The sequence below is a fragment of the Falsigemmobacter faecalis genome (assembly GCF_003863335.1).
GTDB lineage: Bacteria > Pseudomonadota > Alphaproteobacteria > Rhodobacterales > Rhodobacteraceae > Wagnerdoeblera > Wagnerdoeblera faecalis.
The window spans coordinates 1-113744 of record NZ_RRAZ01000010.1 but is presented as its reverse complement, the minus strand read 5'-3'; the positions used below and the strand labels follow the sequence as shown (position 1 = coordinate 113744).

Below are 113744 nucleotides of genomic sequence, written 5' to 3'. Positions count from 1 at the left end.
CCGTAATCCATCAGGATGAAATTCGCGATCCAGACCGGCAGCTCAATCGAAGGATCCAGCGGGTGACGCACGCGAAGACCGGTGTCAAAGCCAACTTTCTCAGCGGTTTCAATATCTTCGGCGGTGGTGCCACCCTTGCGGCATTCGGCGATAAAGGCCGCGATCTCAGGATTTTGTGCCTCAAGCACCTTCGCCAGCGGATGCTCAGCCGCGATGGCCGCGAAGCTTGCGCCCAGAAGGGTGTCGGGACGGGTGGTGTAAACGTCGATCTGCTCAAAGCCTGCGGGGGCGTTCACCGTCTCAAACGAGAACTGCAGACCCTGGGATTTGCCGATCCAGTTCGCCTGCATCAGGCGGACTTTTTCCGGCCAGTCTTTCAGACCATCAAGCGCGCTCAGCAGCTCTTCCGAGTAATCCGAGATCTTGAAGAACCACTGCGTCAGTTCCCGGCGCTCCACCGCCGCGCCCGAGCGCCAGCCCTTGCCGTCGATGACCTGCTCGTTCGCCAGAACCGTCATATCGATCGGGTCCCAGTTCACCACAGCGTTTTTGCGGTACACAAGGCCCGCGCCCAGCATGTCGATGAACATCGCCTGCTGCTGGCCGTAATATTCCGGATCGCAGGTTGCGAACTCGCGGCTCCAGTCGATCGACAGGCCCAGCGGCTTCATCTGACCGCGCATCACGTCGATGTTGTTATAGGTCCAGGTGCCCGGATGGCCGCCCTGTTCCATCGCCGCGTTTTCTGCGGGCATCCCGAAGGCATCCCAGCCCATCGGGTGCAGCACCGAGAAGCCCTGCGCCAGTTTGGTGCGCGCGACCACATCGCCCATGGTGTAGTTGCGCACATGCCCCATGTGGATCCGGCCCGACGGATAGGGGAACATCTCAAGCACGTAGAACTTCGGCTTAGCGGGATCGACTTTTGCGGTGAAAACGCCCGCTGCATCCCATTCGGTCTGCCACTTCGGTTCGATCTCGGACGGGGTATAGCGGGACATCGGGCATCCTGTCAGTAAAAACGCCGGGCGCATCAGCGGCCCGGCGTGGTTATAGCGCGTGAGGCGGCGATTGCCAGCCTTTGCAGATCTTCAGAGGCGCGAATCGCGCGAGCGCAGCTGCCGGGCGCGGGTGAGGATCGCTTCCTCAACCTGGGCCGCCACCTGGGCCGAAACCGGGCCACCGCCACGGGTCTGCAGGGCGACCTTCAGCGAGCGGGCATCAAGCGCGGGATCCGAGATATAGATCGTGGCGCGGTAAGCCTGACGGCCGCCGGGGGGCGTGCCGTAACCGGTTGAAATCACGCCCGTGAAGGGATCGACCGATTCCACCGGCAGGAAGTTCAGCACATCAAGGCTGGCGTTCCAGAGGTAGCGGTTGACGTTGGTGCCGACATCGCCTTCGCCCTTGCCGCCAAAGAGGCTGCGCAGGGTGGTTTTGCGGTCGGCCTCATTCCAGCCCGACATATTCTGCTGCTGCTCACGCGAGAGGCGCTGTTCCCAGAACGGGTCTTCGCCCGGCGTCGCCGTGCCAAAGAGGCTGTTGCCACAGCCCGCAAGGGCGAGCAGCGCGGCGCTCAAAAGCGCTGAGCGCAAAGGATGGTTGCGGATCATGGGCTGGACCTCCGGCAATATCCCGTTCTGTCTATCGGCTCGCCCTGGTCCGGGCAAGCCCCGCGCGTGACCCGCCGCGACGGCACGCCCGGGGGCGAAAAAAAAGGGGGGGTGCGACACTGTGGCATGGATGCACCAACCGGGGGCGAGTTGGCGCATCTGTTGCCCTAATCGTTGCAATAGAGGGGAGGGAGGTGGAAACAGGATTGCATACTCTGATCGGAACGTCGGTCAGGGCGCACTTAAGACAACGAGGGAACAACATGAAAAAGTTTCTGATCGCTTCGACCGCGCTGACCCTGTCGGCTGGCGTTGCTGCAGCAGACGTGACCTTCTCGGGCGACGCCCGTTTCGGCGTGATGTACAACAGCGACGCGACTGTTGGTGATGCAAACTGGAACGGCGCTACCGGCAACGACAGCAAAACCCGTCTGGAAAAGCGTTACTCGCTGAACATCGACGCTTCGACCACCGCTGACAACGGCGTCACCTTCGGTGCACGCGTCCGTCTGCGTAACGAAGAGCGTTCGAACGCTGCTGCGACCGGTGGAAACACCATGGGCGCAGGCGCACGTCTGTTCGCCCGCTACCAGGGCTTCGAAGTTGCTGTCGGCAACGTCCTCGGTGCAATCGAGCAGGCTCCGAACGCTTACTCGCGCGGCACCTCGCTGACCGGTCTGTCGTGGGGCAGCGTTGTGTTCAACGTTGACCGCGCAGTTCGCGATGATGCTGGTGTTGTCACCACCACCTTCCGCACCTTTGACTGGGATGCATATTCGTCGGGCGGTTCGGGCGCTGAAGGCGTCGAGGTTCTGTACTCGGCTGGCGACTTCAAAGGCCACCTGACCTATAGCCACGATGATCTGCGCGGCATCAATGGTACCGCGAAGCGTCTCGCTGCATGGGGTTCGTATAACTTCAGCGGCTGGACTGCGGCTCTCGGCTTCCAGGATTCGAACCTCGACTGGCAGGACAAATTCTTTGTCTCGTTCGACGGCAAAATCCAGGACTTCGGCGTTGGCTTCGCTGCTGCACAGAACGGCAAAGGCAACAACAAGGTTAACAAGTACGTCCTGAACGGTTCGTACACCATGGGCGCAACCACCATTGCTGCCTATGTTGCTAACCAGTCGGAAGCTCCGGACGCACGTCGCGCCACCACCACTGAGACCTCGAAAACCTCCTACGGCCTGGGCGCTTCGTACAACCTCGGCGGCGGCGCTTCGATCGTCGGCGGCGTTGAGCGCACCACCCAGAAAACCACCCGCGCTGACCTCGGCGTGTCGTTCCGCTTCTGATTTTATCAGAACAGAACGGGAGAGAGCGGGCCTTTGGCCCGCTCTTTTCTTTTGAAAACCGGGGGCAGGCGGCTTAGAAGACGGCTATGGCACTCGATGATATTCTCTCCCGCATTCGCGCCGCTGAAGCAGCCCATGGCCGGACCCCCGGCTCGGTGGAGCTGATCGCGGTATCCAAGCTGCAGCCGCTCGACCGGATTGAGGCGGTGCTGGAGGAAGGGCATCGGCTCTTTGGCGAGAACTACGTTCAGGAATCGGCCTTCAAATGGCCGGGGCTGCGGGCGCGCCATCCGGGCGTGAAGGTCCATATGATCGGGCCGCTGCAGACCAATAAAGCCGCCCAGGCGCTGGAGCTTTTTGAGGCGATCCACTCGGTCGACCGCCCCTCCATTGCCGAGCGTCTGGCGCGGCTGACGCAATCGGCGGGCGTCTGCCCCGATCTTTATATTCAGGTCAACACCGGCTCTGAGCCGCAAAAGGCGGGGATTTTGCCGGAGATGGCGGATGATTTCATCGCCGCCTGCCGGGTGATGGATCTCTCGGTCAAAGGGCTGATGTGCATTCCGCCCGATGGCGAAGATGCCGCCCCGCATTTCGCAAGGCTGGCAGAGATCGCCAGGCGCAATGACCTGGCCGGGCTGTCGATGGGCATGAGCAGCGATTTTGAACTCGCCATCGCCCATGGCGCGACCCATGTGCGCGTGGGATCGGCGCTTTTTGGCGAGCGCGCGGCCCGGAAAGCCTGAAAAAGGGGGCCGAAGCCCCCTGATTTATTGTACGTGACGCGGCCCGATGATCAGGCGGCTGCCCGGCTCAATCCGGGCGGCGATGCGGTGCAGATCGCGACGCGACAGTCCGATGCAACCCGCCGTGGGCGCGCAGGGTCCGCGCCACTGGTGCACGAAGATGGCAGAGCCTTTGCCGGGCAGGGCCATCGGCCAGTTCCAGTCGGTCACCAGAATCAGGTCATACATCGGATCGCCCCGGCGCAGCTTTTCATGGCTCGGCGCATAGGGGGCTTTGACCAGCTGGTTGTAATCTTCATCCCCGGAGTCATCGGACCACAGATCGGTCAGCCGGATCGGCTCGGCCCAGGAATTGGGTTTCGCGATGCGGTCGGGGCGGTAGAACATGCCGACGATGCGGTGCATCCCCTCGGGGCTTGCGCCATCGCCTTCGCGTTTGACCGCAGCCGGGACCACGCCGCCGCGCCCGACGGTGCAGGGGTGGAGGCGGTTCATAAAGCGCAGCCCCTGGGGCGTTACGACCAGATCAAAGGGCGAAAGCGTCATAGCAGATGTCCTGATTTGGCGGCCTTGGTGGCCAGATAGGCGCGGTTCTGCGGCGTCTCGCCGACCCGCAGGGGCACACGCTCGGTCACCGAAAGGCCACGGGCCTCCATCATGGCAACCTTGTTGGGATTATTGGTCAAAAGGCGCACCGCGCCAAATCCCATCTCACGCAGAATCGCGGCGCCGATGCGGAAATCGCGCTCATCATCTTCAAAGCCAAGGCGGTGGTTGGCCTCAACGGTGTCAAAGCCCTGATCCTGCAGCGCATAGGCGCGCATCTTATTGGCCAGACCAATGCCGCGGCCTTCCTGGTTGAGGTACAAAAGCACCCCCGCGCCCTCGGTCCCCATCTGGCGCAGCGCCGCATTCAGCTGCGGGCCGCAGTCGCATTTGAGAGAGCCAAGGACATCGCCGGTAAAACAGGCCGAATGAAGCCGCGCCAGCACCGGCTTTGCCCGGTCGGGCTGGCCGATCTCAATGGCGTAATGCTCGGTGCTGCCGTCTTCGGGGCGGAAGATATGCACCCGCCCCGCCTCAGAGGCGACCATGGGCACCCGGGCGGAGACCACCGGATGCATTTCGCCCGCGCGAAAGAGATCCGGCCCCGCTTCCGCCAGCGGCAGCAGCGTCAGCCCGTGACGGGCGGCAAAGCCAAAGCCGTCGTCAATCGTCACCGCCACCACAGCGGGCAGAAGCTGCGCCGATTTCGCCAGCTGAATGCCTGCGCGGTGCAGATCCGCCGGGCCCTCGCGCAGACTGGCAAAGGGGCCCTTCATCGGTGTTGAAAGGTCATCGCGGGGATCGGCCACCGCATGCAGCCAGTGAAGGCCCGCATCGCCCGGCACCACGATCCGCGCCAGATCGCCGTCATAGGCGCGCGCCTTCAGCGTCTCGGCCCGCCGCGAGGTCAGCACCAGAACCGGCGCACCAAGATTGCGCAGATCCGACAGCCGCTCGGGCGTCAGCACCTCAGCCGCCGCCACCAGAAGGGCGCGGCCCGCATCACTCAGCACCACCGGAAGGCCCATACGCAGATCTGCGCGGGCACGGTTCAGACGTTCGGTCAGGGTCGGCATCAGGCTCATTCCTCTGCGATAGCCCCGCCGCCTGCGGGGGGCAAGAGAAAGGAAGCGGGTGATTTCTGAAACAAAAGGGCTGATCTGCTCACGTCGGTGTGAAACTCTGTCGCAAAACTTGAAGGGGCGGCTCTGCGGCCCCAGGTCTTGGGCAAGAGAATGAAAAGGAGGTCCCATGGCGAACCTGCGCAAAATCCTGCTGGTGGATGATGATGATGATCTCCGCGAGGCGCTGTCCGAACAGCTGGTGATGACCGAGGACTTCGACGTCTTTGAGGCCGAAAACGGCGCGGACGGGATGGATAAAGCCCGCGCCGATCACTTCGATCTGATCATCCTCGATGTCGGCCTGCCCGATACCGACGGGCGCGAGCTGTGCAAGCGGATGCGCAAGGGCGGCGTGAAGGCCCCCATTCTGATGCTGACGGGCCATGATTCGGATGCCGATACCATTCTGGGTCTCGATGCGGGCGCGAATGACTATGTCACCAAGCCCTTTAAATTCGCGGTGCTGCTGGCGCGTATCCGCGCCCAGCTGCGCCAGCACGAGCAGTCGGAAGACGCGATCTTCCAGCTTGGCCCCTATACCTTCAAGCCTGCGCAAAAGATGCTGGTCGACGCCAAAGAGCGCAAAGTGCGGCTGACGGAAAAAGAGACCAATATCCTGAAATTCCTCTACCGCGCCGGTCAGGCCGTGGTGCCGCGCGATGTGCTGCTGCATGAGGTCTGGGGCTATAATGCCTCGGTCACCACCCATACGCTGGAAACCCATATCTACCGTCTGCGCCAGAAAATTGAGCCCGATCCCGCCAATGCGCGGCTGCTGGTCACGGAAAGCGGCGGCTACAAACTGGTTTTGTAACGAGTATGCGCCCGGAGCCGTCATGGCCTCCGGGCGTTTTTACGCAGGCTCCGGGCTGGCGTCACACCCGGCCCCCGGCTAGTCTCCGCCCCGAAACTTTGAGGCCGGAGACCCGCCATGTCCTTCACGCTTGCCACCTGGAACATCAACTCCGTGCGTCTGCGGGAGGCCCAGGTAACGCGTCTGCTGGGCGAGGAGACCCCGGATATTCTCTGTCTGCAGGAGATCAAATCTCCGGTCGACAAGATGCCGCTCGAAGGCTTTCGCGCGCTTGGCTATACCCATGTCGTGGCGCGTGGCCAGAAGGGCTATAACGGCGTGGCGATCCTGTCAAAACTGCCGATCGAGGATGCGGGCGACCGCGATTACGCCGCCCTCGGCCATGCCCGCCATGTGGCGGCGCGGCTGGAAAACGGCGTGGTGATCCATAATTTCTACGTCCCCGCCGGGGGCGATATCCCGGACCGCGCACAGAACATCAAATTCGGCCAGAAGCTCGATTTTCTGACCGAGATGCGCGACGTCTTTGCCGAAGAAAAGCCGCAGAAATCGATCCTCGTGGGCGATCTGAACATCGCGCCGCGCGAAGATGACGTCTGGGACCACAAGAAACTTCTGAAAATCGTCAGCCACACCCCGGTTGAGGTGAACCACCTGACCGATGTGATGGAGGCCGGCGGCTGGGCCGATGTGACCCGCCAGGATATTCCCTCGGGCAAGCTCTTTTCCTGGTGGTCCTACCGCTCGCCCGACTGGGATGCGGCGGACAAAGGCCGCCGTCTCGATCACATCTGGGCCACCGGCGATATCAAAGCCTCGGCCCATTCCAGCCGCATCCTGCGCACCACCCGCGGATGGGAGCAGCCCTCGGATCACGTCCCGGTCTTTGCCACCTTCGATCTTTGATCCTCATGTGGTGAAACTGCACCCCTGACAGGGGTGCAAAGCGCCCCGGCCCCCTCTTGGCAGGCGGGACTGTCGGGCGCATATAGGGTCAAAGACTTTTTCCAGGAGGGGCCGGATGTTCGGGTTCGCAGAAACGAAACCGCAGACTGTCAGCAATGATCTGATCAAAGACACCTCGGAGGCAACCTTCATGCAGGACGTGATCGACGCCTCGCAGGAGGTGCCGGTTATTGTGGACTTCTGGGCGCCGTGGTGCGGCCCCTGCAAAACCCTCGGTCCGGCGCTGGAGGCGGCGGTGACCGCGGCCAAGGGCCGGGTGAAGATGGTGAAGGTCGATGTGGACCAGAACCAGGGCATCGCGGGGCAGTTGCGCATTCAGTCGATCCCTACGGTCTATGCCTTCTTCAAAGGCCAGCCGGTTGATGGCTTCCAGGGCGCGCTGCCTGGCTCGGAAATCACGAAGTTCGTTGATAAAATCGCAGCCCTCGGCGGCGACGGCGGTCTTTCTGAGGCCATTGAGGCCGCAGAAGCCATGCTGGCTGAGGGAGAGGCCGCCGATGCGGCTGAGACCTTCGCGGCGATCTTTGAGGAAGATCCGACCAGCTCGGTCGCTTTCGGGGGCCTTGTGCGTGCGCATCTGGCACTTGGCGACACCGACCGCGCCGCGCAGATCCTTGAGGGCGCGCCCGCGGCGATCCGCGCTTCGAAAGACTGGGAAGGCGCGAAGGCGCAGCTTGATCTGGCCCTGCAGGCCGCCGAAGCGGGCCCCGTGGCCGAGCTGACGGCGCAGCTTGAGGCTGATCCGTCAAATCCCCAGGCCCGCTTTGATCTGGCGCTTGCCCTTCATGCGGCGGGCGATATTGAGGGCGCGGTTGATCAGCTGCTGGAACTCTTCCGCCGCGACCGCGAGTGGAATGAGGGCGCGGCACGGGCCCAGCTCTTCACCATCTTTGATGCGCTGAAGCCGCAGGATCCGATCGTTCTGAAAGGCCGCCGCCGCCTTTCGTCGATGATTTTTGTCTGAGACGAAACAGGGCAGGGGGCTGTGTTGCCCGCTGCCCGCGACGGAAAGGACGGGCTTTGACGCTTCAGGGTGATCTGCCGGGGATAATCCCGCTGTTTCCGCTGCCGGGGGCGCTGTTGCTGCCGCGCGGGCGTCTGCCGCTGCATATCTTTGAGCCGCGCTATCTGGCCATGGTCGAAGAGGCGATCCGCACGCCTGAGCGGGTGATCGGTATGATCCAGCCACGAGAGCTGCGTGACGATGGTCATGGCGCTCTGGTACCGATCGGCTGTGCGGGCCGCATCAGCCAGTTCACCGAGACCGGCGACGGGCGCTATCTGATCACGCTGACGGGTCTGTCGCGCTTTCGTCTGCTCGATGAGCAGACCGGCTTTCAGCCCTGGCGGCGCGCCCGGGTCGACTGGGCGGATTTTGGCGCCGACCGTGCGGGCGCGGAGACCGATCCCGGCCTTGATCGCGGCCGCTTTATCCCGCTTTTGCGCCGCTTCTTTGAGGCGCGTCAGCTGCAGACCGAATGGGCAGCGCTGGCGGAGGCCGGGGATGAGCTGCTGATCAACGCCATTTCCATGCTCTGCCCCTTCGGGCCGGGCGACAAACAGGCGCTTTTGGAAGCGCCGACCCTGTCTGACCGCCGTGAAGCGCTGATCGCGCTGATCGAATATGCCCTTCACGCCGGGCCTGAGCCTGAGGAATCGATGCAATGAGCACCACCGACCGCCCTGAAGACGCCGCCGCCCCGGCCGCCTTTGACCGCCATATGCTGGAGGTTCTGGTCTGCCCGGTGACCCGCGCGCCGCTGTCCTGGGACAGCAACAGCCAGGAGTTGATCAGCCGCGCCGCCCACCTCGCCTTCCCGGTGCGCGGTGGCATTCCGGTGATGCTGGTCTCAGAAGCCCGCGAGATCGACTGACGCCCGCCCTGGCGCCTCCGTGCCATTTCAGTCACGCAACTGTTGCTGATTGCGGGCTTTTTCTGGACCCAACTGTAAAAGGCAGTTAGAGTTTGGGTTGGAACGGGGCGTGATGACCCCGAAAGACCCGAGGCGCAGTCATGGCTTATCCTGAGCGGTTCTCCGATCTTCCGGAGTATGCATTCCCGCGTCTGAGGACGCTGCTTGATCATGTGCCCGCAGGCGGCCCGGCGCTGTCGATGACGCTGGGTGAGCCGCAGCATCCTTTCCCGGATTTTGTTGGCCAGGTGTTGGCGGAAAGCCTTGGCGGATTTGCGAAATATCCGCCTGCGGATGGCGCTCCGGGCCTTTTGAACGCGATTTCAGGATGGATCGGCAAGCGCTACGGCGTTGCGGTGCCGGAAAACCGCCTGATGGTGGCCAATGGCTCGAAAGAGGCGCTGTTCAACGCGCTTCTGGCGCTCTCGCCGGAGACGAAAAACGGCAAGCGCCCCGTCGTTCTGATGCCGAATCCCTTCTTCCCGGTCTATATGATCGCCTCGCTGACCGGGGGGGCGGAGCCTGTCTATGTGCCCGCCGGGGCCGCGACCGGCTATCTGCCCGATTATCACAGCCTGCCCGCTGAGATCCTTGACCGCACCACGGTGGCCTATATCTGCTCGCCCGCGAACCCGCAGGGGGCTGTGGCTCCGGCGGCGTATCTGGCGGATCTGCTCGATCTGGCGGAAAAGCATGATTTCCAGGTCTTCTGCGATGAATGCTATTCTGAGATCTGGCGCCTGACCCCGCCGCCCGGCCTTCTCGAAGTGGCGGATCGCCATGGCGCGGATCCTGAGCGGGTGGTGGTGTTCAACTCGCTGTCCAAACGCTCCAACGTGCCGGGTCTGCGCACGGGCTTTGTGGCGGGCGGCGTGAAATCCATCAAAGAGATGCGCCAGCTGAAATCCTATGCCGGGGCCGCCGTGCCGCTGCCGCTGCAGGCGGTGGCCGAGCGGCTTTACCAGGACGAAGAGCATGTCGTCGCGAACCGCGCGCTTTATCAGGCGAAGTTCCGCGATGCAGAGGTGGTCTTTGCGGGCCATCAGGGCGTGACTATGCCGGACGGCGGCTTCTTCCTGTGGCTGCCGGTTGAAGATGGGGAAACGGCTGCGGTGAAGCTCTGGCAGGAGACCGGTGTGCGGGTTCTGCCGGGCGCTTATCTGGCGCAGACCGTAAACGGCGAAAATCCGGGTAAAGAGTATATCAGGGCAGCCCTTGTGGCCCCTGCGGACGAAACGCGTCGCGGCCTCGAACGGATTCGCGATTGCCTCTACGGCTGAGGTTGACCGCATGGCGAGTTACAACGCACGGCAGCGCGATCCGCTTTTGGATCGCAACACCCAGGCGATGGTGGAGCGGCGCGGCAGAGAGCTGCTGGGCCTTTTGCTGATTGTCACGGGCCTTGGCCTCGGGCTGATGTTGAGCACGTATTCGCCCGATGATCCCGGCTGGATGGTCGCCACCGATGAGCCGGCGCAGAACTTCTTTGGCCGTCTGGGCGCGGCGATTTCCTCGACGCTGATCATCATCATCGGCAAAGCGGCCTGGACGCTGCCGATTCTGGTGGCGGGCTGGGGTCTGCGCTTCATGCTGCACCGTGGCAGTGACCGCGCCCTGGGCCGCGCCTTCTTTGGCTGGACCTTTGTGATTGCGGCCTCGGCCTATGCGGCGACCCATGTGCCGGGCGGCACCTGGGTGCACAGCTTTGGTCTGGGCGGGCTGTTCGGCGATACCATCCTCGGCGCGCTGATCGGGGTTGCCCCGCTGAGCGCGGGTGTGGCGCTGAAGATCGCCGCCGTGTTGCTGGCCGGCGCGATGATCGCCACGGGGCTCTTCTCGCTGGGCTTTGACCGGGCAGAGCTGCGCAGCACGGGGCGTTTTCTGATGTTTGGCAGCATCGTGGCCTATGGCTGGCTGCTGAGCGGTCTGCAGAAACTCGGCCTGCGGGCGGCCTCCGGGGCCACCGATCTCGGCGGCAAAATGCGCGAGAAATACGCCGCCCGCCGGGCGCAGCGTGACGCGCTGGTTGACGACGAAGACTATGACATCCCCGCGGCTCCGGCTCCGGCTCCGCGCCTGCGGGGCGCCGCGCCGCGTCTGGCCGCCGAGCCGCGTCTGGAAAGCCGTGCGCCTGCCGGTTACGCCCCCCAGCAGCCCCCCCAAAGCGGGGCAGGGGAGGCCGTGCGCTCGCTGCGCGCCCGTGTTGAGGGCCTGATCCGCCGCGCGCCCGAGCCCGAGCCGGAACTGGTCGAACCCGTCGCCTATGCGGGCACGGTCGAAGCCCCGACCCCCGACCGCATCCGTGAGCGGATCAATGACGCGATCCGCGCCAAATCCCGCGCCGCAGTGGCCCCGCCCGTGGTGCCCGGTGGCCGTATTGAGCCGCCCGTGCAGCGCGGTCGCGGCGATGTCCCGGTTCATCCGGCGGTCTCCCGCGCGGTGGCGGCGGCCCAGGCGCGTCAGATCTCGGCCCGCGATGCTATGACCACGACCGTGGCGGGCGTGGCGAGTGCTGCGGCTGTCGCTCAGGTGGTTCAGGCTGTGGTGCCCGAAGCGCCGATGCGTCTGGCTGTAAGCCCCGGTCCTGATCCGCGGACGCAGCTGGCCCCGGCTCCGGCTCCGGCTGCCGCGCCGATGCGCCGCGCGCCGCACTATGAAGAGAGCTTTGAGCTGGAAGCCCCGGATGAAACCGGCGGCTATGACGCCGTGATTGAAGCGGGCGAGGATCTGTCCTGGACCGGCTATGACGGCGATGGCAGTGAGTTTGACGATGAGGATCTGCGCGCCCCCGAAATTGCCCGCAGCGACGCGCCGCAGGGGAATGCCGCTTCAGGTCGCCGGGTCGATCTGCGCCGCGAGCCCAGGCTCAGCGCCCCCGTAGCGGATGAGGATTTCGGCTACGACGAGGATGCCGATGAAGAGGCGGCCTGGGAAGCGGCTGCGGCCCCGCCGCTGCGCGCGCCGGTTCAGCCTGCTCCGGTCGCCGCGCCGATGGTCGTTCCCGATATTCGCCGCGCGCCCGCACCTGCTGCCCCGGTTCTGCGCCGCCCTGCACCGGCCGTGCCGGTTGCGGCCCCCCGCGCCATGCCTGCCGCTCCGGCGATGCGCGCTCCGGTCACCTTTGAGGACCGCGTGAGTGCCGCCTATGAGGCCCCGCCGCTGGCGCTTTTGACCAATCCGGCCAGCATTGAGCGCCATCACCTTTCCGACGAGCAGCTGGAAGACAACGCCCGGATGCTGGAATCGGTGCTGGAAGACTATGGCGTGAAGGGCGAGATCGTCTCGGTCCGCCCCGGCCCTGTGGTCACCATGTATGAGCTGGAACCCGCGCCCGGCCTGAAGGCCAGCCGGGTGATCGGCCTCTCAGACGACATCGCGCGCTCGATGTCGGCGCTTTCGGCGCGGGTCTCGACCGTTCCGGGCCGCTCGGTCATCGGGATTGAACTGCCGAATGTGCACCGCGAAAAGGTCGTGCTGCGCGAGATCCTGACGGCACGCGATTTCGGCGACAGCAATATGCGCCTGCCGCTGGCCCTGGGCAAAGACATCGGCGGTGAGCCGATCATCGCCAACCTTGCCAAGATGCCCCACCTGCTGATCGCAGGGACCACGGGCTCAGGCAAATCGGTGGCGATCAACACCATGATCCTGTCGCTGCTTTACAAGCTGACGCCGGAAGAATGCCGGTTGATCATGATCGACCCCAAGATGCTGGAGCTGTCGGTCTATGACGGCATCCCGCATCTGCTTTCGCCCGTTGTGACCGACCCGAAAAAGGCGGTCGTCGCCCTGAAATGGGTCGTCGGCGAGATGGAAGAGCGTTACCGCAAGATGTCCAAAATGGGCGTGCGCAACATTGAGGGCTATAACGGCCGCGTCCGCGAGGCGCTGGCCAAGGGCGAGATGTTCAAGCGCACGATCCAGACCGGCTTTGATGAGGAAACCGGCGATCCGGTCTTTGAGACCGATGAGTTCGAGCCGCAGCCCTTCCCCTATATCGTCGTCATCGTCGATGAGATGGCCGATCTGATGATGGTGGCGGGCAAAGAGATCGAGGCCTGCATCCAGCGTCTGGCGCAGATGGCGCGGGCCTCGGGCATCCACCTGATCATGGCGACGCAGCGGCCTTCGGTCGACGTCATCACCGGCACCATCAAGGCGAACTTCCCGACCCGGATCTCTTTCCAGGTCACTTCGAAGATCGACTCGCGTACCATCCTGGGTGAGATGGGCGCCGAGCAGCTTCTGGGCATGGGCGATATGCTTTACATGGCCGGTGGCGGCCGGATCAGCCGGATCCACGGCCCCTTCGTCTCGGATGAAGAGGTTGAAGAGATCGTGAACCACCTGAAGTCCTTCGGCCCGCCGTCTTATATGTCGGGCGTGGTGGATGGCCCCGAGGATGACAAGGCCGATGACATCGACCAGATCCTTGGCCTTGGCGGTGGTGAGAACTCAGAGGATGCGCTTTACGACCAGGCTGTGGCCATCGTGGCGCGCGATCGGAAGTGCTCGACCTCTTATATCCAGCGCAAGCTGGGCATCGGCTATCAGAAGGCCGCCCGCCTGGTGGAGCAGATGGAGGACAATGGCGTGGTGTCTTCCGCCAACCATGTCGGCAAGCGCGAAATCCTGCTGCCGGAGCACTGAGGCTGCCGGATCCCGAATCAGAGAAGGCGCAGCGAGGTGATTCGCTGCGCCTTTTTGCAGGGCGATCCTGACGGCAGCCACAACCGCTGAGAGAGCGGATTGTTTCGTCTGGAGAAGGGATTAACCACGCTAAGGTTGCATTACCAGCAAGTGCAGCATCAGCCGTTGTGGCGTGGTCGGGTTTTCCAACGCATTCGATGAAAGTTCTTGATTTTAATTCAGCGCGGGAGCGTAGGATGAACGGCGGATGTGAAATTGCCTTTATGGAGTTTTTAAAATGGCTTTCGTTAAAAGTCTGACTGCGGCCGGCGTTTTTCTGGCCACCGCTGCTCCGGCCATGGCCCAGTCCTGGGGCGGGAACAGCTGGTCGAATTTTGACTGGATCTTCGGGGGCGGCCATCGTCCGCCGCCAACGACCGTGCCGGAGATTGACGTCACCAGCTCTGCGCTGGCTGTGGCTGCGGTTCTCGTGGCGCTGGCTTTTGCCTGGGAACGCTCGCGCCGTCGTGCCTGAGCGGATTATGCATCTGAAGACGACCGCAGCCCTCTGGGGCTGCGGTTTTTTCGTCAGATCAGGCCGACATCCCGGGTGATGAGGGCGATCACGGCGATCAGCGCATTGGCCGTGATATGCGCCCAGACCGGATCGGAAATCCGCCCGCGCCAAAGATAAAGCGCCCCGAACACGAGGCCTGATAGAAAGCCCGCCAGCACACGCCCGTGCAAAAGCCCGAACAGAAGCGAGGTGAGCACCAGCCCGATCAGCGCCCCGACCGGGCCGCGCAGGCTCAGCCGCGGCTGAAGGTAGCCACGAAACAGCAGCTCCTCGATGACCGGGACCAGCAGGATGGTCCCCGCCGCCCTGCACAGGATCCAGAGCCCGAGGATCGGTGCGGGCAGGGCGATCAGCTGCGCCAGCAGCGCCTCTCCTGCGGTGTCGCTGTCCTGACTGCCCAGCCACCAGCCAAGGCCGACCGCCAGACCCGCCAGCAGCGGCAGCCCCGCAGGCCGCCAGTCCTGACTGCGCAGCGCGGGCAGAAAAAACAGCAGCGCCGCCGCCATCACCAGGGCTTTCAGCGGATAGCCCAGTTCGGGATGGGCGAAAGCCGCCATGACCAGCGCCGAGATCACCATGAAGGCGATGAAGGGCAGCATCCGCGCCGCCAGCCAGTCACTGCGCAGCCCCTCTCCCTTTGCGCGGGGGGCGGCGGTTTTGCGCAGCCAGGGCAGCGACTGCGCCGCCCAGATCAGCAAAAGGGCCAGAATGGTGAAAAAGAGCCAGCCCGCGTAGGAGTGAAACCCCTCCACCGCCAGGGTCGGATTGCCGTTGATGCCGATCAGCACCAGGCCTGCAATCCGCAGGATGTTCAGCACAAAACTGGCCAGAAGCGCCAGCGGCACCACCACCAGCCAATAGGGCAGCGCCCGGATCTGGTCGCGAAAAAGCCCGGCGTAGAGCAGCAGAAAGCCCCCCACCAGGGCCAGCCCCTCAACGCCCGAACACTCGGGCGCGATGCGCACGAAGAAGTCTCCCGCGCCGATCACCAGGGCGGAAGGATCACTCAGCACCGCGCCGTTTAAAAGATGCACGAGGATGCTGACGAGATAAAACGTCACCAGGGTCAGCGTGGCATCTCCGGTCCAGAGCTGCTGGAACACCATGGTGATCTCCGGCGCGAAGAAGGCCGGAAGGGTGATCAGGATCAGGGCGGGCAGCACCGGGCGCAGCGCAGCCCCCCAGGCGCGGGCCGGTGCGATCCAGCAGAGCCCGCCGAGACTGGCCAGCAGCGCCCCGGTCAGCCAGCAGGCCGCCAGACCCCGGAACCAGGGCGAGAGATCCTGCCCCAGCCCCACAAAGAGCGGCAGCAGAAGCAGCGCCACGCCCGCAAAATGCACCCATTTCGCCCGCTCGCCTGCCGGATCTGCGGCCGTGACGAAAAATCGTGTGAGAATGCCGGGGCGCGCCAGCAGAATCACCGTCCAGACGGCAAGCAGCGCCAGGGCTCTGGCAGGCAGGCTGCGCAGGAAGAGGCAGACCCCCTCCGATCCGGTCAGCTGACATTCAAAGTTTGCCAGCCCCTGCCAAAGAACCGCTACGACTATGATCTCAAAGAGAAAAAATGCGATCAGCTTGGCCATGCGGCGCAGAGCGGGGCGGCGGTTCATAAAGGCATCTCCGGCTACACTGAAAAAACTCTGCCGCGCGGGGAAGGGCTGCCCGGACGCGGATCCGCCGCAGCCTGACACGGGCCTGCGTCACAGAGTAGAGTGAGAATAAGGCGAAAGTGTTTCGGATATGGTTTTCCGGCCCCGCCCTGCAGATCTTCGGTGCGGTGCGGTGCGGTGCGGTGCGGTGCGGTGCGGTGCGGTGCGGTGCGGTGCGGTGCGATGCGGCTGGCGGTTTCAGGCCCGCAGGCCGGTTTCGCGCAGCAGGCCCCGGCGCTTGGCCTCATAATAATAGCCCCGCGCATACCAGGAGACGGCGCGGTCGTGGCTGCCATCCGCCACCATCCAGGCCCCGCGCAGATATTTCACCGCATAGCGCAGGTTGGTGTCGGGGTTCAGCAGCTCCTCAGGGCTGCCGCGATAGCCCATGGTGCGGGCGGTCTGCGGCATGATCTGCATCAGCCCGTAATAGCCGCCGTTGCGGGCGCGGGGGTTATATTTGCTCTCCCGCTGCACGACGCGGTGCACCAGGCCGCGCGGCACATCGTAATGATCGGCGTAGTGATGGATCAGGCGGTTGATCTCAGGGCTCGGGCCGGTGCCGTAATCGCGGGTCTCATCGCGGCGGCCCCCCCCGCAGGCCGTCAGCCCCGAGGTCAGCAGACCGGCAATCAGCATACGGCGCGAAAGCGAAGGCATGGGGCATCTCCTGTTGATCCTCCCCGCAATAGCGCGCCGGAAGCACAGGGCAAGATGGAATTTTCTTCAAAGCCGCATCGGCGTTTTCATCGGCAGAGCCATGCTCATTCTGCTGGACCCGCAATCTCTGTCTCGCTAGCCTGGGCGGGAACGAAGGGGAATTCATGCTACGCTATGCGGCTTCGCGGCTTGTCTCACTGATCCTGAGCCTCGTAGTGGCGAGTCTCGTGATTTTTGCCGTGCTCGAAATCATTCCGGGCGATGCGGCAAGTTTCATGCTGGGGATGAATGCCGCTCCCGATACGCTTGCGGCTCTGCGCGAGCAGCTTGGGCTGAACGGCTCGCTGCTGTCGCGCTATCTGGTCTGGGTGACGGGCATGCTGCAGGGCGATTTTGGCACCTCTTATACCTATCGCACCCCGGTCTCAGAGCTGATTGCCGCGCGGATGGAAGTCTCGGTGCCGCTGACGCTTTATGCGCTGGTGCTTTCGACGGCCATTGCGCTGCCGGTGGGGCTGCTGGCGGCGGCGCGGCAGGGCAAAGCCACGGATCTGGCGGTCATGGGCACTACGCAGCTGGGCGTGGCGGTGCCGAATTTCTGGTTTGCGATGATCCTTGTGCTGATTTTCGCGGTCAATCTGCGCTGGCTGCCTTCGGGCGGCTTTCCGGGGTGGGAGAAGGGGATCTGGGTCAATGTCAAAGCCCTGACGCTTCCGGCGGTGGCGCTGGCGCTGCCCCAGGCCTCGATCCTTGCGCGGGTGATGCGGTCCTCAGTGCTTGAGACGCTGACCCAGGATTATGTGCGCACGGCGCGGGCCAAGGGGCTGAACCGCACCCAGGCCGTGCTGCGCCATGCTTTTCGCAATGCGCTGATCCCGGTGCTGACCATTCTGGGGCTGCAGTTCAGCTTTCTGCTGGCGGGCGCGATCATCATTGAGAATGTCTTTTTCCTGCCGGGGCTTGGCCGTCTGATCTTTCAGGGCATCACGCAGCGCGATCTGATCGTGGTGAAATCTGTGGTGATGCTGCTGGTCGGCGCGGTGATCCTGGTGAATTTTCTGGTGGATCTGGCCTATGCCCTGGTCGACCCGCGGTTGCGGAGGCGCGCATGAGGACCCGCTGGAGCCTTTATCTCGGGGCCGCGCTGGCGGGGCTTTTCGCGCTGGCGGCGCTGATTTCGCTGGTCTGGGTGCCGGTGCCGGTCGAGCAGCTGGCGATTGCCAATAAGATGAAGCCGGTCGGCACGCCAGGGTTCCTGCTGGGGACCGATCACTTTGGCCGCGATATCCTGTCGATGCTGATGGTGGGGGCGCGCACCTCTATCGCGGTGGCGATCCTGGCCGTGGGCATTGGCATCGCCTTTGGCGTGCCACTGGGCCTGCTGGCGGCGGCGCGGCGCGGCGGGCTGGTGGATGAGCTGGTCATGCGCGGCAATGATCTGGTCTTTGCCTTCCCCTCGCTGGTCATTGCCATTCTGATCACGGCCGTCTTTGGCCCCTCGGCCACCAATGCAATCATCGCCATCGGGATCTTCAATATTCCGGTCTTTGCGCGGGTGACGCGCGGCGGGGCACTCTCGCTCTGGACGCTGGATTATATCCGCGCGGCGGAAGTGGCCGGCAAGGGTCAGGCCCGCATCTCGGCTGAGCATATCCTGCCCAATATCGCCAATCTGCTGATCGTGCAGGGCACCATTCAGTTCTCGCTGGGCATTCTGGCCGAGGCCGGGCTGTCCTACGTGGGTCTGGGCGCCCAGCCGCCGATCCCCTCCTGGGGGCGGATGCTGGCGGAAAGCCAGACGATGATTTCCATGGCTCCGCATCTGGCGATCCTGCCGGGTCTGGCGATCGTTCTGACGGTGCTGGGGCTGAACCTGATGGGAGACGGGCTGCGCGATCTCCTGGATCCGCGGTTGAGGCGCGCAAGATGAGCCTGTTGTCGGTCGAAAATCTGTCGCTCTCGATCCATGGGACGCCGATCCTTGAGAATGTCTCCTTCACCATGAAGGCGGGCGAGGTCTTTGGTCTGGTCGGCGAAAGCGGCTCGGGCAAATCGCTGACCTCTTTTTCGGTCATGGGGTTGCTGCCTGAAGGGGCGAAGGTCTCGGGGGCTGCAAAGCTGCAGGGGCATGATCTGCTGGCGCTGACAGAATCGCAGATGTGCCATGTGCGCGGCCGCGAGATCGGCATGATCTTCCAGGAGCCGATGACCGCGCTGAACCCGGTGCAAAGCATCGGCGATCAGGTGGCGGAGACCCTGGTGATCCATGGCGCGGCAACCCGGGCGGAAGCGCTGCGGATCGCGCGCGACAAGCTGAACCGTGTGGGGCTGACCGAGGATCGCTTTCCGCTGTCGCGCTTTCCGCATGAGTTGTCCGGCGGGCAGCGCCAGCGGGTCTGCATTGCCATGGCCATTGCTTTGCGCCCGAAGCTTTTGATCGCCGATGAGCCGACGACGGCGCTGGATGTGACGACCCAGGCGCAGATCCTGGATCTGTTGAAAGATCTGGTCGCGGAAGAGGGCATGGGGCTTTTGCTCATCACCCATGATCTGGCGGTGGTGGCGGGCGTGGCTGATGAAGTCGCCGTCATGCAGCAGGGCCGCATCGTCGAGCAGGGACCGACCGAGGCTTTGTTCCGCACCCGCGCGCATGACTACACCCGCCGCCTTTTCGCGGCCTCTGCCCATCAGCCCGACCGCGCCGCCACCGCCGGGACTGAGCCTTTATTGAGCGTGGATGGCGTGCGGCGCAGCTATGCCCTGCCGAGGGCGGGCTTTTTCGGCCCCCAACCCCGGCTGGAGGCCGTCAAAGGCGTCAGCTTCACCCTGCACCGGGGCGAAAGCCTTGGCCTGGTGGGGGAATCGGGCTGCGGGAAATCCACCCTCACCCGCGCGATCCTGGGGCTGGAGCCGATTCAGGGCGGCAGCATCACGCTTTGCGGTGAAAAGATCCGCGCCGGGGCCGTCCCCCCTGCGCAGCGCGCCCGGATGCAGGTGGTTTTCCAGGACCCCTACGGCAGCTTTAACCCGCGCCACAAAGTGGGCCGCCTGGTGGCAGAGCCCTTCCACCTCGCCCCGATCCCTCCGGCCGGGCAGCGCGACCGCGTGGCGGCGGCGCTGACGGAAGTGGGGCTTAAACCCTCAGATGCTGAGAAATACATCCACGAATTCTCGGGGGGGCAGCGCCAGCGGATCGCCATTGCCCGGGCGCTGATCGTGCGGCCGGAGCTTATCATCCTCGATGAGGCGGTCTCGGCGCTGGATGTGCGGGTGCGGGCGCAGATCCTTGATCTGCTGGCCGATCTGCAGGGGCGTCTGGGGCTGTCTTATCTCTTTATCAGCCACGATCTGCATGTGGTGCGTGCCATTACGGACCGGGTTCTGGTGATGAAATCCGGTGAAATTGTTGAACAGGGCCTGACGGGGGCGGTGTTTTCTGCCCCGCGCCATTCCTATACCCGCCAACTGATCGCTGCGACGCCGGTGATCCCGTCTGACTGGACTGTTTCAAATGACGCTTTGGTATGAGCCGCGCGAAATTCTGATCGGCGGCACCTGGCGCCGCACCGCTGAGGTGCTGGGCGTCGAAGACCCCTCCACCGGTGAGATCTGGTCCGAAATCGCCGCAGGCGGCGCGGCTGACATCGATGAGGCCGTGGCCGCAGCTGAGGCGGCGCTGCAGGGCGACTGGGGCCGTATGCCCGCCTTTGAGCGTGGCCGCGTGCTGATGAATATCAGCCGCAAAATCCTTGAACACACCGAAGAGCTGGCCATCATTGAGGCCCGCGACGTCGGCAAACCCCTGAAACAGGCCCGCGCCGATGCCATCGCCATGGCGCGGTATTTTGAATTCTACGCCGGGGCCTGCGATAAATTCCACGGCGAGACGATCCCCTTTCTGGATGGCTATACCGTCTATACCCTGCGTGAGCCGCATGGCGTGACCGGCCATATCATCCCCTGGAATTACCCGATGCAGATCCTTGGCCGCTCGGTCGGGGCGGCGCTGGCCATGGGAAATGCCACGGTGCTGAAACCCGCGGAAGAAGCCAGCCTGACGGCCCTGGCCTTTGGCCGCATCGCCATGGCGGCGGGGCTTCCCGCAGGGGCGCTGAATATCGTCACGGGTCTGGGTGAGACCGCCGGGGCCGCGCTCTCAGGGCATCGCGGCATCCACCACATCTCCTTCACCGGCTCGGTGTCGGTGGGGCAACTGATCCAGGCGGCGGCGGCGCGCCATGTGATCCCCGTCACCCTGGAGCTTGGCGGCAAAAGCCCGCAGCTGGTCTTTGAAGACGCCGATCTTGAGAAGGCACTGCCCTTCCTCGTGAATGCGGGCATCCAGAACGCGGGCCAGACCTGTTCGGCCTCCTCGCGCATCCTGGTGCACCGCGCGCGCTATGATGAGGTGGTCACCAGAATGGCCGCCCGCTATGGCGCGCTGCGCGTCGGCGCGGCTTTGAGCGATCCGGATGTCGGCCCGGTGATCTCGGCGAAACAATGCAGCATGATCCACAGCATGCTGGATCTTGGCAAAGATCTGACCCTGGCCGGACAGGGCGTGTTAAGCCCCGACGCCCCTCAGGGCGGGCATTATGTGCTTCCCCGGCTGCTCGCCCAGGTCAACCCCGATCACCGCCTCGCGCAGGAAGAGATTTTCGGCCCCGTTCAGGTCGTCATCCCCTTCAGCGATGAGGAGGAGGCCGTGAAAATCGCCAATGGCACCGAGTTTGGTCTGGTCGCAGGCGTCTGGTCAGAAAACGGCGGCCGCCAGATGCGGATGGCGAAACGCCTGCGCGCGGGCCAGGTTTTCCTGAACAATTACGGCGCGGCAGGCGGGGTGGAACTGCCCTTCGGCGGCATCGGCAAATCCGGCCATGGCCGCGAAAAGGGCTTTGAAGCGCTTTATGGCTTCTCCGTCCTGAAGACGGTTGCCGCGCACCACGGCTGAAACGGGATTTTTAAGGGGGCGGGAGCCCCCTTAAAGCCGGGGTGCGGGGGCGGCAGCCCCCGCTTCCTCTTTCTCGCGGGGCGCTTCGCGCACCGCCACCCAGATCGCCCGGCGCGAGGCCGAGGCAAATTCCCGCCGCCACATCATCGCCAAAGTCACCACCACCGCCAGGGCCAGCGCCGCAGCCCCCGCCAGCCAGGCCAGCGCCGCGATGGCGAAATAGACCGACTGCAGCCCGCGGTTGAAGGAGCGCGCCGCAGTGATATTGATCTCCGCCGCCTGCATCGCACGCCGGTAAGCTCCTGGCGTTTCAGGATCATTCGGCACCGAAGCGATCATGATCGAGCAATAGCCAAAGACCCGGTTCGCCCAGACGAATTTCAAAAAGGCATTGGCGACCAGCAGGATCACCAGCACCAGTTTCGCTTCAATGACCGAACGGCTGGTCTCCAGCGTCAGATCATTGGCAAAGCCCGCCAGCCGTTCCGCATCGCCCAGCAGCGCAATGCCGCCGCCAATCGCGATCATCGAGGTTGAGGCAAAGAAAGAGGTGGACTGACGCAGGCTGTCGATCACATTCGAATCAACGATGCGCGGCTGTCGGGTGACCATGGCCTTCATCCAGTCGCGCCTTATGCGCGACATCAGCACGGTCACCGAAGGATTATGCTTCGGCGGATGCTCAATATAGCGCACCAGCGCCGTCCAGCCGATGAAGAGAAAGGCCAGCGCCGCAGCGTCGGCCGGGGTGAACTGGCTGAGAAGAGAAGTCAGGGTCATGGCACCAGAATGGCCCGCCCGCGGGGGGACAACAAGAGGCTGACCCGCAGCTCAGTTCATCTGAAACTGCAGATCATAGCGTCCGCCCTGAAAATCACCAAAAAGATCACCAAGATCAGGGTGATCCACCGGCTCTCCGGTGTCATCCGGCAGCAGGTTCTGCTCAGAGACATAGGCCACGTAATAGCTTTGGTCGTTCTCGGCGAGCAGATGGTAAAACGGCTGATCGCGGCGCGGGCGCGCTTCTTCGGGAATCGCGGAATACCATTCTTCGGTATTGGCGAATTTCGGGTCCACATCGAAAACCACCCCGCGAAAGGGATGCTTGCGGTGGCGTACCACCTGCCCGAGATGATATTTGGCCTGCGATTTCAGCATCGAAAGACCCTCCGTCCGCCTTCTTTTACGTGACCGCCGGGGCCTTGTCCAGGACAGCCACGCCCTGGCTGCGAAACGGATTGTTGCGCAGCAATCCGCAGGTCGTCTGGCCTACACGGCATTCTTACCGGCTGAGGATTTTCAGGCTGCCTCATCCAGGCTATGGTGGAAAAAAACGACAGGCAGACCATGAAGAGCAGAATTCCCGGACTGGTGGCGCTTTTGCTGCTGCTTGCCTCCTGTGGCGGCGGCAACTTCTCTGCGCCGAGAAATCTCGACAATGCCTGCGCGCTGATGCAGGAACGGCCGAAATATGCCCGCGCCATGAAGGCGGCTGAACGCCGCTGGGGGGTGCCGCTGCATGTGCAGATGGCCGTCATCCATCAGGAATCGCGCTTTGTGGGCAATGCCAAAACGCCCTTCCGCTATACGCTGGGCGTGATCCCCATGGGCCGGCAAAGTTCGGCCTATGGCTACAGTCAGGCGCTGGATGACACCTGGCTTGAGTATCAGCGTGAAGAGGGTCGCAACAGTGCCAAGCGCGACCGCATCCATGATGCGACCGATTTCATGGGCTGGTATTTCCAGAAATCCCAGGAGCGGCTGGGCCTTTCGAAACATGACGCCCGCAACCAGTATCTCGCCTATCACGAGGGCCGCAGCGGCTATGCCCGCGGCAGCTATAACGCCAAGCCCTGGCTTCTGGGCGTGGCGGGCCGGGTTGAGGCACGGGCCGAGCGCTACCGCACCCAGTTGCAGTCCTGCCGCTGAGCCGGTGAATTTACAGCATAACGCCGCCCCCTTTGCCAGGTGGGCGGCGTTGTGCTCTGCGCTTTGAAGATCCGAAGCCGCGGTATGAAAAACCGCCCCCTTGGCAGGGGGCGGCAAAAGAAGGGGGCGTGACCGCTCAGCGGTTGGCGGCACCAGCCGGGTTGGTGCGGCGGTCGGTTGCCTCATTGATGTCGAACTGACGTGCCGAAAGGCGAAGGCCTTTGTTCAACTCGCCAAGGATCATCGTGGTCTGCGAGCCGCTGTCATCGGTGATCACCCATTGACGCAACTCAGTCGGATTGGCGGTGAAGACCATCTCGATCTTGCCGTATTCCGGGTGCTGCGGGTCCTGGGCGGTCACCTTGGTCGTCGGGCCATCCTCGCGGTGTGCCACAACCATCTTCGCCTGGCTAAGGTTCACATTCGGCGCCAGAATCACACTCAGCGGCGTGCGGTTAAGGGGGTAAACCTCCGGCGGCTGGTTCGATTTGGGATCATAAATCGCCACCTGCTGGCCGTCCGCCAGCACCAGGGACTTATCGGGCGGCGCATATTCAAAGCGCACTTTGCCGGGACGCGAGATCTTAATGATGCCGGTGGCAATGGTGCCATCGGCATTGACCTGCGTGAACTCCGCCTGGGCGGTGGTCAGGCTGTTGAGATAGCGCGACAACTCCGTCAGCGGCAGCTTTTCGGCCTGAGCCGGCAGAGCCATCATCAGAGCGGCGATCGGGGCGAGAAGGGGGGCAATACGCATCATAGCCTCAATATAAGGGCAGTTGCGGCGGCAGCCATCCCCCTTCGCGAAGGCGTGACGCGCTGTAACAGAGCGCCGCCGGATCAGGGGGCCGCAAAGCGGTGCCAAAACGGTGTCGGGGCAGTTCATTGGTCAGATAACGCCCCAGCCGGGCGGCCGTTTCCCCGATATTGTGTCGGCGGGGGCAGGGAGGCAGGGAGGACGCCACAGACCGAAGCCTGGTCCTCACGGCTATGTATGATTTCGCGCTTGCTCCTTCGGGGAGCGAGGGGGTTACATCGAAACCGACAGTCAGCAGAACGACTCGGGGAGAAAGAGCCATGCCTGAGACCCCGGAGACCCCGGGCCAGGGCCACAGCGTTGGTCACTCTGGCTCCCCCCATGACCACTCCGCACATGACCATGCCCTTCACACCCACGCGGGCGATGAGAGCGCCCGCCATGACCACTCCGCCGAAAACCCCCACTCCCATGATCACGCAGGCCATGACCACAGCCATGCGCCGAAGGTCACCGGGGGCAATGAGCGGCGGATCTTCATCGTTCTGGTGCTGACGGCGGGGTATGCGCTGATCCAGGCGGTGGGGGGCTGGTTGTCGGGCTCGCTCGCGCTGGTGGCGGATTCGGGGCATATGCTGTCGGATGCGGCGGCGCTGGCTCTGGCGCTGGTGGCCTACCGCGTGGCACGGCGCGCGGCGGATGAGGCGGCGAGTTATGGCTATCACCGGGTTCGGGTGCTGGCGGCGCTGGCCAATGGCGCGGCGCTGCTGCTGCTGGTGGCCTGGATCACCTGGGAGGCCGTGACCCGGCTGCGCACGCCGGTTGAGGTCATGGCCGGGCCGATGCTGGTGGTGGCGGTCATCGGCCTGCTGGTCAATCTGATCGGGGCCTTCGTCCTGATGCGCGGCGAGGGGAGCGATCAGAACCTGAAGGGCGCGCTTTTGCATGTGATCGGCGATCTGCTGGGCTCGGTGGGGGCGATCGGGGCCTCGGTCGGGATTATGCTGACGGGCTGGATGCCGCTTGATCCGATCCTGTCGGTTCTGGTGGCGGTGCTGGTGCTGCGCTCGGCCTGGGGACTGGTGAAAGCCTCGCTGCATGTGCTGCTCCAGGGCACGCCGGCGGGGCTGGCTCCGGAGGTGATCTGCGCGGATCTTGAGGGCCTTGCGCAGGTGGCGGCGGCGGGTCATGTCCATGTCTGGACCCTGACGGATGAGCGCTATGTGGCCACCGTCCATGTCTCCGCCGCTGACGGGGCAGAGCCCCTCGATCTGCCGGATCTGGTGCGCGCCCGACTGGCACAGCGTTTTGGGATTGAGCACGCGACGGTCGAGGTCAACCGGGCGGGGGAACTTCGGCGCGGACACGGTCCGGAAAGCGCGTAATTCCGCTTTGCAGAGACCGGGATAGCGCATAAACTGAGGCGATGCAGAGTTCTGACAGCTCATCGGCGGCCGTTGCCGCCCCTGCGGGGTCATCCCCTGCCGCAGAAGGCCCCGACGGGGACCGAAGCGGCGCGTCCCGATTGCGGGACGCCGGTCAGGTTTACAGGCTGAGCAGAACCAAAGCGCGACTTTGCGCTTTACGCATCAAGCTGGCCTCTGAACCGTTTTCTGCGGGCAGCAGGCTGCACACCTCCCTCGGAGAAAGCTTCAATGTTATTTGAATGGATGTCGGACCCGGCCGCCTGGGCGGGCCTTGCCACGCTGATCATTCTTGAGATCGTGCTGGGCATCGACAACATTGTCTTTATCGCGGTGCTGGCTGAAAAGCTGCCGCCGCATCAGCGCGACAAAGCCCGTCTGCTGGGGCTTGGTCTGGCCCTGGTGATGCGTCTGGTCCTGCTGGCCTCCATCGCCTGGATCATCACGCTTCAGACGACGCTCTTTACGGTCCTCGGTCATGGCTTCTCCGGCCGGGATCTGATTTTGATCTTCGGCGGTGTCTTTCTGCTGTTCAAAGGCACCATGGAGCTGCATGAGCGGCTTGAGGGGCATGCTGAAAAGAAAGAAACCGGCGTTGTTCAGGTGGCCTTCTGGCAGGTCATCCTGCAGATCGTCGTGCTGGATGCGGTCTTCTCGCTCGACAGCGTGATCACGGCCGTTGGCATGGTCCAGCATCTGTCGATCATGTATATCGCCGTGATCCTTGCCATGGGCGTGATGCTCTTTATGGCGAAGTCGCTGATGGCCTTCGTGCTGAAGCATCCGACCGTGGTGATCCTCTGTCTGGGCTTCCTGATGATGATCGGGTTCACCCTCATCGTCGAAGGCTTTGGCTATCATTTGCCCAAGGGCTATCTCTATGCTGCCATTGGCTTCTCGGTGGGTATTGAGGCGCTGAACCAGATCGGCCGCAAGAACCGCGAGCGGTATATCACTTCGGGGGATCTGCGCGACCGCACGGCCTCGGCGGTGCTGCGTCTGCTGGGGGGGAAACGCTCGGATGTGGATCTGGGCTCGGGTGATGCCATCGCTGACCAGGCGGCGCAGCAGGAACTTTTCGCGCAGGAAGAAAAGGAAATGATTGAGGGCGTGCTGGGTCTGGCCGAGCGCCGCGCCACCTCGATCATGACGCCCCGCGCAGAGGTGGACTGGATCGATCTGAACCAGAGCCAGGATGAGATCCGCTCTCAGATCCTCAGCCAGTCGCATTCGCGGTTCATCGTGGCGCGCGGCTCGCTGGATGACTTTGTCGGCGTGGCGCTGGCCCGTGATCTGATGCGCGATCTGCTGACCGAGGGCACGATCAATGTGGAGCGTTCGGTTCGCCAGCCGCTGGTGGTGCATGAAAGCGTCGATGTGCTGCGCCTGATGGAGCATCTGCGCAAATCCCCTGTTCAGCTGGCGGTGATCGTCGATGAATTCGGCTCGTTTGAGGGGATTGCGACCCCCACGGATGTGCTGGAGGCCATCGCCGGGGATTTCCCCGACGAAGATGAGGCGCCGCTGACCGCCGAGCAGGCCGAAGACGGCTCCTGGCTGGTCGACGGCTGGATCGACATCCGCCATGCCTCGCGGCTGCTGGAGGCCGATCTGGCCGATGATGCCGAGCGGTATTCGACGCTGGCGGGCTATGTGCTGTGGCAGCTGGGCCGTCTGCCGGTGCCGGGTGATCGGGTGAAGGCCGGGCCGCTGGAGTTTGAGGTGATCGCCATGGAAGGCCGCGCCATCGATAAAGTGCGCGTCCGCCGGGAGGCCGCGCCGGAGTATTGATCCGCGTCATGCAGGAGCGTGGAAAGCCCGGGGCCGCTGGCCCCGGGCTTTTTCATGTCACGACTGAGCGAGGCGGGGCGGTTTCGGCTTGCGTATTCCTTAGTAAAATACCAGGATATTGGGGAATTTTACGGAGAGGACCCCGCTATGACCGCGCTTCGCCCTGTCACTGCTGACATTTCTGCCACCCGGGCGCTGCAGACCGTCACCGGATTGGGCTGCGATCAGACCGAGCGGGGGGTGCTGTCCGTGGTGCGTCATTTCACCATCGCCAATCAAAGGCCCCGGAGTGAGGCCTGGACCCATGCCTTCACCATCGCGACGGAGCGCTGGGGCGATCTCAGGGGTCTTGAGATTGCCGGGGCGGCGGCGGATCTGGTGCAGGCGCTTCTGGCGCTGCGTGAGGGGGCGTTTGCGGTGCATGACCCCCTCGATCTGCACGCCCGCCTGCGGCTAAGTGATGATGAGGCCGCGCTTTTACGGCTGCTGCGCGCCCTGCGTCAGGATCTGACCCCGCTGGCGCGGGAGGAACTGGCAGGCCTGGGCCACGGGCGCATTGATCCCGCGCTGATCACCGCAGCACTTCGCCTCTCGCGTTTGCTGCCTGCCCCGCGCGGCGGCTCGGTTTATCACGCCAGCCACCCGGGCCTGCGCCTCGTGCAATAAGCGCGGCGGCCCCTGCTGTCCGAAGGGGGCGGGCTGTCTGAACCCCTGGCCCTGCTGAATGTCCTGAGGCGAGGCCCTTCATCCCCGCTTTCCAGCCGAAATCTGCTGATGCGGCCTCTCAGACCGAAGGCAAGGCCATCCGGCGCAGGCTGTGCTTGCCGCAGTGGCGGGGCTCTCTTACCCTCGCGGGGAATATGAGGGGGCGGGACATGCAGGATACATTCGGTCTGGCGCAGGGCGGTCGGCGGGAAGACCTTCGCTTTTTGAAAGGCGAGGGGCGCTATGTGGCCGATCTGGTGCCCGCGGGCGCGCTTTTCGCAGCCTTTCTGCGCGCGCCCCAGGCCCATGCCCGGATCACCGGACTGGATCTGACCGCGGCGCGGGCGGTGCCGGGGGTCCGGCTCGTCTGGGCGCTGCCGGATCTGGAGGCCGCGGGCGTGAACCCGGCGATGCGCGGCTACCGGGTCAACGGCCCGGATGGATCGCCCGGGGCAGGGCCGGAGCGCCCGGTCCTTGCCCGCGACATTGTTCGCTTTGCGGGGGAGCTGATCGCCTGCGTGGTGGCCGCAACCCCCGCTGCTGCCCGCGACGGGGTTGAGGCGATCCTCGCGGATCTCGACGATCTGCCGGTGAAAACCGACCTCGCGCCGGGCGGACCTGCGCTGCATCCCGAGGCGCCGGACAACATTGGTTATCGCTTTGCCCTGGGCGATGCCCCTGCGGTGGAGGCGGCCTTTGCGCGCGCCGCCCGCACCGTCTCGCTGCAGATCGCCGATCACCGCGTTGCGGCGGCCAGCATGGAGCCGCGCGGCGCTTTTGCCGAATGGGACGGCACGCGGCTGCATCTTTGCGTGAACGGCCAGGGCGTCTGGGGCCAGAAGGCGCAGCTGGCCACCCAGCTGAACCTGCCCCCTGAGGCGATACGCGTCACCAACCCCGATGTCGGCGGTGGCTTTGGCATGAAGGCGATGAACTACCCCGAATATATCGTCATCGCCGCCGCCGCCCGCGCGCTGGGCGCGCCGGTCTTCTGGATGTCCGACCGCTCTGAGGCGATGCTCAGCGACAATGCGGGGCGGGATCTGATCTCGCAGGCGGAGCTTGCCTTTGACGCGGATCATCGGATCCTGGCCTACCGCGTTCATAATCTCTCAGCGCTTGGGGCTTATAATTCGCAGTTTGGCCAGGGCGTGCAGTCTGAGATGTTCGCCCGGGTGCTGACCGGGGTTTACGATATTCCGGCGGCGCTTCTGACGGTGGAGGGGATCTATTCCAACACCTGCCAGACCGATGCCTATCGCGGCGCGGGCCGTCCGGAGGCGATCTATGTGCTGGAAACGCTGATGGATCACGCCGCGCGCGCGCTGGATATCTGCCGCTTTGATCTGCGGCGGCGCAATTTCATCCGCCATTTCCCCCATAAAACCCCGATGGGAGAGCTTTATGACGTCGGCGATTTCCACGCGGCCCTGACCAGGCTGGAACTGTCGGCCGATACCGCAGGCTTTGAAGACCGCCGCCGCACAGAAGCCGGGCGTGGCCTTTTGCGCGGTATGGGCGTGGCGAGCTATATTGAGGCCATCATGGGCGCGCCCTCAGAGGCCTCGCAGATTGCGTTTCTGCCGGGCGGCAAGGTCACGCTGCGGGTCGGAACCCAGTCCAACGGCCAGGGCCATGAGACGGTTTTTGCCGAATTTCTCGCCCGTGAAACCGGCATTCCGGCGGAGGACATCACCGTTATTCAGGGCGACAGTGATCTGATCGCCGTGGGCGGCGGCACGGGCGGGTCGCGCTCGGTCACGGTGCAGACCCATGCGACCCGCGCCAATATTGCGCAGATGACGGCGGCCTTTGCGGCGTTCCTGACGCCGGAGTTTGGCGCGGTGCCGGAGTTTGCGGAGGGGCGTTTCAGCCTGCCGGGGCAGAACCGCAGCTTCACCCTGCAGGAGGCGGCGGCGCTGGCGCAGGACCAGGGGCGCGAAGATCTGACCTCGCACCGGGCTGAGGCGACGCTGCCTGCGCGCTCTTTTCCCAATGGCGCGCATCTTTGTGAGGTGGTGATTGACCCCGAGACCGGGGCCACGAGCGTTGATCGCTATCATATCATTGATGATTTCGGCACGCTGCTGGCGCCCGCGCTGGTGCTGGGGCAGGTTCATGGCGGCGTGGTGCAGGGGCTGGGCCAGGTGCTGAGTGAGGCGCTGGTCTATGACGATCAGGGGCAGCTGCTGACCGGAAGTTTCATGGATTACGCCATGCCCCGCGCCGCCGATGTGCCCATGATTGAGGTGGATTTCGCGCCGGTCCCCTCGACCGCGAACAGCCTTGGCATGAAGGGCTGCGGAGAGGCGGGGACGGTGGGGGCCATGGCGGCGGTTGCCAATGCGGTGCGCGATGCCCTGGCCTCGCAGGGGATCGGCTATGCGGATATGCCCTTCCCGCCGGTGAAGCTTTGGTCGCTGCTGCAGCAGCGCGCCTGAGCCGTGCAACGAAAAAGGCCGCCCTTCAGGCGGCCCCATCCGGTGATCTGACGCGCTGATGGCTTATTCCGCCTCATTGGCGGGTTTGGCGTTCAGCAGGCCGTAACGCTCTTCGCCAAGCTTATCAAAGAGGCCGAGCTGGGTTTCCAGGAAGTCGATATGGCCTTCCTCATCGGCGATCAGCGAATCGAAAAGCTGGCGGCTGACGTAATCGCCCGCCTCGTCACAATACCGCCGGGCTTCGATATAGAGGGTGCGGGCGTCATGCTCGCCCGCCAGATCGGCCTCCAGCGTTTCGCGCAGGGTCTGACCGATGCGCAGCGAATCGAGCTTTTGCAGGTTCGGATGGCCCTCAAGGAAGATGATCCGCGCGATCAGGCGGTCGGCGTGGCGCATCTCTTCGATTGATTCTTCGCGGCTTTTGTCGGCAAGGCGGCCATAGCCCCAGTCTTCCTGCAGGCGGTAATGCAGCCAGTACTGGCTGACCGCCGTCAGTTCCGACCGCAGCGCGGCGTTCAGATATTCAATAACCTTAATGTCGCCTTTCATGGCGCGCTCCTTTTGCTGGACCTGCCACAGGCCGTTGCGCTGTGCCGCTCAAGCGTAATCCCGCCTCTCCCGGTTTGTCTACGGGGCTGCAGCAGAATCTTAGAACAATTCTAAGTCTTGAGACTGACACTCTGCCGCTCAGCCACCGACCTTCCGTCAGCGGGGCAGCACTGCTCAGCCGCCTGTGGCAGGAGAACGCACAAAAGGCGGAAGTGTTTCAGAAAATCTCAGCCTGCGACGCGTTTTGCACGGATCGGGCTGCGCAGGACCGGCGGGCGGCTGTCGGCGTTTTGCACGCCGAACTCTTCGCAGCCGCGCATGGTCGACAGAAAAAGCGGCATACAGCCGCCGCAATCGGCCCGTTTGCCAAGCGCGTGATAGATCTTGCCGGGGGTGATGATCGTATCGGGGTCCGCCGCCCGCATCCATTTAACGGCGGCGCGGATCTCATGGTCCGAAATTGACAGGCAGTGACAGACGATCATCTCAGGTCCGATTATTTAGTCAGGAGCAGCCGGCCCTGGCGGGTGATCCGCAGGGCATAGACCTGTCCGTTCAGCTCAATTCCCGCCAGCCCGCCGCCCTTCGTCAGCGCCAGGGCCTCATGCAGCGGCACCCCGGATGGCAGAGCGCCCGCTGCGCTGGCAGGGGTCTCAGAGGGGTCTTGCAGGGGTCCGTTCAGGTGGCTGCACATTGCGGCGTCCCAGAGGTTCAGGATGCCCCTTAAATCCGACAAAAAGGCTTCGGAGGCAAGCCGTATTGTTTTAGTCGGATATAGATTCCACCCCCGCCAGGCTTGCAGAGCGGCGTTTTGAGCGACATCCTGCCAGGGATTGAGAGGGAGAGTGCCGCCATGACCATTCTTGCCCTGGATCAGGGGACCAGTTCGTCCCGCGCGATTCTCTTTGATGCGGAGCTGCGTCCGCTGCAGATCGCCGCCCGCCCGGTCACCCAAAGCTACCCCCGCCCCGGTGAGGTCGAGCATAACCCGCGGGAGCTGCTCGACGGCATTCTCTCCTGCGCGCGCGAGGTGCTGGCCCGGGTGCCCAAAGGCTCAGTGGCGGCGATCGGGCTGACGAACCAGCGCGAGACCACGATCCTGTGGGACCGCGCCAGCGGAGAGGCGCTGCACCCGGCCATCGTCTGGCAGGACCGCCGCACCGCCGCCGCCTGTGAGGCCCTGCGCGCGGCCGGTCACGAGGATCTGATCCGCGCGCGCAGCGGGCTGCTGGCCGATCCCTATTTTTCCGCCGGCAAACTCTCCTGGCTTCTGGATCACCTCCCCGGAGCCCGCGCCCGCGCCGAGGCCGGAGAGCTGTGCTTTGGCACCGTCGACAGCTGGCTGATCCGGCATCTGACGGCCGGGCGGCTGCATGTGACCGATGCCACCAATGCCGCGCGCACCGGGCTTTTCAACATTCACACGCAGCGCTGGGATGAGGCGCTTTGCGCGCTCTGGCGGATCCCCATGGCGCTGCTTCCGGAGGTGCGCGACAGCGCGGGTGATTTTGGCGTGACCGATGTGGCGGCCCTTGGGCAGGCGCTGCCGATCCGGGGCGTGGCGGGCGATCAGCAGGCCGCCGCCATGGGGCAGGGCTGCTTTGCGCCGGGGCAGATCAAATCGACCTATGGCACCGGCTGCTTTGTACTGCTCAATACCGGGGCTCAGGCCGTGCAGTCGCGCCACCGGCTGCTGACCACCGTGGCCGCGCGCCTGCGGGGAGAGGTCAGCTATGCGCTGGAGGGCGCGATTTTCGTCGCGGGTGCGGCGGTGCAATGGCTGCGCGACGGCCCCGGGCTGATCGCCCGCCCCGAAGAGCTGGAGGCGCTGGCCGCGCTGGCCGATCCCGCAGATGGCACTTTGCTGGTTCCGGCCTTTTCGGGGCTTGGCGCGCCCTGGTGGTCGCCCGACAGTCGCGGCGCGCTGCTGGGGCTAAGCGCGCGCAGTGGCCGCGCTGAGATAGCCCGGGCGGTGCTGCAATCGGCGGGCTATCAGACCCGCGATCTTATTGGTGCGATGCAGGCCGACTGGCCGGGCGGCGCGGATATGGTGCTCAGGGTGGATGGCGGAATGGCCACCTCGGATGCGGTGGTGCAGTTTATTGCGGATATTCTGGGCGCGCCGGTGGACCGCGCCGAAGTGACCGAGGCCACCGCCCGCGGGGTGGCCTGGCTTGCGGCCTGGGCCTCGGATCTGGCACCTGGCCCGCAGGAGTTTGCCCGCAGCTGGCAGGCCGGGCGGCGCTTTGAGCCGCAGATGGACCCGGCCATCCGCGCGGCGCGCTATGCCCGCTGGCAAAAAGCGGTGGCGGCCACGCTGGCCTTCTGAGGGGCCGCCCTGCCGCAAAGGCCGGGGCGGGAAAATTCGTGTGTCATCGCATTTTAGCGCTGATACCCGCTTGACGGCCTTGGGCAAAATACCTAATCAGGCCGCACGACAGGGGTATAGCTCAGCTGGTAGAGCGACGGTCTCCAAAACCGTAGGTCGCGGGTTCGAACCCTGCTGCCCCTGCCATTTTCTTCCGACATCGCTGTTTTTACGCCTTGCCGTCAGGCCTTCGCTTGACCTGTGAGCATTTGCGCGTCACCCATCTGCGAAGTGTTTCGCGCAGACGGTTCCTCGTGCTGCGCGGTTTTGCGACGAGGGATCATGGCGCAAGAGAGTTCCGTTCCGCAGCATCTGGCAGGGCTTGAGCCGGGGTTCGATCTGCCCGCGCTGCCGGGCATGTCGCTCTCAGAGGTGCAGACCCCGGCGCTGATTCTGGATCTCGATGCGCTCGCGCGCAATCTGCGCCGCATGAGCACCTTTGTCGCCACCCATGGCATGAAGCTGCGGGTCCACGGCAAGATGCACCGCTCGGTCGATGTCTACCGCCTGCAGGAGCAGATCGGCGGCGCGAGCGGTATCTGCTGCCAGAAGGTCTCTGAGGCTGAGGTTTTCGCCCGTGCCGGGGTGAAGGACATTCTGATCAGCAATGAAGTGCGCGACCCGCGGATGATCGACCGTCTGGCGCAGCTGCCGCGCTTTGGCGGGCGGGTCGCCGTTTGTGTGGATGCGCCCGGGGCGGTGGCTGATCTGGCGCAGGCGGTGGCGCGGCACGGATATCCGCTGGATGTGCTGGTCGAATATGACAGCGGTGCCGGGCGCTGCGGCGTGCAGGGCGCCGATGCGGCCGTGGCGCTGGCGCAGGCCATCACGGCGGCCGAGGGGCTGCGCTATGCGGGGCTGCAGAGCTATCAGGGCTCGGTGCAGCATCTGACCGAATTCAACAGCCGCCGTGCCGCTGCCGCAGAGGCGATTTTGCGCACTGCAGAGGTGATTGACGCGCTGAAAGCGGCCGGACTTCCCCCCGAAACCGTGACCGGGGCGGGGACGGGCAGCTATACCTTTGAGACGTCGTCGGGGATTTATACCGAGCTGCAATGCGGCAGCTATGCCTTTATGGATGCCGATTATGGCCGCGTTCTCGATATTGAGGGGCGCCGCTTTGATGAGGGCCTCTGGGAGAATGCACTTTTTGTGCTGACCCAGGTCATCAGCACCGCAAAGCCCGGCCAGGCGGTGACGGATGCCGGGCTGAAAAGCCTGACCATGGAATCAGGTCTGCCGCTGGTCTTCGGGCGGCCGGGTCTGACCTGCACGGGCGTGTCAGACGAGCATAGCCAGATCCGCGACCCGGAGGGGGTCCTGCGGATCGGCGAGCGGCTGCGGCTGGTGCCCGGGCACTGCGATCCGACCTGCAATCTGCATGACTGGTATGTTGGTCTGCGCGGCGATCAGGTGGAAGTGCTCTGGCCGGTCTCGGCCCGGGGGAGGTCTTACTGAAACGGGGGGCGGCTATGCGTCACGCCCTCTGGAAGTTCCGCTTCGTCAGGCGCAGTGTGCCGCGCGACGAATCACGGATGCGCGGGAGTTCAGGCAATGCGGGTCGCCCTTAACGGAATGGGCCGGATCGGCCGGACGGTGTTGCGGGCCTGGATCACCGGGCGCTGGCCGGGGATTGAGATCGTCGCTCTGAACGATATCGCCAGCGCCGAAGATGTCGCCTATCTCACGGAATTTGACAGCGTTTTCGGCGTCTTCCCCGGTGAGGTCCGTTTGGAGGAAGGCCATCTGCTCGTGGCGGGCCGCCGCCTGCGCCTGACCCGTGCGGCGGATCTCTCAACTCTGGATCTGAGCGATATTGATCTGGTGATGGAATGCACCGGCCGCGCCGATACGCCCGAGGTGGCCGCGCGCGGTCTGCGGGCCGGGGCAGGGCGGGTGCTGATTTCCGGCCCCTCAGAGGCTGCGGAATTCACCGTGGTGCTCGGGGCCAATGAAGAGGCGCTGCGCCGCAGCCATAAGATCGTCTCCAATGCGTCCTGCACGACCAATGCGCTGGCGCCGCTGCTGCGGGTGCTGGAGGAGACGGTGGGGGTGGAATCAGGCTGGATGACGACGATCCACTGCTACACCGGCAGCCAGCCCACGGTGGATGCGCCGCGCGGCGCCCCTGCCAGATCGCGGGCGGCGGCGCTTTCGATGGTGCCGACCACCACCAGCGCGGGTCATCTGGTCGATGTGGTGCTGCCGCAGATTGCGGGCCGCGTCTCCTGCGCCGCCGTTCGGGTGCCGGTGGCCAGCGTCTCGGCGATCGATCTGAGCTTTCATCCGCGGCATCATGGCACGGCGGCAGAGATCAACGCGATTCTGCAATCTGCGGGCGGTGTTATCGGCTGGACGAACAAGCCATTGGTGTCCTCGGACCTGCGCGCGCGGCCCGAAAGTGTGGTTATGGCGCTGCCGGAGACCGTGGTCACGGGCGGCGGGATCGTGCGGGTTTTCGGCTGGTATGACAACGAATGGGGCTTTTCCTGCCGCATGCTCGATGTCGCATCGCTGTGGGAACGCGCGGTCTGAGCGCATTTTGCGCACAGAAAGTTGTTCACAGTGGTCTGTGGATAAAACGCAACAGATATACTTAGTTGCCTCGTCAACCCCAATATATGGGGTCCGGAGCAGTTTTCCCTGATTGACTTCCAAGCCCCCCGGATGCGAAATGAAGGGGTCACGAGGACGGGTCAACCGAAGACGGGGCAGGACGCCGGCGCAGCCATTGGCCGCATCGGCAGACCTCTGGAAAGCTCTGTAGAGATACGAATGGACAGGCTCTCGGCACAAGTCGGGAGGCGTGCAGTCGTGTCTGTGCATATGCGACCCCGGGGTCGTGACAGACCAGCTGCTGCGGCCGGTCTCTGGCACGATGCGGGTCTTCCGGCATGTGGCCGGGGGCGCGGATCGGAGCGGTATTTAACAGTTCGGACAGGAGTCAGGAAATGACCATCACCGTCTACAGCAAACCCGCCTGCGTTCAGTGCACGGCGACGACCCGCGCACTCGATGCCAAGGGTCTGTCCTATGACGTGATCGACCTCACGCAGGATGCGGCGGCGATGGAGATGGTGCAGTCGCTCGGCTATCGCCAGGCGCCTGTTGTGATCGCCGGTGAAGCGCATTGGGCCGGCTTTCGTCCGGACATGATCGGCCGTCTGGCCTGACCGGCGGCGGGCGCTTTGGCGGGTCTGGTTTATTTTTCTTCCGGCTCGGGCAATACGGCCCGCTTTGTCGCGCGTCTGGGCCTTGCGGCCCTGCGCATCCCGGTCTCTCCCAAAGAGGAGATGCCGGTGCCTGAAAAGCCCTTCGTGCTGATCTGCCCGACCTATGCGGACGGCGAGGGGCGCGGCGCGGTGCCCAAACAGGTGATCCGCTTTCTGAACGATCCCGCGCGGCGTGCTCTGCTGCGCGGTGTGATCGCAGCGGGTAATCGGAACTTCGGCGTCACCTATGCCCTTGCAGGTCGGGTGATTGCGGCTAAATGCAATGTTCCGGTTCTTTACAGCTTTGAGCTGGCGGGAACCGAGACTGATATTGACCGCGTGACAGCGGGTCTTGAAAAATTCCGGGGGATGGAATGCTCGACAACAGTGTAAAACCTGCCATGGACTACCATGCCCTGAACGCGATGCTGAACCTCTATGACAATGAGGGAAAGATCCGCTTTGATGCCGACCGTATGGCGGCGCGGCAGTACTTCCTGCAGCATGTGAATCAGAACACGGTTTTCTTCCACTCGCTGGATGAAAAACTCGATTACCTCGTTGAGGAAGGCTATTATGAGGCCGAGGTGCTGGCGCAATATCCGCGTGAGTTCCTGCACGGCATCTGGAATGCGGCCTTCAAAAAGAAGTTCCGCTTCCCGACCTTCCTGGGCGCGTTCAAATATTACACCAGCTACACGCTGAAGACCCGCGACGGTCAGCGCTTCCTTGAGCGCTATGAAGACCGTGTCGTGATGGTCGCACTGGCGCTGGCCCGCGGCGATCAGAAGCTGGCGATGCAGTTCATGGAAGAGGTGCTTTCGGGCCGCTTTCAGCCTGCCACGCCGACCTTCCTGAACGCCGGGAAAAAGTCGCGCGGTGAGCTGATTTCGTGCTTCCTGCTGCGCCTTGAAGACAACATGGAATCGATCGGTCGCTCGATCAACTCGGCACTGCAGCTCTCAAAGCGCGGTGGCGGTGTGGCCCTCATGCTCACCAACCTGCGTGAGATGGGCGCCCCGATCAAAGGCATCGAGAACCAGTCCTCGGGCGTCATCCCGGTGATGAAACTGCTGGAAGACAGCTTCTCTTATGCCAACCAGCTGGGCGCACGTCAGGGCGCGGGGGCGGTTTATCTGAACGCGCACCACCCCGATATCATGCGCTTCCTCGACACCAAGCGGGAGAATGCGGATGAGAAAATCCGTATCAAAACGCTGTCGCTGGGTGTGGTGATCCCGGATATCACCTTTGAGCTGGCGAAGAAAAACGAGGATATGTACCTCTTCTCGCCGCATGACGTTGAGAAAGTCTACGGCGTGCCCTTCTCGGAGATCTCCATCACCGAGAAATACGACGAGATGGTCGACGACAAGCGCATCAAGAAAAAGAAGATCAAGGCCCGCGCCTTCTTCCAGACCATCGCTGAGATCCAGTTTGAATCGGGCTATCCTTATGTGATGTTCGAAGACACCGTGAATGCGGCCAACCCGATCCACGGGCGCATCACCATGTCGAACCTCTGCTCAGAGATCCTGCAGGTCAATGAAGCCTCTGAATTCAATGAGGATCTGTCCTACAAGCATCTCGGCACCGATATCTCCTGCAACCTCGGTTCGCTGAACATTGCGGCGACCATGGACGGCCCGGACTTCGGTGCGACGGTGGAAACGGCTGTGCGTGCGCTGACGGCTGTGTCGGAAATGTCCTCGATTGAATCGGTGCCCTCGATCCGTCGCGGCAATGATGAGGCCCATGCCGTTGGTCTGGGGCAGATGAACCTGCACGGGTTCCTGGCGCGCGAACGCATCCACTACGGCAGCCCGGAATCGGTTGAATTCACCAGCGTTTACTTTGCGGCCATCGCCTATCATGCGATCCGCACCTCCTGCCTGCTGGCCCGCGAGCATGGCTCGACCTTCAAAGATTTCGACAAGTCGAAATATGCAGATGGCTCGTTCTTTGACAAATACACCACCCGTGACTGGCTGCCGGTCTCGGAAGAGGTGGAGCGTCTGTTCGGGGGAAAAACCCTGCCGACCCGCGCCGACTGGGAGCAGCTGAAGGCCGATGTGATGGCCCATGGTCTTTACAACCGTAACCTCCAGGCCGTGCCGCCGACCGGCTCGATCAGCTATATCAACAATTCGACCTCCTCGATCCATCCGATCGTGGCGAAAATCGAGATCCGCAAGGAAGGCAAGATCGGCCGCGTCTATTATCCGGCCGCCTTCATGTCGAATGAGAACCTGGAATATTACCGCGACGCCTATGAGATCGGCCCCGATGCCATCATCGACGTCTATGCGGCCGCGACCGAGCACGTCGACCAGGGCCTGTCGCTGACGCTGTTCTTCCCGGCAGAAGCCACCACCCGCGACATCAACCGCGCGCAGATCTATGCCTGGAAAAAGGGCATCAAGACGATCTACTACATCCGCCTGCGCCAGACCGCTCTGGAAGGCACCGAGGTTGAGGGCTGCGTCAGCTGCACGCTGTAAGCCCGGCTCTGCCGAGAGAGTGACATCGCAAAAAGACGCCGGGTCCGTCCCGGCGTCTTTTTCATGTCAGGGTGCTTATACCCAGGCTTGGAGAAAAATGTACCTCAGGTTGATTTCAGAGACCTGATGTCGCATGAAATACCCGTGCAGGTGAGGCTATAGGATTTCCGGACCGGAGGTTTCCCGGCGCGTCTGACATCTGACCGGGAACGGAGATCGCCATTCTTACTCTAGTGATTAACCTTGATCGCAGCACAGACCGTCTGGACGCGCTGAAAGTGCAGTTTTCCCGTGCCGGTCGTAATTTCCGGCGCTTTGCCGCCATCGCGCCCGATGTCATCGACACGCATCCTGAGTTTGACAACCACCGCTTCCGCAGCCTGCACAACCGTCCCATCCGCCGGGGCGAGCTGGGTTGTGCGCTCAGCCACAAGCGCTGCCTTGAGATCTTTCTCGCCAGCGACGAAGAGCATTGTCTGGTCTTTGAAGATGACGTCTGTTTTGACGATCAGACCTTCCCGGCCATCGAGGCCACGCTGGCCTGGCTGGAAGCCCACCCCGGGCAGCGCTGGCACTGCATCAACCTCTCGTCGCCTTATCCTAAACGTTACCGGAATATCGCCGATATCGCCGGCCGTCGCCTGCGTCGTTCATTTCAGTTTCCGATCCTCATGTCGGCCATCCTCTGGAACCGGGAAGGTGCGGCTGAATTCCTCCGCGATCTGAATGAGCAAAAGCTGCACCGTCCGGTCGACGATCAGTTGCGCTACCTCATGAGCCGTAGCGGATTGGGCCTCTCCTTCGATATGCCACCCGTAGGGCTGACCTATGTCACCAGCGTCATCGGCCCAGAGGGGGCAGCAGACCGGGGCACACGCAACGGCTGGTATGACCTCAAGCGCCGCCTGCCGCTTTACGGCTGGGCGCTCTGGAATACTGTCAGAAGCTGAGAGGCCGCGCCGCAGAGGGCAGCGGGCCGCCGTCGGTCAGCCCGGGCCAGCCTCACGGCGGCGGGCGGTTCACTTTCGTGTGGTAAGCCTCGGGGAACTCACGGAAATAGGCCAGCGCCCGCCTGCGCAGCGCAAAAAACCGCAGCACCGCCTTCCAGAACCGCTTTCCCCCGGTCAGCAGAGAGGGCTTCTGCGGCCCCGCGCGCGGGGTCTCGGGGAAATGCCGGCTCAGAAAGGCCTCATAGCCCAGCGTGAAACGCGCCGCACAGATCGCCTCGCGATCCGCCCAGGGCTTATACCAGCCGATGAAGTGATGCAGCCTGGCACCACTCCAGTCGCCATAAAGCGCGTATTTGATCGGCCATTGCCAGTTCCAGACGGGAGATAACTCCAGCCATGATCCGTCGACGGTCAGGTTCAGCAGCGACTGATCATGATGGCGGACCCACTCGGGATGCGCGGCCGCGATTTGCAGCGCCCGCCCCAGGATGTCATCAGCCAGATATTGCGCCACATCAATCAGCAAAAGCCCGCCATTGAAATAGCGCCGCCCCCGTCGGCCGGCTTTGCGAAACTCCTCCACATCGCGGGTGGGGCGATACCACTGCTGCACATCGCGCACCGCCGCAATCGCCAGGCCCCGCATCTCCACCGCCATCAGCCGGGAAAAGCCGCCCGCATCGGCGAACATATCGGCATCGAGATAGAGCACCCGGTCATAGGCCCCCGCCAGCGCCTGCGGCGCCCAGAGCCGCAGATAGGTAGCGCGCGACAGATGCGTGATCTTCTGCGCGTCATATTCCGCGCTCTCCAGCGGCGGCAGAAGCCGGATCCGCAGCGCCTCAAACCCCGCAGGCACCGCCAGATCGCTGTCGGACATCAGCACAAAGTCGAAATCGCGCTCCGGCTCATGGAAATCAATCTGCCGCATCAAAAACAGCGCGAAGGGCAGATAGGCCTGATCGACGCAAAGCACCACCGCTTTGCGCAGGGACGGGGCAGGGGAAACATCCGTGCTCATAACGATACCGGCTCCGCTCAGCTCTGCGCCATCTGATCAGGATCGCCACAGTCGCGCCATCCCTATTTGTCGCAGTCCATGCCCGTGCACAAAGCCCCTCTTCTGTGAAAGACCCGCCGCCCGCGATTGCTTAATCGCGCCCCGGGGGCTATCTCAGAGAGAACAACTTCACTTCCAAATTCCGGGGTCATGACATGAAGGATGCGAGCCTTCGCACGCCGCTTAAAGCCATCAACTGGAACCGGCTGCAGGACGAGAAAGACCTGGAAGTCTGGAACCGTCTGACGGTCAACTTCTGGCTGCCGGAAAAAGTGCCGCTGTCGAACGATGTTCCCTCCTGGGCGACGCTGCGCCCCGAAGAGCGTGAACTCACGATCCGCGTTTTCACCGGCCTGACGCTTCTCGACACCATCCAGAACACCGTGGGCGCGCCCTCGCTGATGCCCGATGCCGTCACCCCCCACGAAGAGGCGGTGCTCTCGAATATCTCCTTCATGGAGGCGGTGCACGCGCGGTCCTATTCGTCGATCTTCTCGACGCTCTGCTCGACCCCGGAAGTGGATGCCGCTTTCCGCTGGGCCGAAGAGAACCCGCATCTGCAGCAAAAAGCCTATGCGATCCTTGATAAATACAAGGCCGCGAATGACCCGCTGAAGAAAAAGATCGCCAGCGTCTTCCTGGAAAGCTTCCTCTTCTATTCGGGCTTCTATCTGCCGATGTATTGGTCCAGCCGCGCCAAGCTGACCAATACCGCCGACCTCATCCGCCTCATCATCCGTGATGAAGCGGTCCATGGCTATTACATCGGCTATAAATACCAGCGCGCGCTGGAAACCCAGCCGGAAGAGCGCAAACAGGAGCTGAAGGATTTCGCCTTCAGCCTGATGTTCGACCTCTATGAGATCGAGCAGCGCTACACCGAGGAACTCTACGACGGCATCGGCCTCACCGAAGACGTCAAAGCCTTCCTGCATTACAACGCCAATAAGGCGCTGCAGAACCTCGGCTATGAGGCGCTCTTCCCGCCGCAGGCCTGCGATGTGAACCCGGCCATCCTCGCGGCCCTCTCGCCTGACAGCGAAAACCACGACTTCTTCTCCGGCTCGGGCTCCAGCTATGTGATCGGCAAAGCCGTCGCCACCGAGGACGAAGACTGGGATTTCTGATCCCGGCATCCTGATCTGCCACAAAAGCCCGGGCCCGCTCAGCGCGCCCGGGCTTTTGCTTTGGCTTTTTGAAAAATACTCCGGGGGGGCAGGGCGCAGCCCTGGCGGGGCAGAGCCCCTCTTTGCGCCCCCGACAGAAAAACCCCCGCTGCGCATCGGCACCGGGGGCTCTCAAAGCATTCACCGCATCGGCAGTCCCGCAGGATCAGAGCTGCGCTGCCACATCCTCGGGGACGTCGAAGTTATGGGTGACGGTCTGCACATCGTCATCCTCTTCCAGCAGATCCACCAGCTTCATCAGCTTCTGCGCGGTCTCCAGATCCACCTCGGTCAGAACCTGCGGCTTCCAGATCAGCTTGGCTTCGGTGGATTCGCCCAAAACCGCTTCCAGCGCCTCCGAGACAGCCGACAGGTCTTCGACCGCGCAATAGATGAAGTGACCGTCTTCGTCGGTCACAACGTCATCGGCTCCGGCGTCGATCGCCGCTTCCATGACCTTATCGGCATCGCCTGCGCTCAGCGGATAGGTGATCGCACCCAGGCGGTCAAAGCCATGGCTCACCGAGCCGGTCTGGCCCATATTGCCGCCCGCTTTGGTGAAATAGCTGCGCACGTTGGAGGCGGTGCGGTTCAGGTTGTCGGTCATCGCTTCGACGATGATCGCAATGCCGCCCGCGCCGTAACCCTCATAACGGATCTCGGTGTAATCCGCCGCATCGCCGGTCTGCGATTTTTTGATCGCACGGTCGATCACGTCTTTCGGCATCGACTGGGCTTTGGAAGCCTTGATGGCCAGACGCAGACGCGGGTTTTTATCGGGATCGGGGTCGCCCATCTTGGCGGCGACGGTGATTTCCTTCGCCAGCTTCGAGAACATCTTGGAGCGGATGCCATCCTGCTTGCCCTTGCGGTGCTGGATGTTCGCCCATTTCGAATGGCCTGCCATGTGACCTTCTCCCGGGAGACTGTGTCTGTTGATGGGCCTCTATAAAGCGCGAAAAGCCCCTCCCGCAACCCCGGCCCTTACAGAGGCCAGAGGATCGGGATCAGAATCGTCGCAATCACGCAGGTGATCAGGTTCAAAGGCACCCCCACCCGGACGTAATCGCTGAATTTATAACCGCCCGGGCCATAGACCATCAGATTGGTCTGATAGCCGATCGGCGTGGCAAAGGCCAAAGTGGCCGAGAACATCACCGCCACCACAAAGGGGCGCGGATCATAGCCCAGCTCATTGGCCAGGCTGATCGCCACCGGCGTATAAAGCACCGCCACGGCGTTATTGGACAAAAACTCCGTCAGAATCAGCCCCAGCAGATAGACACAAAAGATCAGCGCCATGGGCGGCAGGCCGCGCAGCCAGGGCTCTGCCGCGCCGACGATCAGCCCGACGGCCCCGGAGTGATCCAGCCCCGCGCCCACCGCCACCATGGCAAAGATCATCGCCAGCAGCCGGCCATCGACAAAAGACAAAGCCTCATCCGGATCCACACAGCGCGTCACCAGAATAAGCGCCACCCCCACCAGCGCGAGGGCCATGATCGGCGCCAGATCAAAGGCCGAAAGCACCACCACCAGCGCCAGCGCCGCCAGCGCGATCGGGGCCTTGCCACGGCGATAAGCGCGGTCAGAGGGGCGGTTCACCTCGACCAGATCCATATCCGCCGCCAGCCGCTGGATATCGGCAATCGCACCCTCCAGCAGCAGCGTATCGCCGATCTGCACCACCAGATCTTCCAGCTGCCGCCCGATGTTCTGGTTGCGCCGGTGCGCCGCGATCACATAAACGCCGTAGCGCCGCCTCAGCCGCATCTGCCCCAGCTGCCGCCCCAGCATCCGGCAGCCCGGCGTGATCAGCACCTCCACCGTCTCGGTCTCAACCGAAGAGACCCGCGCCGCCAGCGTCAGCTCAGGCCGCTCCTTCAGCCCCAGCAGTTCCGCCATATCCGAGCGCAGCACCACCCGGTCCCCGGCCTGCAGAATCACCTCTGCAAGGTTGCGCCTGAGCGACAGATCGCCCCGCAGCACGTCGATGACCCGCACCCCGTCGGGGCGAAAGAGATCCGCCTCAACCGCTTTGATGCCGATCAGGGCCGAGCCTTCGGGCACTACCACTTCGGTGAAATACTTCCGCCGCGTGCGGTCGGTCAGCAGCGTCCCCATCGACTGGCGGTCCGGCAGCAGGCTTTTCGCTGCCAGCCCCAGATAGGCCGCCCCCACAATGGTAATAACCAGCCCCAGTGGCGCGATCTCAAAGATCGAAAACGGCTCCAGGCCCGCGCGCCGTGCCACCCCGTCGACCAGAATATTGGTCGAGGTGCCGATCAGCGTGATCATCCCGCCCATCACGGTCAGATAGCTCAGCGGGATCAGCATCTTCGAGGGCGCAGCCCCGATCCGCACCGCAAGCCGGATCACCACCGGGATCATCACCGCCACCAGGGGCGTGTTGTTCATGAAGGGCGAGGCCAGCGCCACAAAGGCAAAAAGCCCCACAACGGTCAGCCTGGGATGATCATCCACATGGCGGCTGACCACCGAGACCATCATCTCCACCGCTCCGGTCCGCACCAGCCCGCCCATGATCATGAACATCATGGCGATGGTCCATGGGGCAGAGTTCGACAGGCTGTCGACCGCATCCGCCATCGGCAATATGCCCAGCACCAGCATCAGCGCCGCACCCGCGATGGCCACCACCTCAACAGGCCAGGTCTCCAGCAGGAAGAGCACAAACATCCCGCCAAGGATCAGCAGGGCCAGAACAGCCATGACGGGTTGAGAAAAGTCGAAACCGAGCATCCGTTAGCCTTCCTGCACGAGCTTCCGGCATCTGAGCAGGAGACCGCCGCAGCGGCAAGTGGGATGCGCCGTTGCGAGGGGGCTAAGGCCGGTGCAAGTGATCCGAAGCTAAAGGATATTCAGAAGGCCCCTCCGGATGACGCCCGCGCCTCCTCATGCGGCTCGGCTCTGCGTGGGGCGGTCTTTGCCCGGGGGCTGCACCGCCTCGATGGCGGCGATGCGGCAGGAAGCGCCATGCTCCAGGGCTTCAGCTTTCTGCTGGTGCTGGTCGTCGCCTGCGGGATCGTCGCGGGCTTTTTGGGTCGCGCACCACGCTCGGGCCTCAGCGCGCACCGACGAGCGGCGGCGCAGAGAAAGCCCGTGCAGGACAGCGCGCGAGGGCGGGGCAGGGGTCCCCGCCGCCGCAGGCCCGATCAGGAGAGCGGCGTGGACTGGGACAGACGACCGCCGACCCGGATGGCTTTGACCATCAGAGCCTTGCCGGTCTTATCATCGGTCTCAACATAGACCCCCGACAGCGTCGCCTCGCCGCCCGCAGGTTCAAACCGCCCGCCGGGCATGCCGGTGATGAAACGGCGCATCGGCTCATCTTTCTGCATGCCGATGACGGAGTTGTAATCCCCGCACATCCCCGCGTCCGACTGAAAGGCGGTGCCGCCGGGCAGGATCATCGTATCCGCCGTCGGCACGTGGGTATGGGTGCCGACCACCAGGCTCATATGGCCGTCACACCAGTGACCAAGCGCCATCTTCTCAGAGGTGGCCTCACAATGGACGTCCAGAATCGCCGCCTGAACCTGCCCGCCAAGGGGATGCGCGCGCATCACCTGCAGCACGGCCGAGAAGGGATCGTCAAAGGGCCGCTTCATAAAGACCTGGCCCAGCACCTGGGTCACCAGCACTTTACGGCCCCGGTGGTCCTGATAGACCCGGGCGCCTTTCCCCGGCGCGGTCTTTGAGAAGTTCAGCGGCCGCAGAATGCGCGGCTCTTTGTCGATAAAGCTGAGCATGTCTTTTTGATCAAAGGCATGATCGCCCAGCGTCACCACATCGGCCCCGGCTTCCAGCAGCGCCTTGGAGTGCGCCATGGTCAGCCCGGCCCCGCTTGAGGCATTCTCCCCGTTCACCACAACAAAATCGAGGCCCCAGTCCGCGCGCAGCTTTGCAAGCTGACCCGAAATGGCATTGCGCCCGGCGCGACCCATGACATCGCCCAGAAACAACAGCTTCATCGGCAGACCTTTCCTGATTGCGGCTCAGTCAACCAGACCGCCGTCACTGTCATCGCCTGCCTCACTCAGCAGGCGGTTCATATCCGGCACGGTGATGTGCCGCTTGCCTTCCAGATGGATCACCCCGTCGCGCTTCAGCGCCGAGATCTGACGGCTGACCGTCTCCAGTGTCAGGCCAAGGTAATCCGACATCGCTTCCCGCGTGAGCGGCAGATCAAAGGTGATCGCCCGGCCCTTCACGGTCTGACTGAGCAGGGTGGCATTGCGCCGCGCCAGAATGGCCAGCAGGCTCGCAATCTTTTCCCGCGCGGTCTTGCGGCCCAGCAGAAGCATCCACTCCCGCGCGGCGTCCAGCTCATCCAGCGTCATTTCCAAAAGCCGCTGCGCCAGATGCGGCGTGCGCAGGATCATCGCCTCAAAGGGCTGGCGGCGGAAACAGCAGACCATCACATCGGTGGTCGCCGTCACATCATAGGGTGCCCGCGCCCGCCCGGGCCGGCCCACAAAGTCCGAGGGCAGCAAAAGCCCCACCATCTGCCGCCGCCCGTCTTCCATGGTCTGGGTCAGCGTGGCAATGCCGCTGACCACCGAGGCCACGAAATCCATCCGGTCGCCCGACCACACCAGGGTCTGGCCCGCCTCAAACCTGCGGTAATATTTGATCTCTTCGAGCGCCTGAAGCTCATCCCCCTCACAGCGGGCACAGACAGCACGATGGCGGATCTGACAGTCTCCGCAGGCAATCTGCGGCGCCAGCGGCAGGGGCTTAACGCTCATCTGAATGCAATCCGGCAGAGGGGGGTGAAATTTGATACAGGTCAAGGAAAGGCGGCTGCCTCTGCGTTAGCTAGCACGCATGGACAGAGACCCGCAACTCACCCGCCTTGGACTTTTCGACGCGAAGGTTCCCCGTTATACCAGTTATCCCACGGCTCCGCACTTTAATGCGGCCACGGGCCCGGCAGAATTTGCCGGTTTTCTGGCGGCGATCCCGCCAGGGGCGCGGATTTCGCTCTATCTGCATGTGCCCTTCTGCCGCCGGCTGTGCTGGTTCTGCGCCTGCCGCACCCAGGGCACCAGCTCCGACAGCCCGGTCACCGCCTATCTCGACACCCTGAAAGCAGAGCTGCAACTCCTCGCGCATCATCTGCCCGAAGGTGTCACGCTCAGCCGGCTGCACTGGGGCGGCGGCACGCCCACGCTGCTCTCCGCCGCCGCAATGACCGATCTCGCACAGGCGATCTTCGCCATCGCCCCCATGGCCGCGGAGGGCGAATTCTCGGTCGAGATCGACCCCAATGAGATCGACGAGGCCCGCCTCGATGCCCTGGCCGCCGCGGGCATGAACCGCGCCTCCATCGGCGTGCAGGATTTCGACCCGGCCATCCAGAAAGCCATCGGCCGCGAGCAAAGCTATGAGATCACCCGCAGCGCGGCGGAAGGGCTGCGCGCCCGCGGCATCAAAAGCCTCAATGCCGATATCCTCTTCGGCCTGCCACATCAGACCCCCGGGAAGATCACCGCCTCCGTGGCGCAGCTGCTCACTCTGCGCCCCGACCGCGTGGCGCTTTACGGCTATGCCCATGTCCCCTGGATGAGCCGCCGCCAGCAACTCATCCCCTCCGAGGCGCTGCCCGCCCCGCAGGAGCGCCTCGCGCTCTTCGACACCGCCCGCGCGCTCTTCGAGGCCGAGGGCTACCGCCAGATCGGCATCGACCATTTCGCCCTTCCCGAAGACGGCCTCGCCCGCGCAGCTGAAAGCGGCCAGCTGCGGCGCAACTTCCAGGGCTATACCGATGATCCCTCCGGCGTGCTGATCGGGCTCGGCGCCTCTTCCATCTCGCGCTTCCCCGGGGGCTATGCCCAGAACGCCGCGGCCACCGGCGATTACACCAGCCAGATCCGCGCCGGCCGCTTTGCCACCGCCCGCGGCCATCTCTTCCAATCGGAAGACCTGCTGCGCGCCCGCATCATTGAGGCCCTGATGTGCGATTTCCGCGTCGATAAAGCCGAGCTCCGCCGCCGCTTCCCCAAACTCGCCGATCCCGCCGCCCCGCTCTTCGCCCGCGCTGCGGAGGAATTCGGCCCTATGGTCGAAAACCGCGACGACAGCTTTGAAATCCCCCCCCGCGGCCGCGCTCTCACCCGCATGATCGCCCGCAGCTTCGACGCCTATGACCTCTCCCGCGCCTCCCATTCCGGCGCAATCTGACCTGCTTTGGCTTTTTGCAAATACTCTGCGGGGGTCCGGGGGCGCAAAGCCCCCGGCGCCTGACACAAGCGCTCCGGTCAGCCCGCCAGCGCCTTCGCCCGCCCGCGCAGCTCAAACTTCTGGATCTTCCCCGTCGAGGTCTTCGGCAAATCCCCGAAGATCACCCGCTTTGGTGTCTTGAACCCGGCCAGACGGCTGCGGCAATGCGCGATCAGCGCGGCCTCATCCACAACTGCCCCCTCCTTCAGCTCCACAAAGGCACAGGGCACCTCGCCCCATCTGTCATCGGGCAGCGCCACCACCGCACAAAGCGAGACCGAAGGATGCGCCATCAGCACGCCTTCCACCTCGACGGAACTCACATTCTCGCCCCCGGAGATGATGATATCCTTCGCGCGGTCCGCGATTTTGATATAGCCATCCTCATGGCGGAAGGCGATGTCACCGGATCGGAACCAGCCGCCCTTAAAGGCCTCTGCGGTGGCCTCGGGGTTCTTATAATAGCCCTTCATCACACCATTGCCGCGATGCGCAATCTCGCCCAGGGTCACGCCGTCAAAGGGGACGGGCTGATCCGCCTCTCCCAGCACGGTGACCTCCTCCATAAAGGGCATGCCGACCCCGGTGCGCGCCTTGACGGCAAAGCGCTCCGCCTCACTCAGATGCTCAAAACCCGCCTGCCAGGTGCATTCGGTGGCCGGACCATAGGTCTCGGTCAGCCCGTAAACCTGGGTCACATTAAAGCCCAGAGGCTCAATCGCGGCCAGAGTGGCGGCTGCCGGGGGCGCCCCGGCGGTGAAGACCTCAACGGTCTGCGGAAAACTCCGCCGCTCTTCGTCGCGCGCATTGATCAGCGTGTTCAAAACGATCGGCGCGCCGCCGAAATGGGTCACCCCCTCATCGGCAATCGCCGCATAGATCGCCCCGGCGGTGATATCGCGGCAGCAGATCATCGTCCCGCCCACCAGGGGCATCATCCAGGGGTGACACCAGGCATTGCAGTGAAACAGCGGCACAATCGTCAGATAGCGCGGATGCAGCACCATGCGCCAGGAGATCACCTGCCCCTGGGCCGCCAGTGCGGCCCCGCGGTGGTGATAAACCACCCCCTTCGGCCGCCCCGTCGTCCCGGAGGTATAATTCAGCGCAAGGCTCTCCCATTCATCCGCGGGCATGAGCCAGGCGAAGCCCGGATCACCAGAGGCCAGCAGGTCTTCATAATCCCCGTGCCGGCCGGTCAGCGGGAAGCCGGCATGGGCATCGGCGGCTTCAATGATTTCGGGCGGGCGGGTCGTCATGGCGGCGCAGGCGGCCTCGGCCAGCGGCAGGAAGGCGGTATCGGCGATCACCACCTTTGCGCCGCCATGCGCAAAGATATAGGCCACGGTCTCCACATCGAGCCGCGTGTTGATGGCATTGAGCACCGCCCCGCAGGCGGGCACACCGAAATGCGCCTCGACCTGGGCGGGAAGATTGGGGATCAGCGTCGCCACCACATCCCCCGGCTGCACCCCCCGCGCCGCCAGCCCTGAGGCCAGACGGCTGACCCGGGCATAAAGATCGCGGTAGCTCTGCCGCCGCGGCCCGTAAACCAGCGCCTCATGATCGGGCCAGATCGCCGCCGCCCGCCTCAGCCAGGACAAAGGCGTCAGCGGCGCATAATTGGCCCGTGTCTTCTCAAGTCCCCGTTCATCTGCCAGCCAGCCCATGGATCCCCCCTCCGCGACAGCCACATCTCGCTGAACTATTCCGGCGCCTCCGGCTTTTGTAAATCAGCCCGAAGGATGGCGCGGCGGGAAAGCCGCAAATCTTTTCCAAAACGCTGCGGCGCATAGAATTTTCTCCCCCGGGGGCGTGTTTTGACGCTATCTGACAGCAGGGCCCGGTTCACAAAGGCCGCTCAAAGGGGAATCCATGTCCTGTCCGTCAGAGGAAGACGCGCTGCCACATTTCGTCACCGAAGGGCTGCTCAGCGGCACCTGCCTTGTCACCGCCCGCGGCATTCGCGAGGTGACGGCGCTGCGGCCGGGCGATCTGCTGCTGACCGGAGAGGCAGGTTTCACCGAGATCCGCGCCGTGCAGCGGGCCTTTTGTGATGCAGGTCCCGCGGGCTGGCCCGGGATGCACTGGCCGCTTGAAATCCCCGCCGGGGCGCTGGGCAACCCCTCCGTTCTGCGGCTTTTACCCGAGCAGCCGGTGCTGGTCCTGGCGGGCGCAGAGGCCGTCGCCGTTCCTGCGGCCGCTCTTGAAGGGCGCGGCGGTATCTGCCGCACGCGGCCGCAGGCGATGGAAGAGGTGGTGATCCTGCAATTGAGCGAAGGGGCGCTGGTCTGCGCCGAGGGCGATCTGCAGCTTTACTGCCCGCCCGACACCCTGGGCCTGCCGCCGGGCTTTTTGCCTTATGATCTGCCTGACGTGCCCCTGGCAGACCTTGCGGGGGCACGCGCGCTGATCGGGGCACTTGATGCCGCAGAGGAGGCGCCCCCCGAGGGGGACGCCCTGATGTTCACTCAGGCCGCTTTGCGGGCCCTGTCGCCGTAAAACGTCTCGCCCTTCGCGGCCATGTCGCGCAGAAGCTGCGGCGCTTCAAACCGCGCGCCATGGGTGGCGGTCAGCCGGTCACAGATCTCAACGACCCTGGCCGCGCCCATGATATCCAGCCAGCCGAAGGGGCCGCCAGACCAGGGCATGAAGCCCCAGCCGAGGATCGCGCCGACATCGCCTTCGCGGATGTCCTCAAGAACCCCGGCCTCCAGCGCGCGCACCGCCTCCAGAACCTGCGCCAGGATCAGACGGTGCTGCACCTCGGTCAACCCGGGCTGCGCCTCAGCCACGGGGAAGCGCTCAGAGAGACCTGCCCACAGGCCCTGACGTTTCCCGGCCTCATCATAGGCATAAAACCCGGCATTGGCCTTTTTGCCCAGACGCCCCTCATCCACCAGGCGGAAGATGATCTCATCCACCGCGCCGTCGGGATAGGCATTGCCCATGGCCGCACGGGTCGCCACGGCGATCTTTTTGCCCAGATCCAGCGAGGTCTCATCGACAAGCTGCAAGGGTCCCAGCGGCATGCCGAGAAGGCGCGCGGCATTTTCCACCAGCGCAGGCTCGGTGCCTTCGCCGACAAGGCGCATGCCCTCGTTGATATAGGGGATGATGCAGCGGTTGGCGTAGAAGAAACGCTCGTCGTTCACCACGATCGGGGTCTTGCGGATCTGACGCACATAATCGAGCGCCTTGGCCACTGCGCGCGCGCCGGTCTCTTTGCCCTTGATGATCTCCACCAGCAGCATCTTATCGACGGGCGAGAAGAAGTGGATGCCGATGAACTGCTCCGGCCGCTTTGAGGCCTTGGCAAGCTCTGAGATCGGCAGGGTCGAGGTATTGGTGGCAAAGATCGCCGTCTCCGGGATCACGGCTTCGGCCTGGGCGGTGACGCCGGCCTTGACCTTCGGGTCCTCAAAGACCGCTTCCACGATCAGATCGCAGCCTTCAAGCGCCGCATAATCGGTGGTGGCGGTGATGCGGCCCAGCACTTCGGCCATTTTCTCCGGCGTGGATTTGCCGCGTTTGACGGCCTTTTCCAGCAGGCCCTGGCTATAGCCTTTGCCCCGCTCGGCGGCCTCCTGGGCGGCATCGATCAGCACGACCTCAATCCCCGCCATGGCCGAGACATAGGCAATGCCCGCGCCCATCATGCCCGCGCCCAGCACACCGACCTTTTTCACCGTCTCATCAGCGACTTTGGGCCGGTTCGCGCCTTTCTCCAGCGCCTCTTTGTTGATGAAAAGCGAGCGGATCATCGCCCCCGAGGAGGGGTTCATCAGCACATGGGTAAACCAACGCGCCTCAATCTTCAGGGCGGTGTCAAAGGGCACCAGCGCGCCTTCATAAACCGCCGAGAGCAGTGCCTTGGCGGCCGGGAAAGCCCCCCAGGTTTTGCCATGCACCATGGCCGAGGCACCAAGGAACATCTGGAAGCCCTGAGGCGTATAGGGCGCGCCACCGGGCAGCTTGAAGCCCTTCTGGTCCCAGGGCTTTGCCAGCTCTGCGGGCTTTGCGGCCAACACCCACTCCTTCGCGCGGGCCAGAAGCTGATCGGGGGCCACAACCTCATCGATCAGACCGATGCTCTTTGCGCCCTTGGGATCATTGAGCTTGCCTTCCAGGATCACCGGCGCGGCCATCATCACGCCAAGTTTGCGCACCACCCGGGTGGTGCCGCCCGCGCCGGGGAAGATGCCGACCATAATCTCCGGCAGGCCGATTTTGGCCTTCGGATTGTCCGCCGCGATGACGCGGTGACAGGCCAGCGGCAGTTCCAGCCCGATGCCAAGCGCGGTGCCGGGCAGGGCGGCGACAATCGGCTTGCCGCCTTTGAGGGTCTTGGGATCCATCCCCGCGCGCTCGATTTTGCGCAGCACGGCATGCATGGCCATCACGCCCTCAAAGACGCCTTTGGCGGGGTTGTCGCCGGCCTCTTCTTTCATGCGGGCGATGATGTTGAGATCCATCCCGCCGGCGAAATCCTTTTTCCCGGAGGTCAGGATGACGCCTTTCACGCCTTCATCGGCAAGCGCGGCGTCGATGTGATCGCTCAGCTCCTGCAGACCCGCAAGGCTGAGGACGTTCATCGATTTATTCGCGACATCCCAGGTGATGGTGGCAACACCGTCACCGTCCACGGCATAATGAAAATCGGTCATCTGTCCCTCACAGCCGTTCAATGATGGTCGCGGCACCCATGCCGGAGGCCACACAAAGCGTGGCAAGGCCCACGCCCTTGCCGCTGCGCTCCAGCTCATCGAGCAGCGCGCCGATGATCATGGCCCCGGTGGCACCCAGCGGGTGACCCATGGCAATCGAGCCGCCGTTCACATTGACGATGGCGGGATCGACACCAAAAGCCTGCTGAAAGCGCAGCACGACCGAGGCAAAGGCCTCGTTCACTTCGAAAAGATCAATGTCACGGATGCTCATCCCGCTGTCGCGCAGGATCTTTTCCGTCACCGGAACCGGGCCGGTCAGCATGATGGTGGGATCGGTGCCGATCTTGGCCGTGGCCCGGATCCGCGCCCGGGGCTTCAGCCCGTATTTCTCCCCAAAGGCTTTGTTGCCGATGAGAACGGCCGCCGCACCATCCACGATGCCGGACGAGTTCCCGGCGTGGTGGATGTGGTTGATGCGCTCCAGATGCGGATATTTCATCAGAGCGATCTTATCAAAGCCGGGCATAACCTCGCCCCACTCCTGAAAGGCAGGCTTCAGTGCGCCGAGGTTTTCCAGCGTGGTGCCGGGGCGCATATATTCATCGTGATCAAGGATCGTCAGGCCGTTGATATCCTTCACCGGCACGATGCTCTTTGCAAAGCGCCCCTCCGCCCAGGCCTGGGCCGCACGGCGCTGGCTCTCGACAGAAAGCGCATCCGCCTGGGCGCGGCTGAAGCCATATTCCGTGGCAATCACATCTGCTGAGATGCCCTGAGGCACGAAGTAATTTCCAACTGCCACCTGCGGATCCACCGCAATGGCGCCGCCGTCCGAGGCCATGGGCACGCGGCTCATGCTCTCAACGCCGCCCGCGACATAGGCCATGCCCGCGCCGCCACGCACCTGGTTGGCCGCAAGGTTCACGGCCTCCATGCCCGAGGCGCAGAAGCGGTTGATCGACAGGCCCGGCACGCTTTCGGCAAATTCTGAGGCCAGAACGGCCGTGCGCGCAAGGCAGGCGCCCTGCTCGCCCACCTGGGTGACATTGCCCCAGATCACATCTTCCACTGCGGCGGTGTCGAGGTTGTTGCGGTCTTTGATCGCATTCAGGATGCCGGCAGAGAGCCGGACAGGGCTGACTTCATGCAGGCTGCCGTCCGGCCGCCCCTTGCCGCGCGGTGTGCGGGCGGCGTCATAGATATAGGCCTCTTCCATGGGTCCTCCTGGGATCATCTGCGCCGGACCGGCCGCAGGACTGCGGAGCCGTCGGGGGCATCAGGGCATTTCCACCGGGCGTTCTGCTCCAGGGTAGGGAGCCGCCAGGCGGAGGGGTTTGAAGGTGAGTATTTAAGAAAAGCCAAAATCAGGCGCGGGACGACGAGCCGCGCCCTTTCGAAGACCGTTCTTAAGGCTTTGCTAACCAGTTCCGGCGCAGAGTGGTGATGCGGTACAGGCTGGAGAGCCGATGACCGCAAAAGCCAAAGTCGCCCTGTCGGCTGCTTCCCGGTGACCGGCAGGGCGCGCCCTGCGCTTTGGCTTTTTCCAAATACTCCCGCCGGAGGCCGGCCGCGCCCGCGCGGCCACGGGAGGTGGCCGGGGAGCGGTGCGGCAGTACGAAGGGCGGGGGCTTTCGTCACAGCGAGCGTCCGATGAGGTCTTTCATGATTTCATTGGTGCCGCCGTAGATGCGCTGCACACGGGCGTCCGACCACATCTCACCAACGGCATATTCCTGCATATAGCCGTAGCCGCCGTGAAGCTGGACGCATTCGTCAAGCACCTGAAACTGCAGGTCGGTGAGCCAATATTTGCACATGGCGGCCTGCTCCACGGTCAGCTCGCCTTTCAGATGGGCAGTGATGCAGGCGTCAAGAAAGCTGCGGGCCACGAAGGTGTTGGTTTTGCATTCCGCCAGTTTGAAGCGGGTGTTCTGGAAATTGATGATGGGCTGGCCGAAGGCTTCGCGCTCTTTGCAATACTGGATGGTGCGCTCGACCGCGCCTTCCATGGCGCCGACGGCGGTGCAGCCGATCGACAGACGCTCCTGGGGCAGCTGCTTCATCATCTGATAGAAGCCCTGGCCCTCTTCGCCGCCGAGGATGTTTTCCGGCGGCACCGGCACGTCGTCGAAGAACAGCTCCGATGTATCGGCCGACTTCATGCCGAGTTTTTCCAGCTTGCGACCGCGGCGAAAGCCGGGGGCATCCCAGGCTTCCACCATGATGAGAGAGGTGCCGCGCGCGCGCTGGGTGGGGTCAGTTTTGGCAGCCACCAGGATCAGATCGGCATGTTTGCCATTGGTGATGAAAGTCTTGGATCCGTTCAGCCGATAGACATTCCCGTCCCGCACTGCGCGGGTTTTGAGGTTCTGCACATCTGAGCCGCCCGAGGGTTCCGTCATGGCGAGGGCCGCGACCAGTTCCCCACTCGCCATTTTCGGCAGCCAGCGGCGTTTTTGCTCTTCGGTGCCGTAGGTGTAGATGTAATGCCCCACGATGCAGCTGTGGATGCCGTGGCCCCAGGAGGAAAGGTTGGCCCTTGCGCCCTCCATCAGGATCACCGCTTCATGGCCGAAATCGCCGCCCGCGCCGCCGTACTCTTCCGAGACCGAAGGCAGCAAAAGGCCCAGGTCCCCGCATTGCGTCCAGGTCTCGCGGTCCATCTCGCCCTGATGACGCCAGCGCTCATACTGCGGCATCCATTCGCGGGTGATGAAATCGCGGGTCATCCCGGCGAGCATCTGATGCTCTTCGGTCATCCAGGCGGATGCCATCATCGGAAATGTCATAGCCTCTCCCCCTCCCAGAGGTCGTTCAGCCCTTTCGGGCCTCAAGCTCAGAATTGAAGAGCCGCAGGCGGTGCTGCAGCGCCTCATGGTCCGTCACGCTGTCGAAATGCTCAAAGAGAAACGACAGCGCCTCACCCTCATCAAGGCCTGCCTCGGCGGCAAAGCGTCTGAGGCGACGATAGCCGTCTTCGGTCATGGCGGCAGGAAAACGTCGCGTCAGGCGGAAGCGTTTGGGCATCGGGATCCTCGGGCAGGGGCAGGGGCGCGGCGCGCGCGCCCCCGAAGGGTCAGAACTGATCTGCCGTAAGCGCCATGACGCTCTCAGAGCCGCTCTCAATGCGGGCGAGATGCATGGCGCAGGCGGGCAGCTGGCGGGCCATATAGTAGCGCCCGGTGGCGATCTTCGTCTCAGCGAAGTCTTTATCGACGGTGCCGGCCTCCAGCGCCTCATAAGCGGCTTTGGCCATGCGGGTCCACATCAGCCCAAGGCAGACATGGCCGGTCAGATGCATGAAGTCATTCGAGCCTGAAAGCGCGGCATTGGGATTGCTCATGCCGTTTTGCATGAAATACATCCCCGCGGCCTGAAGCTGTTTGGAGGCGGCTTTCAGGGCTTCCGTGAAGGGCTGCATCCGCGCATCGCCCTCATGGGCTTTGCACTCGGCCTTCACCAGCTCGAAGAAGGCCATGACGTTTTTACCGCCGTCGGAGGCCAGCTTGCGGCCCACCAGATCCAGCGCCTGAACGCCGTTGGCGCCTTCATAGATCATGGCGATCCGGGCATCGCGGACGAATTGCGACATGCCCTGCTCTTCGATATAGCCGTGGCCGCCATAGATCTGCTGGGCCTGTACGGCGCATTCAAAGCCCTTGTCGGTCTGGAAGCCCTTGATGACCGGGGTCAGCAGCGAGACCAGCCCTTCGGCTTCTTTGTCGCCGTTGCGGTGGGTGCGGTCCAGCAGCGTCGCGGCCCAGAGGGTGAAGGCGCGGGCACCCTCGACAAAGCTTTTCTGATCCATCAGCGCGCGGCGGATGTCGGGATGCACGATCAGCGGATCGGCGGGGCCTTCCGGGTTGGCTTTGCCGGTGACGGCGCGGCCCTGCAGACGCTCGGTCGCATAGACCACGGCGTTCTGATAGGCGGCCGCCGCCTGGGCATAGCCCTGAAGGCCGACGCCGACGCGGGCTTCGTTCATCATGACGAACATATGCTTCATGCCCTTGTGCAGATCGCCCAGCAGCCAGCCGGTTGCACCGTCATAATTCATCACGCAGGTGGAATTGCCGTGAATGCCCATCTTCTCTTCGATATTGCCGACCGTCACGCCATTGCGCGCGCCGAGTGAGCCGTCGGCATTCACCAGAAACTTCGGCACGATAAAGAGCGAGATGCCTTTGGTGCCTTCGCCGCCGCCCGGCGCTTTGGCCAGCACCAGGTGGATGATGTTTTCGGCCATGTCATGCTCACCGGCCGAGATGAAGATCTTGGTGCCGGTGATCTTATAGCTGCCGTCGTCCTGCGGCTCGGCCTTCGTGCGGATCATGCCCAGATCGGTGCCCGCATGGGGCTCGGTCAGGTTCATGGTGCCGGTCCATTCCAGCGAGGTCATCTTCGGCAGATAGGTCGCCTTCAGCTCATCGCTGCCCGCCGCCAGGATCGCCGAGATCGCACCATGGGTCAGGCCCTGATACATATTGAAGGCCATATTGGCCGAGACCATGATCTCGCCCACAGCCGTGGCCATCAGATAGGGCAGGTTCTGGCCGCCATATTCCTCAGGCAGATCAAGGCCGTTCCAGCCGCCTTCTTTCAGCGCCTCAAAGGCCTCTTTGAAGCCTTTCGGGGTGAAAACCTCGGTGCCTTCGATGCGGCAGCCTTCGCGGTCGCCGGGGAAGTTCAGCGGCGCAAGCACACCGGAGGCGAGCTTGCCCGCTTCTTCCAGCACCGCGCCGGTGAAATCGCGTTCCAGATCGGCATAGCCGGGGATGTCGGACTGAGTGATTTTGAACAGATCCTGCAGCAGGAACTGCATGTCTTTCACGGGGGCATTGTAGATCGGCATGGTGTTCTCCCTGACGCCCGGGGGCGCTCTCAATTCATTCGGCGGCCGGACGGCGGAAGGAGGCGAGAAGCTCTGCCCCCCATTCGAGCTGGCTTTTCAGCTCAGCAATGGCCACGTTCAGCTCATCGCGCTGCCGCTCCATATCGGAGAGGCGCTCATGAGCGATTGTATAGGTGCGGGTCAGCTGTTCTTCCTGCTGATCGCCGCGATCATAAAGATCGAGCAGCTGGCGGATTTCTTCGAGGGCAAAGCCAAAGCGCTTGCCGCGCAGGATCAGCTTCAGCCGACCGCGGTCACGGCGGGTGAAAAGGCGCTTCTGGCCGTCACGGATCGGGAACAGCAGTTCTTTCGCTTCATAAAAGCGTAAAGTCCGCGGTGTGACGTCAAAGGCGTCGCACATCTCGCGGATGGTCATCACATCGGGCTGGATCTGATCGTCTTTCAAACCGGGTCCTCCGCCCCCGGGCTAACTGGATTTCCGGGGCTATGAAGGGAAGATAGTCACGCATTGACGTTGACGTAAACATAACGTCGCGTCAACCAGGCCGGGCGTGCGGCGTCACGCTGCGTCACAGCCAGGGGTTGCGGGGAGAGGCCTCTGGCCTGCTGCGATTTGAGGCAGAAAGCCAGGCCAGGGGGCGCTTTCCCATGTCACAGAGCGCGGCATTTCGAATCAGATTTGCGGTGGCCGTCGCCCGGTTGAGGCCGGATCACCCGGGCGCGTGACTGCGCAGGAAGACCGAGATCCCGGCGAGAACGGCCTCACGGGTGGCGGGGGCTTCCATCAGCAACTCATGCGCGGCCCCGGCCCACTCGTGATAAACCGCCTGCGGCCAGAGGCTCAGACGGTGGCGGATGGCGGTCAGGCTGACGATCCGCTCGTGCGCGCCGCTCAGCGTCAGGCAGGGCAGCGCGGGAGAGGGCAGCGCCCTGAGCGCGCGGCATTCGGCCAGAGCCTCCGCCAGCCAGCCGACGGTGGGGCCTGCGATGTCGCGGTCAGGGTGGGCGCGCAGATAATCCCCCATCTGCCGCCAGCGGGCCGGATCGCCGGTCAGCGGATTGCCCGTAAAGCCGCGCAGCTCAAAGGAGGGCGCGGCACCACCTGCAGGGGGCGGGGCATAGTGCGCGGCGAGGGGCGTGCGGGCTGTCGCGGTAAAGGTCTGCAGCGCCAGCCCCCCGATGGGGCCGGGCAGGCGGATGCCCCACATCGGCGCCAGAAAGACCGCCGCTTTGACGGGCAGCCCCTCGGCCAGCGCCCGCAGCCCGATGGCACCGCCCATGGAATGGGCCAGCATGAAAAAAGGCTCCGGAAAATCCGGAGCCCTGAGCACGGCGGTCAGCGCCGCCAGATCCAGCTGATAATCGCGAAACCGGCTGACATGGCCCTTGCGCGGATCCGGCAGCAGGCGCTGGGACAGCCCCTGTCCGCGCCAGTCCAGGGTGGCGGCACTGAAGCCCGCCGCCTGGAGCGCGAGAGCCGCCTCGCCGTATTTCTCGGCATATTCCGTGCGTCCGTTCAGGATCAGCACGGTGCCGCGCGCCTCAGGGCGCGGCCAGAGCAGCGCGCGCAGCCCTATGCCGTCCGACGTGGTGAGCCAGCGCTCAACCCCGGGCGGGCACAGCGGCCACGCGGGCGCTTTGGTCACGACAGAACGGAGGCCAGTGCCATGGCGCGGCCCATGGAGCCGTCGATCTTCAGTTTACCGGTCATGAAGGCCATGGTCGGGTTCACATTGCCCTCAAAGATCCCGCGGAAGGTCTCAAGGCTGGCCTTCAGGGTGACATCGGCTTCCTCATCGGAAATGCGTACGCCATCGGCGTCGAGATAGACCGAACCTTCGCCCTCAATCTCAAATTTGGCGCTGCCGTTATACTCCGAGGTGTCCTTTTGCGACAGCTCAGCGACCACGGCTTCCAGAATGGCGCTCATGTTTCTCTCCCGATTGTGATTGCGCGGGCTTTGTATCCGGCGCGGGCGGTATTACTCTTCTATCATGAAGCGCGCTTTTGCCATACTCAACCTTGCCGTGGCGGCAGCCCTGACCCTTCCGGGCGGGGTGGTTTTCGCACAGACCCGGGCCGAGGTTCTGCTGGGGGATCTGGCCCGCCCTGAGAATGAGGGCTGGCGGCGAACCGAGCGTCAACTCATTGAGGAATGGTCGAAATCCGGATCCGCCGCGCTGGATCTGCTGCTGAAGCGGGGCCGTGATGCGCTGGCGGAGGGGGATTATGACAAAGCCATCGGCCATCTGACCGCGCTGACCGATCATGCGCCGGAGTTTGCTGAGGGGTATAACCTGCGGGCCTCGGCTTATTTCCGGTCCGGGCGCTATGGGCCCGCCGTCGCCGATCTTCAGCGCGCGCTGGAGCTGAACCCGCAGAATTTCGTGGCTCTGGCCGGGATCGGGGCCATTCTCGAAGAGACCGGGCAGAAGGCCAAAGCGCTGCAGGCTTACCGCGCCGCGCTTGCTATACATCCCCGCCAGGACGACGTAAAAAAGGCCGCTCAGCGGCTCGATGACGCGCTGAGCGGGCAGAAAATCTGAAGAGAGGCGTGAATGCGCGAGAACGCAAGGGTGACGGCGGTCCTGGGGCCGACGAACACCGGCAAGACGCATTACGCGATCGAGCGGATGCTGGCCCACCGAACCGGGGTGATCGGACTGCCGCTGCGCCTGCTGGCGCGCGAGGTCTATGATCGTATCGTGAAGGCGCGCGGCCCCTCGGTGGTGGCGCTGGTCACCGGCGAAGAGCGGATCGTGCCCGAACGCGCGGCCTATTGGGTCTGCACCACTGAGGCCATGCCGGTTGAGATCGGCGCCGATATCGTGGTGATCGATGAAATCCAGCTTTGCGCCGATCCCGACCGCGGCCATGTGTTCACCGACCGGCTGCTGAACGCCCGCGGGTTGAAGGACACGCTTTTCCTTGGCTCTGACACCATGCGCCCGGCGATCGCGGCGCTGGTGCCGGGGTGTCAGTTCATTTCGCGCCCGCGGCTGTCGGAACTGTCCTGGGCGGGGTCGAAAAAGATCAGCCGGATGCCGACGCGCTCGGCCATCGTCGGGTTTTCGGTCGACAACGTCTATGGCGTGGCAGAGCTGATTCGCCGGACCAAGGGCGGCTGCGCGGTGGTTATGGGCGCTTTGTCGCCGAGAACCCGCAACGCCCAGGTTGAGATGTATCAGAACGGCGATGTGGATTATCTGGTCGCCACCGATGCCATCGGCATGGGTCTGAACCTTGATATTTCGCATGTCGCCTTCTCGGCTACGGCGAAATATGACGGCCACCGGATGCGCGCGCTTTACCCCTGGGAGCTGGCGCAGATCGCCGGGCGGGCCGGGCGGCACACCTCTCCCGGCACCTTTGGTGTGACCGGAGAGGCACGCCCGCTGCCCGATGATGTGGTCAGAGCGATTGAGGAGCATGAGTTCCTTCCGGTGCGCAAACTCTCATGGCGCAACACGCGGCTGGAATTTGGCACCGTACCGCGCCTGATGCAGAGCCTTGAAAAGCATACCGATAACGAGTGGCTCAGCCGCGCGCGGGATGCTGATGACATCACCGCGCTGAAGATCCTGTCGACCACGCCTGAGGTGATGCGTGCGGTGACCAGCCCCGCCATGGTGCGGCTGTTGTGGGATATTTGCCGCATTCCGGATTTTCGTGGCATATCTTCCACAGAGCATGCAGGCCTTCTGGGGCGTATTTTTGACTTCATCAAAGGCGGCGGGACCATCCCTTCGGACTGGATGAAGACCAACCTGGACCGTATTGACCGAACGGAGGGCGATATTGATACTATTTCGCGCCGTCTCGCCTTTGTGCGGACCTGGACCTATGTTTCTCAGCGCAAAGGCTGGGTTGCTGACGAAAGCCATTGGCGCGACGAAACTCGCGCTGTAGAAGACCGCCTGTCAGATGCGTTGCACGCAAGGCTGACTCAGCGATTTGTAGACCGGCGTACAAGTGTATTGATGCGGCGGTTGAAACAGAAGGAGAGCCTCGTGGCCGAGGTGAACGACAAGGGTGAAGTGACGGTCGAAGGCGAATTCGTCGGCCGTCTCGAAGGGTTCCGCTTCCAGCAGGACAGCACCGGCAGCCAGGACGAAGCCAGGACGCTGCGTCAGGCGGCTTATGAGGCGCTGAAGCCTGAGTTCAGCCTGCGCTCAGACCGCTTCTACAACGCGCCCGATACCGAGTTCGAATATACCGAACAGGGCGGGCTGATGTGGGGTACGACCGCGGTCGGCAAGCTGGTTAAGGGCCCCGATGCCCTGCGCCCGCAGGTCGAGGCTTTCGTTGATGAAGACGCCGGTCAGGATGTGGCAGACAAAGTCCGCCGCCGCCTGCAGCATTTCATTGACCGCAAAGTCACCGCGCTCTTTGAGCCGCTGAACACGCTGAAGAACGACGAAACGCTGACGGGTCTGGCCCGTGGCTTCGCGTTCCGTCTGGTGGAAGGCATGGGCATTCTGCCGCGCGAAGTCGTGGCCGAAGAGGTCAAACAGCTTGACCAGGAAGCCCGCTCGGTGCTGCGTAAGCATGGTGTGCGCTTTGGTCAGTATACGATCTTCCTGCCCGCACTGCTGAAGCCCGCGCCGACGCGTCTGCGTCTGGTGCTGTGGTCGCTTTGGGAAGGTCTGTCGGAATTCCCCGAAAGCCCGCCCCCGGGCCTCGTGACCATTCCGTCGGTCGAAGGCATTCCGTCGCTGCATTATTCGCTGGCAGGCTACCGCACTGCCGGTGCCCGCGCGATCCGCATCGATATGCTGGAGCGTCTGGCTGATCTTCTGCGCGCCAAAGACAGCCGCGCAGGCTTTGAAGCCAGCGCAGATATGCTCTCGATCACCGGCCTGACGCTGGAGCAGTTCGCCGATCTCATGGGTGGCCTTGGCTACCGCGGTGAGAAGGGTGAGCGCGCCAAGGTCCGCGCTGAAGCGGCTGCCCCGGCAGCGGTGGAAGCCGGGACTGCCGCAGAGGCCGTTGCTGAGGCCGCTCCGGCTGAGGCAGAAGCGGCCCCGGCAGAAGCCGCTGCAGAAGCACCGGTTGAAGCTGTGGCAGAAGCTGCAGCCGAAGCGGCTCCGGCTGAGAACGAAGTGTTCTACACTTTTGTCTGGGCTCCGCGTCCGCGTGGTGATCGTGGTCCGCGCCGTGAAGGTGGCGGCCGTGAAGGTGCAGGTCCGCGTGGCCCGCGTCGCGATGGTCAGGCTGCGGCAGGCGATAAGCCCGCCGGTGAGCGTGCTCCGCGCCCGCAGGGTGAGCGTCGTGACGGCGAAGGCCGTGGCGAGCGCAAAGGCGGCAAGCCGAACTTCAAAGGCGGCGACCGTAAGGGCGGCAAGTTTGACGGCAAGCGCGACGAGGGTGCCCGCAAGTTCGAATCGCGTCCGCCGCGTGAAGCCAAGGCCGATCCCGACAGCCCCTTCGCGGTGCTTGCGGCGCTGAAGACCAAGTCCTGAGGTTCCCATGGTCCCCGGCGCAATCCGGATGGACAAATGGCTCTGGCAGGCGCGGTTTTTCAAAAGCCGCAGCCTGTCGGCCTCTCTGGTTGAAAAGGGGGCTGTCCGTCTGAACGGGCAGCCCGTCACCCGCCCGGCCCAGTGCGTGAAGCCGGGTGACGTGCTGACCTTCGCCCAAGGGAGCCGGATCCGTCTGATCCGCGTCCTTGCGCCCGGAGACCGGCGCGGTCCTGCCCCAGAGGCACAGGGCCTTTACGCAGATCTTGATGCGGTTGAACGTGACGCAGGACCAGGCGTCGCAGTTCCCATTGAATGATCCGCGTGACTGGCCTACCTGTGCCTCGCGAAAACTGACGCCGGAGGCTTCTGATGACCTATGTCGTGACCGACAACTGCATCGCCTGCAAATATACCGACTGCGTGGAAGTCTGCCCGGTCGACTGCTTCTACGAAGGCGAGAACATGCTGGTCATCCATCCGGATGAATGCATCGACTGCGGTGTCTGTGAGCCGGAATGCCCCGCCGATGCGATCCGCCCGGACACCGAGCCGGCGATGGAGACCTGGGTTGAGCTGAACCGCAAATATGCCGAACTCTGGCCTGTGCTGACCGTTCGCAAAGACCCGCTGCCTGAGGCTGAGGCCCGTGACGGCGAGACCGGCAAGCTTGAGACCTATTTCTCTGAAGCGGCAGGCCCCGGTAACTGAGGCGGCCTGGAACAAAGATTTTATGAACGGATTAAGCTGAGGCACAGGCCTGCAGGTGGCGTCAAAACCACCGCAGTTGGAATCGTGCCTGATTCGTGTTATAAGATCGTTACTGGGAATCTGGAAGCCTGCCATCCGCCCCACATCAGGGGCGGCTTTCCGATGAAAAGCGATCTGCCGCCCGAAGTAACCCTTCGGCGTGGATCTTTTTTGTCGAAACGGGTCCTGTGCGAGGAAAAAGCTGAATGACCAAGACGAAGAAGCCCGAGTTCCGCCCCAATGATTTCGTGGTCTATCCGGCCCACGGTGTTGGCAAAATCCTGTCGATCGAAGAGCAGGTGATTGCCGGGATGTCGCTGGAACTGTTCGTAATCTCGTTCGAAAAGGACAAGATGACGCTGCGGGTTCCGACCAACCGCGCCACTGAAATCGGCATGCGCTCGCTCTCGAGCCCCGATGTGGTGAACAAGGCGCTTGAGACCCTGAAGGGTAAAGCCCGTGTGAAGCGCGCGATGTGGTCCCGTCGTGCGCAGGAGTATGAACAAAAGATCAACTCCGGTGATCTGATGGCGATTGCTGAGGTCGTGCGCGACCTGCACCGCGCCGATGACCAGCGCGAGCAGAGCTATTCTGAGCGTCAGCTTTATGAAGCCGCGCTTGAGCGTCTGACCCGCGAAGTCGCCGCCGTCTCGGGTGTCGATGAAGCCGGTGCGCAAAAGAAAGTCGACGAAGTTCTGGTCGGCCGCGCTGCCTGACGCGAAGACCTTCGCAAAGAACAAAGGCCGCAGCTTTGCTGCGGCCTTTTGCTTTGGGTTCGGGGCCCCTGTCCTGATGGGTCAGGACAGGTTCACCTTAATCGCCGATGCTGCCTGCGCTGGTAAAGACGCCAAAGACCTGGCCCACAAGCGAGAAGATCGTGCGGGTATTGCTGATCGGAGATTCGGTTGCCAGCACCACATCGCCATCCGCGATGGTGAAATTCCGCGCCGAGAACAGCCCGTCTGAAGTGGTCAGATCGACCGCAAAGATCACCCGCTGCCGGTCGGGTCCGCGCCCGTCGCTGCGCACCTGATTGGCACCGTAGTCGCGCAGGATCAGCACGCCCTTGGGATCCGCACGCGACGGCGCAATGCCGCCCATAAGCGTCACCGCATCCAGCGCACTGACTCTGTCGCGCGGGAAGGGGATCGCGTTCTGCACCCCGGTCGCGCCGAGCGCCAGGAACTGGCGGTGATCTTCCTCGACGATCAGCCGGTCGCCGCCGCGCAGCGAAAGATCGCGCAGGGGCTGGTCATAAAGGCTGCGCAGCGGAATGCCGTAGCCGACGCCCCCGCGCATCAGCCGCATCACCGGGTTGCGCATCTCTGCCGTGGCACCGCCCGCCACACTCAGAAGCGAGAGGGCCGAGAAGCCGCGATCCGGCAGCGGGTAGCTGCCAGGGGCGCCGACCGAGCCAAGGATTTCAACGGTGTTCCGCCGTCCGGGCCGATGCTGTAGCAGCACCTGCGCCGAGGGCAGCGAGGGCGTCAGCGCCTCCTGCACCCGCTCACGGGCGGTCTCAGCCGAGAGGCCCGAGACTTTGATCCGGCCCGAATAGGGCAGGAAAACGCTGCCGTCCGAGGTCACGACCAATTGCTGAAGGCTGCTCACCCGCTCACCCGCACCGGTCAGAAGCGAGTTCTCTTCGGTGTCGTAGACCGAGATGTCGATCTGATCACCCGGCGCGATGGCGATGGGATCGGCCGAGCGCATCGCGCCCGAAGGCCAGGCCCGCCAGGGCCGCCCCGCACCGGGCGGTGCCGGCCAGTGGCGAACGGCTGCGACATTCGCGCGGCTGATCGGGATCAGCTGGAAATCGCGGGTCTCTTCTGCTGAGCCGCGAAGGATTTCGCTTTGCATGGCAGCGCCCCGGGGGAGGCTGCAGGCGGCGGGCAGTGTGGCAAGCATCAAAGCGACGATTAGACGATACATCCTGCCCCGAACCTTAAGGAAAATACGGTGGTATAATCAATTCACCATACAAGCAGTTGTGAACAGGTCAACAAGTCTGCGTGTCAGATGTGACATTTGGTTAAGACATGAAAAAGGGCGGCCCCGAAGGACCGCCCGTCAGATTTTCGGCTCTGTCGCAGCCTCAGCCGCGCAAAGCACCGCCCGAGGCTTTGCTGACTTTCTCGACGATTTTGGCCGAGACGGCCTCAATATCTTTGTCGGTCAGGGTCTTATCGCCCGGCTGCAGGCGAACGCTCAGCGCGATCGACTTTTTGCCCGGGCCCATTTGCGCCTCAGCCTTCTCGCCGGTGAACTGATCGAAGACGCGCACGGTTTCAATCAGCACCTTATCCGCGCCAAGCGCCGCGTTCACCAGGGTCAGCGCCTCGACCGAGGTATCGACCACAAAGGCGAAATCCCGCTCAACCGCCTGCAGATCCGAGATCGCCAGCGCCGGGCGCGAGGTGGTTTTCGCCTTGGGCTGCGGGATGGCGGGCAGAATCACCGTAAAGGCAACGGCCGCGCCTTTGATCCCTGCTTCGCGCAGCACGCGCGGATGCAGCTCGCCAAAGGTCGCAAGCGTATTGGGCCCGAGCGCGATATTGCCCGACCGGCCAGGGTGCCACCAGGCGGCAACCTTGCGGGTGATCTGGACGCGGGCCGGAGCACCGATCGCTGCCAGAACCGCTTCAGCATCAGCCCTGGCGTCAAAAATATCGACCGGACGACGGCTGCCCCAGGGATCGCGCGGGGCGGAATGACCGATCAGCAGGCCGGTTGCAATCACCTGCTGCTCACCCGGTTCACCGCCCGAAAAGACCGGGCCGACCTCAAAGAGCGCCAGATCCATAAAGCCGCGTGCCTGGTTGCGGGCAGCCGCTGCCAGCAGACCCGGCAGCAGATCGGGGCGCATATGGGTCATTTCCGACGAGATCGGGTTCTCGATCTTCACCGCATCCTGACCACCGCCAAAGGCTTCGGCCGATTTCTGGTCGATGAAGCTATAGGTGATGCATTCGTTATAGCCGAGCGAGGCCAGCGTGCGGCGGGTGGTGCGCTCGCGCGTCTGCACGGGCGTCAGTACCGGGGCCGGAACGCCGGGCTTCTGGCGCGGCATCGGTTTGCCCTCAAGGTCCGACAGCGATTTGACGCGGGCGACCTCTTCTACCAGATCCGCTTCGCCCAGAACATCAGGACGCCAGCCGGGCGGGGTGACCATGTCACCGTCGAAGGTAAAGCCAAGCGCGGTCAGGGTGTTGCGCTGCTCGTCCTCAGAGATCTCAAGGCCGACCAGCTTGCCGACGCGGCCCGCATCAAAGCGGTATGCGCGTGCCACATCCGGGATCGCGCCGTCGATGACCAGATCCGAGGGTTCACCGCCGCAGAGATCGAGCACCATGCGCGTTGCCGCATCCAGCCCTTCCAGCGTGAAGGTCGGGTCGATCCCGCGCTCAAAGCGGTAGCGGGCATCCGAGTTGATTTTCAGCGCACGACCGGTGGCGGCGATGGTGATCGGATCCCAATAGGCTGATTCGAGGAAGACATTGACGGTGCCTTCGGTGCAGCCCGAATGCTCGCCGCCCATCACACCGGCCAGCGATTCCGGGCCGTTGTCATCGGCGATGACCATCATTTCGGGCTTCAGCGCATAGGTCTTGCCGTCGAGCGCCAGAAGCTCCTCGCCCTCACGGGCGAAGCGCACGGTCAGATCGCCCTTCACCACATCCGCATCAAAGACATGCAGCGGGCGGTTCAGGTCGAAGGTGAAGAAGTTGGTGATATCCACCAGCGCCGAGATCGGACGCAGGCCGATGGCCTTCAGGCGGGCCTGCAGCCACTCCGGCGAGGGGCCGTTCTTCACGCCACGGATCACGCGACCGGCGAAGATCGGCGCTTTTTTGGCCTTCAGCTCCTCCGCGATGGTCACTTTGATGCCGGCGGGGGCTTTGCCCGCGATGGCCGCAATGACCAGCGGCTTCAGTTTGCCAAGGCCACGGGCCGCAAGATCCCGCGCAATGCCGCGCACGCCAAGCGCATCGGGGCGGTTCGGCGTGACTTTGATATAGATCATCGGGTCATTGAGACCCTTGTAGTCGATGAAGCGCAGGCCAACGGGGGCATCTTCGGGCAGATCAATGATGCCGTTGTGCTCGTCCGAGAGTTCCAGCTCACGCTCAGAGCAGAGCATGCCCATCGATTCAACGCCGCGGATCGAGCCGGGCTTCAGCAGCAGATCCGTGCCCGGAACATAAGCGCCGACCGGGGCAAAGACGCCCACAAGACCGGTACGCGCGTTGGGCGCGCCGCAGACAACCTGGACTTCCTCCATCGCGCCGTCCGGGCCATTCGGCCAGGTGGCAACGCGGCAGACGCGCAGGCGGTCGGCATCGGGGTGCTGTTTTGCCTCGATCACGCGGCAGATGCGGAAGGCACCCAGTTTCTTGGCCGGATCTTCGACCTCTTCCACCTCATGGCCAAGGTCCGTCAGCGCATCGAGCAGCGTCTCGAGCGGGGCCTCGGTCTCCAGGTGGTCTCTGAGCCAGGACAGGGTGAACTTCATCGTGGCGCCTCTCGGACATCGCATTCATCGGGAATCCTGCCGCGATTAGCGCAAAGGCGGGCAAAGGGGAAGGGCCAGGCCGCCGCAGCGGGGCGCGGGGCAGGGGATTTGCGGGGAAAATCCCCTTTGCAGGGCAGGAGATCCCCGGGGCCGCGATCTCCGCCGGGGTCCTTGCAGGGAACCCTGTCCCTGCGCTGCGGGTTTCCGGGGCTGTAACAGTGACAGGACAGTAATATGGATGTGCCGCGCAATACCGTCGTCGCCGTGGTGGATGGCGAGACTTTCAACCTCTTTAAAGTCGGCGGTGAGCCGGGGGATCTGCGCCTCTCGCCGATGCGCCCGCATGAGAGCGAGGACCGCAATTCAGCCTCCGGCCGCTCCAGCAGCGCCGCCAATCCGGCCGCAAAACAGATGGAAGAAGATGCTTTTGGCAAAGGCGTCGTCGATAAGCTGAACACCATGGTACTGGAGGGCCGGATCGGGAGCCTTCTGATCATCGCCGCCCCCCGCAGTCTTGGCGAGATGCGCCGCAGCTATCACAGCAAGCTGCAGGAGGTGCTGGTGGGGGAGATCGATAAGGTCCTCACCGGGGCCAGCACTGTGGAGATCGAAAAGGCGATCTCGGCGGCCTGAGGCCCTGGTTCTTCTGATCAGCAGGCGCCCGGGCCTTTGGTGGCCCGGGTGTTTTGCATCGGATCAGGCGGGACGATCCCGCGCCGTGCCGGTTGAAGTCACGAAAACCTGCTGAAAAGCCGCCCTTGCCTGGGCGGGGCGCAAAAACCCGCCGGACCGTGTGAGCCGGACGGGTTTGGCGTATCTGAGCGATGGAAATGGGGGCTTAGCCCCTGTTGCGCTTAATCGGCAGTGGGGCGGTTCGCGGGGTAGACGCCCAGAACCTCAAAGCGGCTTGCGAAATAGCGGATCTCTTCGAGCGCGCGGGCGACATTGGGGTCATCGGGATGGCCCTCAATATCGGCAAGGAAGGCGGTCGCGGTGAAATTGCCGCCAACCATATAGCTTTCAAGCCGCGTCATGTTCACGCCATTGGTCGCAAAACCGCCCATGGCTTTGTAAAGCGCAGCCGGGATGTTGCGGACCTGGAAGATGAAGGTGGTCATCATCCTGCCCGAGCCACGGCGGGTCAGGTCGCGCTCGGGCGACATCACCACAAAGCGGGTGGTGTTGTTGGACTGATCCTCGATGCCGCTGGCGAGAATCTCAAGGCCATATAGCTCAGCCGCCAGCGCCGGAGACAGCGCCGCAAGACTGCGGTCGCTTTGCGCGGCCACGGCCTTCGCCGAGCCTGCGGTATCAAATCCGGTAAGGGTTGAGATATTATGTTCGCGCAGGAATTTGCGGCACTGGCCCAGCAGGACCGTGTGGCTCATCGCCCTGCGGATCTCGGAGAGTTTGGTGCCGGGCAGGGCCGAAAGCGCGATCTCCACCCGCACGAAAGCCTCATCAATGATGAAGAGGCCGCTTTCGGGCAGCAGGCTGTGCATATCGGCGACGCGGCCATAGGTTGAGTTCTCAACCGGCAGCATCGCAAGATCCGCATCGCCCCGGCGGACCATATCAATCGCGTCCTGGAAGGTGTGGCAGGGAAGCACCTCCATCCCCGGGCGCGCGCGGCGGCAGGCCTCGTGGGAATAGGCGCCGAGTTCGCCCTGAAATGCTATCCGCCCGCTCATCCGTGTCATCCCTGCCAAAATTTCGTCAAGCCTCCGGCCCTCAGCGCGTCTACACCTTGAAACGGGAGGGGGGAAGCGGGTATAGGCCCTTCAAGGGAAAGCCAAGCGGAGAAGCCAGAATGTTTGACACGATGACAGTGACCAAGGCCGGCGGTGCGCTTTGCGGGTCGCTTCTGGTGTTCCTTCTGGGAAGCTGGGCCGCCTCTGCGCTCTATACCACCGGTGGTGATAAGCACGGTGCCGATGAGCATGTGCAGGGCTATAAGATCGACACCGGCGCAGACGCTCCGGCAGCGGCCGCCGAAGAAGGTCCGGCCTTTGCGGATCTTTACGCTGCCGCCGATCCGGCAGCCGGCGAGAAAGTTTTCGCAAAATGCCGCGCCTGCCACAAACTTGACGGCAGCAACGGCACCGGCCCCCACCTTGATGGTGTTGTGGAACGTCTGAAAGCCACGGTCGCCGGGTTCAACTACTCGGACGCTCTGAAGGGCATGGCCGCAGAGCCGTGGTCGCCAGAGAACCTTGATAAGTTCCTGACCAACCCGCGTGCCTATGCGCCGGGCAACAAAATGTCCTTCGCAGGCCTGCCGAAAGCCGAAGAGCGCGCGAACCTGATCAAATATCTCTCGACGGTCACCGGCGGCTGATTGCCCCTGAGCCATCGGGATTTCCCAAAGACGCCGCCTCTGTCACAGAGGCGGCGTTTTGCTTTCGCATTTGTGTCCGCCCGTCCTGCAATCGCTGCTTGAGAAGCCTTGCCGCCAGGGGTTAGGGTCTTTCAAAGGCTGAAAAAATCAGGAGCAGCGCGAATGGGCATCTTCCGGCGGGGATCACTTGTTCTGGCGGGGCTTTTGCTCAGCACGCTGCCACTGCGCGCCGAGGTGCTGGTCGGCCATGGCATTTCGACCTTTGGCGATCTGAAATATCCGGCCGATTTTACCCATCTCGACTACGTAAACCCCGAGGCTCCCAAAGGCGGCGAGATCTCGATCTGGGCCTTTGGCGGTTTTGATTCGATGAACCCCTATTCGGTCAAAGGCCGGGCAGGTGCGCTGTCATCGGTGTTTTACGAATCTCTTCTGACCGGCGTGGCCGATGAGACGGGGGCCGAATATTGCCTGCTCTGCGAGAGCCTCGAATATCCCCCCGGGCGCGACTGGGTGATCTTTAACCTGCGCGAAGCTGCGGTCTTCTCAGATGGCACGCCGCTGACCGCCGAAGATGTGGCCTTTTCCTATGACCTTTTCCTGACCAAGGGCCTGACGGATTTTCGCACCGTGCTGGCGCAGCAGGTCGAAGGCGTGGAAGTCCTCGGTCCGCATCGGGTGAAATTCACCTTCAAGGCAGGCTTCCCGACCCGCGATCTGCCGCAGACCGTGGGCGGTCTGCCGGTGCTGTCCAAAGCGCAGTATGAAGCCGCAGGCGGTGACCTGGAGGAGGGCAGCACGAAGCCCTTCCTTGGCTCCGGCCCTTATGTTCTTGACCGGATGGAGATGGGTAAGACCCTGACCTATAAGCGTAACCCCGATTATTGGGGGGCGGATCTGCCGATCAACATAGGCCGCAGCAATTTTGATCGCATCCGGATCGAATATTACGCCGATTACAATGCTGCCTTTGAGGGCTTTAAGGCGGGAAACTACACTTTCCGCGATGAGGCCTCCTCGATCACCTGGGCCACGGGCTATGACTTCCCGGCGGTGACCAGCGGTGCGGTGAAGAAGGTGGAAATCCCCTCAGGCACCAAAGCCTCGGGGCAGGGGTTTTTGCTGAACCTGCGGCGGGGAAAGTTTCAGGACCCCCGCGTGCGTCAGGCCGTGGGGCTGATGTTCAATTTCGAGTGGTCCAACGAGACGCTGTTCTACGGACTTTATGAACGGGTAAACTCGGTCTGGGAAAACTCGGTTCTGGAGGCCACCGGCACGCCTTCCCCGCAGGAGGTGGAGGTTCTGAAGCCCCTGGTCGATGAGGGGCTTTTGCCCGCCGGGATTCTCACCGATGAGGCCGTGATGGCCCCGGTCTCTGGTGCGCGGCAGCTGGATCGCGGCAATCTGCGCCAGGCCTCGGCCCTTCTGGAAGAGGCGGGCTGGGTGGCGGGGGCGGATGGCATCCGGCGCAATGCGAAGGGCGAGGTGCTGAAGCTCGACATTCTGAATGACAGCCAGACCTTTGACCGGGTGATCCTGCCTTTTGTGGAGAACCTGCGCCGTGCGGGGATCGATGCCAGCATGACCCGCATCGACAATGCCCAGCTGGAAGCGCGGCAGCGCCCGCCCAGCTATGACTTTGATATGGTTGTGGGAAATGCCCGCGCCTCGCTGATCCCGGGGGCCGAGCTGAAGCAGTTCTTCGGCTCAGAGACGGCGGATGTTTCAGCTTTCAACCTGATGGGGCTGAAAAGCAAGGCGGCCGACCGGCTGATCGATCTGGTTATCGCCGCGACCACCCGCGAAGAGATGGAGACCCGCACCCGCGCGCTCGACCGTGTGCTGCGCCGGGAATATTTCTGGGTGCCACAATGGTTTAAGGCCAATCACACCGTGGCCTATTACGATGTCTTCGGCCACCCCGAGGTGCTTCCGCCCTTCTCGCGTGGCGAACTCGACTTCTGGTGGTATGATGCCGAAAAGGCGGCGGCCGTGAAGGCTGCCGGAGCGCTGCGGTAAGGATCAATGGCCGGTTATCTGTTACGTCGTCTGGCGCTGGTGATCCCGACGCTCTTCGGGATCATGCTGATCAACTTTTTCCTGACCCAGCTGGTGCCGGGCGGTCCGTTCGATCAGATCACTGCCCGCCTTGAGGGGCAGGGCGATGTCTTCCGCAATATCGCGGGTGGCGGTGACGCGCCCGGGGCGGGGGCGGAAGGCTCAGGCTATCAGGGCGCGCGTGGTCTGCCGCCGGAGTTCCTCGATAAGCTGGAAGTGCAGTTCGGCTTTGCCCGCATGGTCTGTGGGCCGACAGAGGCCGATCCGACCGCCAGTTCCTGCGTGAAAGAAGCCATTCCGATGTGGGAGCGCTTCTTTATCATGATGGGCCGCTATTTAAGCTTCGATTTCGGCGAGAGCTATTTCCGCTCGATTTCCGTGGTGGATCTGGTGCTGGAAAAGATGCCGGTGTCGATCAGCCTTGGGCTTTGGTCCACGCTGATTGCCTATCTGATCTCCATTCCGCTGGGGATTCGCAAAGCGGTCAAAGATGGCACGGCCTTTGATACCTGGACTTCGGGGATCATTATCATGGCCTATGCGATTCCGGGCTTTCTCTTCGCCATTCTGCTGATCGTGGTTTTTGCGGGGGGGTCTTATTATCAGTGGTTCCCGCTGCGCGGGCTGACCTCTGACAATTGGGAAAGCCTGAGTGTCTTTGGCAAAATCAAAGATTATCTCTGGCATATCACGCTGCCGGTGCTGTCCTCGCTGATCGCAAGCTTTGCCACGCTGACTTTGCTGACGAAAAACTCCTTCCTCGATGAGATGCGCAAGCAATATGTCATGACGGCCCGCGCCAAGGGGCTGACCGAAAGCCGCGTGCTTTATGGTCATGTGTTTCGCAATGCCATGCTGATTGTGATTGCGGGTTTTCCGGGGCTGTTTCTCTCGGTTTTCTTCGGCGCCTCGCTGATTATTGAGACGATCTTCTCGCTTGATGGTCTGGGCCGAATGGGCTTTGAAGCGGCGGTCGCCCGGGATTACCCGGTGATTTTCGGCACTCTGTTTGTCTTTGGCCTGATTGGCCTGGTCGTCGGCATTTTGTCGGATCTCATGTATGTCTGGGTCGATCCGCGCATCGACTTTGAGAGCCGGGGGTAAGACATGGCACTTTCCCCGCTCAACCAGCGCCGCTGGCGCAATTTCCGGGCCAATCGCCGGGCATTCTGGTCGCTGATCCTGTTTACCACGCTTTTCGCGCTGTCGCTTTTTGCCGAAGTGATTGCGAATGATAAGCCGCTGCTGATCAAATTCCGCGGCGAATATCGCGTGCCGATCACCACCTTTTATTCTGAGCGTGATTTCGGCGGCGATTTCGCCACCGAGGCCGTCTGGCGTGACCCGGAGGTGCAGTGCCTGATCGCCACCGGCGGGGCAGAGCTTTGCCTCGATGCCCCCGAAGAGGCGATGGAGGCGGCAAAATCCGGGCGCATTGAGGGGCAGGCCATTGAGCCTGGCTGGGCAATCTGGCCGCCGATCCCCTTTAGCTACAATACGATCTCTGACCTTGGTAAACCCGCGCCCTCGGCGCCCGATGCGCAGCACTGGCTGGGGACGGACAACACCGCCCGCGACGTGCTGGCCCGGGTGATTTACGGCTTCCGCCTCAGCGTGGCTTTCGCGCTGCTGGTGACGGTGGCAACTTCGGTCGTCGGCATCACTGCGGGGGCCGTCCAGGGCTATTTCGGTGGCTGGCTGGACCTTTTGTTTCAACGGCTTATCGAGCTTTGGGGCTCGGTTCCGTCGCTTTACATCATCATCATCGTGGCCGCGATCTGGCCGATGAACTTCTGGCTTCTGGCCGGGTTGATGACGCTGTTTGGCTGGACCGCGCTGGTGGGCGTCGTGCGGGCTGAGTTCCTGCGCGCGCGCAACTTTGAATATGTCCGCGCGGCCCGCGCCCTGGGCGTGCGCGACCGCACCATCATGTTCCGCCACGTGCTGCCGAATGCCATGGTGGCGACCGTTACCATGCTGCCCTTTGTGGTCACCGGCACCATCGCGGGGCTGGCGGGCCTTGATTTTCTGGGCTTTGGCCTTCCGGCTTCGGCGCCCAGCCTTGGTGAGCTGACCTTGCAGGCCAAGCAAAATCTTCAGGCCCCCTGGCTCGCGTTTACCGCATTTTTTACATTTGCTCTCATGCTCAGCCTTCTGGTGTTCATCTTTGAAGGTGTGCGTGATGCGTTTGATCCCCGAAAGACGTTCCGATGACGGATCCGGCTCTGTTGCAGATCGAAAACCTGACCGTCTCGTTTCGCCAGGACGGGCGTCTTGTGCAGGCCGTCCGCGGCGTCAGCTTTGCCGTGGGCCGGGGTGAAACCGTAGCTCTGGTGGGGGAATCAGGTTCGGGTAAATCGGTGAGTTCGCTGGCAGCGGTTGGGCTTTTGCCCGACAGCGCGGGTGTTGCAGGCTCAATCCGCTGGCGCGGGGCTGAGATGGCGGGGGCTTCGCCGGAAGTTCTGCGCAAGTTGCGCGGCAATGAAATCAGCTTCATTTTTCAGGAGCCGATGACCTCGCTGAACCCGCTCCACAGTATTGAGCGCCAGATTGCCGAGGCACTGGCCCTGCACCAGGGCCTGCGCGGTGATGCCGCCCGCGCAAGGGTGCTGGAGCTTCTGACCAAGGTCGGGATCCGGGATCCTGAGAGCCGAGTTTCGGCCTATCCCCACCAGCTTTCCGGCGGGCAGCGGCAGCGCGTGATGATCGCCATGGCACTGGCCAATGGCCCGGAGCTGCTGATCGCGGATGAGCCGACGACGGCGCTTGATGTGACGATTCAGGCGCAGATCCTGGAGCTTCTGGCCGATCTGAAGCGCACTGAGGGGCTGAGCATGCTCTTTATCACCCATGATCTGAATGTGGTGCGCCGCATCGCGGATCGGGTCTGCGTGATGGAAAAAGGCGTGATCGTTGAGCAGGGCCCGACGGCTGAGGTGATGGCCAATCCGCAGCATCCCTATACGCAAAAGCTGCTTGCCGCAGAGCCCTCGGGCGCGCCGGCGCCCCTGGCCGCAGATGCGCCGGATGTGCTGTCGACCGAAGGGCTGCGCGTCTGGTTCCCGATCACCAAAGGCTTCCTGCGCCGGACGGTGGGCCATGTGAAAGCGGTGAATGAAGCGACGATCCGGCTGCGTGCCGGGGAAACTCTTGGGATTGTTGGCGAATCTGGTTCAGGTAAAACCACTCTGGCACTGGCAATCCTGCGGCTGATCCGGTCTGAAGGGCCAATCGTGGTGCTGGGTCGTGAGATTCAGGGGCTGTCTGAAGAGGCTCTGCGCCCGTTGCGCCGCCAGATGCAGATCGTGTTCCAGGACCCCTTCGGCAGTCTGTCGCCGCGCATGACGGTGGGGCAGATCATCGCCGAAGGACTGGGCGTTCACGGCGTGCCCGATGGGCGCAAAGCCGAGGAGGTGGTGGCTGAAATCCTGCGCGAAGTGGGCCTCGATCCCGCCATGGCCAGCCGCTATCCACATGAATTTTCCGGCGGGCAGCGCCAGCGCATCGCGATCGCCAGGGCCATGGTGCTGCGCCCCTCGGTCATGGTGCTCGATGAGCCGACATCGGCTCTGGATATGACGGTGCAGGTGCAGATCGTCGATCTGCTGCGCAGCCTGCAGGCGCGCTATGGTCTGGCCTATCTGTTCATCAGCCACGATCTGCGGGTGGTGCGGGCGATGTCGCACCGCATCATGGTCATGCGGGCCGGCGATGTGGTGGAAGAGGGCACGGCAGAGGCCATCTTTGAGCGCCCGGGCGCGGATTACACCCGTGCTCTCATCGCGGCTGCTTTGGGATAAGGGCGCGCTGCGGTGAAAATTCTGTTTGTTCATCAGAACTTCCCCGGCCAGTTCCTTCACCTTGCGCCTGAATTGCAGCGCCGCGGCCACCAGGTTCTGGCGCTGACCGATGCGGTCAACACCCGCGCCTCTCCGGTTCGTGTGGTGCGCTACCACGCCCCCGCGGAGGCGCCGGATCCCGTCGCCTGTCGTCTGGGCCGGGCCTATACCGAGGCATCGGATCGCGGGGTGGCGGTGGCACGGGCTGCGCGGGCTCTGCGCGACCGGCACGGCTTTGTGCCCGATGTGATCTTTGGCCACTCCGGCTGGGGCGAGACACTTTTTCTGAAAACCGTCTGGCCCGAAGCGCGGCTGCTGATCTATGCCGAGTTTTTCTATCAGTCTGAGGGCGCGGATACGGGCTTTGACTCCGAGTTTGAGAGCCGCCCTGATTTTGAACGCGCCATCGTCACAGAGGCCCGCCGCACTCATCTGGCGACCGCGCTTCTGGGGGCGGATGCCGCTCTGGCCCCGACGCAGTGGCAGGCCTCGACCTTCCCGCCCGCGCTGAGGTCGTTGATTGAGGTCGGCTTTGATGGCGTGGATACTGACCTCGTGCGCCCGGATGGAACGGCCAGGCTGACCCTGCCTGACGGCAGGCCTCTGCGCGCCGGGGATGAGGTGTTAAGCTTTGTGAACCGCAACCTTGAGCCGTATCGCGGCTGGCACATCTTTGCCCGCGCTTTGCCTGCCGTGCTGGCGGCGCGGCCCGAAGCGCGGGTCGTGATCGTGGGAGGGGAGGGCACCTCCTATGGCGCCGCTCCGCCGCAGGGCAGCTGGAAAGAGGTTCTGCTGCGTGAGCTTGAGGGCCGGATTGACCTCACGCGGGTGCATTTTACCGGCAGGCTGCCCTATGCGGACTTCCTGCGACTGATGCAGATCACCCGGGTCCACGCCTATCTGACCTACCCCTTCGTGCTCAGCTGGTCGATGGCTGAGGCGATGGCCGCGGGGGCTTTGGTCGTCGCCTCCGACACGGCCCCGGTGCGGGAGTTTGTCACCGATGGCGTGACGGGGCGGCTGGTGGATTTTTTCGATGTCGCAGGCTGGAGTGCGGCCCTGACCGAGGCGCTTGCCAATCCGGCGGCTGCTTTGCCGCTTCGCCGCGCCGCGCGCGGGCATATGGTGGCGCATTACGATCTGCGGCGGGTCTGCCTGCCACAGATCGTGAAATTTGTTGAGGCTCAGACGGCGCCGCGCTCTCCGCGCAGCCAGATCAGCGCCAGAACCCCAAGCAGTGCAGAGCCCAGCATCACCAGCTGAAGCGGCAGCGGCGAGGTTGCTCCGGTCAGCACCACGCCTGCCAGCGCCGAAAGCGCCGCTCCGCCGCCGATCGTCAGCGCACTTCCCAGACCTGAGGCAGAGCCGATCAGATCCGCGCGCACCGACATCATTCCCGCTGAGGCCGAGGGCAGCGCCAGCCCGTTGCCCAGTCCCACCAGCGGCATCAGGCCAAAAATGGTCAGCGGCGAATGGATCCCGATCAGGGATGTCAGCACCATCAGCGACACCCCCGACAGCGTGATCAGATTGCCGGTTACCACCATTTTGAACACGCCAATCCGCCCCGAAAGCCGGCCGGAGAGGAAATTTCCGATCAGATAGCCGATTCCGGGGGCCGCCATATAAAGGCCCAGCCTCGAAGGCTCCAGGTGATAGACCCGGCTGCCGATGATCGGCGCGCCGCCCATAAAGCAGAAAAACGCGCCCGAAGTGGCCGCAGCCGCCACAGCATAGCCCCAAAAGCGGCCCGATTTCAGCAAAACCGGATAGGCCCGAAGCTGCGCCCCCATTGTGGCCTGCCGCACCTGCAGTGTCTCGCCCAGATCGCGCCAGATCAGGAAAAACACCACACAGCCCAGCAGCGACAGCGCATGAAGGCTCGCCTGCCAGCCGAAAATTTCCCCCAGAAACCCGCCGAAGGTCGGAGCCAGCATCGGCACCAGCGACATGGCCATGGTCACATAGCCAATCATGGAAGCCGCCTGATCTGCGGGCACCATATCGCGCACAATCGCCCGACTGAGCACGATTGCAGAGGCGATGACCGCCTGCAGCATCCGGAACAGCAGGAAGGTCCCCATGGTCGGCGCGAAAGAGGCCGCCACAGAGGCGATAATGAAGATCACCGCGCTGACCAGCAGGATCGGACGGCGGCCATAGCGATCAGCCAGCGGACCAATCACCAGCTGCATCACCCCGCTGACCGCCAGATAAAGCGAGACCGTCAGCTGCGCCTGGGCGGGCGTGGCATTGTAATGCTCGGCCACCGCCGAAAGGTTCGGCAGAAAGATGTTCATCGTCGCCGCCGAGACCCCCGCCATGAGGATCAGCGTGCCGATATGAGGCGGGGTCCGGGGGTTCAGAAAAACCGCTTTGGGGCGAGATGTCTCAGTCATGGCTCATGGCTACGCCCTGCGACTGGGCTTGTCGAGTGATCTCAAAGTGCGGCTGTTGAAATCCCTTCGCGCCCGGCTGCGGGGGCGAAGATCATGTTCTCTATCAGGGAAACGGCGGCGTTTCCGTCCGGCAAATCGCCACTCAGCGCGGTGCGCAGATAGACCCCGTCGATCAGCGCGCCGGTGGCGGTGGCCAGTTCCGGCGCGCGCGGGCCGGTGAGCGGGCGCAGACAGCAGAGCAGATTGGATTGCAGGCGACGCTCATAGATCGTCAGCAGGCGGCGGGCCTTTGGCACCGCCCGCGCCATAACCCAAAAGGTGAGCCAGGCCGAAATGATCTCACGACGGAAATTTTCCGGACCAAAAGAGGTGTGCAGAATTACCCGCAGCCGCCGGGCCGGATCCTGAACCCCGCGCAGCGCGGCGCGGATCTCAAGGCAATACTGGGTCAGCACATCGCGCATGGCGGCCAGAAGGATTTCTTCTTTTGAGCCGAAGTAATGATGGGCAAGGGCCGAAGAAACACCCGCGCGGCGGGCAATCTGGCTGACGGTCACATCCAAAGTGGACGACGCCCCGATCTCTTCGATCGCGGCTTTCACCAGTGCAGCCTTTCGTATAGGCTCCATCCCGAGCCTGGGCATCGGCATCTCCTGCAGAATCGCCCAGACCAGATAGCCACATCTTTATTGACTCGTCAATCAACTAAAACGACCCGGAGATTTCTCATGACCCTGCGCCGCCTGATGCTTGCCACTGCCCTGATCGGCGTCTCTGCGCCTGCTTTTGCGGCCAGCTGCGATAAAATCGTGCTCTCAGAGCCGGGTTGGACGGATATTGCGGCAACCACCGCCTCGGCGAGCGTGATTCTTGAGGCGCTTGGCTATGAGACCGAGACCAAGGTTCTGGCGCTGCCGGTGACCTTCGCGGGTCTGGCGAAGGGCGATCTGGATGTCTATCTCGGCGCCTGGATGCCGACGATGGAAGCCGATCTTGGCCCCTACCGCGACAAGGGCGAGATTGACGTGGTGCGCACCAATCTGACCGGCGCGAAATACACGCTCGCCGTCAATGAGGCGGGCGCGGCGCTTGGAATTAAAGACTTTGCAGATATCGCGGCGCATAAAGACGCGCTGAACGGCAAAATCTACGGCATTGAGCCGGGCAATGACGGCAACCGCATCATTCTGGAGATGCTGGAGGGCGATGCCTTTGGTCTGAAAGGCTTTGAGATCGTCGAAAGCTCAGAGCAGGGCATGGTGGCCGAAGCCGCGCGCGCCACGAAATCCGGCAAGCCGATTGTGTTTCTCGGCTGGGAGCCCCATCCGATGAATGCCAATATGGCGCTGACCTATCTCACCGGCGGGGATGCGCATTTCGGCCCCGACTTCGGCGGTGCCGTGGTCGACACCACCACGCGCAAGGGCTATGTGGCGGAATGCCCGAATACCGGTAAGCTCCTGCAAAATCTGGAATTTACGCTCGCGATGGAAAACGAAATTATGGGTGCGATCCTGAACGAGGGCACCGAAAGCCGTGACGCGGCGAAGGCCTGGCTGAAAGCCAATCCCACCGCCTGGGAGGCCTGGCTCGACGGCGTGACCACCAAAGATGGTGGCGATGCCAAGGCCGCTGTGGCGGCTGCACTGAACTGATGCGACCGGCCTCAGGCGGCGGTCTGCCGCCGCCTGTGTGCTGACGGGAACGGATGCGATGGACTGGATCACCGGAACGAAAATTCCTGTCGGTAAGACCGCCAAGACGGTCTTCGACTGGATGACGGACAATCTGACGGGGGTGTTTGACGCCATCTCCGCAGCCCTCGAAGGCATGATCGCGGTCATCCTTGCCTGCCTGACGCTGCCGCCGGATGCGCAGCCTTTTTCCGGCGCTTATGAGCCGCTTTACCCGGCGGCCTGGCATCCGCTGCTGGTGATCGCGGTCTTTGTGGGGCTGACTTATGCGCTGCAGCGCAGCTGGAAGCCCTGTCTGCTGGTGGCCGCCGGCTTCCTGTTTATCCTGAACCAGGGCTATTGGAAGGCCACGGCGGAAAGTCTGACGCTGATCCTGTCGGCCTGCGTGGTCTGTATGGCGATCGGCGTGCCGCTGGGGATTGCGGCGGCGCATCGGCCAAAGCTTTACCGCGTGATGGCGCCGGTTCTGGATCTGATGCAGACGCTGCCGACCTTCGTCTATCTTATTCCGGCTATTGTGTTTTTCGGCCTTGGCATGGTGCCGGGTCTGATCGCCACGGTGGTCTTTGTGCTGCCCGCGCCGATCCGGCTGACGCGGCTGGGGGTGGTCTCCACCCCGCCCGCCCTGCTGGAGGCGGCAGAGGCCTTTGGCTCCAGCCCCTGGCAGAAACTGCGCAAAGTGGAGTTGCCTTCGGCCTGGCCGCAGATCATGGCGGGGCTCAATCAGACCATCATGCTCTCGCTGTCGATGGTGGTGATTGCGGCTCTGGTCGGGGCCAACGGCCTTGGTGTGCCGGTGGTGCGCGCGCTGAATACCGTGAATACCGCGCTTGGCTTTGAGGCCGGGCTGATCATTGTGGTCGTGGCCATCGTGCTCGACCGCATGCTGCGTACAGGAGCGAAGTGATGAAACCGGTGGTGGAATTCGACCGCGTCTCGGTGGTCTTCGGCGATCAGCAGGCAGAGGCGCTGGCCCTGATGGATCAGGGGCACTCGCGCGAAGAGATCAAATCCCGCACCGGTGCGGTGGTGGGCGTGCATGACGTCAGCCTGACGGTGCAGGAGGGCGAGATCCTTGTTCTTATGGGACTTTCCGGCTCGGGCAAGTCGACGCTTCTGCGCGCGGTGAACGGGCTATTGCCGGTCGCGCGCGGTGAGGTGCGTCTGCGCCACCGCGGCACTCTGGCCGCGGTCAGCCGCGCGGGGGGCGCGGATCTGCGGTCGATCCGGCGCGAAAGCGTGTCGATGGTGTTTCAGCAGTTCGGCCTGCTGCCCTGGCGCAGCGTAACGGAAAACGTGGCCTTCGGCCTGGAGGTCGCGGGCGTTCCGGAGGCTGCGCGGCGCGATAAAGTGCGCGCCCAGCTTGCGCTTGTGGGTCTTGCCGACTGGGCGGACCGCAAGGTCAGCGACCTGTCGGGCGGGATGCAGCAGCGCGTGGGTCTGGCGCGGGCCTTTGTGTCTGACGCGCCGCTTTTGCTGCTGGATGAGCCCTTTTCGGCGCTTGATCCGCTCATTCGCAGCCGCCTTCAGGATGAGCTGCTGGAGCTGCAGGCGCGGCTGAAGCGGACGATGATTTTCGTCAGCCACGACCTTGATGAGGCGTTTCGCATGGGCAACCGCATCGCTCTGATGGAGGGGGGCCGCCTGGTGCAGGTCGGCACCGCGGCTGAGATTGTTGCGGATCCGGCAACGCCGGGGGTGGCGGAATTTGTCTCCCACATGAACCCGCTTGATGTGCTTTGCGCCCGCGATCTGGCGGAGCCGGGTCTGGCGGGGGAGGGCACTCCGCTGGAAGGCGCGACCCCGATCCGCAAGGTCATGGACCGCCTTCTGAGCGCGGAGAACCCGGTTCCGGTCATCCAGGGCGGGGCGCTGATCGGCGCGGTCAGCCCGCGGGCCGTGCTTGCAAGGCTGGCGCGGGCTGCCTAAGACTTGCCTTTGCAAATCCTGTCGCGGGATTTGCAAAGGGGGGCGGAATGGCGGTTCAGAAACTCTATGCCGGGGCCAAGCTGCGCGAGATGCGCAGCCGTATGGCCCTGTCGCAAAAGGCTTTTGCTGAGAAGCTCGGGATCTCGCTGCCCTATCTCAACCAGATGGAGCACAACCACCGCCCGGTCTCGGCGGGGGTGGTGCTGCGGCTGGCGCAGGAGTTCGGCTTTGATGTCACCGAACTGACCACCGGCGATACCGAACGGCTGCACTCTGATCTGCGCGAGGCGCTGTCGGATCCGGTCTTCACCTCCGGTGTGCCGGCGCAGGCCGATCTGCGGCTGGTGGCCTCCAATGCCCCGGCGGTGGCGCGGGCGCTGCTGGATCTGCACCGCGCTTACCGTCAGGCGCATGAGCGGCTGGCCTCTCTGGATGAGGCGCTCGGGCGCGAAGACCGCCACGCGACCCCCTCGCCCTGGGAAGAGGTCCGGGACTTTTTCCACTATTGCGACAATTACATCGATGCCGTCGACCGTGCTGCGGAGCGCTTCGCCAGGGCGGCCGAGGGGCGTGATCTGGTGGCCGTGGTCGCAGAGGCGCTGGCGAAACACGGCATCACGCTGGAGATCCGCGAAAGCGCATTGGTGCGGGCCTATGACCCGGAAACCCGCCGCCTGACCATTGCCGCCCGCGCGCCCGAAGCCACGCGGCGCTTTCAGCTGCTGCATCAGCTGGCGCTGCTGACCCAGGATGACCTGCTGGAGGCCATGCTGGATCTGGCGCGCTTTCAGACGCCCGAGGCGCGGGGCATCGCCAAAATCGGCCTTGCGAATTATTTCGCCGGGGCCGCGCATCTGCCCTATACCGCCTTTCTCACCGCGGCGCGGGAGATGCGCCATGATCTGGAGCGGCTGGCCGATCACTTTCAGGCCTCGATTGAGCAGGTGGCGCACCGCCTTTCGACCCTGCAGCGCCCCGGCATGAAGGGCATTCCGTTCTTCTTCGTGCGGGTGGATCAGGCGGGGACCATCACCAAGCGTCACTCGGCAACGCGGCTGCAGTTTGCGCGGTTTGGCGGCGCCTGTCCGCTTTGGAACGTGCATCAGGCCTTTGAGACGCCCGGGCGGTTTCTGCGCCAGCTGGCCGAGACACCGGATGGGGTGCGCTATCTCTCGCTCGCCCGCGATGTGACGAAATCGGGTGGAAGTTTCTCGGCCCCCGTGCGCCGTTTTGCGATCGGGCTGGGCTGTGAGATCAGCCATGCGGCCCAGGTGGTCTATTGCGATGGCCTTGATCTTTCAGGACGATTCGAGCCGATCGGCATCTCCTGCCGCATCTGCGAGCGGCCCGATTGTCACCAGCGCTCGGTGCCCCCGCTGGAGCGCCGTCTGGTTGTGGATCCCGACCGGCGCGGGGTGCTTCCTTACGGCATTGCGCCCTGAACCGGCGGGCTGCGGCGGCTTTTCGCTGCGGTGCGGAAAGAAAAGCGGCGGCTCCCCGCAGAACCCACGCGGTTGTGTTATCTTTCCCCTTTTAAAAAAGGTAAAAAGAGCGCAAATGCGCCGCCGAAGCGGCCTGTCCGCAAAAAAGAGTTGAGCAGTCTTTGATGGAAACCGAAGCCCTTGCCATGGCGCAGGAGATTGATTTCTCCCTGATCGCGCTTTTCGCCCGTGCCACCCTGACCGTGAAGCTGGTGATGCTTCTGATGATCGGGATGTCGATCTGGTCCTGGGCGATTATCATCCAGAAACTGGTGCTCTTTCGCAAAGCCCGCGCTGAGGCGCAGCAGTTTGACGCCGCTTTCTGGTCGGGCGAGCCGCTGGATGAGCTTTATGAAGCAGTCGGGCCGGAGCCGCAGGGCGCATCCGAGCGCATCTTTGCCGCTGGCATGACCGAATGGCGCCGCAGCCACCGTCAGGACGGCGTGCTGATCGCGGGGGCTCAGGCGCGGATCGACCGGGCGATGGATGTGGCGATTGCACGCGAATCAGACGTGTTGAACCACTCGCTTCAGGTGCTTGCGACCACCGGGGCCACCGCGCCCTTCATCGGTCTTTTCGGCACCGTCTGGGGCATCAAACACGCCTTTGAGCAGATCGCCATCGCGAAAACCTCTGATCTGGCGGTTGTGGCACCCGGCATCGCTGAGGCGCTTCTGGCGACCGGCATCGGCCTTGTCGCCGCTATTCCGGCGGTTGTGGCCTATAACAAGCTTTCTGCCGACAGCGAGCGGATTACCGGCAATTATGGTGCGTTTGCGGATGAGTTTTCGACCATCCTGTCGCGCCAGCTTGATTCGGCGGCCTGAGCCATGGGCGGCGGTGTCGTTCAAAAAGGCGGCGGCGGGCGTCGGCGCGGGCGTCGCTCGGGGGGCGGCAGCCGTCCGATGGCTGAGATCAACGTCACGCCCTTCGTGGATGTGATGCTGGTGCTGCTGATCATCTTTATGGTGGCGGCACCTATGATGACCGTGGGTGTGCCGCTGGAGCTGCCGAAAACGGCGGCCCAAAGCATGCCGACAGAGCAGGAAGAGCCGCTGACCATTTCGCTGACTGCCGATGGCGGGCTGACCATTCAGACCACTGCCGTCACGGATGAAGAACTGATCCCGCGCCTTCAGTCGATCATGACCGAAAGGCGCTCCAATAAGCTGTTCATCCGGGCGGATAATGGTGTGAATTACGGTCGCGTGGCAGAGGTCATGGGGGCGCTTCAGGCGGCAGGCTTTACCAGCCTTGGCCTGGTGACCGACCCCAATGGTCCGCGCTTTGGGGCGACGGGCGGCTGATCATGGAGAGCCGCAAGCCTCTCATTTTCTCGGCTGCCGGTCACAGTCTCGTCATTCTCTGGATGGCGGTGGGCGGCTTTTTCACGCCGCGCGACCGCGAAACCGAGATCAACGTGACCCAGGTCTCTCTGATGAGTTCAGAGGAATTTGAGGCCATGGCCGCTGCCGCGCCCGCGCCCTCGGATGACCCTGCAGAAGAACCGGCTGAGAATGCCCCGCCGGCGACCGCCGCGCCGCCCGCCTCGCGCCCGCCGCAGGCCCGGCCTGAGCCTGCCGCTGAGGTGCCGGAGCCGGCGGCCCCGCCGCCGCCGCCCGTTCCCGAAGACCTCCCGGTGACGCCCGAGCCTCCCGCGCCCGAAGAGACCCGGCCTGCCGTGGTCACCCCGCCTCGCGAGACGCCGCCGGTCGAGCGTCCGCAGGAGGCCGCTCCCGTTATTGCGCCCGAGCCGCCGATGGAAGCGGTGAAAGAAAGTCCGCGCCCGCGTCAGCGCGCCGTGGACCGTGTGGCCGCCGAGGCCGCACCCGCGCCGCCGCCGGAGGCAGAGCGCGCGCCCGAGGTGCAGGCCCCGCCGCCCGAGCCGGTCGCAGAAGAGGCCCCGGTGAAGCCCGAGCCGCCGAAGCCTGCCGCAGCGCCGGAAGAGGCCACCACCCGCACGGTGACGGAAGCCACTGAAATCGCGCAGGAAGACGCAGCACCAAAGACCATGGCGCCCGAGGCCTCGCGCCGTCCGCCCTCGCGCCCCGCACGGCCTGAGCGCACGGAGACGGCGGCTGCCGAGACGCCTGCACCGGCAAAGCCCGCCGAGACGCCGAAGCCTGCCCGCAATGATGCGGCCGCCGATGCCATCGCGGCCGCCGCGGCGCAGGCGGCGGCAGATGCCATCGCTTCAGCCGCCGCTGAGGCGGCTGCGGCGGCCGCGGCCCAGGCGACTAAGCCTGAGCGCACGGCCTCTCGCCCCTCGGGCAGTGGCACCGGGGGGGCAGGGCGTGCCGCTTCGGGTCCGCCGCTGTCGTCGGGTGAGGTGGATGCGCTGCACCGCGAGATCTCGAAGTGCTGGGGTGTGGGCTCTGCCTCCACCGATGCCATGAGTTCGGTGATTGAACTGCGCGCGCATATGCGCCCCGATGGCGGGGTGGAGCGGGTCGAGATGCTGTCGGCCAACGGTCCTTCCGAGGCGGGCAATCGCACCGCCTATGAAACCGCACGCCGCGCCGTCATGCGCTGCGCGCAGAATGGCGCACTGCCTGCGGATAAATACAACCACTGGCAGCAGATCGACATGACGTTTGACTATAACGCCATGCGTCTGCGCTAGACTGAGAAAGCCGTTCTGGCAAAGACGTGACTGGAACCTCTGCCCCTTCCTTTGCATTCTGAAAGGGGCAGGAACTGATCAACAAGGGCCGGGTAAACCGGGGTGGGATATGAAAGTGATGCGCGTGAACGTCGCAAAGCGGCTGATGGCGGTGATGCTTGGCATCGCGCTGGCCGTGCCGTTTCTGGGGGCCGCACCGGCTGAAGCACAGCTGAAGCTGCGCTTTACCGATGGTGTGATTGAGCCTCTTCCCTATGCCCTGCCGCGCTTTATCGGCGAGGGTGGCGCAGGCGAGGTGGCGGCGAATATCTCGTCGCTGGTCGCGCAGGATCTGAACGGGACCGGTCTTTTCCGGGAAATCCCGGCTTCGGCGCATGTCTCGCAGGTGGTGAGTTTTGATTCGGCCGTGCAGTATCAGGACTGGCGCGCGATCAACGCAGAAGCGCTGATCACCGGGGCCGTCTCGGTGCAGGGCAGCCGGCTGGTGGTGAAATTCCGGCTCTTTGACGTGGCTTCGGGCCAGCAGATGGGCGAGGGGCTGCAGTTCGCGGGCACCACGCAAAGCTGGCGCCGCATGGCGCATAAGGTGGCCGATGCCGTCTATGCCCGGATCACCGGCGAAAGCGGCTATTTCGACAGCCGGATTGTCTTTGTGTCGGAATCCGGCCCGAAGAATGCCCGCGCCAAACGTCTGGCCGTGGCCGATTATGACGGCGCGAACCAGCAGTTCCTGACCGACAGCCGGGCGCTGGTGCTGGCACCGCGCTTCTCGCCCCAGGGCGACCGGATCCTTTACACCTCTTATGCTTCGGGCTTTCCGCAGATCGTTTTGATGGATGTGGCCTCCGGCGCGCAGCGTGCGCTTGGCAATCTGCCGGGCGAGATGACCTTCGCGCCGCGCTTTGCCCCCGACGGGCGCACGGTCGTGTTCTCCTCGGCGCAGGGCGGCAATACCGACATTTACCGCATGGATCTGTCGTCGGGCTCCAGCGTGCGTCTGTCGTCCGCGCCCTCGATTGAGACGGCGCCGAGCTTCTCGCCCGATGGCAGCCAGATTGTCTTTGAGTCCGACCGCACCGGCGGCAGCCAGATCTATGTGATGCCCGCCTCGGGCGGTGAGCCGCGCCGCATCTCATCGGGCAAGGGCCGCTATGGCACCCCGGTCTGGTCGCCGCGGGGCGATCTGATTGCCTTTACCAAGCAGCTCGATGGCCGTTTCCACATTGGCGTCATGCGCACCGATGGCACCGAAGAGCGTCTGCTGACGGCCTCGTTCCTTGATGAGGGTCCGACCTGGGCGCCGAACGGCCGCGTCATCATGTTCACCCGTGAGAATGCCGGTGAGGCTGGCGTGCCGGGGATCTTCTCGGTGGATATCACGGGCCGCAACCCGCCGCGTCAGGTGCGTGTGCAGGGCGGGGCATCGGATCCGGCCTGGTCGCCGCTGCTGCCGTAAGGCAGAGCCGCTGACTAAAATTCAGTCTCCTGCGCGCGGGCGTTTCCCAGAGGCGCAGGATGATGCTAAAAAGGCCCAAAGCCGCTGTGCCGGGTGGCCGCAATAAGGAACAGACCATGCGCATTCTGACGAAAGCCGCACTGCTGATGACCGTTCTGGGTCTCGCGGCCTGTAACAACCCTGACCGCTTTGGGGCTGGTGGCGCGGATGGCGCTTACGGCGCAGGCGGCTATGGCGCCGGTGGCCAGGGCGGCGGCTTTGGCGCGGGCGGTGTGGACAGCACCGGCCTTGGCGATCCGAACGATCCGCGCTCGCAGGCTTATTTCCAGCAGCGCGTCGGCGACCGCGTGCTCTTTGGCTATGACCAGCACACCGTCTCGCCGGAAGGCCGCTCGATCCTGAGCGCACAGGCGGGCTGGCTGAACTCCAATCCCTCCTATGCGATCATCATGGAAGGCCATGCCGACGAAAAAGGCACCCGCGAGTATAACATTGCGCTTGGGGCCCGTCGTGCCGCTTCGGCGCAGCAGTTCCTGATCTCGCAGGGGGTGAACCCGAGCCGCGTCCGCACCATTTCTTATGGCAAAGAGCGCCCCGTCCAGGCCTGCTCGGATGAGGCATGCTACGCCCAGAACCGCCGCGCCGTGACCGTTCTGTCGGTCGGCGCAGGCAGCTGATGATGAAGGCGCTGCGCGGCGCTGTCGCCGCTTTCAGCCTGGCCCTGATGTTCGCCCCCCTGCCGGGGGCGGCGCAGTCACGCCAGGAGACGCTTGCGGATGTCCGCGCGCAGGTCACTCAGCTGGGCAATGAAATGGCCTCGCTGAAGGCCGAACTGATGAGCACGGGTGCGGTGTCGCGCCCGGGCGGTGCCACGATCCTCGAACGGCTTGAGGCCATCGAGCTGGAGCTGATGCGCCTGACGGGCCGCACCGAAGATCTGGAGCTGCGCGTGAACCGCGTGGTGAATGACGGCACCAACCGTCTGGGCGATCTGGAATTCCGGATCGTCGAGCTGGAGGGGGGCGATGTCTCCTCCATCGGCTCCTCCGCCCCTCTGGGTGGTGACAAGCCCTCCGCCGCGGCTCCGGCTGTTCCGGCCCCCCAAGCGAAGCCTGCAGCAAATGATCAGGCAACTCTCGACCGGGCCCGGGCGGTGCTCGGTCAGGGTGACTTTCGCGCCGCCGAAGACCTCCTTGCGACCTTTGCGCAATCCTTTCCGGACAGCGAATTAAGCGGCGAAGCGCTGTTTCTGCGCGGCGAGGCCCTGGAGGGTCTTGGCGATCAGAAGGCCGCCGCGCACAGCTATCTTGAGGGCTTTTCGTCTTATCCGGCGGGCCCGCAGGCGGCAGAGTCGCTCTTTCGGCTGGGCCGCGCCCTCGGGCGGCTGGGGCAGGTGAATGAGGCCTGCATCACGCTGACGGAAGTGGGGCTGCGCTATCCCGGCCATCCGGCCGAAGATCAGGCCTATGCCGAGCGCCAGGCGCTGCAATGCCCCTAGAGGCGGCAAAGGCCGCCCTTCTGGCGGTCATGGAAGATACCCGCGCCCGGGGCCTCACGGCTCTGGGCGCTGCCGTATCGGGCGGCGGCGATTCTCTGGCGCTGCTGGATCTGGCGATCCCGCTGGCGCGGGGCTGCGGCCTGCGGCTGGAGGCGGCGACGGTGGATCACGGGCTGCGCCCCGAGGCGGCGGCGGAGGCGCGGATGGTCGCCGGCTTCTGCGCCGCCCGTGGCCTTCAACACGAAACGCTGCTCTGGCGGCGGGGGGAGCCTGCAGGAAATCTTTCCGCAGAGGCGCGGGCAGGGCGCTATGCGGCGCTGGCATCCTGGGGGAAAAGGCGGGGGCTTGCGGCCATTCTGGTCGCGCATAACCGCGAGGATGTGGCGGAAACCTTTCTGATCCGCCTCGGCCGTGCCGCAGGGCTGGACGGTCTGGCCGCCATGGCTCCCGGGTTTCACCGCGAAGGGATGCGCTTTTTGCGCCCGCTGCTCGACACCCCGCGGGAGGTGCTGCGCGCGCATCTGCGCGGGCAGGGCATTGCCTGGGCGGAAGATCCCTCGAACGCAGACACGGCCTATACCCGGGTGAAGATGCGCCGCCTGCTTGAGGATCTGGCTGCGGCGGGCATCACCCCCGCTGCCATCGCCCAAAGCGCCCGCGCCCTTGCAGACACCCGCGCCTGGGCCGAGCGGCAGTTAAGCGCCGAGTGGCAGACCCGCGTGCAGGTCCAGGCCGGAGATCTGTTGATCCAGGGCCTGCCTGAGGACGATGAGGCCGCGCGGCGGCTGCTGGTGGCGGCCATTCGGATCGTCGGGGCCAGCCCCTTTCCCCCCCGGCGCGAGGCCCTCGCCCGTCTGCGGCAGGGCCTGGAGGCCGGGGTCGTGCGGCAGACGCTGGCAGGCTGCCTTGTGACCCGGAAAAAGGGCGTTCTGCGGATCGCGCGGGAACTTCAGGCGGTGCGGCCTCTGACATCCTTTGCGGCGGACTGGTGGGACGGGCGCTGGCAGATCGGCGGCATCTGGCCCGAGGGGGCCCTGACCGCCCCGCTGGCAGAGGGGATCACGCAGATTAAAGACTGGCGCGATTTTAGCCCGCTGCCGCGCGACTCGCTGATGGCGGGGCCTGCGCTCTGGTGCAAAGGTGCTCTGATTGCGGCTCCACTGGCCCGCCCTGAGCCCGATTACCGGCTTCTTCTGCGGAAAGGCTTCGGCTCTTTGCCGTTCCTGCATTGAACCTTGCGTTCTAATCTCTATTTTAACCCGCAAGGGGCAGGCTTTGCCGGCCCGGCTATGGGAGATTACTTTGGGCAACGCACGCAACATCGCTTTCTGGGTCGTGCTTCTGGTACTGATCGTCACCCTGTTCTCGGTCTTCGGTGGCGGGCAGACCACGTCGTCGTCCCGGCAGCTGTCCTACTCGGAGTTTATGCAACGGGTTCAGGATGGCGCGGTGACGGCTGTCACGCTCGACGGCGAAAAGGTTGAGGTGCAGGGCAAGGATGGCGCACGCTATTCGGTGGTCCGTCCGGAAGGCGAAAACATCGCCGACAAGCTGATCGCAAGCAAGGTAGAGGTCCGGGCCGTTCCGCAGGAACAGTCGGGCTTCATGTCGCTGCTGTCGCTTTGGATGCCCTTCCTGATCCTGATCGGCATCTGGATCTTCTTTATGAACCGTATGCAGGGCGGTGGCCGTGGCGGCGCCATGGGCTTTGGCAAATCCAAGGCCAAACTGCTGACCGAGAAAAACGGCCGCGTCACCTTTGACGATGTCGCCGGCATCGACGAGGCCAAGGAAGAGCTGGAAGAGATCGTGGAATTCCTGCGCAATCCGCAGAAATTCTCGCGTCTGGGTGGCAAAATTCCCAAAGGGGCGCTGCTGGTGGGCCCTCCGGGCACCGGTAAAACCCTGCTGGCCCGCGCCATTGCCGGCGAAGCGGGTGTGCCCTTCTTCACCATCTCGGGCTCGGATTTCGTTGAGATGTTCGTGGGCGTCGGCGCCAGCCGCGTGCGCGATATGTTTGAGCAGGCGAAGAAAAACGCGCCCTGCATCGTGTTTATCGACGAAATCGACGCCGTGGGTCGTGCCCGGGGTGTCGGCATCGGCGGCGGCAATGATGAGCGTGAGCAGACCCTCAACCAGCTTCTGGTTGAGATGGACGGCTTTGAGGCCAATGAGGGCGTGATCATCGTCGCGGCCACCAACCGCAAAGACGTGCTCGACCCGGCTCTGCTGCGTCCGGGCCGCTTTGACCGTCAGATCCACGTGCCGAACCCGGATATCAAGGGCCGCGAGAAGATCCTCGCCGTTCATGCCCGCAAGGTTCCGCTGGGCCCCGATGTCGATCTGCGCACCATCGCGCGCGGCACGCCGGGCTTCTCGGGTGCGGATCTGATGAACATCGTCAACGAGGCGGCGCTGCTGGCCGCGCGTGTCGGCCGCCGCTTCGTCACCATGGACGACTTTGAAAACGCAAAAGACAAAGTCATCATGGGCGTGGCCCGCCGCTCGATGGTTCTGACGCCGGCGCAGAAAGAAATGACCGCCTATCATGAGGCTGGCCATGCCATCGTTGGCATGAACCTGCCGAAATGTGACCCGGTCTATAAAGCGACCATCATCCCGCGCGGTGGCGCGCTTGGCATGGTTGTCTCGCTGCCCGAGATGGACCGCCTTGAGTTCCACAAGGATGAGGCCGAGCAGAAGATCGCCATGACCATGGCCGGTAAAGCGGCTGAGATCATCAAATTCGGCGATGAGCGCGTCTCGAACGGTCCGACCGGTGATATTCAGCAGGCCTCGGCGCTGGCGCGTGCGATGGTCATGCGGTGGGGCATGTCGGATCTGGTCGGCAATATCGACTATGCCGAAGCCCATGAAGGCTATCAGGGCAATACCGGTGGCTTCTCGGTCTCGGCTGAGACCAAAAAGCTGATCGAGGCCGAAGTGAAGCGCCTGATCGACACCGGCTATGAGACGGCGCGTCGTATCCTTCTGGAAAAGAACGACGATTTTGAAAGCCTCGCTCAGGGTCTTCTCGAATATGAAACGCTGACCGGCGATCAGATCCGCAAGGTAATCGCGGGTGAAGCGCTCGACAGCGAGGACGACAACGATGCGGGCGGTCTTTCCAGCCTGACCGCCATTCCGAAGACCCGTCCGCGCAATGAGGGCGGCATGGAGCCTGAACAGCTGGCATAAGCTGCGGAACTTGCCTGAAATTCGGGCCGTCGCGGGATTTATGCCGCGGCGGCCCTTTCTGTTGGGGAACGCCTCAGGCTTTCCCCGGCTTGACGCAGGGTCCGTCGGCCGGTTCTGTGATCGGCAGGGACTGCAGGGAGACAGGAATGGCAGTATTTGTGGAAACGGCCTGGAAGGGCCGCGTGGTTTGGACGGGCGTGGTGCCGGATCGCGACGCCGGGCTCGAATCGCAGGCGCGTCCGGGGGTCAGCCTGACGCTTGCCGGGCCGGAGGGCGAGGCACACGGCGGGCTGACGCGTCCGTCCTGCTCGCGGGTGAAGATGATTCACCCGAAAGACACCGAGATTGCCAATACCCGTCAGCTTTCGGTGCTCAGCGCTGAGGAACTGGCGCAGATCGCGGTGAATATGGGGATTGAGCGTCTGGATCCCGCGCTGGTCGGTGCCTCGCTGGTGATTGAGGGGATCCCGGATCTCAGCCATCTGCCGCCTTCGTCGCGGCTTTTGGGGCCGGATGGCACGACTTTGGTGGTGGATGTCGAAAACCTGCCCTGCATGCTGCCCGCCAGGCCGATTGAGAAGGCGCATCCAGGTTTTGGCGCGGCGTTTAAGCGCGCCGCCGTGGGCCTGCGCGGCTTTGTCGGCTGGGTTGAGCGCGGCGGCACTCTGCGTGAAGGGGACGAAATCCGCCTCTTCGTGCCTGGTCAGCGTGTCTGGTCGCCACGCTGACCAGGAGGTTGCGCGCTTCGCTGGACTTTTGCGCCCTGCCGTGACATGGGCAGGGCCAAAGCCAGATCCCAGTTGAGGTGCCGCGATGAGCTTTCGCTCCGACATCGAAATCGCCCGTGCGGCCGTCAAGCGGCCGATCCGTGAAATTGGAGAGAAGCTGGGGATCAGCGAGCAGGATCTGCTGCCCTATGGTCACGACAAAGCCAAGGTCAGCCAGAGCTTTATCCGCAGCCTGGCGGACCGCCCGGACGGCAAACTGATCCTCGTCACCGCGATCAACCCGACCCCTGCCGGGGAGGGTAAAACCACCACCACGGTGGGCCTGGGCGATGCGCTGAACCGTATCGGCAAAAAAGCCGTGGTCTGCATCCGTGAAGCCAGCCTTGGGCCGAATTTCGGCATGAAGGGCGGCGCTGCAGGCGGCGGCATGGCGCAGATCGTGCCGATGGAAGAGATGAACCTGCATTTTACCGGGGATTTTCACGCCATCACTTCGGCGCATAACCTGCTGGCGGCGATGATCGACAACCACATCTATTGGGGCAACAGCCTTGATCTTGATGAGCGCCGCATCACCTGGCGGCGGGTGATGGATATGAACGACCGGGCTTTGCGCGACACCGTGGTCAGCCTTGGCGGCGTGTCGAACGGCTTTCCGCGTCAGACCGGATTTGACATCACCGTGGCCTCTGAGGTCATGGCGATCCTCTGCCTTGCGACCGATCTTCACGATCTTGAGCGCCGTCTGGGCGATATCATCGTCGGTTACACCCGCGCAAAGACCCCCGTGACAGCGCGCGATCTGAAGGCCGATGGCGCGATGACGGTGCTGCTGAAAGACGCGATGCAGCCAAACCTGGTGCAGACGCTGGAGCACAATCCGGCCTTCGTGCATGGCGGGCCTTTTGCCAATATCGCCCATGGCTGCAACTCGGTTATCGCGACCCGCACGGCTTTGAAGCTGGGCGATTATGTGGTGACGGAAGCCGGGTTTGGCGCCGATCTCGGGGCCGAGAAGTTCTTTAATATCAAATGTCGTAAGGCTGGCCTTAAGCCTGCGGCGGTGGTGCTGGTCGCCACGGTGCGCGCGCTGAAGATGAATGGCGGCGTGGCCCGGGCCGATCTGGGGCTGGAAAATGTCGCAGCCGTTCAGGCGGGTTCGGCAAACCTCGGTCGCCATATTGAGAACCTGCGCAGTTTCGGCGTGCCGGTGGTGGTGGCGATCAACCATTTCCACTCTGATACCGAGGCAGAAATCGCCGCCGTTCAGGCCTGTGCTGCGGGCCTCGGGGTTGAGGCGATCCTTTGCCGCCACTGGGCCGAAGGTGGTGCCGGGGCCGAAGCGCTCGCGCAGCGTGTGGCGGCTCTCGCCGACAGCGGGGCCGCGCAGTTCGCGCCGCTTTATGGCGATGATCTGAGCCTTTGGGACAAGATCAACACGGTCGCGAAACGCATCTACCGCGCGGGTGAGGTGACGGCGGATAAATCCGTGATGGCGCAGCTGAAGGTCTGGGAAGAGGCGGGCTACGGCCATCTGCCGGTCTGCATGGCCAAGACGCAATACAGCTTCTCCACCGATCCTGACCTGCGCGGCGCGCCTGAGGGGCACACCGTCCCGGTGCGCGAAGTGCGGCTCTCGGCGGGGGCCGGCTTCATCGTGGCGATCTGCGGTGAGATCATGACCATGCCGGGCCTTCCCCGTGTCCCTGCGGCGGAAAATATCCGGCTGAATGAGGACGGGCAGGTCGAAGGCCTGTTCTGAGCGTTGTGAGGGGGGAGAGACCATGCGCAGCGCGAAAGACTGTCAGGATATGACCGAACTTCGGGCCGGGATTGACCGGCTCGACACAGCGCTTGTGACGCTTTTTGCTGAGCGCGCGACCTATATCACCCGCGCCGCAGAGCTGAAGTCGGAGAACGGCTGGCCTGCGCGCATCGACACCCGCGTGGAAGAGGTGGTGCGCAATGTGCGTGCCAAAGCCGCTGCGACCGGGATGGATGCGGATCTGGCAGAGCGGCTCTGGCGCGAGCTGATGGAATGGGCCATCGGCCACGAGGAAAACCTCCTCGGGGCGGGGCAGAAGACGAAGGATTGAACCATGACGGCAGCGGTCATTGACGGAAAGGCCTTCGCGGCCGAGGTGCGCGGCAAAGTCGCCGCGGGTGTGGCCGGGCTGGTGGCCAAAGGCATCACCCCCGGTCTGGCCGTGGTGCTGGTGGGCGAAGACCCGGCAAGCCAGGTCTATGTCCGCTCCAAGGGCAGGATGACCGTTGAAGTCGGCATGAACAGCTTTGAGCATAAGCTTGATGCCTCTGTGGGGCAGGCGGAACTTCTGGCGCTGATCGCCGCGCTGAACGCCGATCCGGCGGTTCACGGGATCCTGGTGCAGCTGCCGCTGCCGGGGCATCTGGAAGAGGCCGCCGTGATCAACGCGATTGATCCGGCCAAGGATGTCGACGGCTTTCACATCTCCAACGTGGGTCTGCTGGCCACCGGGCAGAAGGCCATGGTGCCCTGCACGCCGCTTGGCTGCCTGATGCTGCTGCGCGCCCGCCTGGGCGATCTCTCGGGGCTGAATGCCGTGGTCGTGGGCCGCTCGAACATCGTTGGCAAGCCTATGGCGCAGCTGCTGCTGGGCGACAGCTGCACGGTGACCATCGCGCATTCGCGCACGAAAGATCTGAAAGCGCTCTGCAAAGGCGCGGATATTCTGGTCGCGGCCGTCGGTCGTCCTGAGATGATCACTGCGGATTACGTCAAACCCGGTGCCACCGTGATCGACGTGGGCATCAACCGGATTGAGCGCGACGGCAAACAAAAGCTGGTGGGCGATGTGGATTACGCCTCGGCCGCGGAAGTGGCGGGCGCCATCACCCCGGTGCCGGGTGGCGTGGGGCCGATGACCATCGCCTGCCTGCTGGCCAATACGCTGACGGCTTGTTGCCGCGCCAACGGCTTGCCCGAGCCGGAAGGCCTGACGGCCTGAGCCTTAAAAAGTGGCCCCCCGGGGCCGCTTTTCGTTAAAGATCCGCCGCGACCGGGACCATGGTGCCCAGAAGCGTGGCGATCAGCACCTCCTCGGCCCCGCGCCGCGCGAAAACATCGGCCCGCGTCACGATCAGCCGCCGCCCCGATTTGATGACCGAGCCCTTCGCGATCAGCTCGTCACCGATGGCCGGGCGCAGAAGGTGAATTTTCATCTCAGAGGTCATCACCTCCATCCCCGGCTCGATCTGCGTCAGCGCCGCATAACCTGCGGCCACATCCCCTAAGGTAAAGCTGATCCCCGCGTGGCCCGCGCCATGCTGCTGGCTGAACTCAGGGCGCAGGGTGACGCCCAGGGTCACCTCGCCCGGGGTCACGCTGAGCAGGCGTGCGCCGAGCAGGGTCAGGAAGCCCTGACGCGAAAAGCTCTCTTCTATCCGTCTTTGCATAAAAATGTGGACCTGCTGCATTCTGTCTCACCTCAGAGTTTGGACAGTTATGGGGGGATCTGTCCTGAAACTGTTGCGCAGACAGCGTTGTGACGTTACGGCAAAGCTGACCTGGCTGCTTTGCTTTCAGGGCGTGGCTGCGGCCGCCGGCTGATGCAGGTGGTTTTCAGATCGCTGGTCCTGCGGGCAGACGCTGTGTGTTTGCTTCAGGGTGCGGCAAAATGGACCGGAGGTGCTGCTTTGTAGCATCCTCTTGTGAAACTTTGTTGCGCGGTGGTATGTGGGCACGTGCAGAATCTGTCGGACTACTGCGGGGCCGACTGTGCAGAAACAATCCCTTCGGGGATGTGAAGGGGATAGGGGGACGGATCAGGTGAAGATCGGCGCTCTTAAAGAGATATTCGAGGGTGAGAACCGGGTTGCGATGACTCCGGATTCGGCTCTGCAGCTGGTGAAACTCGGCCACACCTGTGTGATCGAATCCGGTGCAGGGGCGAAGGCCGGTTTCTCGGACGCGACTTATGAGAAGGCGGGTGTCACCGTTCTTCCGACCGCCCAGGCGGTCTCGGAAGCAGCGGATGTGCTGGTGAAGGTACGCGGACCGGAGGCCTCTGAGGTCGCCCTCCTGCGTCAGGGCCAGACCCTGATCTCGTTCTTCTGGCCGGCACAGAATGCGGATCTGCTGGAGGCGGTCAACGCCCGCGGCGCAACCGTGGTCGCCATGGATATGGTGCCGCGGATTTCGCGCGCGCAGAAGATGGACGCGCTGTCGTCGATGGCCAATATCGCGGGTTACCGCGCGGTGATTGAGGCTGGCAACAACTTCGGCCGCTTCTTCACCGGTCAGGTCACCGCTGCGGGCAAAGTGCCGCCGGCGAAAGTCCTGGTGGTGGGTGCGGGCGTGGCAGGTCTGGCCGCCATCGGCACCTCGACCTCGCTGGGCGCGATCACCTATGCCTTCGACGTGCGCCCGGAAGTGGCGGAACAGATCGAGTCGATGGGCGCTGAGTTCGTCTATCTGGACTTCTCTGAGACCCAGATCGACGGCGCGGCAACGGGTGGCTATGCCGCCCCGTCTTCGCCGGAGTTCCGTGAAGCCCAGCTGAAGAAGTTCCGCGAACTCGCGCCGGAGATTGACATTGTCATCACCACCGCGCTGATCCCGGGCCGTCCGGCACCGAAGCTCTGGACCGAAGATATGGTTCAGATGATGAAGCCGGGCTCGGTCATCGTGGACCTTGCGGCTGAGCGCGGCGGCAACTGCGATCTGACCATCCCGGACGAGAAAATCGTCACTGAAAACGGCGTGACCATCGTTGGCTACACCGATTTCCCGAGCCGTATGGCGGCTCAGGCCTCGACGCTTTACTCGACCAATATCCGTCACATGCTGACCGATCTGACGCCGAAAAAAGACGGCGTGATCGATCACAACATGGAAGATGACGTGATCCGCGGCGCGACCGTGACCCATGAGGGCGCGATCACCTTCCCGCCGCCGCCGCCGAAGATCCAGGCGATTGCCGCTCAGAAGCCGAAAGAAAAGGTGAAAGAGCTGACGCCGGAAGAAAAGCGCGCGAAAGAAGCCGCTGAATTCAAGGCGCAGACCCGCACGCAGTTCACCGTTCTGGGTGTTTCGGCGGCGCTGCTGCTGGCCGTGGGCCTGGTGGCTCCGGCCTCGTTCATGCAGCACTTCATCGTCTTTGTGCTGGCCTGCTTTGTGGGCTTCCAGATCATCTGGAATGTGGCGCATTCGCTGCATACCCCGCTGATGGCGATCACCAATGCGATCTCCTCGATCATCATCCTGGGCGCGCTGATGCAGATCGGCTCGGGCAGCTGGCTGGTGATTGTTCTGGCGGGTCTCTCGGTCTTTATGGCCGGCATCAACATCTTCGGTGGCTTTATGGTCACCCGGCGGATGCTCGCCATGTTCCAGAAGTCGTAAGGAGAGGGCCGAATGGACTACGGATTTACCACGGCCGCCTATGTGGTTTCGGCTGTTCTGATGATCCTGTCGCTGGGGGGTCTCTCCGGCCAGGAAAGCGCGAAACGCGCTGTCTGGTACGGCATTGTCGGCATGGCGCTTGCTGTGGTGGCAACGCTGATCGGACCGGGCATTTCGACCGGGTTTGCGGCAGTTGCGCTGGTGCTGATCCTGGTGGGGGGCGCGATTGGTGCCCTCCTGGCCAAGAAGGTTCAGATGACCGAGATGCCGCAGCTGGTGGCTGCGATGCACTCGCTCGTGGGTCTGGCGGCGGTGTTTATCGGCTTTAACGCCGATCTGACGCTGAGCCATGTGCTGCCGCTGATCTATGCGCAGCATGACCCCGATGCGCTGCTGGCGCTGCTGAACATGGGCCCGCAAAAGCTGCAGGAGCTGCAGTCCTCGATCACCGGTTTTGCCGCAATGGTTGCGCATAAATCGCCGGTCGAAGTGGCGATCCTGCGGGTTGAGACCTTCCTTGGGGTCTTCATCGGTGCAGTGACCTTTACCGGTTCGGTTGTTGCTTATGGCAAACTGGCCGGCAAAGTGGACGGCAAGGCGAAGAAACTGCCGGGCGGCCACCTGCTGAACGCCGGTGCGGCGATCCTGTCGGTGATCCTGCTGATCGCTTATCTGAACGGGGCCGGTTCCTGGACCCTTTATGTGATGACGATCCTGGCGCTGTTCATCGGCTACCACCTGATCATGGGTATCGGCGGCGCCGATATGCCGGTGGTGGTGTCGATGCTGAACAGCTACTCGGGCTGGGCGGCGGCCGCGATCGGCTTCTCGCTGGGCAATGATCTGCTGATCGTTGTGGGCGCGCTGGTTGGCTCTTCGGGTGCGATTCTGTCCTACATCATGTGTAAGGCGATGAACCGTTCCTTCGTGTCGGTGATCCTGGGCGGCTTTGGTGGCACCACCGGTCCGGCCATGGAAGTGACCGGCGAGCAGGTTGCCATTGACGCGGATGGCGTGGCCTCGGCACTGAATGATGCCGACAGCATCATCATCGTGCCGGGTTACGGCATGGCGGTGGCTCAGGCGCAGCAGTCGGTGTCGGAGCTGACCCGCAAGCTGCGTGGCCGTGGCAAGAACGTGCGCTTTGCGATCCACCCGGTTGCGGGTCGTCTGCCGGGCCATATGAACGTGCTGCTGGCGGAAGCCAAAGTGCCTTATGACATCGTGATGGAGATGGATGAGATCAACGAGGACTTCCCGGAAACGGATGTCGTGATCATCATCGGCTCGAATGACATCGTGAACCCGGCCGCTCAGGAAGATCCGAATTCGCCGATCGCGGGCATGCCGGTTCTGGAAGTCTGGAAAGCCAAGCAGGTCTTCGTGTCGAAGCGCGGTCAGGGCACCGGGTATTCGGGCATCGAGAACCCGCTGTTCTACAAAGACAACACCCGCATGTTCTACGGCGATGCGAAGAAGTCGATTGACCAGCTTTTGCCGATGATCGACGGCTGATCTTTCAGGCTATGGAATAAAAGAAGGCCCGGGGGTGTGAACTCCCGGGCCTTTGCTTTTGTGGTGAGCGCCGGGGGCTGCCGGCCCCCGGACCCCCGGGAGTATTTGGAAAAAGCCAAAATCAGGCGGTGGGGGGGAGGCCACCATGGCGCAGGAGCCAGGAGATGATTTCATCAAGGCCTTTGCCATTGCGGATCTCTGCCAGGACAAAGGGTTTTGTGCCGCGGGCGGTGCGGGTGTCGGATTCGAGCAGGGTCAGATCGACGCCGACATGGGGGGCGAGGTCGGTTTTATTGACCACCAGCAGGTCGGATTTGGTGAGGCCGGGGCCTTTCTTGCGCGGGATGTCCTGGCCTGCGGCGGTGTCGATCACATAGATCGAGAGATCGGCGAGTTCGGGAGAGAAGGTGGCGGCAAGGTTGTCGCCGCCGGATTCGATCAGGATCAGGTCAAGATCGGGGATTTTGGCGGTGAGATCGGCGATGGCCGCGAGATTGATCGAGGCATCCTCGCGGATCGCCGTATGCGGGCAGCCGCCGGTTTCCACGCCGCGGATGCGATGTGCGGGCAGGACCTGGGCGCGGGTGAGGTAGTCGGCGTCTTCGCGGGTGTAGATGTCATTGGTGATGACGGCCATCGACAGGCGGGGGGCGAGGGCACGGGCGAGGGCCTCGGTGAGGCTGGTTTTGCCGGCGCCGACGGGGCCGCCGATGCCGACGCGGAGGGGGCCGGTGCTCATGTGCGGTAAAGCCTTGGTTGCAGGGTTTCGTGGGAAAGGCTGGCGAGATCTGCGGCGAAGGCGGCGGTGCCGAGGCCGCTGAGGCCTGCGCCTGTGGCGCGGGCGGCGGTGCCGGGGATCAGCGGGTGGAGGGCGGTGAGAAGGGTTTGCCCCTCGGTCTGGCCCAGAGGGACCGCGCGGGTGGCGATGGTGACGAGATTGCTGAGGGCCGCGTGGAGGCTGTGGGCGACCACGGTCTCAGCGGGGAGGCCGAGGGGGGCTGCGGCCTCGGCGATGGCGATCGGGAGCGTGCGCGGGGGCAGGCTGCGGCTTGTGGCGGCCGAGACTGTGCGCGCAAAAGCGGTGCCGAGGCTCAGGGTTTCTTCCAGCCGCTCGGCAGAGAGGCAGAGGGCGCGGGCGAGGGTGTCGAGCGCGTCATGATCTGCTCCGGGTTTCAGGCCTTGGGCGAGCAGCACCGCATCGGACCAGAGCGGGCCGTGGCAGAGCAGGTGGCGGAGCCAGGCCTGCAGATCGGCCGTGGTGCGGATACGCTCATCCGCGATGGCGGTTTCCAGCCCGCCCGAACAGGCGAAAGCGCCGGTCGGGAAGGCGGGGGAGAGCCATTGCAGCAGCGAGAGGGTATGCAGGCTGATCATCTTAGTGGTCGTGGCTGCAGCCGGCTCCGTGCACATGCGGCTGGGGGGCGCTGTGGCTGTGGCCGTGATCGTGGCCCATGGTGCGGCCCTGGCCATAGGCGCCGCCTTCCGGGGTGAAGGGGGCGGCGATATAGCGGATCTCCGCCTCAAGGAAGCGCAGCATCTTTTCGAGCACATGATCGCGGCGGATCAGCAGGCGGTCAGCCTCAATGGCGCAGGGGGTGTGGCGGTTGCCGATATGCCAGGCAAGGCGCGCGAGGTTGCCGCGGATTTCCACGAGCTCTTCCACCGCCGGGAGGATTTCCACGATGGTGCCGTCGGAAAGCTCCATCCCCTGGTAGTCGTCAAGGTTCACCAGCGAGGGCTGGTCGAACATAAACTCGACCCCGTGATCGGTGGTCAGGAGTTTGCGGCGCAGCATGCGGCCGTCGTAGTCGAGGGTGATATGGTCATAATGCCCCTCAGGGGTGACGGGCATCAGGCGGGTGACGGTCAGCATGGCAACCTCAAAACAGGAAATAGCGCTGCGCGAGCGGAAGCTCATCCGCGGGCTCACAGGTCAAAAGCACGCCATCGGCGCGGACCTCATAGGTTTCGGGATCGACCTCGATATGGGGCGTGGCCGAATTCAGCCGCATATCGGATTTTTGGATGCCGCGGCAATTCTCTACCGCAATCAGGTCTTTGCGCAGATCGTAGCGGTGTTTGATATCGTCTTCCAGCGCCGCTTTGGAGGTGAAGATCGCCGCCGCCCGGGTGACCGCGCCGCCATAGGCGCCAAACATCGGGCGGGTATGGACCGGCTGCGGCGTCGGGATCGAGGCATTGGGATCGCCCATCTGCGCCACGACGATCTGCCCGCCCAAAAGCACCATCTCGGGCTTCGCGCCGAAGAAGGCGGGTGACCAGAGCACCAGATCGGCGCGTTTGCCGGGTTCAATCGAGCCGATATGGGCGGAGATACCATGCACCAGCGCCGGGTTGATGGTATATTTGGCGATATAGCGTTTGACGCGGGCGTTGTCGTTATTGCCGGTTTCTTCCGGCAGGGCACCGCGCTGGCGCTTCATCTTATGGGCGCTCTGCCAGGTGCGGGTGATGACTTCGCCGACGCGGCCCATGGCCTGGCTGTCCGAGGAGATCACCGAGAAAGCCCCCATATCGTGGAGGATATCTTCGGCGGCGATGGTCTCACGCCGGATGCGGCTTTCGGCGAAGGCCACATCCTCGGGCACTTTGCGGTCGAGGTGGTGGCAGACCATCAGCATGTCGAGGTGTTCCTCGATGGTGTTGACGGTATAGGGCATGGTCGGATTGGTCGAAGAGGGCAGGATATTCTGCGAGGCCACGACCTTGATGATATCGGGCGCATGGCCGCCGCCCGCGCCCTCAGTATGGAAGGCGTGGATGGTGCGGCCTTTGATGGCGGCGAGGGTGTTTTCCACAAAGCCCGATTCATTCAGCGTATCGGTGTGGATCATCACCTGAATATCCATCGCTTCGGCCACGCCAAGGCAGCAGTCGATGGCGGCGGGGGTGGTGCCCCAGTCCTCATGCAGCTTCAGGCAGGAGGCACCTGCGCGGATCTGCTCTTCAAGGCCTGCGGGCAGTGAGGCATTGCCCTTGCCGGAAAAGGCGAGGTTCATCGGAAAGGCTTCGGCCGCCTGCATCATCCGCTCGATATGCCAGGGCCCCGGGGTGCAGGTGGTGGCCAGCGTGCCATGCGCGGGGCCGGTGCCGCCGCCGAGCATGGTGGTGATGCCGGAGTGCAGCGCGTCATCGATCTGCTGCGGCGCGATGAAATGGATATGGGCGTCCATGCCGCCTGCGGTCAGGATGCGGCCCTCGCCTGCGATCACTTCGGTGCCGGGGCCGACGATGACATCGACGCCTTTCTGGGTATCGGGGTTGCCCGCTTTGCCGATTTTGGCGATCCGCCCGGCCCGCAGGCCCACATCGGCTTTATAAATGCCGGTGTAATCGACGATCAGCGCATTGGTGATCACGGTGTCCATAGCACCGCCTGCGCGGGTGATCTGGCTTTGGCCCATGCCGTCGCGGATTACCTTGCCGCCGCCGAATTTCACCTCATCGCCATAGCCGCCGCGGTCTGCGATCAGGTCGCGCTCGACCTCGATGATGAGGTCGGTATCGCCCAGCCGCAGGCGGTCGCCTTTGGTGGGGCCATACATGTCAGCATAGGCGGCGCGGGAAATGGCGTAGGGCATCGGGCACCTTTGTCAGGGTCTTGGGACAGGAAGGCCGGGGCGGGCGGGCCGCCCCGGCGAAGGTCAGGCCAAAAAGCGCGGGTCAGTCTCAACCTGCAAAGCCGTGGCCAGCGCATTGGTGCGCGAGGCCATGGCGATCACTGAGAGGAGTTCGGCATAGATCTCAGGCGTCATGCCTTTGGCGCGGGCGGCGGCGGTATGCGAATGCAGGCAATAACCGCAGCCATGGGCGGCGGAGACGGCGATATAGATCAGCTCTTTGGTCAGCGGATCGAGAGCGCCGGGGGCCATCACCGTTTTGATCCGGCCCCAGACATCGGCCAGCTCATCCGGGTTATAGGCCAGGGCACGCCAGAAGTTATTGACGTAATCCGTGCCGCGGCTGGCGCGGATATCGTCAAAGACGGCGCGGGCTTCGGGCGCGGCCGCTTCGTCTGAGAGAAGTGGGACCGTCGCCATCAGTAAACCGCCAGCACCCGGGCCGGACCACCGGTGCCCCTTTTGTGTTTCGGTGCGCCGACAAAGATCGTAGCACCTTTGGCGGGCACCGCATCAAGGCCCGCCAGCCCCTCAATCCCGTAGCGGCCAGAGGGCAGCCAGGAGTTATGCACCGCGAAATCCGCCGAATTGCCCGGATCGAGCGAGAGCGTATCGGTGCCGATACAGGCGACATTCATCGTGGCCAGCAGATCGGTCGCGGCTTTGGAAAAGCCCGGGAAGGCAAATTTGCCATCGGGCGTGTTGCGGAACTCAGGCGTTGCCACCTTATCGGCCCAGCCTGAGTTGAAGGCCACGCAGGCCCCGGCAGGGATCTCGCCATTGGCCGAGACCCAGGCCTCAATATCGGCAGGCTCAACCATGGCATTGGCCTCAGCTTTCGCCTTGGCCTTCAGATCAATCACGCAAAGCGGACAGACCAGGTTTTCCACCGGGATCTCATCGACGGACATGCCGTCTTTTGAGAAATGCAGCGGGGCGTCGATATGGGTGCCGGAATGCTCAAAGATCGTCAGCTTATAAAGCTGATAGCCGGATTTATCGATATTGACGGCTTCTTCATAAAGAATGCCGGGATTGCCGTCGAAGGTCGGAAAGTCGCTGTCCCAGGCATGGGTCAGATCGGCAACCTTACCGGAACCGGCAGCGAGCGCCGGACGGGCCGAGGAAAGCCCCGCCGCCACAACAGCAGCGGTGGTGGCAGCGGCCCCGGTAAAGAGGCTGCGGCGCGACAGCATGGAACGTTTAACGGAGTCGATCACACAGGCATTGCACATGGTCTTAGTCTCCCTGTTCTGCCGGTTGCCCGGCGCTTTGCAGTCTTCTGCCGCAGCAGCGTTTACCCCGGCGCTTTATCCGTCAAGCTTGCCCATGATCTGCTGGTTGAAGCCGTAGACGATCCGGTCCCCGGCCAGCGGCACAAGGCTGACTTCGCGGCTCTGGCCTGGCTCAAAACGCACGGCGGTGCCTGCCGGAATATCGAGGCGCTGGCCGCGTGCGGCGGCGCGGTCAAAGGACAGCCCCGCATTGGTCTCAGCAAAGTGGTAATGGCTGCCGACCTGGATCGGGCGGTCGCCGGTATTGGCGACCATGAGTTTTGTGACCGGGGCGGTCTCGTTGAGGATCAGATCGCCCTCAGCCGCCAGCACTTCGCCGGGCGACAGCGTCTCTGCGCCGCGGATCGGGTGATGCACGGTGACCAGCTTGGTGCCATCGGGGAAAGTGGCCTCCACCTGAACCGAGTGGATCATATCGGCCACGCCCGGCATGCATTGACCGGCGCTGAGGACCGTGGCCCCGGCCTCCATCAGATCGGCAACGGGGCGGCCGTCGCGCGCGCCCTCCACCACGAAATCGGTGATCAGCGCGATGGCCTCGGGGTGGTTCAGCTTGACGCCGCGCGCAAGGCGGCCACGGGCCACCATGGCGGCAAGGCTGACCAGAAGTTTGTCTTTTTCGCGCGGGGTCAGGTTCATGGGGGTCCTCAGCTGTGCCAGACACGGGGCAGGGGGGACGGGCGAAGCACCGTCAGAAGTCGGATCAACTGGCGCCGCAGCGGCCAGTTGTCTTTGGCCATCAGGCGCACCACCAGGCGGCCGTCAAAGCCGGAAGCCGCGCCCTGAACGCCGGGCTCATCCAGCAGGGCGCGCACCGGGCCGATGGCGTCTTCCGCGCCGGGCGACAGCATCACGATACCGGAGAGCACCCGGGCCCCGGCAAGGCCCGCAGGGGTGTCGCGCAGGGCCTCGGCGTTCAGATGCAGGGGCTCAAAATGCACAGGGCGATTCTCGCGCAGGAAAAGACGCTCATCGCGGAAAGAGACATCGCTCAGCACTTCCCCCATGGCGGTGCGGCCAAGGATCACCGTCTCGCAGCTCAGGCAGGTGGCATTGGGGGAGAGATGGAAAGTCGTGCGGCGACGCGCGGCGGAGCGCTCAAAGAGGATCGTCTCCTGGGGCAGCCAGTCGAGATGCGCGCCCGTGCCCAGCGTCATTTCCAGGGTGATTTCAGCCTGACCGCCGGAGGATTTATAGATCCGCTCGGCGGTCTGGGTGGTGGCGGTGACGCGGGTGCCCGGACCAAGGCTCAGACGGATGTCCTGACGATCGCCGCCGGTCAGCCCGCCTGAGGTGTTCAGGAGCACAAGTTCCGGCCCCGGCAGCGAGATGGCCCGCGCCGATCCGGCCTGGCGCAGCCCGTTGAGACGGGTGACGCCGGAGGTGGCCTCATAGCCTGCGCGGATCTCACCGATGCTGCGTTGCATCGGGGCCTGGGCGGGCTGAGGAGGGGCGATGATCTGGCTCATGCCTCCTTCGGAGCGCAGGAAAGAGGCGGCCTCAATCATCGCCGCAGATGCAGGCGGGCGGCAGTGCAACAAAAATGCGCAGATGCCTTTGCGCTGAGCGATGCGCCTGAAAAGCGGGCGAAATGAAAAGGCCCCGCAGAGCGGGGCCTTTTCGTGTCAGTGCGGTGCCTCAGCGGCCGCGGATGCGCGGATCGAGCGCGTCGCGCAGACCGTCGCCGATATAGTTCACCGACAGCACCAGCGACGAAAGCGCCAGCGCCGGCCAGAGAACGCGGCTCGGGTAGAGGTTGATATAGGGCATGCCGTCCTGCAGCAGGCGACCCCAGGTCGGGAAGTCCGGCGGGAAGCCCAGACCAAGGAAGGACAGCGCCGATTCGGTGATGACGGCATTGGCGATCCCGAGGGTCGCGGCCACCATGACGGGCGACAGCACCGAAGGCAGGATGTGACGCAGGATGATCCGACGCGCCGGGGTGCCGATCGAGCGGGCGGCCAGAACGAACTCACGCTCTTTGATGGTCAGCACCTCACCGCGCACGATGCGGGCGGTGTTCATCCAGGAGGTCATGGCGATCGCGGTCACGATCAGCAGGAAGATCCCGAGCTCGGGCCCGAAGCTTTGCACCAGCGGCTCGCGGAACAGCATGACCATCAGCAGCAGCAGCGGCAGCAGCGGCAGCGCGAGAAACAGATCGGTGACGCGCATCAGGATATTGTCGGCGCGGCGGAAGAAGCCCGCGCAGATCCCGATGGTGGCCCCGAGCGTGATCGAGAGACACATGGCCGTCAGACCCACCGCGAGGGTGGTTTTGCCGCCCGCGATGACGCGGGCCAGGATATCCCGGCCCAGCTGGTCGGTGCCCAGCGGGAACTCCCAGCTCATCGGTTTGTTGCGCATCCGCATATTGGTCTGGGTCGCGCTGACATCCCAGAGCCAGGGGCCAAGGGCCACCAGTGCAATCAGCAGCACAAAGACACACATGCCGAACATGGCGCCCTTATGGGTGCGGAACTGGTCCCAGACGTCCCACCACTGATTGCGCGGCGGGCGGTAAGAGGCGGCGGCAGCGGCCGCTTTGGCGGTGTTTATGCTGTCAGTCATAGCGGATCCGCGGGTCGAGAAGGCCGTAGAGAATATCGGCGATCAGGTTGAAGGTCACGATCAGCACCGCGAAGATAAAGGTGATGGTCAGCACCATGGGTGCGTCATTGCCCTGCAGCGACAGCAGAAGCTGCTGGCCGATGCCGTTCACCTTGAAGATCGTCTCGGTGATGATGGCGCCGGTGAAGACCCCCGGGATCATCAGCGCGATGACGGTCACAACCGGGATCATCGAGTTGCGCAGCACGTGGATCAGCACGACGACTTTCTCGCTCATGCCCTTGGCCCGCGCGGTGCGGACATAGTCCTGGCTGAGGTTGTCGAGCATGGAAGAGCGCATATAGCGGCTGATCTGTGCGGCGTAATAAAGCGCCAGCACCGCAGAGGGCAGGATCATCTGCCGGACCTGGGCCACGAAGGTGTCCCAACTGGTGACCTTCAGCCCGGTGTCATAGACCGTCGGCAGCCAGAAGGCGCTGTCGTTCGGGATCCAGACCGAGAAGATCACGATCAGAACCACGCCGGTCACGAAGGTCGGGACCGAAAAGCCGATCATCGAGATGAAAGTCCCGATCTGATCGAACCAGGAATATTGGCGGTAGGCCGAAATGACCCCGATCGGCACGGCAAGGCAGATCCCGATGATCATGCCGGTGCCCACAACCTTCAGGGTCTGCGGGATACGCTCGCCAATGGTGTCAAAGACCGGCGAACGGGTCTGATAGGAGAGAATGCGCTGGCGGCCGTCAGCCAGATCGGTGCCGAAAGTGCCGTCGATCCAATACATTGGCTCGGTGACAAAGAAGTTGTTCAGCCAGAGCACATAACGGATGTACCACGGCTCGCCCAGGCCCATGGCCAGACGGATTTTCTCGCGCACTTCGGGCGGAATGGTCAGCGGCATATCCGCAAGCGGATCTCCCGGTGACAGTTCCAGCACCATGAAAAGCACCAGAGAGATGAAAAGAAGGGTGGGAATCGCCGTCATGAGACGGCGCAGGGCGAAGGTCAGCATGTGGCGAACCCGGACTTTCAGTCGGCTTGGAAGGAGGCGGGGGCACGTTTTGCGCCCCCGCCGGAGAAAACCGGAGTAAGCCCGGGGCTTACTTGACGCGGTGCCAGTCTTTGACGTTCCAGATCGAAGCGTCGACCGAGTTCAGGATCACGCCGCCGAGCGAGTTGCCGTGAACGGCAACGGCACCACGGTGGACCAGCGGGATGATGTGGTTGTTGTCCACGGTCAGCCAGTTGTTGATCTTCTTGGCCAGAGCCTGACGCGCTGCCGGATCGGCGGTGCGGTTCAGCTCATTGATCATCGCATCATAGTCTTCCGAGCAGATACGGTTGTAGTTCGGGCCCTGCCAGCCGGTATCCGGGCCGGGAACTTTCTCGCAGGTGAAGTCTGCAAGGTAAGCCGCCGGATCGGTGCCGTCGAAGTTGTTGGCGTACATTTCAACGTCCGCGTAGAACTTCACGAGGGTATCGGGCGAACCCGGGTCCGAGCCGAAGTAAACGGCGCCGGCGACGTTTTTCAGTTCGGTTTCAACACCGATTTCTGCCCACCAGTCTTTGATCATCGACTGGAAGTCCTGACGGACGGCATTGGTCGAGGTCTGATAGAGGATCGACAGGCGCACACCGTCTTTCGCGCGGATGCCGTCAGCACCCTTCACGTAGCCGGCTTCTTCGAGCAGCGCGTTCGCGCCTTCGATGTCCTGCTTGAGGCAGGAGGTGTTGTTGGCGGCATAGGCTTCCGGTGCCGGGACGAAGTCACAGGTCGGCTTGCCGGTTTCGCCGTAGCCCACTTCGACCAGCAGTTCGCGGTCAATCGCCATCGACAGCGCTTTACGCACAGCCGGATTGGTCATGAAGGGGTGCGGATGTTTGACGGTCGCGCGCTCACCCTCGGGCAGTTGCGACGAGGGGTTGGTCATGTTGGTCATGATCCGCTCAACCAGCGTACCGAAGGAGACCACCGCTTTGCCTTTGCCGGCTGCGGTCATCTGCGCCAGAACTTCCGGAGCAACCATGGCGTTCCAGGCGTAGTCAAACTCGCCGGTTTCCAGAACCGCACGGGCCGCTGCTTCCGGGTCGCCGCCGCCTTTGATGGTCATGGTGGCGAAAGCCGGTTTGTCGGCTTCGCGGAAATAGGGGTTGGCTTCATATTGCACGACGTCGTTGGTCTTGAAGTCCACGACTTTGAACGGGCCGGTGCCGATCGGCTTGAAGTTCTGCTCGGTGCAGGTCGGAGCCGCGGTGCCGAGGCAGTTCTCGAACTGCTTTTTCTGCAGGATCGGCTGCATCGGGCCCGAGAAGGTGGCATAGGGGTAGGGCTTCGGCTCAGCGAAGCTGACCTTTACGGTATGCGCATCAACAGCTTCGACTTTTTCCACACCGTGGAATTTCGACAGCTGCGCGCAGCCGCCTTCCGGATGGGTGCAGTACTGCCAGGTGAAAACAACGTCATCGGCGGTGAAATCCGAGCCGTCGTTCCATTTGACGTCTTTTTTCAGCTTCCAGGTGATCGATTTCAGATCTGCCGCGAAGCCGCCGTTGTCGAGCGTCGGGATTTCCTCAGCCAGGTGCGGGATCATCTCACCGGTGGGCGAGAAGCGGGCCAGCGGCTCGATGACCGGCGAGGCCACTTCAAGCTCTTTGGTGCCGCCCGAAAGATAGGGGTTCATCAGCGAGGGAGCCTGCCAGTAGAGCACGTTGACGTGACCGTCAGCGCCGCGCTCTGCAAAGGCGGCCGGTGCAAACACCAGGCTCGCGGCTGCGCCCAGAAGGGCGGATTTCAATTTCATTTGTGTCTCTCCATGTTGGTCTTAATGTCTTCGCCGGATTATCCGGTCATTATTGGCGGGCAGCCGTGCCGTCTTCGAGCAGGTGGCAGGCGGCAAAGTGCCCGGGCTGATGCTCCTTCAGCGCGGGCTTAACGGTTTTGCAGATCTCCATGACCTTCGGGCAGCGGGTGCAGAAGTTGCAGCCTTTGGGCGGATTGGCGGGCGAGGGCACATCGCCCTGCAAAATAATGCGCTGTTTGCCACCGATGGCATCCGGGTCCGCCTCCGGCACGGCGGAGAGCAGCGCCTCGGTATAGGGATGCAAAGGCGCGTCATAAAGCGTGTCGCGCGAGGCAAGCTCGACGATCCGGCCCAGATACATCACCGCAACGCGGTCACAGATATGGCGCACCATCGACAGATCGTGGCTGATGAACAGATAGGTCAGGCCCAGCTTTTCCTGCAGATCCTCCAGCAGGTTCACCACCTGCGCCTGGATCGACACATCGAGCGCTGCGATCGGCTCGTCACAGACGATGAATTTCGGGTTCAGCGCCAGCGCCCGGGCAATGCCGATGCGCTGCCGCTGTCCGCCCGAGAACTCATGCGGATAGCGATTCGCGAAGTCGCGGTTCAGGCCCACGGCATCCATCAGCTCATAAACCCGGGCAAGTTTCTCATCCCGGCTCATCTTCGTATGCTCATCGAGCGGCTCAGAGATGATGGCCGCCACCGACATGCGCGCGTTCAGGCTGGCCTGCGGATCCTGGAACACCATCTGCATCAGCGGACGTTTGGGGCGCAGCTGCGACTGGCTGAGCGTGCCGATCTCCTGGCCATCGATGCGAATCGAGCCCGCCGTCGGATCATAAAGCCGCAGCACGGCGCGGCCGCAGGTCGATTTTCCGCAGCCTGATTCGCCCACGAGGCCCAGAGTCTCACCTTCATAGATGGTAAAGGAGACGTCATCGACGGCCTTCACATCCCCGACATGACGGCGCAGCACGCCGGCATGGATCGGGAAATACATCTTGAGGCCATTGACCTCGACCAGCGGCTTTTGTGCGGTCACAGGTCGTTGCTCAGACATGGGCGGCCTCGGCGATCAGTTCTTCGGCGCGGTGGCAGGCCACATCGTGACCCGGGCTCAGCTCGCGGCGTTTGGGATTTTCGATGCCGCACCGCGCAATGGCGTGACGGCAGCGCGACATGAAGGGGCAGGCGGTGGGCTCAGCGCGCAGAATCGGCGGCTGGCCGTCAATGGTGCGCAACCGCGCCTCACGCGGGCCACGCAGCGACGGAATCGTCTGCAAAAGCGCCTGGGTATAGGGGTGCAGCGGCTTGCTGAACACTTCCTTAACCGGCGACATCTCAACGACCTGACCACCATACATCACCATGACGCGGTCAGCGATTCCCGCAACCACGCCCAGATCATGGGTAATCCAGACGATCGCCATGCCCAGCTTCTGGCGCAGATCTTTGACGAGTTCCAGAATCTGCGCCTGAATGGTGACATCCAGCGCCGTCGTTGGCTCATCGGCGATCAGGACTTTCGGGTCACAGGTCAGCGCGATGGCAATCATCACCCGCTGGCGCATACCGCCCGAGAACTGGTGAGGGAAATCTTTCAGTCGCTGCCCGGCATCCGGAATGCCAACCAGCTCCAGCAGGTCCTGCGCGCGCTTGCGCGCCTGCTCTTTGGACATCCCCATATGGCGCCGCAGCGGCTCCATGATCTGATAGCCGACCGTAAAGACCGGGTTCAGAGAGGTCATAGGGTCCTGGAAAATAAAGCCGATTTCGCCGCCGCGGATCTTGCGCAGCTCATTGGGGCTGATCTTCAGCAGATCTTTGCCCTGAAACAGAACCTTGCCGCCCTTATTCATCGCCGGAGGCGAGGGCAGCAGACCCAGAAGCGACATCATCGTGACGGATTTGCCCGAACCGCTTTCGCCCACAACGCCGAGAAGTTCCCCGGGCTGAAGCGAAAAGCTGACGTGGTTGACCGCATGGACCTCACCACCGCGCGTTTTAAACACGGTCTTCAGGTCCTGTACTTGAAGAACAGGATGAGCCCGGTCGGGCATAGGATACTCCCCGCATTTTATTCTTTTCAGCGTCCCGTTGGCCGGAACTGCTTTTATAGCGGAACTGTCAGCTAAAAAATTTAATCCGGCAAGCGTCCTCTTGGCAGTATCGCTGCGGCAGGCCTGTCTAAATGACGACAATCACAGCATTTTGTTGGGTATGTGCACGGATTCGGGCAGGAGGGGGGGCTGGAATAACCTTTGTACAGCAGGCCTTTGGGGGGGTATGCTGCAATTTCAGGCAGATCCCGCCCCTTGCCGCACTCTGAATGGGCGAGCCGGAGCCTGTGCCCCGAAGCCTCCCGACGGCCGCGTTTCCCCGGAGGGATCGGAAAGTTAAAATTACTCCGTTTTCGCTCTTGCGCCTGTTGGCTGGTCTGTCTAAACACCCCTTCA

At 63.5% G+C, this 113744-nt stretch carries 104 protein-coding genes and 1 tRNA gene (1 of these 105 running past the window's edge); 60 read left to right on the top strand and 45 right to left on the bottom strand.

Going from position 1 to position 113744, the window contains the following annotated elements:
- Positions 1-1001 carry the beginning of a leucine--tRNA ligase gene (gene leuS, locus EG244_RS08685; RefSeq protein ID WP_124964611.1) on the bottom strand. 1558 nt of this gene lie to the left of the window's left edge, so only the first 1001 of its 2559 coding nucleotides appear in the window; the start codon lies at positions 999-1001; its stop codon lies off the left edge, out of view.
- A gap of 90 nt (positions 1002-1091) precedes the next feature.
- Entirely contained in the window at positions 1092-1613 is a 522-nt protein-coding gene (locus EG244_RS08680) for a DUF3576 domain-containing protein (RefSeq protein ID WP_124964610.1), read from the bottom strand.
- Between the two features lie 263 nt (positions 1614-1876).
- On the opposite strand from EG244_RS08680, the gene EG244_RS08675 reads away from it, so the two are divergent.
- Together EG244_RS08675 and EG244_RS08670 are read left to right on the top strand one after the other, a co-directional pair.
- Entirely contained in the window at positions 1877-2911 is a 1035-nt protein-coding gene (locus tag EG244_RS08675) for a porin (protein WP_124964609.1), read from the top strand.
- An 86-nt stretch (positions 2912-2997) separates the two neighbouring features.
- Positions 2998-3657: a YggS family pyridoxal phosphate-dependent enzyme gene (locus tag EG244_RS08670; RefSeq protein WP_124964608.1), complete on the top strand. Its 660-nt coding sequence runs from the start codon at positions 2998-3000 to the stop codon at positions 3655-3657.
- 24 nt (positions 3658-3681) lie between these two features.
- On the opposite strand, the gene EG244_RS08665 is transcribed toward EG244_RS08670, so the two are convergent.
- Positions 3682-4203, bottom strand: a complete 522-nt coding sequence (locus EG244_RS08665; protein ID WP_124964607.1) for a L,D-transpeptidase family protein — start codon at positions 4201-4203, stop codon at positions 3682-3684.
- Positions 4200-5288, bottom strand: a complete 1089-nt coding sequence (ribA, locus tag EG244_RS08660) for a GTP cyclohydrolase II (RefSeq protein ID WP_124964606.1) — start codon at positions 5286-5288, stop codon at positions 4200-4202. Before ribA ends, EG244_RS08665 begins: the two co-directional genes overlap by 4 nt.
- Positions 5289-5454: 166 nt before the next feature.
- Between ribA and EG244_RS08655 the strand changes: the two genes are divergently transcribed.
- The 8 genes from EG244_RS08655 (at position 5455) to EG244_RS08620 (ending at position 14184) form a co-directional block, all read left to right on the top strand.
- Entirely contained in the window at positions 5455-6141 is a 687-nt protein-coding gene (locus EG244_RS08655; RefSeq protein WP_124964605.1) for a response regulator transcription factor, read from the top strand.
- A 117-nt stretch (positions 6142-6258) separates the two neighbouring features.
- Positions 6259-7047: an exodeoxyribonuclease III gene (locus EG244_RS08650; protein WP_124964604.1), complete on the top strand. Its 789-nt coding sequence runs from the start codon at positions 6259-6261 to the stop codon at positions 7045-7047.
- Positions 7048-7162: 115 nt separating this feature from the next.
- Positions 7163-8071, top strand: a complete 909-nt coding sequence (locus tag EG244_RS08645) for a thioredoxin family protein (protein ID WP_124964603.1) — start codon at positions 7163-7165, stop codon at positions 8069-8071.
- A gap of 56 nt (positions 8072-8127) precedes the next feature.
- Positions 8128-8775: an LON peptidase substrate-binding domain-containing protein gene (locus tag EG244_RS08640; RefSeq protein WP_124964602.1), complete on the top strand. Its 648-nt coding sequence runs from the start codon at positions 8128-8130 to the stop codon at positions 8773-8775.
- Entirely contained in the window at positions 8772-8981 is a 210-nt protein-coding gene (locus tag EG244_RS08635; RefSeq protein WP_124964601.1) for a Trm112 family protein, read from the top strand. Before EG244_RS08640 ends, EG244_RS08635 begins: the two co-directional genes overlap by 4 nt.
- A gap of 140 nt (positions 8982-9121) precedes the next feature.
- Positions 9122-10300: an aminotransferase class I/II-fold pyridoxal phosphate-dependent enzyme gene (locus EG244_RS08630; RefSeq protein WP_124964600.1), complete on the top strand. Its 1179-nt coding sequence runs from the start codon at positions 9122-9124 to the stop codon at positions 10298-10300.
- Positions 10301-10310: 10 nt separating this feature from the next.
- Positions 10311-13670: a DNA translocase FtsK gene (locus EG244_RS08625; protein WP_124964599.1), complete on the top strand. Its 3360-nt coding sequence runs from the start codon at positions 10311-10313 to the stop codon at positions 13668-13670.
- Positions 13671-13947: 277 nt separating this feature from the next.
- Entirely contained in the window at positions 13948-14184 is a 237-nt protein-coding gene (locus tag EG244_RS08620) for a VPEID-CTERM sorting domain-containing protein (protein WP_124964598.1), read from the top strand.
- Positions 14185-14237: 53 nt separating this feature from the next.
- On the opposite strand, the gene xrtE is transcribed toward EG244_RS08620, so the two are convergent.
- Together xrtE and EG244_RS08605 are read right to left on the bottom strand one after the other, a co-directional pair.
- The gene (gene xrtE / locus EG244_RS08615) at positions 14238-15836 is read right to left on the bottom strand and encodes an exosortase E/protease, VPEID-CTERM system (protein ID WP_124964597.1); all 1599 of its coding nucleotides are present in this window, start codon (positions 15834-15836) and stop codon (positions 14238-14240) included.
- 237 nt (positions 15837-16073) lie between these two features.
- Positions 16074-16535, bottom strand: a complete 462-nt coding sequence (locus EG244_RS08605; protein ID WP_124964596.1) for a lytic transglycosylase domain-containing protein — start codon at positions 16533-16535, stop codon at positions 16074-16076.
- Positions 16536-16699: 164 nt separating this feature from the next.
- Between EG244_RS08605 and EG244_RS08600 the strand changes: the two genes are divergently transcribed.
- From EG244_RS08600 to EG244_RS08585, 4 genes are read left to right on the top strand one after another with little or no spacing between them, the layout of a single operon-like run.
- The gene (locus EG244_RS08600; RefSeq protein ID WP_124964595.1) at positions 16700-17647 is read left to right on the top strand and encodes an ABC transporter permease; all 948 of its coding nucleotides are present in this window, start codon (positions 16700-16702) and stop codon (positions 17645-17647) included.
- Complete coding sequence (locus EG244_RS08595) at positions 17644-18465, top strand: ABC transporter permease (protein WP_124964594.1); 822 nt, start codon at positions 17644-17646, stop codon at positions 18463-18465. The genes EG244_RS08600 and EG244_RS08595 overlap by 4 nt, the downstream gene beginning before the upstream one ends.
- A complete protein-coding gene (locus EG244_RS08590; RefSeq protein WP_124964593.1) occupies positions 18462-20063 on the top strand; it encodes an ABC transporter ATP-binding protein in 1602 nt (533 codons plus the stop codon). The genes EG244_RS08595 and EG244_RS08590 overlap by 4 nt, the downstream gene beginning before the upstream one ends.
- Positions 20047-21486: an aldehyde dehydrogenase family protein gene (locus tag EG244_RS08585; RefSeq protein WP_124964592.1), complete on the top strand. Its 1440-nt coding sequence runs from the start codon at positions 20047-20049 to the stop codon at positions 21484-21486. Before EG244_RS08590 ends, EG244_RS08585 begins: the two co-directional genes overlap by 17 nt.
- 30 nt (positions 21487-21516) lie before the next feature.
- Here EG244_RS08585 and EG244_RS08580 read toward each other — a convergent pair whose 3' ends face one another.
- Together EG244_RS08580 and hspQ are read right to left on the bottom strand one after the other, a co-directional pair.
- Positions 21517-22266, bottom strand: a complete 750-nt coding sequence (locus EG244_RS08580; RefSeq protein ID WP_124964591.1) for a DUF599 domain-containing protein — start codon at positions 22264-22266, stop codon at positions 21517-21519.
- A 51-nt stretch (positions 22267-22317) separates the two neighbouring features.
- Positions 22318-22644: a heat shock protein HspQ gene (hspQ, locus tag EG244_RS08575; protein ID WP_124964590.1), complete on the bottom strand. Its 327-nt coding sequence runs from the start codon at positions 22642-22644 to the stop codon at positions 22318-22320.
- A 189-nt stretch (positions 22645-22833) separates the two neighbouring features.
- Here hspQ and EG244_RS08570 point away from each other — a divergent pair, with 189 nt between their 5' ends.
- Positions 22834-23415, top strand: a complete 582-nt coding sequence (locus EG244_RS08570) for a transglycosylase SLT domain-containing protein (RefSeq protein ID WP_124964589.1) — start codon at positions 22834-22836, stop codon at positions 23413-23415.
- A gap of 136 nt (positions 23416-23551) precedes the next feature.
- Here EG244_RS08570 and EG244_RS08565 read toward each other — a convergent pair whose 3' ends face one another.
- Positions 23552-24172, bottom strand: a complete 621-nt coding sequence (locus EG244_RS08565; protein WP_124964588.1) for a LolA family protein — start codon at positions 24170-24172, stop codon at positions 23552-23554.
- A 320-nt stretch (positions 24173-24492) separates the two neighbouring features.
- On the opposite strand from EG244_RS08565, the gene EG244_RS08560 reads away from it, so the two are divergent.
- The 4 genes from EG244_RS08560 (at position 24493) to EG244_RS08545 (ending at position 30533) form a co-directional block, all read left to right on the top strand.
- Entirely contained in the window at positions 24493-25557 is a 1065-nt protein-coding gene (locus EG244_RS08560) for a cation diffusion facilitator family transporter (protein WP_124964587.1), read from the top strand.
- A gap of 270 nt (positions 25558-25827) precedes the next feature.
- The gene (locus EG244_RS08555) at positions 25828-27387 is read left to right on the top strand and encodes a TerC family protein (protein WP_124964586.1); all 1560 of its coding nucleotides are present in this window, start codon (positions 25828-25830) and stop codon (positions 27385-27387) included.
- A gap of 147 nt (positions 27388-27534) precedes the next feature.
- Complete coding sequence (locus EG244_RS08550) at positions 27535-28053, top strand: hypothetical protein (RefSeq protein WP_124964585.1); 519 nt, start codon at positions 27535-27537, stop codon at positions 28051-28053.
- 209 nt (positions 28054-28262) lie between these two features.
- The gene (locus EG244_RS08545; protein WP_124964584.1) at positions 28263-30533 is read left to right on the top strand and encodes a xanthine dehydrogenase family protein molybdopterin-binding subunit; all 2271 of its coding nucleotides are present in this window, start codon (positions 28263-28265) and stop codon (positions 30531-30533) included.
- Between the two features lie 63 nt (positions 30534-30596).
- Here EG244_RS08545 and bfr read toward each other — a convergent pair whose 3' ends face one another.
- The 3 genes from bfr to hemP form a co-directional block, all read right to left on the bottom strand.
- Positions 30597-31082, bottom strand: a complete 486-nt coding sequence (gene bfr, locus EG244_RS08540; RefSeq protein WP_124964583.1) for a bacterioferritin — start codon at positions 31080-31082, stop codon at positions 30597-30599.
- Positions 31083-31309: 227 nt separating this feature from the next.
- A complete protein-coding gene (locus EG244_RS08535; protein ID WP_124964582.1) occupies positions 31310-31567 on the bottom strand; it encodes a (2Fe-2S)-binding protein in 258 nt (85 codons plus the stop codon).
- Positions 31568-31578: 11 nt separating this feature from the next.
- Positions 31579-31818 carry a hemin uptake protein HemP gene (gene hemP, locus EG244_RS08530; protein ID WP_407644040.1) on the bottom strand — a complete coding sequence of 80 codons (240 nt, stop codon included), beginning with the start codon at positions 31816-31818 and terminating at the stop codon, positions 31579-31581.
- Between the two features lie 117 nt (positions 31819-31935).
- Here hemP and glpK point away from each other — a divergent pair, with 117 nt between their 5' ends.
- The 8 genes from glpK (at position 31936) to EG244_RS08490 (ending at position 40113) form a co-directional block, all read left to right on the top strand.
- Positions 31936-33411, top strand: coding sequence for a glycerol kinase GlpK (gene glpK, locus EG244_RS08525; RefSeq protein WP_124964580.1), 1476 nt, complete (start codon positions 31936-31938; stop codon positions 33409-33411).
- Positions 33412-33521: 110 nt separating this feature from the next.
- Positions 33522-33597 (top strand) — tRNA-Trp (locus tag EG244_RS08520).
- 135 nt (positions 33598-33732) lie between these two features.
- Complete coding sequence (locus EG244_RS08515; RefSeq protein ID WP_124964579.1) at positions 33733-34908, top strand: DSD1 family PLP-dependent enzyme; 1176 nt, start codon at positions 33733-33735, stop codon at positions 34906-34908.
- A gap of 96 nt (positions 34909-35004) precedes the next feature.
- On the top strand, positions 35005-35985 hold the full coding sequence (locus EG244_RS08510; protein ID WP_124964578.1) for a type I glyceraldehyde-3-phosphate dehydrogenase: 981 nt from the start codon (positions 35005-35007) through the stop codon (positions 35983-35985).
- Between the two features lie 416 nt (positions 35986-36401).
- Entirely contained in the window at positions 36402-36623 is a 222-nt protein-coding gene (nrdH, locus tag EG244_RS08505; protein WP_124964577.1) for a glutaredoxin-like protein NrdH, read from the top strand.
- A gap of 15 nt (positions 36624-36638) precedes the next feature.
- Positions 36639-37055, top strand: a complete 417-nt coding sequence (gene nrdI / locus EG244_RS08500; RefSeq protein WP_124964576.1) for a class Ib ribonucleoside-diphosphate reductase assembly flavoprotein NrdI — start codon at positions 36639-36641, stop codon at positions 37053-37055.
- Positions 37037-39163 (top strand): class 1b ribonucleoside-diphosphate reductase subunit alpha, encoded by a 2127-nt coding sequence (nrdE, locus tag EG244_RS08495; protein WP_124964575.1) that lies wholly within the window; start codon positions 37037-37039, stop codon positions 39161-39163. The genes nrdI and nrdE overlap by 19 nt, the downstream gene beginning before the upstream one ends.
- A 233-nt stretch (positions 39164-39396) precedes the next feature.
- Positions 39397-40113 carry a glycosyltransferase family 25 protein gene (locus EG244_RS08490; protein WP_158617277.1) on the top strand — a complete coding sequence of 239 codons (717 nt, stop codon included), beginning with the start codon at positions 39397-39399 and terminating at the stop codon, positions 40111-40113.
- 52 nt (positions 40114-40165) lie between these two features.
- Here EG244_RS08490 and EG244_RS08485 read toward each other — a convergent pair whose 3' ends face one another.
- Entirely contained in the window at positions 40166-41134 is a 969-nt protein-coding gene (locus tag EG244_RS08485) for a glycosyltransferase family 8 protein (RefSeq protein ID WP_124964573.1), read from the bottom strand.
- Positions 41135-41328: 194 nt separating this feature from the next.
- Between EG244_RS08485 and nrdF the strand changes: the two genes are divergently transcribed.
- A complete protein-coding gene (nrdF, locus tag EG244_RS08480) occupies positions 41329-42300 on the top strand; it encodes a class 1b ribonucleoside-diphosphate reductase subunit beta (RefSeq protein WP_124964572.1) in 972 nt (323 codons plus the stop codon).
- 205 nt (positions 42301-42505) lie between these two features.
- Here nrdF and EG244_RS08475 read toward each other — a convergent pair whose 3' ends face one another.
- The 4 genes from EG244_RS08475 to fnrL all read right to left on the bottom strand — a co-directional run bounded on the left by EG244_RS08475 (position 42506) and on the right by fnrL (position 47111).
- A complete protein-coding gene (locus EG244_RS08475) occupies positions 42506-43246 on the bottom strand; it encodes a YebC/PmpR family DNA-binding transcriptional regulator (RefSeq protein WP_124964571.1) in 741 nt (246 codons plus the stop codon).
- Between the two features lie 77 nt (positions 43247-43323).
- A complete protein-coding gene (locus EG244_RS08470; protein ID WP_124964570.1) occupies positions 43324-45102 on the bottom strand; it encodes an SLC13 family permease in 1779 nt (592 codons plus the stop codon).
- 413 nt (positions 45103-45515) lie between these two features.
- Entirely contained in the window at positions 45516-46334 is an 819-nt protein-coding gene (locus EG244_RS08465; RefSeq protein WP_124964569.1) for a TIGR00282 family metallophosphoesterase, read from the bottom strand.
- Positions 46335-46358: 24 nt separating this feature from the next.
- On the bottom strand, positions 46359-47111 hold the full coding sequence (gene fnrL, locus EG244_RS08460) for a transcriptional regulator FnrL (protein ID WP_124964568.1): 753 nt from the start codon (positions 47109-47111) through the stop codon (positions 46359-46361).
- 79 nt (positions 47112-47190) lie between these two features.
- Between fnrL and hemN the strand changes: the two genes are divergently transcribed.
- Positions 47191-48546, top strand: coding sequence for an oxygen-independent coproporphyrinogen III oxidase (gene hemN, locus EG244_RS08455; RefSeq protein WP_124964567.1), 1356 nt, complete (start codon positions 47191-47193; stop codon positions 48544-48546).
- A 77-nt stretch (positions 48547-48623) separates the two neighbouring features.
- On the opposite strand, the gene EG244_RS08450 is transcribed toward hemN, so the two are convergent.
- On the bottom strand, positions 48624-50255 hold the full coding sequence (locus EG244_RS08450; protein WP_124964566.1) for an AMP-binding protein: 1632 nt from the start codon (positions 50253-50255) through the stop codon (positions 48624-48626).
- 205 nt (positions 50256-50460) lie between these two features.
- Between EG244_RS08450 and EG244_RS08445 the strand changes: the two genes are divergently transcribed.
- Positions 50461-51087, top strand: a complete 627-nt coding sequence (locus EG244_RS08445) for a Hint domain-containing protein (RefSeq protein WP_124964565.1) — start codon at positions 50461-50463, stop codon at positions 51085-51087.
- On the opposite strand, the gene EG244_RS08440 is transcribed toward EG244_RS08445, so the two are convergent.
- The 8 genes from EG244_RS08440 to EG244_RS08405 all read right to left on the bottom strand — a co-directional run bounded on the left by EG244_RS08440 (position 51057) and on the right by EG244_RS08405 (position 60037).
- Positions 51057-53252 carry a 3-hydroxyacyl-CoA dehydrogenase NAD-binding domain-containing protein gene (locus EG244_RS08440; protein ID WP_124964564.1) on the bottom strand — a complete coding sequence of 732 codons (2196 nt, stop codon included), beginning with the start codon at positions 53250-53252 and terminating at the stop codon, positions 51057-51059. The two genes, EG244_RS08445 and EG244_RS08440, sit on opposite strands and share 31 nt — an antisense overlap.
- A gap of 7 nt (positions 53253-53259) precedes the next feature.
- Positions 53260-54471 (bottom strand): acetyl-CoA C-acetyltransferase, encoded by a 1212-nt coding sequence (locus EG244_RS08435; RefSeq protein ID WP_124964563.1) that lies wholly within the window; start codon positions 54469-54471, stop codon positions 53260-53262.
- Between the two features lie 418 nt (positions 54472-54889).
- Positions 54890-56044 (bottom strand): acyl-CoA dehydrogenase family protein, encoded by a 1155-nt coding sequence (locus EG244_RS08430; RefSeq protein WP_407644039.1) that lies wholly within the window; start codon positions 56042-56044, stop codon positions 54890-54892.
- 25 nt (positions 56045-56069) lie between these two features.
- Positions 56070-56282 (bottom strand): hypothetical protein, encoded by a 213-nt coding sequence (locus EG244_RS08425; RefSeq protein ID WP_124964562.1) that lies wholly within the window; start codon positions 56280-56282, stop codon positions 56070-56072.
- A gap of 49 nt (positions 56283-56331) precedes the next feature.
- Positions 56332-58107: an acyl-CoA dehydrogenase C-terminal domain-containing protein gene (locus tag EG244_RS08420; protein WP_124964561.1), complete on the bottom strand. Its 1776-nt coding sequence runs from the start codon at positions 58105-58107 to the stop codon at positions 56332-56334.
- Between the two features lie 34 nt (positions 58108-58141).
- Entirely contained in the window at positions 58142-58537 is a 396-nt protein-coding gene (locus EG244_RS08415) for a MerR family transcriptional regulator (RefSeq protein ID WP_124964628.1), read from the bottom strand.
- Positions 58538-58817: 280 nt separating this feature from the next.
- Positions 58818-59753 (bottom strand): alpha/beta fold hydrolase, encoded by a 936-nt coding sequence (locus tag EG244_RS08410; RefSeq protein ID WP_124964560.1) that lies wholly within the window; start codon positions 59751-59753, stop codon positions 58818-58820.
- A complete protein-coding gene (locus tag EG244_RS08405; protein WP_124964559.1) occupies positions 59750-60037 on the bottom strand; it encodes an SCP2 sterol-binding domain-containing protein in 288 nt (95 codons plus the stop codon). The genes EG244_RS08410 and EG244_RS08405 overlap by 4 nt, the downstream gene beginning before the upstream one ends.
- Positions 60038-60101: 64 nt before the next feature.
- Between EG244_RS08405 and EG244_RS08400 the strand changes: the two genes are divergently transcribed.
- The 5 genes from EG244_RS08400 (at position 60102) to EG244_RS08380 (ending at position 65032) form a co-directional block, all read left to right on the top strand.
- Positions 60102-60653, top strand: coding sequence for a tetratricopeptide repeat protein (locus EG244_RS08400; RefSeq protein ID WP_124964558.1), 552 nt, complete (start codon positions 60102-60104; stop codon positions 60651-60653).
- 12 nt (positions 60654-60665) lie between these two features.
- Entirely contained in the window at positions 60666-63569 is a 2904-nt protein-coding gene (locus tag EG244_RS08395; protein WP_124964557.1) for a helicase-related protein, read from the top strand.
- A gap of 7 nt (positions 63570-63576) precedes the next feature.
- On the top strand, positions 63577-63885 hold the full coding sequence (locus EG244_RS08390; RefSeq protein WP_124964556.1) for an RNA-binding S4 domain-containing protein: 309 nt from the start codon (positions 63577-63579) through the stop codon (positions 63883-63885).
- A 53-nt stretch (positions 63886-63938) separates the two neighbouring features.
- On the top strand, positions 63939-64277 hold the full coding sequence (gene fdxA, locus EG244_RS08385) for a ferredoxin FdxA (RefSeq protein ID WP_124964555.1): 339 nt from the start codon (positions 63939-63941) through the stop codon (positions 64275-64277).
- A gap of 245 nt (positions 64278-64522) precedes the next feature.
- Positions 64523-65032: a CarD family transcriptional regulator gene (locus tag EG244_RS08380; RefSeq protein WP_124964554.1), complete on the top strand. Its 510-nt coding sequence runs from the start codon at positions 64523-64525 to the stop codon at positions 65030-65032.
- A 97-nt stretch (positions 65033-65129) separates the two neighbouring features.
- On the opposite strand, the gene EG244_RS08375 is transcribed toward EG244_RS08380, so the two are convergent.
- Together EG244_RS08375 and pheT are read right to left on the bottom strand one after the other, a co-directional pair.
- The gene (locus EG244_RS08375) at positions 65130-66176 is read right to left on the bottom strand and encodes a polysaccharide biosynthesis/export family protein (protein ID WP_158617276.1); all 1047 of its coding nucleotides are present in this window, start codon (positions 66174-66176) and stop codon (positions 65130-65132) included.
- Positions 66177-66411: 235 nt separating this feature from the next.
- Complete coding sequence (gene pheT, locus EG244_RS08370; protein ID WP_124964552.1) at positions 66412-68829, bottom strand: phenylalanine--tRNA ligase subunit beta; 2418 nt, start codon at positions 68827-68829, stop codon at positions 66412-66414.
- Between the two features lie 234 nt (positions 68830-69063).
- Here pheT and EG244_RS08365 point away from each other — a divergent pair, with 234 nt between their 5' ends.
- Positions 69064-69462: a baeRF12 domain-containing protein gene (locus tag EG244_RS08365; RefSeq protein ID WP_124964551.1), complete on the top strand. Its 399-nt coding sequence runs from the start codon at positions 69064-69066 to the stop codon at positions 69460-69462.
- A gap of 221 nt (positions 69463-69683) precedes the next feature.
- On the opposite strand, the gene EG244_RS08360 is transcribed toward EG244_RS08365, so the two are convergent.
- A complete protein-coding gene (locus EG244_RS08360; RefSeq protein ID WP_124964550.1) occupies positions 69684-70520 on the bottom strand; it encodes a prephenate dehydratase in 837 nt (278 codons plus the stop codon).
- Positions 70521-70639: 119 nt separating this feature from the next.
- Between EG244_RS08360 and EG244_RS08355 the strand changes: the two genes are divergently transcribed.
- The 6 genes from EG244_RS08355 (at position 70640) to EG244_RS08330 (ending at position 78327) form a co-directional block, all read left to right on the top strand.
- Entirely contained in the window at positions 70640-71167 is a 528-nt protein-coding gene (locus EG244_RS08355) for a c-type cytochrome (RefSeq protein ID WP_124964549.1), read from the top strand.
- A gap of 162 nt (positions 71168-71329) precedes the next feature.
- Entirely contained in the window at positions 71330-73186 is a 1857-nt protein-coding gene (locus EG244_RS08350; RefSeq protein WP_124964548.1) for an extracellular solute-binding protein, read from the top strand.
- A 6-nt stretch (positions 73187-73192) separates the two neighbouring features.
- Positions 73193-74329, top strand: coding sequence for a microcin C ABC transporter permease YejB (locus EG244_RS08345; RefSeq protein ID WP_124964547.1), 1137 nt, complete (start codon positions 73193-73195; stop codon positions 74327-74329).
- A gap of 3 nt (positions 74330-74332) precedes the next feature.
- Positions 74333-75439 (top strand): ABC transporter permease, encoded by a 1107-nt coding sequence (locus tag EG244_RS08340; RefSeq protein WP_124964546.1) that lies wholly within the window; start codon positions 74333-74335, stop codon positions 75437-75439.
- Entirely contained in the window at positions 75436-77025 is a 1590-nt protein-coding gene (locus EG244_RS08335) for an ABC transporter ATP-binding protein (RefSeq protein WP_124964545.1), read from the top strand. The genes EG244_RS08340 and EG244_RS08335 overlap by 4 nt, the downstream gene beginning before the upstream one ends.
- A 12-nt stretch (positions 77026-77037) precedes the next feature.
- Complete coding sequence (locus EG244_RS08330; RefSeq protein ID WP_124964544.1) at positions 77038-78327, top strand: glycosyltransferase; 1290 nt, start codon at positions 77038-77040, stop codon at positions 78325-78327.
- Here the strand turns inward: EG244_RS08330 and EG244_RS08325 are convergent.
- Positions 78249-79463, bottom strand: coding sequence for a multidrug effflux MFS transporter (locus EG244_RS08325; protein WP_124964543.1), 1215 nt, complete (start codon positions 79461-79463; stop codon positions 78249-78251). The two genes, EG244_RS08330 and EG244_RS08325, sit on opposite strands and share 79 nt — an antisense overlap.
- A gap of 41 nt (positions 79464-79504) precedes the next feature.
- Positions 79505-80107, bottom strand: a complete 603-nt coding sequence (gene betI, locus EG244_RS08320; protein ID WP_124964542.1) for a transcriptional regulator BetI — start codon at positions 80105-80107, stop codon at positions 79505-79507.
- An 84-nt stretch (positions 80108-80191) separates the two neighbouring features.
- On the opposite strand from betI, the gene choX reads away from it, so the two are divergent.
- From choX to folD, 16 genes are all read left to right on the top strand, one after another.
- Entirely contained in the window at positions 80192-81118 is a 927-nt protein-coding gene (gene choX, locus EG244_RS08315; protein ID WP_124964541.1) for a choline ABC transporter substrate-binding protein, read from the top strand.
- A gap of 58 nt (positions 81119-81176) precedes the next feature.
- Positions 81177-82064, top strand: coding sequence for a choline ABC transporter permease subunit (gene choW / locus EG244_RS08310; RefSeq protein WP_124964540.1), 888 nt, complete (start codon positions 81177-81179; stop codon positions 82062-82064).
- Complete coding sequence (locus EG244_RS08305; protein ID WP_124964539.1) at positions 82064-83086, top strand: quaternary amine ABC transporter ATP-binding protein; 1023 nt, start codon at positions 82064-82066, stop codon at positions 83084-83086. The genes choW and EG244_RS08305 overlap by 1 nt, the downstream gene beginning before the upstream one ends.
- Positions 83087-83133: 47 nt before the next feature.
- Entirely contained in the window at positions 83134-84528 is a 1395-nt protein-coding gene (locus tag EG244_RS08300; protein ID WP_124964538.1) for a helix-turn-helix domain-containing protein, read from the top strand.
- Positions 84529-84692: 164 nt separating this feature from the next.
- A complete protein-coding gene (tolQ, locus tag EG244_RS08295) occupies positions 84693-85394 on the top strand; it encodes a protein TolQ (protein ID WP_124964537.1) in 702 nt (233 codons plus the stop codon).
- Between the two features lie 3 nt (positions 85395-85397).
- Positions 85398-85874: a protein TolR gene (tolR, locus tag EG244_RS08290; protein WP_124964536.1), complete on the top strand. Its 477-nt coding sequence runs from the start codon at positions 85398-85400 to the stop codon at positions 85872-85874.
- A 2-nt stretch (positions 85875-85876) separates the two neighbouring features.
- Entirely contained in the window at positions 85877-87190 is a 1314-nt protein-coding gene (locus EG244_RS08285; RefSeq protein WP_124964535.1) for a hypothetical protein, read from the top strand.
- Between the two features lie 118 nt (positions 87191-87308).
- On the top strand, positions 87309-88646 hold the full coding sequence (gene tolB / locus EG244_RS08280; protein WP_124964627.1) for a Tol-Pal system beta propeller repeat protein TolB: 1338 nt from the start codon (positions 87309-87311) through the stop codon (positions 88644-88646).
- 116 nt (positions 88647-88762) lie between these two features.
- On the top strand, positions 88763-89323 hold the full coding sequence (pal, locus tag EG244_RS08275; protein WP_124964626.1) for a peptidoglycan-associated lipoprotein Pal: 561 nt from the start codon (positions 88763-88765) through the stop codon (positions 89321-89323).
- A complete protein-coding gene (ybgF, locus tag EG244_RS08270) occupies positions 89323-90144 on the top strand; it encodes a tol-pal system protein YbgF (RefSeq protein WP_325050387.1) in 822 nt (273 codons plus the stop codon). The genes pal and ybgF overlap by 1 nt, the downstream gene beginning before the upstream one ends.
- Positions 90135-91376 (top strand): tRNA lysidine(34) synthetase TilS, encoded by a 1242-nt coding sequence (gene tilS / locus EG244_RS08265; protein ID WP_124964534.1) that lies wholly within the window; start codon positions 90135-90137, stop codon positions 91374-91376. The genes ybgF and tilS overlap by 10 nt, the downstream gene beginning before the upstream one ends.
- Positions 91377-91446: 70 nt before the next feature.
- The gene (gene ftsH, locus EG244_RS08260) at positions 91447-93342 is read left to right on the top strand and encodes an ATP-dependent zinc metalloprotease FtsH (RefSeq protein ID WP_124964533.1); all 1896 of its coding nucleotides are present in this window, start codon (positions 91447-91449) and stop codon (positions 93340-93342) included.
- A gap of 146 nt (positions 93343-93488) precedes the next feature.
- Complete coding sequence (locus EG244_RS08255; protein WP_124964532.1) at positions 93489-94070, top strand: MOSC domain-containing protein; 582 nt, start codon at positions 93489-93491, stop codon at positions 94068-94070.
- 85 nt (positions 94071-94155) lie between these two features.
- Positions 94156-95832: a formate--tetrahydrofolate ligase gene (locus EG244_RS08250; protein ID WP_124964531.1), complete on the top strand. Its 1677-nt coding sequence runs from the start codon at positions 94156-94158 to the stop codon at positions 95830-95832.
- 22 nt (positions 95833-95854) lie between these two features.
- Positions 95855-96166, top strand: a complete 312-nt coding sequence (locus EG244_RS08245; protein WP_124964530.1) for a chorismate mutase — start codon at positions 95855-95857, stop codon at positions 96164-96166.
- A 3-nt stretch (positions 96167-96169) separates the two neighbouring features.
- On the top strand, positions 96170-97057 hold the full coding sequence (gene folD, locus EG244_RS08240) for a bifunctional methylenetetrahydrofolate dehydrogenase/methenyltetrahydrofolate cyclohydrolase FolD (protein ID WP_124964529.1): 888 nt from the start codon (positions 96170-96172) through the stop codon (positions 97055-97057).
- 34 nt (positions 97058-97091) lie between these two features.
- On the opposite strand, the gene EG244_RS08235 is transcribed toward folD, so the two are convergent.
- Positions 97092-97505 (bottom strand): PaaI family thioesterase, encoded by a 414-nt coding sequence (locus EG244_RS08235; protein ID WP_233588951.1) that lies wholly within the window; start codon positions 97503-97505, stop codon positions 97092-97094.
- A gap of 373 nt (positions 97506-97878) precedes the next feature.
- On the opposite strand from EG244_RS08235, the gene EG244_RS08230 reads away from it, so the two are divergent.
- Together EG244_RS08230 and EG244_RS08225 are read left to right on the top strand one after the other, a co-directional pair.
- On the top strand, positions 97879-99453 hold the full coding sequence (locus EG244_RS08230) for a Re/Si-specific NAD(P)(+) transhydrogenase subunit alpha (protein ID WP_124964528.1): 1575 nt from the start codon (positions 97879-97881) through the stop codon (positions 99451-99453).
- A 12-nt stretch (positions 99454-99465) separates the two neighbouring features.
- Positions 99466-100968, top strand: coding sequence for an NAD(P)(+) transhydrogenase (Re/Si-specific) subunit beta (locus EG244_RS08225; protein WP_124964527.1), 1503 nt, complete (start codon positions 99466-99468; stop codon positions 100966-100968).
- Positions 100969-101089: 121 nt separating this feature from the next.
- Here the strand turns inward: EG244_RS08225 and ureG are convergent, their stop codons facing one another.
- The 13 genes from ureG to EG244_RS08160 form a co-directional block, all read right to left on the bottom strand.
- On the bottom strand, positions 101090-101707 hold the full coding sequence (gene ureG / locus EG244_RS08220) for an urease accessory protein UreG (protein ID WP_124964526.1): 618 nt from the start codon (positions 101705-101707) through the stop codon (positions 101090-101092).
- The gene (locus EG244_RS08215; RefSeq protein WP_124964623.1) at positions 101704-102339 is read right to left on the bottom strand and encodes an urease accessory protein UreF; all 636 of its coding nucleotides are present in this window, start codon (positions 102337-102339) and stop codon (positions 101704-101706) included. The genes ureG and EG244_RS08215 overlap by 4 nt, the downstream gene beginning before the upstream one ends.
- 4 nt (positions 102340-102343) lie before the next feature.
- Entirely contained in the window at positions 102344-102886 is a 543-nt protein-coding gene (locus tag EG244_RS08210; RefSeq protein ID WP_325050386.1) for an urease accessory protein UreE, read from the bottom strand.
- On the bottom strand, positions 102849-104570 hold the full coding sequence (gene ureC, locus EG244_RS08205; RefSeq protein ID WP_124964525.1) for an urease subunit alpha: 1722 nt from the start codon (positions 104568-104570) through the stop codon (positions 102849-102851). Before ureC ends, EG244_RS08210 begins: the two co-directional genes overlap by 38 nt.
- Before the next feature lie 63 nt (positions 104571-104633).
- Positions 104634-105029 (bottom strand): carboxymuconolactone decarboxylase family protein, encoded by a 396-nt coding sequence (locus EG244_RS08200; protein WP_124964524.1) that lies wholly within the window; start codon positions 105027-105029, stop codon positions 104634-104636.
- Complete coding sequence (locus EG244_RS08195; protein WP_124964523.1) at positions 105029-105844, bottom strand: cyclase family protein; 816 nt, start codon at positions 105842-105844, stop codon at positions 105029-105031. The genes EG244_RS08200 and EG244_RS08195 overlap by 1 nt, the downstream gene beginning before the upstream one ends.
- A 75-nt stretch (positions 105845-105919) precedes the next feature.
- Positions 105920-106543, bottom strand: coding sequence for an urease subunit beta (locus EG244_RS08190; RefSeq protein ID WP_124964522.1), 624 nt, complete (start codon positions 106541-106543; stop codon positions 105920-105922).
- Between the two features lie 8 nt (positions 106544-106551).
- Positions 106552-107373 (bottom strand): urease accessory protein UreD, encoded by an 822-nt coding sequence (locus tag EG244_RS08185; protein WP_158617275.1) that lies wholly within the window; start codon positions 107371-107373, stop codon positions 106552-106554.
- A 169-nt stretch (positions 107374-107542) separates the two neighbouring features.
- The gene (locus EG244_RS08180; protein WP_124964520.1) at positions 107543-108475 is read right to left on the bottom strand and encodes an ABC transporter permease; all 933 of its coding nucleotides are present in this window, start codon (positions 108473-108475) and stop codon (positions 107543-107545) included.
- Positions 108468-109490: an ABC transporter permease gene (locus tag EG244_RS08175; protein ID WP_124964519.1), complete on the bottom strand. Its 1023-nt coding sequence runs from the start codon at positions 109488-109490 to the stop codon at positions 108468-108470. The genes EG244_RS08180 and EG244_RS08175 overlap by 8 nt, the downstream gene beginning before the upstream one ends.
- A gap of 88 nt (positions 109491-109578) precedes the next feature.
- Complete coding sequence (locus EG244_RS08170; protein ID WP_124964518.1) at positions 109579-111279, bottom strand: peptide ABC transporter substrate-binding protein; 1701 nt, start codon at positions 111277-111279, stop codon at positions 109579-109581.
- A 49-nt stretch (positions 111280-111328) separates the two neighbouring features.
- Positions 111329-112348, bottom strand: coding sequence for an ABC transporter ATP-binding protein (locus EG244_RS08165; protein WP_124964517.1), 1020 nt, complete (start codon positions 112346-112348; stop codon positions 111329-111331).
- Positions 112341-113348 carry an ABC transporter ATP-binding protein gene (locus EG244_RS08160; RefSeq protein WP_124964516.1) on the bottom strand — a complete coding sequence of 336 codons (1008 nt, stop codon included), beginning with the start codon at positions 113346-113348 and terminating at the stop codon, positions 112341-112343. Before EG244_RS08160 ends, EG244_RS08165 begins: the two co-directional genes overlap by 8 nt.
- Positions 113349-113744: the final 396 nt, after the last annotated feature.

Coding starts and splice junctions, on each gene's coding strand:
- EG244_RS08635 (WP_124964601.1), top strand. CDS start 8,772: ATGAGCACCACCGACCGCCCTGAAGACGCCGCCGCCCCGGCCGCCTTT.
- EG244_RS08515 (WP_124964579.1), top strand. CDS start 33,733: ATGGCGCAAGAGAGTTCCGTTCCGCAGCATCTGGCAGGGCTTGAGCCG.
- EG244_RS08590 (WP_124964593.1), top strand. CDS start 18,462: ATGAGCCTGTTGTCGGTCGAAAATCTGTCGCTCTCGATCCATGGGACG.
- EG244_RS08565 (WP_124964588.1), bottom strand. CDS start 24,172: ATGCGTATTGCCCCCCTTCTCGCCCCGATCGCCGCTCTGATGATGGCT.
- EG244_RS08365 (WP_124964551.1), top strand. CDS start 69,064: ATGGATGTGCCGCGCAATACCGTCGTCGCCGTGGTGGATGGCGAGACT.
- EG244_RS08400 (WP_124964558.1), top strand. CDS start 60,102: ATGAAGCGCGCTTTTGCCATACTCAACCTTGCCGTGGCGGCAGCCCTG.
- EG244_RS08405 (WP_124964559.1), bottom strand. CDS start 60,037: ATGAGCGCCATTCTGGAAGCCGTGGTCGCTGAGCTGTCGCAAAAGGAC.
- ybgF (WP_325050387.1), top strand. CDS start 89,323: ATGATGAAGGCGCTGCGCGGCGCTGTCGCCGCTTTCAGCCTGGCCCTG.
- EG244_RS08475 (WP_124964571.1), bottom strand. CDS start 43,246: ATGGCAGGCCATTCGAAATGGGCGAACATCCAGCACCGCAAGGGCAAG.
- hspQ (WP_124964590.1), bottom strand. CDS start 22,644: ATGCTGAAATCGCAGGCCAAATATCATCTCGGGCAGGTGGTACGCCAC.
- EG244_RS08375 (WP_158617276.1), bottom strand. CDS start 66,176: ATGCAAAGCGAAATCCTTCGCGGCTCAGCAGAAGAGACCCGCGATTTC.
- EG244_RS08210 (WP_325050386.1), bottom strand. CDS start 102,886: ATGAGCTTCCGCTCGCGCAGCGCTATTTCCTGTTTTGAGGTTGCCATG.
- nrdE (WP_124964575.1), top strand. CDS start 37,037: ATGCTCGACAACAGTGTAAAACCTGCCATGGACTACCATGCCCTGAAC.
- EG244_RS08620 (WP_124964598.1), top strand. CDS start 13,948: ATGGCTTTCGTTAAAAGTCTGACTGCGGCCGGCGTTTTTCTGGCCACC.
- nrdH (WP_124964577.1), top strand. CDS start 36,402: ATGACCATCACCGTCTACAGCAAACCCGCCTGCGTTCAGTGCACGGCG.
- EG244_RS08165 (WP_124964517.1), bottom strand. CDS start 112,348: ATGTCTGAGCAACGACCTGTGACCGCACAAAAGCCGCTGGTCGAGGTC.
- EG244_RS08170 (WP_124964518.1), bottom strand. CDS start 111,279: ATGAAATTGAAATCCGCCCTTCTGGGCGCAGCCGCGAGCCTGGTGTTT.
- EG244_RS08625 (WP_124964599.1), top strand. CDS start 10,311: ATGGCGAGTTACAACGCACGGCAGCGCGATCCGCTTTTGGATCGCAAC.
- bfr (WP_124964583.1), bottom strand. CDS start 31,082: ATGAAAGGCGACATTAAGGTTATTGAATATCTGAACGCCGCGCTGCGG.
- betI (WP_124964542.1), bottom strand. CDS start 80,107: ATGCCCAGGCTCGGGATGGAGCCTATACGAAAGGCTGCACTGGTGAAA.
- EG244_RS08675 (WP_124964609.1), top strand. CDS start 1,877: ATGAAAAAGTTTCTGATCGCTTCGACCGCGCTGACCCTGTCGGCTGGC.
- EG244_RS08680 (WP_124964610.1), bottom strand. CDS start 1,613: ATGATCCGCAACCATCCTTTGCGCTCAGCGCTTTTGAGCGCCGCGCTG.
- glpK (WP_124964580.1), top strand. CDS start 31,936: ATGACCATTCTTGCCCTGGATCAGGGGACCAGTTCGTCCCGCGCGATT.
- EG244_RS08560 (WP_124964587.1), top strand. CDS start 24,493: ATGCCTGAGACCCCGGAGACCCCGGGCCAGGGCCACAGCGTTGGTCAC.
- EG244_RS08425 (WP_124964562.1), bottom strand. CDS start 56,282: ATGCCCAAACGCTTCCGCCTGACGCGACGTTTTCCTGCCGCCATGACC.
- nrdF (WP_124964572.1), top strand. CDS start 41,329: ATGAAGGATGCGAGCCTTCGCACGCCGCTTAAAGCCATCAACTGGAAC.
- EG244_RS08435 (WP_124964563.1), bottom strand. CDS start 54,471: ATGGAAGAGGCCTATATCTATGACGCCGCCCGCACACCGCGCGGCAAG.
- EG244_RS08325 (WP_124964543.1), bottom strand. CDS start 79,463: ATGACTGAGACATCTCGCCCCAAAGCGGTTTTTCTGAACCCCCGGACC.
- ribA (WP_124964606.1), bottom strand. CDS start 5,288: ATGAGCCTGATGCCGACCCTGACCGAACGTCTGAACCGTGCCCGCGCA.
- EG244_RS08630 (WP_124964600.1), top strand. CDS start 9,122: ATGGCTTATCCTGAGCGGTTCTCCGATCTTCCGGAGTATGCATTCCCG.
- EG244_RS08650 (WP_124964604.1), top strand. CDS start 6,259: ATGTCCTTCACGCTTGCCACCTGGAACATCAACTCCGTGCGTCTGCGG.
- EG244_RS08510 (WP_124964578.1), top strand. CDS start 35,005: ATGCGGGTCGCCCTTAACGGAATGGGCCGGATCGGCCGGACGGTGTTG.
- EG244_RS08550 (WP_124964585.1), top strand. CDS start 27,535: ATGACCGCGCTTCGCCCTGTCACTGCTGACATTTCTGCCACCCGGGCG.
- tolR (WP_124964536.1), top strand. CDS start 85,398: ATGGGCGGCGGTGTCGTTCAAAAAGGCGGCGGCGGGCGTCGGCGCGGG.
- EG244_RS08190 (WP_124964522.1), bottom strand. CDS start 106,543: ATGAACCTGACCCCGCGCGAAAAAGACAAACTTCTGGTCAGCCTTGCC.
- EG244_RS08545 (WP_124964584.1), top strand. CDS start 28,263: ATGCAGGATACATTCGGTCTGGCGCAGGGCGGTCGGCGGGAAGACCTT.
- EG244_RS08345 (WP_124964547.1), top strand. CDS start 73,193: ATGGCCGGTTATCTGTTACGTCGTCTGGCGCTGGTGATCCCGACGCTC.
- EG244_RS08350 (WP_124964548.1), top strand. CDS start 71,330: ATGGGCATCTTCCGGCGGGGATCACTTGTTCTGGCGGGGCTTTTGCTC.
- EG244_RS08175 (WP_124964519.1), bottom strand. CDS start 109,490: ATGCTGACCTTCGCCCTGCGCCGTCTCATGACGGCGATTCCCACCCTT.
- EG244_RS08185 (WP_158617275.1), bottom strand. CDS start 107,373: ATGAGCCAGATCATCGCCCCTCCTCAGCCCGCCCAGGCCCCGATGCAA.
- EG244_RS08225 (WP_124964527.1), top strand. CDS start 99,466: ATGGACTACGGATTTACCACGGCCGCCTATGTGGTTTCGGCTGTTCTG.
- EG244_RS08430 (WP_407644039.1), bottom strand. CDS start 56,044: ATGACATTTCCGATGATGGCATCCGCCTGGATGACCGAAGAGCATCAG.
- EG244_RS08670 (WP_124964608.1), top strand. CDS start 2,998: ATGGCACTCGATGATATTCTCTCCCGCATTCGCGCCGCTGAAGCAGCC.
- EG244_RS08305 (WP_124964539.1), top strand. CDS start 82,064: ATGAAACCGGTGGTGGAATTCGACCGCGTCTCGGTGGTCTTCGGCGAT.
- EG244_RS08585 (WP_124964592.1), top strand. CDS start 20,047: ATGACGCTTTGGTATGAGCCGCGCGAAATTCTGATCGGCGGCACCTGG.
- fnrL (WP_124964568.1), bottom strand. CDS start 47,111: ATGAGCGTTAAGCCCCTGCCGCTGGCGCCGCAGATTGCCTGCGGAGAC.
- EG244_RS08570 (WP_124964589.1), top strand. CDS start 22,834: ATGAAGAGCAGAATTCCCGGACTGGTGGCGCTTTTGCTGCTGCTTGCC.
- EG244_RS08255 (WP_124964532.1), top strand. CDS start 93,489: ATGGCAGTATTTGTGGAAACGGCCTGGAAGGGCCGCGTGGTTTGGACG.
- EG244_RS08355 (WP_124964549.1), top strand. CDS start 70,640: ATGTTTGACACGATGACAGTGACCAAGGCCGGCGGTGCGCTTTGCGGG.
- EG244_RS08160 (WP_124964516.1), bottom strand. CDS start 113,348: ATGCCCGACCGGGCTCATCCTGTTCTTCAAGTACAGGACCTGAAGACC.
- EG244_RS08420 (WP_124964561.1), bottom strand. CDS start 58,107: ATGCCGATCTACAATGCCCCCGTGAAAGACATGCAGTTCCTGCTGCAG.
- EG244_RS08645 (WP_124964603.1), top strand. CDS start 7,163: ATGTTCGGGTTCGCAGAAACGAAACCGCAGACTGTCAGCAATGATCTG.
- EG244_RS08465 (WP_124964569.1), bottom strand. CDS start 46,334: ATGAAGCTGTTGTTTCTGGGCGATGTCATGGGTCGCGCCGGGCGCAAT.
- EG244_RS08580 (WP_124964591.1), bottom strand. CDS start 22,266: ATGACCCTGACTTCTCTTCTCAGCCAGTTCACCCCGGCCGACGCTGCG.
- EG244_RS08250 (WP_124964531.1), top strand. CDS start 94,156: ATGAGCTTTCGCTCCGACATCGAAATCGCCCGTGCGGCCGTCAAGCGG.
- EG244_RS08450 (WP_124964566.1), bottom strand. CDS start 50,255: ATGGGCTGGCTGGCAGATGAACGGGGACTTGAGAAGACACGGGCCAAT.
- pheT (WP_124964552.1), bottom strand. CDS start 68,829: ATGAAGTTCACCCTGTCCTGGCTCAGAGACCACCTGGAGACCGAGGCC.
- EG244_RS08390 (WP_124964556.1), top strand. CDS start 63,577: ATGGTCCCCGGCGCAATCCGGATGGACAAATGGCTCTGGCAGGCGCGG.
- tilS (WP_124964534.1), top strand. CDS start 90,135: ATGCCCCTAGAGGCGGCAAAGGCCGCCCTTCTGGCGGTCATGGAAGAT.
- EG244_RS08340 (WP_124964546.1), top strand. CDS start 74,333: ATGGCACTTTCCCCGCTCAACCAGCGCCGCTGGCGCAATTTCCGGGCC.
- EG244_RS08235 (WP_233588951.1), bottom strand. CDS start 97,505: ATGCAAAGACGGATAGAAGAGAGCTTTTCGCGTCAGGGCTTCCTGACC.
- EG244_RS08485 (WP_124964573.1), bottom strand. CDS start 41,134: ATGAGCACGGATGTTTCCCCTGCCCCGTCCCTGCGCAAAGCGGTGGTG.
- EG244_RS08470 (WP_124964570.1), bottom strand. CDS start 45,102: ATGCTCGGTTTCGACTTTTCTCAACCCGTCATGGCTGTTCTGGCCCTG.
- fdxA (WP_124964555.1), top strand. CDS start 63,939: ATGACCTATGTCGTGACCGACAACTGCATCGCCTGCAAATATACCGAC.
- EG244_RS08200 (WP_124964524.1), bottom strand. CDS start 105,029: ATGGCGACGGTCCCACTTCTCTCAGACGAAGCGGCCGCGCCCGAAGCC.
- EG244_RS08335 (WP_124964545.1), top strand. CDS start 75,436: ATGACGGATCCGGCTCTGTTGCAGATCGAAAACCTGACCGTCTCGTTT.
- folD (WP_124964529.1), top strand. CDS start 96,170: ATGACGGCAGCGGTCATTGACGGAAAGGCCTTCGCGGCCGAGGTGCGC.
- EG244_RS08655 (WP_124964605.1), top strand. CDS start 5,455: ATGGCGAACCTGCGCAAAATCCTGCTGGTGGATGATGATGATGATCTC.
- ureG (WP_124964526.1), bottom strand. CDS start 101,707: ATGAGCACCGGCCCCCTCCGCGTCGGCATCGGCGGCCCCGTCGGCGCC.
- EG244_RS08600 (WP_124964595.1), top strand. CDS start 16,700: ATGCTACGCTATGCGGCTTCGCGGCTTGTCTCACTGATCCTGAGCCTC.
- EG244_RS08555 (WP_124964586.1), top strand. CDS start 25,828: ATGTTATTTGAATGGATGTCGGACCCGGCCGCCTGGGCGGGCCTTGCC.
- EG244_RS08440 (WP_124964564.1), bottom strand. CDS start 53,252: ATGACCGATTTTCATTATGCCGTGGACGGTGACGGTGTTGCCACCATC.
- EG244_RS08360 (WP_124964550.1), bottom strand. CDS start 70,520: ATGAGCGGGCGGATAGCATTTCAGGGCGAACTCGGCGCCTATTCCCAC.
- ureC (WP_124964525.1), bottom strand. CDS start 104,570: ATGCCCTACGCCATTTCCCGCGCCGCCTATGCTGACATGTATGGCCCC.
- EG244_RS08195 (WP_124964523.1), bottom strand. CDS start 105,844: ATGTGCAATGCCTGTGTGATCGACTCCGTTAAACGTTCCATGCTGTCG.
- EG244_RS08245 (WP_124964530.1), top strand. CDS start 95,855: ATGCGCAGCGCGAAAGACTGTCAGGATATGACCGAACTTCGGGCCGGG.
- EG244_RS08445 (WP_124964565.1), top strand. CDS start 50,461: ATGTCCTGTCCGTCAGAGGAAGACGCGCTGCCACATTTCGTCACCGAA.
- tolB (WP_124964627.1), top strand. CDS start 87,309: ATGCGCGTGAACGTCGCAAAGCGGCTGATGGCGGTGATGCTTGGCATC.
- EG244_RS08595 (WP_124964594.1), top strand. CDS start 17,644: ATGAGGACCCGCTGGAGCCTTTATCTCGGGGCCGCGCTGGCGGGGCTT.
- EG244_RS08605 (WP_124964596.1), bottom strand. CDS start 16,535: ATGCCTTCGCTTTCGCGCCGTATGCTGATTGCCGGTCTGCTGACCTCG.
- EG244_RS08380 (WP_124964554.1), top strand. CDS start 64,523: ATGACCAAGACGAAGAAGCCCGAGTTCCGCCCCAATGATTTCGTGGTC.
- EG244_RS08395 (WP_124964557.1), top strand. CDS start 60,666: ATGCGCGAGAACGCAAGGGTGACGGCGGTCCTGGGGCCGACGAACACC.
- xrtE (WP_124964597.1), bottom strand. CDS start 15,836: ATGAACCGCCGCCCCGCTCTGCGCCGCATGGCCAAGCTGATCGCATTT.
- tolQ (WP_124964537.1), top strand. CDS start 84,693: ATGGAAACCGAAGCCCTTGCCATGGCGCAGGAGATTGATTTCTCCCTG.
- EG244_RS08665 (WP_124964607.1), bottom strand. CDS start 4,203: ATGACGCTTTCGCCCTTTGATCTGGTCGTAACGCCCCAGGGGCTGCGC.
- EG244_RS08180 (WP_124964520.1), bottom strand. CDS start 108,475: ATGACTGACAGCATAAACACCGCCAAAGCGGCCGCTGCCGCCGCCTCT.
- EG244_RS08535 (WP_124964582.1), bottom strand. CDS start 31,567: ATGATCGTCTGTCACTGCCTGTCAATTTCGGACCATGAGATCCGCGCC.
- pal (WP_124964626.1), top strand. CDS start 88,763: ATGCGCATTCTGACGAAAGCCGCACTGCTGATGACCGTTCTGGGTCTC.
- hemN (WP_124964567.1), top strand. CDS start 47,191: ATGGACAGAGACCCGCAACTCACCCGCCTTGGACTTTTCGACGCGAAG.
- EG244_RS08285 (WP_124964535.1), top strand. CDS start 85,877: ATGGAGAGCCGCAAGCCTCTCATTTTCTCGGCTGCCGGTCACAGTCTC.
- choW (WP_124964540.1), top strand. CDS start 81,177: ATGGACTGGATCACCGGAACGAAAATTCCTGTCGGTAAGACCGCCAAG.
- choX (WP_124964541.1), top strand. CDS start 80,192: ATGACCCTGCGCCGCCTGATGCTTGCCACTGCCCTGATCGGCGTCTCT.
- EG244_RS08300 (WP_124964538.1), top strand. CDS start 83,134: ATGGCGGTTCAGAAACTCTATGCCGGGGCCAAGCTGCGCGAGATGCGC.